Raw genomic sequence first — 90,797 nt, 5'->3', positions numbered from 1 at the left:
AATGATACCTCTGTGTGTTATGAAGTTGCCGCATTAACCTTACAGGTAAATCCATTACCCGAATTTAATTTAGAAGCCAATTATATTCTATGTTTAAATACTAATGGTACCGAAGTTTTAGACCCATTAGTGATTGATACCGGTTTATCAGCAACAGACTATAGTTTTGAGTGGAGTTATAACAGCACCATGATACCAGGAGCAACAGGGCCAAGTATTATGCCAACCCAAGGAGGAAGTTATAGTGTTTTAGTGACAGATATGAGCACATCCACAGAGACCAATTGTACTAATACCGATACAACTGACGTTATAGAAAGTGAACCACCAAGTTTAACGATAGAACTCTTAACTCAAGCTTTTGCTGACAACCATGTTTTAGAAGCCATAGCTACCGGAATTGGAGTTTATGAATACAGTTTAGATGGAGGACCATGGCAAGATGAAGGCATCTTTACAGGCTTATCATCAGGAGACCATGAGATCACAGCACGAGATAAAAATGGTTGTGGATTAATCGCTGTATCAAAGTTTATTATCGACTATCCGCTGTATTTTACGCCCAACGGAGATGGAAATAATGAAACTTGGAACATTGAAGGTGTTGGAAGTAATGCAAAAATTTATATATTTGACCGGTACGGAAAATTATTAAAACAATTAAGTCCCGATGGAAATGGTTGGGATGGAACGTTTAATAATGAAGCAATGCCAACGAGTGACTACTGGTTTACAGTAGAATACGACGAACCAAGCAACGGTGTACGTAAAGAATTTAAAGCCCATTTTACCTTGAAACGATAAGAAATTATGAGATTAAAAAAGTATTGTTTAGTAGCATTTATAGCTTTTGCAGCAAATTTTAGCTTTGCCCAAGAAGGTATTCCTATTTATTCTGATTATTTAACAGATAATTATTACCTAATTCACCCATCTATGGCAGGTGTTGCTAACTGTGCTAAAGTGAGATTAACAGCAAGACAACAATGGTTTGGTGTTGATGATGCTCCGAGCTTACAAACCTTAAGTATGAATGGAAGAATAGGAGATTCTCCAGTAGCTATTGGAGGTGTTCTTTTTAATGACTCTAATGGATATCATTCTACAGTTGGTGGTTATGCTACGTTCGCTTATCATTTAATGTTTTCGAGAAATGAAATTGATTTAAATATGTTGTCATTTGGTTTGAGTGCTGGATTTTTACAGTACAAACTAGATGAAACAAGTTGGTTAGCGCCAGGAGAATTTGATGCAGCAGTTGCAGGAATTGAACAAAGTGCTACAAACTTTAATATTGACTTTGGATTTTCTTACCATTTTGTAGATTTCTATGCGCATTTTACGGCTAAGAATATTCTAGATAATGATGGTGTAAACTATAATCAAAATGGAGAATTTGAATTTAAAAACTTAAGAACTTATTTATTGTCTTCTGGTTATACGTTCAGTCAATATGGAAGTGAATGGAGTTATGAGCCTTCTATAATGTATATGTATAGAGATGCAACAGCAGAGTCTTCAATAGATATTAATGCTAAAGTTTATAAAGAAATGGATTTTGGTAAAGTTTGGGGTGGCTTATCTTACAGACGTAGTTTAGATGGAGCTGAGTTCCAAGATGGATCTGGTGTTACCAGTCAAAAATTACAATACATCACGCCATTTTTAGGTATAGATTATAATAATTTTGTATTTGCATATACATATTCATACCAAGCAAATACGGTGAATTTTAATACTGGTGGTTTTCATCAATTAACGCTTGGTTTCAACTTTAACTGTAGACGAGAGAAATATGAGTGTAATTGTCCTGCAATTAACTAATATAAATAACACATAAAAAAAGGCTCAATGTAAATTGAGCCTTTTTTTGTTTTCATAATTACGTTTTATTCCCATTTATAGTTTTTCTGTTCAGCTTGTGACTTCAATGCTTTAATCATCGCACTTTCTAATCCATTACTAGAATCTTTAGTCTGCTTAGCAAGATAATCCCGTCGATTTAAATTTAATGTAGCTATTTCATCTTGAAGTTTTTTACGCAATTGCGCTTTTTCTTCAACATAAGTTTTAATTTCAGATTTAGATTTTCCCTTTAATTCTTTAGGCAATTCACTATCTTTAATTTTATCATAAGAGAACCCTTCTTCTTTTTCAGCATCTACCAAATCCCAAGAACTGTTTTTGTATAGACGTGAGCTTTTACTTACGGTTCTACTTACTGCATTGGCTTTATTATAACTTCTAGCATTAGAGTCTTGTTCTGCCTGCATTTCCATTTTAGCTCTACCTGTACTTCCATAAGCAACATAGGTTGTATTCAATTTTTCATTCAACTCTAAAATTTTGTCATCATAAGGAGATGCCACATGCACAGTTGCTTCATTATGATTGATAGCCATATAATTTCCGTGTGTTAAATCGGCTCCATCTTTCCATTTGGTTGAAATACCTTGATTGTAATCACCACAAAAAATGGTGTTCACAGTCACATCGTTTTGATGTGCTAATTTAGAGGCGTCTTTGTAACTGACGTTTCCTTGTGTGTAAGGTTCGTTCCCTGCGATGAAAATAAGTTTTAAATCCTCTTTGTTATCTCCCCATTCTAATTGGCTTAAAGCCGTGTTAATTACTTTTCCACAGTATTCATTGCCTCCATTAGTAGTTAGTGAAAATAGGGATTTTGAAATTTCATCCAAATCATCACTAAACGCAATGACTTGTCTTAAATAGCCTTCGTCTGCGTTAAGATTATCATTTCCGTATTCGTAAAGTGCAATTTTTAAATTAGGACTTTGTTCTTCACATTTGGCATAAGAGAGTTCATTTACAATTTTCCAAAGTTGCGCTTTGGCTTGGTCTATTAAACCATCCATACTATTACTGGTGTCGAGTAGCAACGCGACTTTAATTTCTGGATTTTTATCTTTTGAAGTTGTTTTAATCACTATTTCGGAGATGGCTAAATCTTGAGTTCTGTTTTTTGAATTTGCATTGCAAGCTGTAAGTGATGCTAAGCTCACTGCAAGGATTAAGGTTTTAAATTGAGTTTTCATATGTTTTATTTTTTCTAGTTTTTTGTGTATTTATTTTTCACGATTAAGTATCTAATTCCCCTTAAAAATATACTCTTACCGTAAAATCATTTAAAGAACCATAGTTACCTGTATGATATTCGCTTAACAAATGAAGTCTTGATTCTAGGTTCTAACAGCGCAGCGGTCTAGATTCTTTTCTATTTTTTAGTATTCAATTCTTTAACATCGATGGTGCCGTTTGGAGAAATCACATAGTATTTATGATCTATTTTTGTTTCTACAATTGGTGCAGGTATTTTTTCTTCTGGCTTGGGTGTAAAAGCTAGTTTTATATTCATACCTATTTGAACAACAGGTTCTAAAATGGAAGGGTTAATCACCACATCATAATTTTCATACGTTAAAGGTTGGTAATAATAGGACGTCTGCTTTTTTACCGTTGTAACACCTTTACTTTTATCTAAAGCTTCAACTGAAGTACTATTATAAGCTTGATAGCTTTGGTAGAAGTCCTTTGGGAAATAACAGTATTTATCATCTGCAATAGCTACATTATAAGTAGACATGTCAAATCCTAATGCCTGGTAATATGCTTTTTTATCTTCAATAAGTTTTAATAATTCATCTTGAAGGTTTTTATAGACCTCTTGAATATTATCTATATAATAATCAACCTTAACCAAGTTATAAACTTCACTTTGTGCACAAGCTTCTAAAATGGCTTCAAATTGATTGGTTTTTGTAAATTGAACATGAATGTTTTGTTGTAATTCAAACCCTTTAGGAACTTCCGTATACGTTTTACTGAATAATTTCTTAGTGACTTCAACTTCATAAATAGGAATAAAAGAAATCACATCAATGGCGATATCCTTTTGAGTAATACCTTTCGTATTTAAACGATTTTTAATTTGGTCTATACGTTCTTTCATCAGTTGATTTGTCATTTCAGCGGATGGTCCCATTTGAGAGACATTAAATATGGCGGTGTACGTCGTGGCACTTACATTTTGAAGCGCTTTTACATCAACGGTTAGTACATTGCTTGGGTGAAGTGTTTGGTTAATTTGTTGCTGAACCGTTGGATTGTAGATTTGTGCATTTCCAGAGCTTAAAATATTTTGTCTAGAAATATCTTGTGTGATTTCATTGTAATTTCCTCGGTGTTGAGCCGACATGTGAGTACAACTTATTAAGAAGAGCAATAGTGTTAAATTGATTGATTTCATTTTTATATTGTTTTTTGATTTATGGCGTAAAGCTCTGCTGAAAATACAGGGATTAAAAACCACAATGAGTAAAGTGCTATTTCGGGTGAGTGAAGTCTTCTATAGTTTTAGTAGAAGCAGCTTTTTAGGTCTAAAACGGTATCGAATTTTGAATACCGCATTTTTTGAAACCAAATAAAGTATGTAGTTTAGTCCAACTAATAAAAAGCGAAGTGAGAATTTCTAAAACATACTATATACTACTATTGTTTTGCCTTATAGGTTTTATATCCTTTGGGCAAAATAGGGAGATAAAGAGTGCTGATGAAAGTGCTGCATTTACCATTAGAGGTTCCGTATCTGAAAAGGGAACCCATAAACCATATAAGAATGTAGAAATTTTAGTAAATGGAGGGAGATATGTAACCACTAGTTTTGACGGCTCTTTTGATATAAAAGCTAAAATTGGTGACGAACTTATTATTAAACATCCCGATTTTGAAACTATTTATTACACTATAAAATCTAATGAACGTATTAGTATTGAAGTTGTAGATGCAAAGCAATCTAGTTTTCGCGGTAGAAGTAAAGGCGACTTTAAACGGTTTAATCAGATGATTGATTCTGCTGATGTCTACTTAAAAAAAGATGCAGAGAAAAGTATAAAGTTTATTGGAGATGCTTTGGATGTAAATGTCAGTGCCGCACAAAGTGCTGAAGCGCAAGAATTATTAGGTGACATTTATGTGCATTGGAAACAGTATGATTTGGCGATTTCGGCCTATAGAATTAGCCTTCAGAATATAGAAACAGCTTCTGCAGAATTGAAGTTAGCAAATGCCTACCTCAATAATGGTGATTTTGAAAATAGTCTTATGAGCTACAAACAGATAGATGAAAATACCTTGTCTAACTACGAAAAAACGATATGGTTAGAAGGTATTGGTGATGCTTATGTTAAAGCGAAAGATTTTACTAAGGCTATTAAATCTTATGAAGATGGTTTAAAAGTGGCCCAAAAGCATCTCATAGCACCAAAAATTACAGATTTAAATTCTAAAATAGCGCAAGTTTACAGTGAGCAAGGGCAGACTACCAAAGCTAAAGGATACTTTACAAATTCGTTAAATTTAGCTAAGAAAGAAAATAAAAAACGTGCTGTTGAAGAGCAGGTTAAAGTAGCGGAGTTTAATAGTGAAAATGCAGAATACGAAAGTGAGATTGTATTGAGAAAATTGGCTATTGAAGGTATTAAAGATATTGAGAACGATTCTATTATTAGCAACGAAAGTCCAATTACATCGCAAAAGCAAAATTATAAAATTGGTAATGCTTATTTACTAAGTAACGATTTAACGAATGCCATTCCGTATTTAGAGAAAAGTAGGGAAGAAGCAGGTGAAAGGGGAGATTTAGATGTTAAGTTAGATGCGACACGAAAACTTTCTGAAGTCAATGCCAGATTAGGTAATACAGAAAAAACGATAGCTTATAATGACGAGTATAAAGATGTTGTGGATGAATTATATGCTAAAAAAATTCAAGAAATTTCTCAAGCAGCTCGTTTTAGTCGGAATATTGCAGAGCAACAAAATAGAATAACATCTTTAGAAAGTGATCGCGCTTTATCTAAAAGTACTTACGAATTAACACAAGAACGCAATAAAAGCCAGCAGCTTATTATTTACTCGCTAATTGGTGGTTTAATACTGTTGTTAATTACCGGCTATTTAATGTTTAAATATATTAAACAACAACGTTTGGCAAATAATTTATTGGCCTTAAAATCGTTACGAAGCCAAATGAATCCACACTTTATTTTTAATGCTTTAAACTCAGTAAATACATTTATTGCGACAAACGATGAGCGTACAGCAAACAAATATTTATCTGATTTCTCACAATTGATGCGTGCGGTTTTAGAGAATAGTGAAGAAGATTTTATTCCTTTGAAAAAAGAAATCGAATTATTGAATTTATATACGAAGCTAGAACATTTTAGATTTCAAGATAAGTTTGATTATGCTATTGAGGTCGATGACACTATCGATGTTGAAGAATTCCAGATTCCACCAATGTTATTGCAGCCGTATATTGAAAATGCGGTGTGGCATGGACTGCGTTATAAAACAGAGAAAGGACATTTGAATATTAATATTCAGCCAAAATCTAAAGATGAAATAACGATTACTATTTCAGATGATGGTATCGGAAGGGCGCGTTCTAAAGCTTTGAAAACTGATCATCAGAAAAAGCAGAACTCAAAAGGAATGAACAACATTAAAAAACGTGTTGCCATTTTGAATGAGATGTATAAAGATAAAGTTGATGTTACGATTAACGATTTTCAAGAATTGGAAGATGCAGGGACAAAAGTAGTCGTGACACTTAAAAAAGACTAAATAAAGTTTGAAGCCTAAAGTTGGAAGTTGGAAGTAACTTCGAGCTTCGAGCTTCTCACTTCAAACTATAGACTATGAAACTAAACGCCATAATAGTAGAAGATGAAGAAAATAGCAGACTGATTTTAAGAAATTATCTGACTAAGTATTGTCCTAATATTTCAATTTTAGGAGAAGCTGCTAATGTTGAAGACGCCTTAGTTTTAATTAGAAACAGTGATTTAGATGTCGTGTTTTTAGATGTAGAAATGCCCTATGGTAATGCCTTCGATTTATTAGACAAAGTTGGAGATGTTAATTTTGAAACCATATTTGTGACGGCATACAATCACTATGCGATTGACGCACTAAATGCACATGCCTCTTATTATTTAATGAAACCCATTTCTATTGATGAATTGATTAAGGCCGTGGATTATGTTACTGAAATTAGAACGAAAGAAGATGCGCTTCAAGATCAGATTTTAGTACCAAAGACCAATACTGTAAGTGGAAAGATTACCATTCCTCAACAAGATGGTTTTGAAGTTATAGAAACTGCAGACATTATGTATTGTAAGGCTGATGACAACTACACCGAAATATATCTGAACAACAATAAAAAGAAACTCGTTAGTAAAACTTTAAAATATATTGAAGAAAGTCTAAAAGACGCCAATTTTGCTAGAGTCCACAAAAGCTATTTAGTTAATGTCAATGAAATCGTAAAATATGTAAAAGGCAAAGGAGGAAGTGTAGTGCTAAGTAACGGAAAAGAAATTATGGTTTCGGCTTCTAAAAAATCTGATTTATTGTCTTATTTTAAATAATCCTATCATTTTAATTCTCTTCGGTTGAATTTAGGTTGAAATTTCCGAGGCCCTTCAGTGATAAGTTTTTTTCTAAATAGCAAATAAAATATAGAACCTATAGCTGGAAAGAATAAAATAGTTAAAAACCATACTGTACTCATATAAGGATTTTTAAACCGAGAGCGCGTAATATCAAAAATTGCCCACAGCCATAATACAATAGCTACAATAATAAAACCGATAATTAAAAAAGATTCCATAATGCTGGTTTTAAGACATTTAAATACTCAATTCGACAACTGACCCTTCATTAGATCTCACATTAAAAACGGTATCATCTTCAAAAATTAAATACTGACCTTTAATACCAATTAGTTTTCCTGAATAATGAGGGGTTTTACTCAAATTCAGACTTTTTAGCTTTTCAGGATAGTGTTCTACAGGGAATTTAATGTGTGTTTCTGTGTTGTCTTCAATAAAATAAGGTAAGGCTTCCTCAGGAATGTAAGCTTTTAATTTTTGTTTCCATTCTAATAAATCTTCATCTTTTATATCGTTCTTTAACATCGTTCGCCAATTGGTTTTATCGGCGACATAATCTTTTAAAGCAACTTCAGTAATGCCTGCTAAATAACGGTTTGGGACTTCAACAATTTCAACCGCTTCATGAGCACCTTGATCAATCCAACGTGTTGGCACTTGACTCTTCCTCGTAACTCCAACTTTTACGTTGCTCGAATTGGCTAAATACACAATATGTGGTTGTAGTTGCACTTTTGTTTCATAATCTAAATCTCTATCTTCTTTACCTAAATGTGCTGTGCTTAACTCAGGTCTCATAATCCAATCGCCAGCAAAGGGTTTGTCAAAAAAGCAGGTTTTACAAAAACCTTGTCTGTAAATAGATTTGTTTAATCCGCAGCTCAAACATTGGTGTCCAATCAGTTTTATGTCAATGGTTTTGTTTAATAATTGATTCACATGAATAAAGTCATTCTCAAAGACCAAATAGTACTGAATAGGTTCTAAAAACTCGGTTTGCATTTTAGTGAGGACTCCTGTATAAAGCATAAAGAAATTTAGTATTTTTAGCATTAATTAATAGCGTAAAGATAGCCAATCCATGCCAATTCCTATTGTAAATTCCATTGCGTCTTGGTTTTTGAAAAAACGATTCCATCAAATTGAATTGTTTCTAAAATACCCTAACGAAGTACAGAACGAGTTACTTTTTAGTTTATTAAAACTCGCAAAGGACACTGAGGTCGGTAGACAATATGATTTCGATTCTATTAAATCCTATAGAGAGTTTAATGAACGTATTCCTATTGTAAATTATGAAGAATTTCAACCATTAATAGAACGTTCTCGTAATGGTGAACAGAATATCTTTTGGCCAAGACCTATAAAATGGTTTGCCAAATCTAGCGGAACAACGAATGCTAAAAGCAAATTTATTCCTGTAAGTTTTGAATCTCTTGAAGATTGCCATTATGCGGCAAGTAAAGATTTGTTGTGTATGTATTTGAATAATAATGAAGATGCGCAATTGTTTACAGGTAAAAGTTTACGCTTAGGAGGTAGTAAAGAACTATACAAAGAAAATGGAACTGTATTTGGTGATTTAAGTGCTATTCTAATTGATAATATGCCATTTTGGGCAGAGTTTAGTAGTACACCTAGTAATCGTGTCTCGCTAATGAGCGATTGGGAAACTAAGATGCAGGCTATAGTTGAAGAAACTATAGAGGAAAACGTAACTAGTTTAGCTGGTGTACCATCTTGGATGTTGGTTTTACTAAACAATGTTTTAGAAAAAACGGGTAAAGACAGTATTTTAGATATTTGGCCAAATCTAGAAGTTTATTTTCATGGTGGAGTAAATTTCAATCCATATGTAGAACAGTATAAGGCTATTTTACCATCGGATAAGTTTAGATATTACGAGATTTATAATGCATCTGAAGGCTTTTTTGCTATTCAAGATCAAAATAATTCTAGTGATTTATTGTTGATGTTAGATTACGGTATTTTCTATGAATTTATTCCTATGGATTCATACGGTACTGAAGAACAAATAGTGATTCCGTTAAGCGATGTTAAACTCAACACTAACTACGCGGTTATTATTACGACCAACGCTGGTTTATGGAGATACAAAATTGGGGATACAATTCGATTTGTAAGTTTAAGTCCACATAGAATTAAGGTTTCGGGCAGAACAAAACATCATATTAATGTTTTTGGTGAAGAATTAATTATAGAAAATGCAGAGGAAGCGCTAAGAAACGTTTGTGAACATACATCGGCTGAAATAGTGGATTATACAGCGGCTCCTATTTTTATGGAAGGTAAAGAAAAGGGGGCGCACGAGTGGATCATAGAATTTAAGCGACCTCCTGTTGATATGGTCTATTTTGAAGAATTGTTTGATAATTCTTTGAAATCCCTAAATTCAGATTACGAAGCCAAACGCCTAAATAATATGACACTTAACAAACCAAAAATTCATAGTGCAAGACCTAACTTGTTTTATGATTGGTTGAAAGAAAACAATAAACTCGGAGGGCAACATAAAGTACCACGTTTGTCTAATAGTAGAATGTATCTTGACGCGTTGTTGCAACTTAATTACCGATAAAAATAATCAATTGCATAAGGATTAGACTAAATAATGGCTTTATTAAATTTGTTTTTATTTACAATACACTTTATCGCTTATAAAAACACTTACAATCACTATAACGACAATCTTATAAGTTTTGTCTAATAAAAAAATCAAATCGAGCTTACTTTAATTTATGCCTATATATTAGCGGTAAATAAATGTGCTATCATTTTTTAAATTCCCTCAAGTATATATAAAGTATTGCGTGCAATATTTAATTAATCAATCCCTAACTAAAAGCCACAATTTCGAATTTTGAAATTGTGGCTTTTTAATGCTGTAAAAATTAAGGTTACGAAACAGCCTTCAACTTTTTAATTGTCGATTTATTCAAACGATCTTCAGCAAAAGCTTTAGTGACGTTTAACTTCGTTTCATCCGAACTAGGTAACTCAAACATAGCTTCTGTTAAAATCTCTTCACAAAGCGATCTTAAACCACGAGCTCCAAGTTTGTATTCAATAGCTTTTTCTACAATATAATCTAAAGCTCCATCTGTAATAGTAAAAGTGATATCATCCATCTCAAACAATTTTTTGTATTGTTTAATGATAGCATTTTTAGGTTCCGTTAATATGGCTCTTAATGTTTTAGCATCTAAAGGATCCATATATGTTAATACAGGTAAACGCCCTATGATTTCTGGAATTAATCCAAAATCTTTTAAATCTTTAGGGATAATATATTGTAATATGTTATCCTTATCTATAGTATCCGTTTTCATGGCGCTATATCCCATAGCTTGCATGTTTAAACGTTTGGAAATGGCGCGTTCAATACCATCAAAAGCTCCACCAGCGATGAATAAGATATTTTCGGTATCTACTTCAATAAATTTTTGATCAGGATGTTTACGACCTCCTTTTGGCGGTACATTAACAACTGTACCTTCTAAAAGTTTTAACAAGGCTTGTTGTACGCCTTCTCCCGAAACATCTCTCGTTATAGATGGATTATCGCTTTTACGTGCAATCTTATCAATTTCATCAATAAAAACGATACCACGTTGTGCTTTTTCAAGATTGTAGTCTGCAGCTTGCAGCAAGCGTGTTAAAATACTTTCTACGTCTTCACCAACATAACCTGCTTCTGTGAGTACAGTTGCATCAACAATTGCTAGAGGTACATTTAACATTTTTGAAATGGTTTTTGCCATTAATGTTTTCCCTGTACCTGTTTGCCCAACCATTATGATATTACTTTTTTGTATATCAATATCATCATCAGATGGTGGCTGTAACAAACGCTTATAGTGATTGTAAACCGCAACAGACATTACACGTTTAGTGTTTTCTTGTCCTATGATATACTCGTCTAAAAAGCCTTTAATTTCTTTAGGTTTTTTAAGCATCAACTCTGAGCTTAATTCTGAATTACCAGATTGTTTAGACTCTTCTATAACAATACCATGTGCTTGTTCAATACAACGATCACAGATATGTGCATCCAAACCTGCTATTAGCAAGCTGGTCTCTGGCTTTTTCCTACCACAAAATGAACATTCTAATTCTTCCTTTGCCATTATCAATTTTTTAATTCCTGCGAAAGCAGAAATCTAATTTTACATTTTTATTATAAGTCGAAAGTATATTCAATTACTTTCGTTCTAAAATCTCATCAATCATTCCGTAGTCTAAAGCTTCTTGAGAACGCATCCAATAATCTCTATCAGAATCTTTTTCAACTTGCTCAATAGATTTTCCAGAGTGTTGTGCAATTACTGCGTACAATTCTTCTTTTACTCTAATGGTTTCCTTTAAAGCAATTTGCATATCGCTTAATTGACCTTGAGTACCACTACTTACTTGGTGAATCATAACACGAGAATGCTTTAATGCAGAACGCTTTCCTTTTGTCCCAGCACATAATAATACAGCAGCCATTGAAGCAGCTATACCTGTACAAATAGTAGCTACATCTGGTTTAACAAATTGCATAGTATCATAAATTCCTAATCCAGCATATACAGAACCTCCAGGTGAATTAATATAAATCTGAATATCTTTATTAGCATCTGTACTTTGTAAAAACAATAATTGGGCTTGTATGATATTTGCAACTTGGTCATTAACTCCAGTTCCTAAAAATATAATACGATCCATCATTAGTCGAGAAAACACATCAAAAACGGCGATATTCATCTGACGTTCTTCAATAATATTCGGTGTCATATTAGATGGGTACATACTTTCAATGATCTTAGAATAGTAATTACTATTGATTCCTTGATCTTTTATTGCAAATTTTTCAAATTCTTTTCCGTAATCCATATAAGTTTAAATTCTTTTAATTAATGTTTGATTTGACTAAAGCACTTGTTTTGTGCTCAGTGTGACATTTACTTTTTTTGAAAAATGTATTCCAAAAAAAAGCGTAAAACTTTTACATTTTACGCCTTAAAGATACTAATAATTTTTAGGTTAGCGTTTTCGCGTTAACCACATTTTAAGGTTTTAAAGCTTTGCCTTAATATTTTTAAAATTAACTATAGAATTCTTTTACAAAATCATCGTAAGTGATGTCTTTAGTCTTAATGTTTGCTTCAGTTTTATATAATTTCAATAATTTCTGACTCATTAACTGTTCAGACATACGTTTTACTTCATCTTGGTTCCCTAAGATACGTGCAGCAATGTCTTCTAATTCTTTATCTGAAGGATTCATTTGACCAAACTGTGCCATCTGCCCTTTAATCATGTCCATTGAGTAAGATTTCAATTCTTCGAATTGAACTTGTAATTTATGCTCAGTGATTAATTTCCCCTCAATAAGTTGGTAACGCATGCTTTTTTCAGATTTTTCGTATTCTTCTTTAGCCTGCTCTTCAGTCATTTGCTCTTCACCTGCATTTTGCATCCATTTCTGTAAGAAACTTGCTGGTAAATCGAATTTAGTATTTTCAACTAAATTTTCAGTAACATCATTTAATAATTTCTGATCTCCTTGTTGTGCAAATTGTTTTTCTGAATCTTCCTTGATCTTATCTTTCAATTCTGTTACAGAGGTTACAATACCTTTTCCGAATAATTTATCAAATAAGTCTTGATCTAAATCTGCTAATTCACGGTCATTAATTTCGGTGATTGTAAAATTCACTTCAATATCTAAACCATGTGCATCATCGTGAGATACTTTTAAAAACGTCATTAAATCGTGATCGTCGTTAAATAAGCCTTTAGTTTTTAAAGTAATTACATCACCAACTTTAGCTCCGATAAATTTCTTAGGATTTGTTTTTCCTTTTAATTTATCTAAAGTTAGCATTGTAGAATTATCGATTTCTTTTTCCTCGTTAGTGAAAGTTCCTGTAATTTCAGAAGCTTCAGTTACTTCATTTTGAGAAACGATTTTACCATATTGTTTTTGAATGTGCTCAATCTGATCGTTGATCATTTTGTCATCAGCCACAATATTATAATGTGTTATTGCTTTTTTGCTTTTTAATTCTACATCGAATTCTGGTGCTAAACCTAATTCAAATTCAAATGTAAATGCTTCAGCATCCCAATCTAAATCGTCTTGTGCTTTTGGTAACGGATTACCTAAAACATCTAATTTTTCTTCAACTAAATACTTTCCAAGAGCATCTTGTAGTAATTTGTTTACCTCATCTACCAATACAGCTTTACCATATTGCTTTTTTACCATTCCCATTGGTACATGACCTTTTCTAAAACCAGGAATGTTAGCAGACTTACGGTAATCTACTAAGATTTTCTCTACTTTATCGCTATAATCTTCTTTAGCGATGTCCACTTTTACAACTGCATTTAATGCATCGATATTTTCTCTTGTAATATTCATTTTTTTGAAACTAAAATTGGGCTGCAAAAATACAATATTTTTTGCAACCCAACAATAGTTTTAAAGGTTTGAAGCTAAGCTACTTTTTATCTTCTTTTAAGAACGATTGTAATAGCGATTGTAAAATAGATAAAAGCACGCTAAAAAGTAATGCGGTCCAGAAACTCGAAACTCCAAATCCGTCTATCAGTTTGTCTGCTAATAATATAATTAGTGCATTAATGACCAAAAGGAAAAGTCCGAGGGTGAGAATTGTTGCCGGTAATGTTAATATGACAAGTATGGGTTTTACCAATAGGTTTAAAATAGATAGCACAATAGCAACGATAATAGCGCCCATATAACCATCTACAGTAACGCCATTTAGGATGTTGGCAATGACGAAAACAGCTAAGGCGTTTAATAAAAGTCTAATCAGTAAATTCATAATTTCAATATTTAATTAAGTTTACCTAAGATACAAAATTCATCACAGCTTTGTAAAACTCCATAGGGTTTTCTGCATGTAACCAATGTCCTGCATTAGAAATAGTAATAATTTCTGAATTTGGAAAATGTCTATGAATAATAGCTTCGTCTGCTTCTCCGATATATTCTGAACGGTCTCCACGTAAAAACAAAGTGTCTTTTTGAAAGGTGGCATGTATTGGAAGCGCTTCTCCTACTTCTGAAACATTTTCTTTCAAGACGTTCAGATTCATGCGTAAACCTAATTGCCCTTTTTCTACCCAGTATAAATTTTTGAGTAAAAATAGTCGAGTTCCAGTTTCATGAACATACTTGCTCAGAATGTCGTCAGCTTCTCCACGACTTTTTATTTTAGAAAAGTCTAAACTACTTAAGCCTTCTAAAATAGCATCATGATGCACTGGGTAGTAGCGTGGCGAAATATCTGCGACAATAAGCTTACTTACTAGTTCAGGATATTTTGTAGCAAAAAGCATTGCTGTTTTTCCGCCCATCGAATGCCCTAATACAACAATGTCTTTTAAGTTATTGTCATCACAATACTGTTTTAGGTCTTCAGCCATTGATTCGTAATCAAATTCTTCTGAATGAAAACTGCGACCATGATTTCGCTGATCTACAAGATGAACTTCAAAATTTGATTCGGAAAAATGTTTAGCTAAGGTTTTCCAATTGTCACCCATGCCTAAAAAACCATGAAGGATAATGAATGGTTTACCTTCTCCTATGATGTTTGAGTGTAGTTGCATATAATTTTTTTTTCGCAGAGGCGCAAAGGCGCAAAGCTGTGTGTGATTATGTAGATGTAAAATTTCTTTATGGATTATAAAGGTTATTGGATCCGATATTGTTAAATGAGTACGTTTTTCTTTACTCCTTTTCGTGAAATACCTTTTTAATTCTTATTTGAGTTTTTCTAAATACAGTCCAATAACATTCTCAACTCCCATATATAAGCTTTCAGCAATTAACGCATGCCCTATAGATACTTCTAATAAACCTGTAATATTTTCTTTAAAGAAAGCGATGTTGTCTAAAGATAAATCATGACCTGCATTAATGCCAAGTTGTAGTGTGTTAGCTAAGCCTGCACATTCCATATAAGGTTTAATAGCATTTTCATTTCCTAAACTATATTGATGCGCAAATGCTTCGGTGTATAATTCTATGCGGTCAGTCCCTGTAGCTTTGGCTCCTTCGATTTGACGTAAATCTGGATCTACAAATATGGATGTTCTGATGCCGTTTGCTTTAAATTCTTTAATTATTTCAACTAAAAAATCTTTGTGCTTTAAGGTGTCCCAACCTGCATTAGACGTAATAGCATCAACTGAATCGGGTACTAAAGTGACTTGTGTAGGTTTAATTTTTAAAACCATATCCACAAACTTCGGAATAGGGTTGCCTTCTATATTATATTCTGTGTAAACTTCCGGTTTTAAATCGTACGCATCTTGGTAGCGAATATGCCTTTCGTCTGGTCTTGGGTGAATTGTGACTCCTTCTGCACCAAACCGCTGTACATCTTTTGCAAACTGCACTACATTAGGTACATCGCCTCCGCGACTATTTCTTAACGTAGCAATCTTATTTATATTAACACTTAACTTTGTCATTGTAATAGGTTTTGAATCACAAAAATACAAAGTAGGAGGTGTAATTTATGGTTATTTTTGATTAATTTGCAACATATTTAATACAGTTTAATGGAGCTTCAAGACTATATAATAAACGATATAAAACCAATAAGTATAACAGATAAAGTAAGTGATTTAAAATTACTCTTTAATCAGTTAACCTATTCTCATATTCCTATTGAAAAGGATGGTGTTTATATGGGATGTATTTCTGAAACGGATGCACATTGTTTTGATGGAGCTATAACCATTAATGATTGTAATTATGCTATTGAAGGGTTTTTTGTGAGACCAACCACTATTTGGTTAGATGTTTTAGAAGCATTTGCTCAAAATGATTCTAATATAATGCCTATACTAGATAAGAACAATAAGTATCTTGGATATTATGAGTTAAATGATATTATACACCTATTTAACGAAACACCATTCTTTGCGGAACCAGGTGGAATTTTAATTGTTGAAAAGGGTATTAATGATTATTCATTCAGTGAGATCAGTCAGATTGTTGAGTCTAACGACACTAAACTTTTGGGTGCTTTTGTTTCTAAAATTGAAGGTGATTTAGCAAGAATCACTTTGAAAATAACTAATACCAGTCTTAATGAGATTATTCAATCATTTAGACGTTATAGTTATAATATTGTCTCTGGTCATGAAGATGATTCTTATCTCGAAACGTTAAAGGAACGTTCGCAATATCTCGATAAATACCTAAACATGTAATGATGAAACGGGCATGTTCAAAATTTCATCACTTAAACGAATATTTAATAGCGAACAGCATGTGACCATTGAAAAATAATAAAGAAAACACATGAAAGTAGCAATATACGGTCAGAACTACGTAAAAGAAACCACTCAAAAAGCAGTTGAAAAACTAATTGATGTTCTACTAAAAAAACAAGCTCAAGTTTTTATAGAGCATGAGTTTTTAGAAACTCAGAATATAGATATAAAACAGAATTCTAAAATAAGTGCGTTTAAAGCTTTAGATAAAAGTTTCGATTTATTAATTAGTGTTGGTGGTGACGGTACGATATTAAGAGCTATTACCTATGTTGGAGACTTAGGAATTCCAGTAGTTGGTATTAATACTGGTCGCTTAGGATTTTTGGCAACCATACAAATTGATGATATCCAATCTGCGTTAACAGAAATCTTTAAAGGAGATTATAAAATTTCTGAGCGATCATTACTAAGTGTTTCAACAGATCCAAAGCATCAGGATATTGTGAATACACATTTTGCACTTAATGAAATTGCCATAAGTAGAAAAAACACCACGTCCATGATTACGATTGAAACCCATCTTAATGATGAGTTTTTAACATCGTATTGGGCAGATGGGCTTATTTTATCAACTCCAACAGGGTCTACAGGATATTCTTTAAGTTGTGGTGGGCCAGTTATTGCTCCAGACGCTAAGAATTTTGCGTTAACCCCAATCGCACCGCATAATTTAAGTGCGCGTCCGTTGATTCTTCCAGATAGTACAACGGTAACGCTTAGAGTAAACGGTAGAGAAGATCAGTTTTTAATGTCATTAGACTCTAGGATTGTAACACTTTCTAATACAACTACAGTCACCGTTAAAAAAGCCAATTTTGTAATAAAAATGGTAGAATTACTAGATGAAACTTTCTTAGCGACGCTTCGGAAAAAATTACTTTGGGGAGAAGATCGTCGTAACTAATGCATGATGATACAATAATTACTTTCAAAAACTGTTTTCTGTAAGACTATTTGTGTCAAATTATTGCGCACAAATCAGAATTGTTATATTTGCAAACTTTGAAAACTATATGAGATATTTTTTTCTACTTTTTATCTGTATTTTTATCTCCAATAATGTTAATGCTCAAATTTATGAGGTTGGCGTATTTGCAGGTGGAAGTAATTTTATTGGAGATGTTGGTGCTACCGATTATATCTCTCCAAATCAATTAGCATTGGGTATTCTTGCAAAATGGAATAGAAGTGAGCGACACTCTTTTAGAGCTTCAGTCATTTTTTCAAATTTAGAGGGGATTGATGCGAAATCGGATGATCCAAGAAGAAAAGAACGTGGCTACGAATTTGATGCTAGTATCGTTGAGATTTCATTAGGTATGGAATTTACATTTTTAGAATTCGACCTTCATACCATTGGAAGAAAAGGAACTCCTTATTTATATTCGGGTATTACACTTACTAATCACGATAATTATTATTTTTCAACAAATGGTGAGTATACATCAGAAAACACAAATAGTTGGGCGTTTGGTATTCCTATGGTTTTAGGTTATAAAACAAACATAACAAATCAGTTAATCTTGGCTGCTGAAGTTGGAGCGCGTTATACGTTTTCGGATGAATTAGATGGAAGTATGCCAGACTCTGAAGATAGAGAAGCGTTAAGTTTTGGAAACACTAATAATAATGATTGGTATATGTTTACCGGAATTACATTAACTTACACCTTTGGTAGAAGACCTTGCTATTGCAATTTTTAAATGAATTTAAAAGAACAAATAAATAAAAAGAACCTTCCTGCCCATCTAGCAATTATAATGGATGGTAACGGTCGTTGGGCAAAACAACAAGGTTTGATGCGGGTTGTTGGTCATGAAAACGGAACCAAATCTGTTAGACAAACCGTTGAGGCTTGTGCAGAACTAGGTATTCAAAACTTAACCCTTTACGCATTTTCTACAGAAAACTGGAACAGACCAAAATTAGAGGTTCAAACTTTAATGAAGCTTTTGGTTAAATCTTTAAAGAAGGAGATGAAAACCTTTCAAGATAATAATATCAAATTATGTGCTATCGGAAATTTAAACGATTTACCGAAAAAAGCACATAGGGAACTATTAGATGTTATAGAAAAAACTAAGAATAATACAAATATGACATTAACATTAGCATTGAGCTATGGTTCTCGTGAAGAAATTGTTAATGTTATTAAAGAATTGTCAGTTAAAGTTAAAAATAATATAATTTCTGCTGAAAGTATTGACGAATCAATTATTAATAAGCATCTTTACACGCAAAATTTACCAGACGTAGACTTACTTATACGCACAAGCGGAGAGCAACGTATCAGTAACTTTTTACTATGGCAAATAGCCTACGCAGAATTATATTTTACAGATGTTTTATGGCCAGATTTTACGAAAGAAAATCTATATGAGGCAATCATAAATTATCAAAACAGAGAACGAAGATTTGGAAAAACAAGCGAACAACTTACCTAATGCCACAAGATTGAAGTCATATATTAAACTTTTTTGTATTGCATGCCTTTTTACAATTTCATTTAACAGTTTTGCTCAAGTAGAGAGCGGAGAAACCTATTTGATAAAGGAAATTACGGTTACCGGAAACACTAATTTTAGTGCACAAACTATAATAGCCTATTCTAAACTTAGAAAGGATGAAGAGATCCAAGTTGGTGGTGAAAAAATAGCTAATGCTGTAAAAACATTATGGAAATCTAATTTATTTAGTAGTATAGATATCTATGTTGTTGACATTGATGGTAATACTGCGAATTTAGAGATTAATCTTAGTGACTTGCCAGAACTTAAGGACCTTACTATAGAGGGCGTTAAAAAAGGGAAGAAAGACGAGATTATTGACGAGAACAAGTTAAAACCTGGTCAGAAGGTCACAGAAAACCTTATTGCGACAACTAAAAACTACCTTACTAATAAGTATAGAAAAAAGGGGTTTTTAAATACTGATGTAAGAATCAGTACTTCAGAAGTTATTGACTCAGTGGAGAAGGAGCGTGTAGATATGCGTATTCTTATAGACAAAGGAGAAAAAGTAAAAATCAAAACCATTAGTTTTGATGGTAACGAAAAAATATCTGATAAAAAGCTTCGTAAGGCCATGAAGAGTACGAAGCAAAAGAAATTTATCAGAATCCTAAAACGATCTAAATATATTGAAGATGATTTTAGAGATGATTTAGTTAGTGTTGTAGATTATTATAAAGAGAATGGATATAGAGATGCAAGAATTATTTCAGACTCTATTTCTTATTTAAATGATAAAACGATTAGCCTAAATATAAAGGTTGAAGAAGGTGAGAAATACACTTTTGGAAAGATTTCTTTTGTCGGGAATACAATTTATTCAGACCAACAATTATCTAATTTACTTGGTTTAAAAGAAGGTGACACTTATAATGGTGTAGAATTACGAGAACGTATTGCAGATGATACTAATCCTGATGCTAATGATATAACTAATGCGTATCAAAACTTTGGATATATGTTCTCTACAATCAACCCTGTAGAAGTAAGTGCAGAGGGTAACGTTATAGATATGGAAATTCGTATCTCAGAAGGTAAGCCTGCTTATTTTAATAATGTAACGGTGGTTGGTAATGATGTTACTAATGATCATGTTATTTATAGAGAAATTAGAACACGTCCAGGAGAATTATATAGAAAATCGGATATTATTAGAACGATTAGAGAGCTTGGTCAATTAGGTTATTTTGATGCACAGCAAATTGTACCAGATATCAAAAATCCAAATCCTGTTGATGGAACATTAGATGTAGAATACTCTTTAGTAGAACAAGGGTCTAGTCAAATACAACTACAAGGTGGTTATGGTGGAGGTGGCTTCATTGGTACTCTAGGGTTATCATTTAACAACTTTTCTATAAAAGATATTTTTAAGAAAGATGCCTACAAGCCAGTACCACGTGGTGATGGTCAAAGTTTGGCATTGAGACTTCAAGCAAGTCAGTTTTTTCAAACGTATAGTTTTTCTTTTAGTGAACCTTGGTTTGGTGGTAAAAAACCATTTCAATTATCATCTTCTATTTCGCATTCGAGACAATTCTTATACGATTCTAGTACTGGAAAAGCAGATAAAAGCAAAAGCTTTAATATTACAGGGTTAACATTTGGAGTGTCAACAAGATTAGCAGAACCAGATGATTACTTTTTATTGTCGCAAGCGATAAGTTATCAGCATTATGATCTTCAAAATTATAATACCGGTTTATTTACTTTTGGTGATGGTACTTCAAATAACTTATCTTATACAATTGGATTAAGTAGAAGTGACCTTTATAATGACCCAATTTTTCCAACAGGAGGATCTAGTTTTTCAGTTTCAGCGAAGTTTTCATTCCCATATTCATTAGTGAATGGTGTTGATTATTCAGAGTTAAAGAACGACAGGGAAGAACAAAACGAGATTATTGGGGATTACCAGTCTAATCCGAATCCAAGTTTACAAGAAACAGCAATCTATAATGATGCTACAACAAGAATAGCCGAGATTGATCAAGAACGTTTTAAATGGCTCGAATTTTATAAAATTAAATTTAAAGCAGATTGGTACCAGTCACTGACTAAAAAATTAGTGTTACGTCCTAGTATGGAATTTGGTTTTCTTGGGGCTTATAATAATGATAGAGGAGTTATTCCTTTCGAAAGATTTTTTGTTGGTGGTGATGGTTTAGGTAACTTTTCATTAGATGGAAGAGAAGTTGTTCAATTACGTGGATACCCAAATCAATCGTTGTCATCTCAAGATGGTGGTTCTATTTATAGTAAATTCTCATTAGAGCTACGTTATCCTATTACATTAGGAGCGCAAGCAAAAATTTATGCACTTTCATTTTTAGAAGCAGGAACATCTGTTAATGACTTTAAAGATTTTGATCCATTTAAACTTAAAAGATCAGGTGGTTTTGGACTTAGAATTTTTATGCCAGCCTTTGGTTTACTTGGTATAGACTTTGGTCATGCGTTTGATACATTACCTGATGGATCTTCACCTAAAAAATGGGAAACACACTTTATAATTGGACAACAATTTTAAGTTTGGCACGATATTTTCTAATAGCTAAATAAGGATTTCATCATGTTGTTAAAATTTTTAAGAATATATTTCGTTAAATTTGAAGATTAGTAACACTAAAATGATAACACATTGAGTTTTACACATAAAATGTCTCAAAACATGAAAACAAAAATGATGAAATTTAAAGTTCTTTTTTTACTAACAATTATAGGTCTTGTAACCTGTAGTGTAAATGCACAACGTGGTGTAAGAATTGGTTACATTGACACTGAGTATATATTACAGAATGTACCAGAGTATAAAGAAGCATCTTCTCAGTTAGATAAGAAAGTGCAACAATGGAAAACTGAAATAGAAACGAAGTTAAATGCCATTGAACAAAAAAAGAAAGAGCTAGATAATGAAAGCGTTCTTTTAACAAAGGAATTATACGATGAGCGTTACGAGGATATCACTTTTGAAGAGGCTGAGGTTTTAGATTATCAACAAAAGCGTTTTGGACCTGAAGGTGATTTAATGATTCAAAAGCGTCAGTTAATAGAACCCATTCAAGATCAAATTTTTGCAGCAGTACAAGAAATTGCTGAGACTAAAAGTTATGATTTTGTTTTTGATAAATCAGCAGACGTTGTAATGTTGTATTCTGCAGAACGCTATGATATGAGCGAGCAGGTTTTAAGAACGATTACAAGAACATCGAAACGATCGCAAGCAAAAAGCAAGAAAGAGCGTCAGGAATTAGAAGACGAAGAAGTTGTACCAGTTGTAAGTGCCGATAAGGATGAACGTCAACAAGCTTTAGAAGATCGTAAGGCAAGCCGCGAGGAACAATTAGCAGCTAAACGTGAAGAACGTGAAAAAGCAGCTGAAGAAAGAAAACAAGCTCAGCAAGATTTAAGAGATGCTAAGAAAAAAGAAGCTGAAGAACGTCGTCAAAAAGTGATTGATGAGAGAAATGCAAGATCTGGATCTACTTCTAATGAGGCTAAAACTGTTGAAAGTGATAGCACAGCAAAAGCTAAGTCAATAGTAAAAGCAGATAGTGTAAAGGTTCAAGGCACAGTTAAAAAGGATTCAGTTAATTCTAAAATGCCGAAAACAGCTGCCGAAATAGCAGCCGAAGAACGTGCTCAAAAATTAAAAGATAGAGAAGCACGTCAGAAAGAATTAGAAGCTAGAAAACAGAAAATAATAGATCAACGTAAAAAAGCTCGCGAAGAGCGCGAAAGACAAGTTAAGAAGAACGATTCTATTGCGAAAGCAAAGAAAAACGAAGACAATAATTAATAATTTATAACACGTAATACAATTAAAAACAAATGAAACATTTTAAAACTTTATTATTTGCAGCAGTACTTTTTATCGGAGCTACAAGTTTTACATCTGCCCAAAGCAACGTTGCTCATATTAATAAGCAAGAATTAATTAAAGCGATGCCTGCATATACGCAAGCTCAAACTGAAATTGAGAAGCTGAGACAAACGTATCAAGCAACTTTTCAATCGTCTCTAAAAGAATTAGATGTTAAATTAAAGCAGTACGATTCTGAAGCTGAAACACAGACTGAGCAGACTAATATGGACCGTATGACTGAAGTTGAGGGTATCAAACAAAGTTTAGGTGAGTATCAGCAACAAGCTCAAAAAGATTTACAAGAGAAAGAATTTAATCTTTTAAAGCCTATTGTTGAAAAAGCAGATAATGCTATTAAAGCAGTAGCGAAAGCTCAAGGAATTCAGTATGTTGTAGATTCTGCAATGCTAATTGTAGCAGATGGCAAAGATCTTATGGCAGAAGTTAAGAAGCAATTGGGAATGTAATAGTCCTAATTAAATATGTATTTAAAAGTCGCTTATTTTTAAGCGACTTTTCTATTTTTGTAGTAATGCGTAACAAACCTATTGGCATATTTGATTCAGGAATTGGAGGTACTTCTATCTTTAAGGAGATTCATGCGCTATTGCCAAATGAAAGTTGTATTTATCTAGCAGACAGTAAAAATGCACCTTATGGTAATAGATCAGAAGATGAAATAATTCAATTGAGTATCAAGAATACTGAATTTCTTATTAATAAAGGTTGTAAAATAATTGTTGTTGCTTGTAATACGGCAACAACGAATGCCATAGAGTACTTAAGAAAAAACTATGATATTCCATTCATAGGCATAGAGCCTGCAATAAAACCTGCAGCCTTAAACACGCAAACTAAAGTCATTGGTATTTTAGCAACTAAAGGCACCCTTAGTAGTCATCTTTTTCATAAAACTACAGATTTATATTCTAAGGAAATTAAAATTATTGAGCAGGTTGGTGAAGGTATTGTGCCGTTAATTGAAACTGGTCAGTTAGATTCTGAAGCCATGCGCTCGCATTTAGAAACCTATTTAGAGCCCATGCTAAGGCAGAATATAGATTACTTGGTTCTGGGTTGCACGCATTACCCGTACCTCATTCCTATGCTTACTAAAATGCTTCCAGATAATGTAAAAATTATAGATTCTGGTAGAGCAGTAGCGAAACAGACCCAATCTGTATTAACGACATTAAACTTTCTTAATGATTCCATTGAAAAGCCAAGTATTCAATTGTTTTCAAATGGGGATATTACAGTTCTAAATTCAATTTTAGACTATAATTTTAATGTGTCTTATTTAGACTTTTAGTAAGGTTTTATTTCTAAATCGTACTAATGTACGCATGAAACTACTCTTTATTTATAATGCCAATTCAGGAAAATTAAACGCTTTATTTGATGCCGGACATAAACTTTTTAGTCCTGCAACCTATAAGTGTGCGTTATGTGCCTTAACCTATGAAACATTTTCTAAAAATAATCTTTGGAAGAATTTTAGAATTGAAAGTAATGTCGACATGGAATTTTATCACAAAGATGAGTTTGAAGCGAAATTCCCTAATATAAACATGATTTATCCAGCTATTTTAAAGCTCGAAGTATAGCAACTTTCAACAGTTTTAAACGCTGATGTTTTAAATGAAATTTCAAATATCGAAGACCTAATTGAGCGATTGAAGTTTCAACTTAAAAGTGATCTTATCTAGTCGTTATTCTTTAAACCAGCTGGAATATTCAACGTAATTGTTTGCAATCCTATCAATTTCTCCGGAGATTAACTCTTTACTAATCTCTTTAACTTTTTTGGCTGGTACTCCAGCATAGATACTGCCAGATTCTACTATAGTATTTTTGGTTACGACGGATCCAGCGGCAATAATACTATTACTTTCTATTATACAATCGTCCATAATAATACTTCCCATACCAACGAGTACATTATCTTTTATGGTGCAACCATGTACAATTGCATTATGTCCAATAGAGACATTATTACCAATGGTTGTGGGTGATTTTAGATAGGTAGCATGTATGACAGCTCCGTCTTGGATATTGACCTTGTTTCCCATTTTTATATAATGTACATCTCCTCTAATTACGGCATTAAACCATACACTACATTGTTTTCCTATAGTGACATCTCCTACGATAGTTGCATTTTCTGCGATGTAGCAATCCTCAGGAATTTGAGGCTGCTTTCCTCTAACCGATTTAATTATTGGCATAAATTATATTTTAGTGAGTTTTAGACCATTTTCGATCCTAAAGATAAAATGAAAATCCGTAGTAATCAGAATTTATGGAATAAAAAAAGAGCAGCACAAGTGCTACTCTTTAGTATTTTGTTATATAAGAAAATTATCTATATATCTTCAGCGTCTCTTAAACCTTGAATGTATTCAGCTTTCTGAATTTCTCTTCTTCTTTTAACAGAAGGTTTTGCGAAATAACGCTTCTCTCTTAAGTTTTGCATAATTTGCACATTTCTGTGTTTACGCTTGTAACGCTTAAGTGCACGTTCTATATTTTCTCCTTCTTTGATTTCGATTTTAATCATTATATCGATATATTTTTGTTAACTATTTCTTGCAAATGGTCGGCAAATATATGCTAACTATTTGAAAATAAAAAATTAATTCAATGTTTTAGAAATTTATTTTTAACCTAAGTATGTTTTTAAGATTTTACTCTTACTAGCATGTCTTAATCTTCTAATTCCTTTTTCTCTAATTTGTCTTACACGCTCACGAGTTAAATCGTAAATACTACCTATTTCTTCTAGGGTCATTGGTGGTTGATCTCCAATTCCGAAGTTTAAACGAATCACATCACTTTCCTTTTGAGTTAGTGTTTCTAGAGCACGTTCAACTTCTGTGTTTAAAGACTCTTTCATTAAAGCCATGTCAGGTCTTGGTGATTCACCAGAACTTACAACATCGTATAAACTGAATGTTTCTCCATCCTTTAATGGTGCATCCATTGATAAATGACGACCAGAATTTTTCATAGATTGTTTTACCTCACGAACACTAATGTCTAGCTCGCGTGCAATTTCATCTGCATTTGGTGGTCTTTGATTAATTTGCTCTAAATGAGAAAAAGCTTTATTAATCTTATTTATGGTACCAATTTTATTTAATGGTAGCCTAACAATACGAGATTGTTCTGCTAATGCTTGTAAAATAGCTTGTCTAATCCACCATACAGCATAAGAAATAAACTTAAAACCTCTAGTTTCATCAAAACGCTTAGCTGCTTTTACCAAACCAGCATTACCTTCATTTATTAAATCGGGTAACTTTAAACCTTGATTTTGGTATTGCTTTGCAACTGAAACAACGAACCTAAGGTTAGACGTTGTCAATTTATCTAATGCAGCCTGATCACCTTTTCGAATAAGCTGTGCTAGCTCGACTTCTTCATCTGCAGTAATCAACGGAATCTTACTTATATCCTGTAAATACTTATCTAACGATTTATCTTCTCTGTTAGTAACCTGCTTGGTGATTTTTAATTGCCTCATGTATCCTTTTGAAATTTAGTGAACCTTCAATGTAATCTAATTATTAAGAAAAGCAAATAAATGTGTAATTATTAACACAAATTGGCAAAAAATGCTTACTTTTTCAGTTCGTACATTAATTTTTAGTCGAATCCGTCTCTTTTTTAGTTTCAGTTTTTTTCTTTCCACCTAATAGTCCTCCTAGTATATTACCGACGCCTTCTTTAACTTTGTCTTCCGTTGTTTGTTTGGTTGTTTCTTCTTTTGTTGTGGTAGAATCTGTTTTAGTAGCGTTTGTGTTTCCTCCTAAAAGTCCACTTAGTAAATCATTAACTTTATCTTTTCCTTGACCAATTAATTTCTGTTTTTCAATTTCAACCAATTGTTTAGTTAAATTAGTAACTCCAGAGGTTAAATCTGTTTTAATATTAGGACTCGTAAATGTACCACCAATGTTTGCGGTTACAGGAACTGTTAGCTTATTGACTTCATTATCATTAATCTTACCGATTAAACGGTTGACTTCGCTACCTAAGTATTTTGCGGGTACTTGTAAAACCGCACTGTAGTTCATCGTATTTGAAAAACTATGAGAACCTGAAACTTCAATAGGAATGTCTTTATAATTAATTGTAAATGGTTTTACGGAAACACTACCATTCTCAAAAGTTAGATTCGTTTTAATGTCTTTTAAATCTAATTTACTAAAATCAATAAAATCTATTTTGCTATCTAAGCTAGTAAGCAAAGGACTATTACTTGTATCTACTTTATCTGTTAATATCTCAGCCAAAGCACTTCCAGACATCGTTGCTAGGTCTGGAGAAAAGCTTTCGTCTAAAAATCCGCTAATATCAATGGTAGAATTTAATTTTCCTTGTAACACTTTGGCAATTGGTGCTAAAGCTTTCAACATGTCTAAATCTTTAAAGGATTGTGATATGTCAAAGTTTTGCATTCCTAATTTCATATCGAAACTTGGTTTTGCAGATTTCGTAGATACATTACCAGATATTCCTAATTGACCATTAAAAATATCTGTGGTCATGTTTTTAAGACTAGCTGTTTGGTCTTTTATCACCAACTGCCCTTTTACATTTTTTAAATTCAGATTATCATAAATCACCGTTTTAGCGTTAGCCGTAATGGTGCAATCTAAAAATTCAGGAATCTTAAGGGATTCAGCTGCAGCTGTATTTTCACTTGTTTTAGTTGAAGTTTCTGTTGTTGTGTCTTCAGACATAAAATCTGAAAGGGCAAACGTATTAGAATTCAAATTGAAATTTCCTTCTAAGTTTTTATCGCTTAACATAAAACCTAATAAATTATTAATGGTTCCTGTAGCCGTGAAATCACTTTTACCTGTTTGGGCATCAAAACTATTTAAACTTACTGTACCTGGTTTAAAGGTTAAGTCTGCTTTATTAATTTGAATAGGATTTAAAATGTCATCAGAAGAAAATACAAAATTAGATAAAGATACACTTCCAACATTTTTAATACGTTGGTAGGCGTTGGTTTCAATAGCATCCATATCAAAAGAAGTGCTAACGTTTGCCTTTAAAATTCCACTTAGTTCATTTTCTAATTCAATAGGATAAGCTTTAGTGATGTTCGCTAAATTTAGAACACCATCTAATTTGGCCGCAATCAACATGTTTTTAGTGAGGTTTTTTATAGACGCTTCAGATTTAAAAATATCTTCATCTATTTGAAAATTCAGTTTGTTAATATTTACAAACGTATCATCTACATTGCCAGTCGTGTTTTTTATAGAAGCATCAATCGCAATATTTCGGACGCTTTTTGGCAGGTCAGGGAATTTGAATGATGCATTACTAGAATTTAGGTTAATATCTAAGGTCGGAATTGTTTCATCCGAAACCAATCCTTTTATAATACCATTAACCGTAAAGTTACCAGTAGTGCTTACATTTTCAATATCCTTAGCATAAGCCTTTGGGATTATTGCCAAGAAGTCTTTAAATGAAGCTTCAGGGTTTTTAAAAGTAATATCTATTTGTTGTCCGGCTTCAATCAACTGAATAAAACCATCAAATTCTAATGGTAGAGCATTGATGTATCCTTTATTTTCTTTAAACGTATATTTTTGTTGGTCTAAATCTAGATCTATAAGCGCGTCTAATTTAATACTGTTATTGCTTAAGTATTCTGTGCTATCCATAGCAAAGGTGACATTAGCTTCCGTGTTTGTGTCTAATTCAGATTTACCGCCAGAAAAGATACCTGTTCCTTTATGATTAATTTCAGTAAGATAAAAAGCCATGTTAGACGTGTCATCAATATAGGTGAACGCGCTATTATTAAGCTCGTAGTTGTCGATATCAAAACTAAAACCACTTGAGGTTTCTTTTTCTGCAGGTGCAGATTCCGTTTCGCTTTCTTTTACAATATCATAATTTACAGCACCTGTTTTATTGGTTTTTATAACCAAAAGTAGCTCGTTAGCTATTATTTCATTGATCTCAAGAGGTTCTTCTGTACCTTTTAATAATTGCATAATACCCATTTCAAAAGACAATGACTTTGCTGTAGCTAAGGTTTCGCCTGCAAAAGGAGCACGGTTAGTAATCTTTAAATTGTTAACATTTACTTCTGCCTTTGGAAAACTACTAATAAGACTCAGGCTTATATCGTCAAAAGTTAATTCGGCGTTTAGGTTTTCATCTGCATAGTTCTGAACAATAGTATCTATTTTAGATTCTAAAAAAAATGGTATCGCAATTAGTATCGCAATAAAAAAGAGTAAAATGATTCCAACAATTTTGAGGACTTTCTTCATAATTAGTATTTCTGGGTTTTAAATAGCTTCTTCGTTATATACGCAAAATTCCGTATAAAAGTTGCTAATGTCGGTAAGTTTAAGAAGATTTTAATGTTTTGTTTAGTCGTTATAATAAATTTATTTCCTCATTCAGTTTTAGCTTGAAACGCTTTCTAAATAAATACACTCCAAGATATAAGAATGGTGTGTCTAACAACGCGACTAAAACTTTGAAAATAAAGCCGCTTATGAGTAGTCCTGCGAAGTTATCCCAATCTATAATTCCGAATGTACACAGCAAAGATACAATGGTAAAGGTGTCTATAAATTGAGAAAACCATGTCGAGAAATTATTACGTAACCATAGGTGTTTCCCTTTAGTTAATCGTTTCCAAAAATGATAGATTTGAATATCTACAAACTGAGCAAATAAGTATGTAATCATACTCGCAAAAACAGCAAGCGACGTGTTTCCAAAGACTTTGTTAAACATGGTGTCATCAACATACGACCATTCTGTAGCAGGTACACTTGACGCTGTATAGATAATTAATAATGAAAATAGTGAAGCGAAAATACCAACAACCACAATGTCGTTAGCACGTTTTTTGCCATAAATCTCACTTATTAAATCTGTAATTAGAAATGTAATGGGATAAGGTAAGATGCCAACAGAAATCTCAAATAGTTTTGATCCAAAAATTTCAGCTTCAAAAGGATGCCAATAAAAGAACTTTTGAAATATTAAATTTGAAACGACTAGTGACGTGATAAAAAGTCCACCAAGTAAGAAGTAAATACGCTGGGCTAAAAGCTTGTCTTTTAATGACATTAAAAATGGTTAATAAATAGTTTCGGTAAAGCTAAAGTAATAAAATTTGTTTTAGTTAATTTGTTGCTTCGATGAAATTAACCAAAACCATTCATATAGCATTAGGGAGTAACAAAGGCAATAAATTGCAGTATTTGCAATCTGCTGTTGATGCTATTTTTGAACGTGTTGGTGCTGTTAAAAAGATTTCTAAAGTTTATAAAACACCAGCTTTTGGTTTTGAAGGTGACGATTTTTTTAATGCGTGCATAACGGTTGAAACAGAGCTGAAGCCTAAGAGAGTTCTTAAAGAACTTCAGACTATTGAAGTAGAGTTAGGTCGAAAATCTAAAGCAACCAAAGGTTATGAGTCTAGAGAGATAGATCTCGATATTTTATTTTTTGAAGATGAAATTCTTGAAGAAAAAACCTTAGTCATTCCGCATCCACAAATACAAAACCGTAAGTTTGTTTTACAGCCACTTATGGATATTGCAAAAGATATTAAGCATCCAAAGCTCGATAAATCTATTGAAAGGTTGTTGTCTGAATGTCATGATGATTCTGAAATAGAACACGTCAATATTTGGCTAAAAAACCCAAGAAAAGCATACACTTTTAACGATTACAATTACATCGCTATTGAAGGAAACATTGGAGCAGGAAAAACAAGTTTAGCAAATAAGATTTCTAACGATTTTAATGCTAAGTTGATTTTAGAGCGTTTTGCCGATAATCCGTTTTTACCAAAATTCTACAAAGAGCCAGAGCGTTATGCCTTTACATTAGAAATGTCATTTTTAGCAGATCGTTATCAGCAAATTAGTGACGATTTATCGCAACTCGATTTGTTTAAAGATTTTATGGTGAGTGATTACGACGTTTATAAATCTCTAATTTTCTCGAAAATCACCTTACCTGAAGACGAGTTTAGATTGTACCGAAAACTGTTCTATCAAGTTTATAAGGATATTGCGAAACCAGACTTGTATATTTATCTCTATCAAAATACAGAGCGTTTACAGGCCAACATAAAGAAAAGAGGACGTAATTACGAAAAAGACATCAAAGACGATTATCTCGAAAAAATTAATGCTGGTTATCTTGAATTTTTAAAAAGTCAGCAAGAGATGAATGTTAAGGTTATTGATATTTCGAATAAAGATTTTGTGAAGTCTCGTGCCGATTATCTATGGTTGTTAGGTGAGATTAATGAGTAAGCAGTAAACAGTGTTCAGTCTCAGAGCTTTAATCTCAGTCTCAGTTTTCAGTAGATTGAAGTTTTATTTGATAGCATTAAATATTCGTTTCGAAATAAATTGAAATAGTTACGATAAATCCTCTGTGAATCCCTGCGTCTTCTTTGTAGAGCTTCGTGGAATAATTTTAAAAAGTAGCGTAACAATTTTTCCTTTAGTGTCATCTAAAAAGATTTCGGATAATTTTCGTTCTTCAACAATTTTTAAATTGAAAGGAGCTTCCAATACATCAACACCACTATTTTTTTTGATTCTAATACCTTGTCCAGAAATAATGTCTTTATTAGGTACAAACTCTCCAAGAGGTAAATGTTCGGTGAGAATTACATATTTATAATTGGATAATTTTTCAACCACGTTTTGGATTTCAGCATTAGATAAATGTTGTAAAACTTGTCTCAAAATAACAACATCTGCTTTGGGAAGTTCGTCTTTCACAATATCTAGACACTGAAACTCTAAATGATCTTCTTTAAATAAGGCTTTATTTCGTTCAATGAGATTGTCGACAATATCTACAGCGATATAGTTTTTAGTGTGTTTGGTGAGTTGTTTTCCGATATTGAAATCACCACAACCTAAATCACAAACCGTTAGTGGATTGTTCTGCGATTTTAAAAACGTAGTGATACTATCAATATAAGGTTCAACGATTTTTAAATTATGAGAACCGTCACCTGAGTAAAAATCAAAATCGTTTCCACCCCAAAGATGCATGTCATAGACTTGTTGCATAGCGTCTTTTGTGGGCCAAGGTGTTTTTGATGTTTTAATCATATAATCAATAAAAATAGACTAATTAAGCTATAAACTATGCCCACAATGAATACTGGATAAAGTGACCATTTTATCTTTAAATTCTTGGTTAATTTTGAATTCCAAAGTAGTAAAAGACCAAGAATGTAAAATGGCACGCCATACCAAAACGAATAAGGGTTTGCTACAAATATTGCTGAAAAACAAGTGATTTGTTTTCCCCAACCAGACATTATTTCTTCAATATTTTTCTTCAATAGGGTTCGTTTAATTTAGAAAACAAATCCCAAACCACAACACCACAACTCACAGAAATATTTAAAGAGTGCTTAGTACCATATTGCGGAATTTCAATCACAACATCACTTGCGTCAACTACGTTTTGGTCAACACCTTTAACTTCGTTACCAAATACAAAGGCATATTTAGTATTTGGTTCAGGTATAAAATCATTGAGCATGGTTGCGTTTTCAGCTTGCTCGATAGAACAGATGTTTACGTTTTCAGATTTTAATTTTTTAATAATATCGATTGTGTTTTCTACATATTCCCAATCTACAGTTTCTGTACTTCCTAAAGCGGTTTTTCTAATGTCGTTATGAGGTGGTTGAGCAGTAATGCCGCAGAGATAAATTTTTTCAATTAAAAACGCATCACTCGTTCTAAACACAGATCCAATATTGTTGAGACTTCTAATATTATCTAGGATAATAATGATAGGCGTCTTTTTCGCTTCTTTAAATTCTGAAACTTCTAATCTGTCTAATTCTTCGTTTTTTAGTTTTCTCATCTTGGTTTCTTAAGAGACCTGTCAGGTTTTAAAACCTGACGGGTCTAGAATATAATTATCAACATCTGTAAATAACTTCTAGTTCTTCGGTTTCAATAAACCTCAAAATATAAGTAATTTAGCAAACTTGCAATTCTGAACATATTCAAGGCAAAAATAGAACTTAAAACTAGATTCCCATTGGCAAAATCCGCAAAAAAAGTAACACCGTTAATGAAGCAGTATAATGCCATCAAGCTTAAATATCCTGATGCACTATTATTATTTCGAGTTGGTGATTTTTACGAAACCTTTGGTAGCGATGCTATAAAAGCGTCTAAAATTTTAGATATCATTTTAACCAAACGTGGTGCTGGTAGCGAAAGTGAAATTGAATTAGCAGGTTTTCCGCATCATTCTTTAAATACGTATTTACCAAAATTAGTAAAGGCAGGTGAGCGTGTTGCCATTTGTGATCAGTTAGAAGATCCGAAGCAGACCAAGACCATTGTAAAACGTGGAGTTACAGAGTTGGTAACGCCAGGAGTTGCTTTTAATGATGATATTCTACATTCAAAATCTAATAACTTTTTAGCAGCGGTATATTTTGAAAAGCAACGCATTGGTGTGGCATTTTTAGATATTTCAACAGGCGAGTTTTTAACGTCTCAAGGCAATGCAGAATATATTGACAAGCTACTTCAGAATTTTAATCCAAGTGAAGTCTTAATTTCAAAACAAAGTCGAAAAGTATTTTCGGAAACCTTCGGAAATGATTTTCATACCTTTTATTTGGAAGATTGGGTGTTTCAAGCCGATTATGCACATGAAACATTAACCAAGCATTTCAATACGAAGACCTTAAAAGGGTTTGGAATTGAAGATTTGTATGAAGGGATTATCGCTTCGGGAGTCGTGCTTCACTATTTAGGAGAAACACGTCATAATAAGTTGGAGCATATTGCTACGATTTCGAGAATTGCAACGGATGATTATGTGTGGATGGATAAATTCACCATTCGTAATTTAGAATTGTATAATTCTACCAATGCCAATGCAGTGACGTTAATAAACGTGATTGATAAGACCATTTCAGCAATGGGAGGTCGCATGTTAAAACGTTGGTTAGCCTTGCCTCTAAAGCATGCTGAAAAAATAAAACAGCGTCATGAAGTGGTGAAGTATTTGTTAGAAAATGAATCTGTCCTTCAAAAGATTCAAGGTCAAATAAAACATATAGGAGACATTGAGCGGCTCATTTCAAAAATAGCTACGACAAAAGTGAGTCCGCGCGAAGTGATTCAACTTAAAAATTCATTAGAAGCTATTGTGCCTATAAAATCAATTGCTGAAACTTGTGAGAATGATGCTTTAAAAGTTTTAGGAGATAATTTACATCGCTGTGATTTATTGCGTGAAAAAATAAAGGAAACCTTAAACGAAGAAGCCCCTGTAAATATATTAAAAGGTAAATCTATTGCCGATGGATTTTCAGAAGAATTAGATGAATTAAGAGGTTTATCACAATCTGGAAAAACCTATTTAGATAATATGCTAAAGCGCGAAAGTGAGCGTACAGGTATTACCTCATTAAAGATAGCGTCAAATAACGTTTTTGGCTATTATATTGAAGTGCGAAATTCTCATAAAGATAAAGTTCCGGAAGAATGGATTCGTAAGCAAACTTTAGTGAATGCGGAACGCTATATTACAGAAGAGCTTAAAGAATATGAAGCAAAGATTTTAGGCGCAGAAGATCGGATTTCTACAATAGAGCAACAATTATTTGCTGAATTAGTCCAATGGATGCATCAGTTTATAATTTCGGTACAACAGAACGCGCAGTTAATAGGGCAATTAGATTGTTTGTGTGGTTTTGCAAGTTTAGCGAAAGCGAATAAATACACGTATCCACAAATTGACGATAGCTACGATTTAGAAATAAAAGATGGTCGCCATCCTGTAATAGAAAAACAATTACCAATCGGTGATCCTTATATTGCTAATGATTTGTTTCTAGATAGAGAGTCTCAGCAAATCATTATGATTACGGGACCAAACATGTCTGGTAAGTCGGCTATTTTAAGGCAAACAGCATTAATCGTGTTGTTAGCTCAAATTGGAAGTTTTGTGCCAGCCGGAGAAGCACGAATAGGTTTAGTAGATAAGATTTTTACGAGAGTAGGAGCGAGTGATAATATTTCGATGGGAGAATCTACCTTTATGGTAGAAATGAATGAGACGGCTTCTATTCTTAATAATATTTCTGACCGTAGTTTGGTACTTTTAGATGAAATAGGAAGAGGAACGAGTACTTATGATGGTATTTCTATTGCTTGGGCCATTAGCGAATACTTACACGAGCATCCTTCTAAGCCTAAAACACTTTTTGCGACACATTACCACGAGTTAAATGAAATGACAGAGACGTTTGGTCGTATTAAGAATTTCAATGTTGCTGTAAAGGAATTAAAAGATAATGTGCTTTTTGTTAGAAAGCTTGTTGAAGGAGGAAGTGAACATAGTTTTGGAATTCATGTGGCAAAAATGGCAGGAATGCCACAGCAAGTAATTAGACGTGCAAACAAGATTTTATCCAAATTAGAGAAGTCACATTCGAGTGAAGAGCTAACAGATAAGGTAAAAAATATAAAAGATGATTTACAATTAAGTTTCTTTAATTTGGATGATCCTTTATTGCTAGAAATTAAAGATGAAATTTTACACACTGATATTGATACGCTTACGCCGGTTGAAGCCTTGATGAAACTCAATGAAATTAAGCGAATGTTGATCAAGAAAAAGCAGGCTTAAAAAAAAATAAATTTATTTTCAAAAAAGGCTTTGCTTTTAAGATTTAAATTTTAAATTTGCATCCGCTTTCAGAGCGAATAGTTCTTTAAAAACTGCGAAAGTAGCTCAGGGGTAGAGCATCACCTTGCCAAGGTGGAGGTCGCGGGTTCAAATCCCGTCTTTCGCTCTATTCTTTAAAAATATACCAATTTGATTACAGTCTGTAATCAAGATGCTGAAGTGGTGGAATTGGTAGACACGTTGGACTTAAAATCCAATGTCCATTAGGACGTACGGGTTCAAGTCCCGTCTTCAGTACAGATGAAAAGTCGAAACGAAAGTTTCGACTTTTTTGTTTTAAAAATATACGGAAAGCTCGCTGACTCTTATATTATAAAAACAAAAATGCAGTCTCTTTTTTTTCTTAGTATGTTCTAGCTAAAAATTTACGAATCAAATCCGTTTCCTTTGTAAGCTTTTATATAGGTAGACTATTTGTTGTAACTATTCAATATGGTATTTAATCAATCTCTACGCTAAATATGAAATACATTCATATCGGATATCTAAAAGATGTGTCTCAAGAGTGGTCTAATGAGCCTAGTGCTTAACTTTTTTTTTGATTCGAGCAGAGGTCTAATATAAGTATTAAATTGCTTGTGAAACCTAAGTAATACAGACTTGTAGGGTGGTGTAAGACGACTATACAAGCTTGATAATTACCACTACATATATTGCTTCATCCGTTTATTTGGTTATATTAGAGCCTTAACACGCATGAACTTTGTTTTTAGTCTAAAAACAGATTCATCTTCTGTAGATTGTAACATAAATGAATTTAATTAAAAGTGTTTTTTACGTTTTATTAGTTGTTTTTACTTTACCATCTTATGCTCAGGAGATTCCTCCTATTCAAATATTTACACCACAAGATTATGGTGCTGAAGATCAAAATTGGGCAATAGACCAATCTGAGGACGACTATATATATGTTGCTAATAATAAGGGTTTATTAGAATACAATGGAGCGTCGTGGACACTTTATAATTCGCCTAATGCCGTAATTTTAAGATCAGTAAGAGTTGTACAAGAAAAGATTTATACAGGAGGTTACATGGATTTTGGTTTTTGGACTAAAAATGAACAAGGCAGATTGATATATGCCTCTTTAGTTAATGATCATAAGCTCTCAATAAAAGAAGATGAAGATTTTTGGGGAATTATTGCAATTGAGGGGTATGTGTTATTTCAGTCATTCGAAAGAATTTACATATATAATATAGTAGAAGATAGTTTTGATATTATAAGCTCTGATGCTAGAATTAATAAAATGTTTAACGTTAATGAAACTATTTATTTTCAAAAAACGGATTTAGGCATTTTTAAGATTGAAAATGGGGGGCAAACATTGGTTACTTCGGCAGAAATTATTAAAAATAAAGAATTGGTCAATATTTTTAAATCAGATTTAGGATTATTGTTATTGACCAAGGAAGATGGTTTTTATAGCTTAATCGATAACGAAGTAAAGCTTTGGAATGAAGATTTAAATACTCTATTGTTGGGTTTGAGTATATACAGTAGTGCTAAGTTAAATGATGATAGTTTTGTTTTAGGAACAATTGCTAATGGAATGTTACATGTAGATAAACACGGCAAATCGTTACTCAAAGTCAATCAGTCTTATGGATTAAGTAATAATACGGTGCTGTCTATAATGGATGATAGTTTTGGTAATATTTGGTTAGGTTTAGATAATGGCATAAACGTTATTAACCTTAATTCACCTTATAAAGTTTATACCGATAAACAAGGGATTTTAGGAACCGTATATGCTTCAGCAAAAACAGAAAACTATTTGTATTTAGGAACTAACCAAGGTTTGTTCTATAAACTACTAGAAACTAACGATAAATTTAAGTTTATTCAAGGTACAAAAGGACAGGTATGGAGTTTGGCGGTGGTGCAAGGGGATGTATTTTGTGGACATGATAAAGGTACGTATGTAATTAAAGGCACGAATGCGGAAGAAGTGTCGAGCGAAATAGGAACTTGGGTCGTTAAAGAAATTGATGGCAATCCTAATCTTTTGATTCAAGGTAATTACAAAGGTTTAAATGTTTTAGAACGTGTTGGGAGTGCATGGAGATTTAGGAATAAAATTGAGGGTTTCAATATTTCTTCTAGATATTTTGAATTTATTGATGCTCATGAATTGTTGGTGAATCATGAACATAAAGGGGTGTATAAAATAAAGATTGATGCTGATTTTCGTAAGATTATAGATTATAAGAAATTACCAATTAGCAGAGGGAAAAAATCGAGTATAACGACTTATAATAATAAAATTCTATATAGTTATAAAGAGGGAGTTTTTGGTTATGATGATGTTAATCATACATTTAAAAAAGATACAGTTTTAAGTGAACTGCTTAGTAATGATAAATACGTTTCTGGTAGACTTATTAGTGATGGTAATGGTAATAAACTTTGGGGGTTTTCTGATGAGGCTATTATTTATATAGAACCTGGTAAACTCTCTAGTGTGCCAAAGGTTAATACTATAGCGATTTCAAGTGAGGTTCGTAAAAGCAAATCTGCGTTTGAAAACATAAACGACTTATCTAATAACAACTATTTAATCGGTACAACTGAAGGGTATCTTATTATTGATTTAAATAAAATAGAGCATAAAGCTTTAGATATTAATTTAAATAGCATTGACTATGGTAGACATCCTGATAAATTAATGCCTTCGAATTTGGTTCAATCCAATGTGTTTAAAAATAAGAGTAATAATATTAGGTTTAAGTATAGTGTAACTAATTTTAGTAAGCTATCAGCTTCAAAATACCAATATAAGTTGATTGGTATTTATGATAATTGGAGTAGTTGGTCAATGAGTCCGGAAGTTTTTTTTAAAAACCTACCACATGGTGATTATAAATTTGAGGCTAGAGCAATGACCGATGGTATTCTTTCTAATAATGTGTTGTCTTATAGCTTTTCGATAGAGAAGCCATGGTATCTCAAACCATTGGCTATAGTCTCTTATTTTGTTTTTGCTCTATTCTTTATATATGTACTGTACTATTTTAACAAAAAGCACTACAAAAAACAACAACAAAAGCTTATTGATAATAAAGAAAGGGAATTAAGGTTAGAGCAATTAGAAAACCAGCGTCAATTAATACAGGTTAAAAACAAAAACTTACAACAGAATATTGAAAACAAAAATAGAGAGCTTGGTATGGCAACCATGAATTTGGTTAAGCGAAATGAATTGTTAAACAATATAAAGGGTGAATTATCAAAGAGTAAAACACTAAGTGAAGTTGGTAAAGTAGTTAAGCTTATAAATTCAAGTATAAATGATACTAATGATTGGGAGTTGTTTGAAGAAGCGTTCAATAATGTCGATAAAGATTTTATGAAGAAAATAAAATCAATTCATCCATCTATAACTCCAAATGACTTAAGGTTGTGTGCTTACTTAAGGTTAAACCTATCTTCCAAGGAAATTGCTCCACTTCTTAATATATCTCATAAAAGTGTTGAAGTAAGGCGCTATCGTTTGCGTAAAAAAATGGGATTAGAACATGAGCAGAGTCTATCCAACTATATAATTGAGTTATAGCACCTATACATCTCATTTTTCCTCCCATACATTACCTATACAAAGCGAATTTTTATGACTTTCTTAACGAGTCTTGAGTGATATGTTAAGTTAAAGTTAATTTCGAGAATTACATAATATAAAGGGGTGTTCTATGCTTTTTTGGCAAAATTTGATATTTCTTTTTGCATTGTATGTTTTTTGTATAGCCTGTTTTTAAGGAATCGTAATTTTTATTTTCTAATATTACATATCTAATAAATAAATTATGAAAATAAAACTTTTGACGCTCATTTCCTTCATCTTTACAATGGCAGTGTTTGGGCAAAATGTAGATGTTACTGGAACGGTTACTGAAGCTTCTTCAGGGCAACCTTTGCCAGGTGTTAATGTAATCCTTAAAAATACAGCAACAGGGACAGCAACAGATTTTGATGGTAATTTTACTCTAAAGGGAGTGCCATTAAATTCAGTAGTGGTTATATCCTATATAGGTTTTGTAAGTCAAGAGATTACTATTGTAAACAGTGAACCCTTAAATATTTTGTTAGCGGAAGATGCAGAATCTTTAAGTGAAGTTGTAGTTATTGGTTATGGAACGCAAAAGGTTACTAATGTTTCTGGTGCTATTTCTACCGTGAAATCGGAATCTATTGAAAACTTAAAACCGTTAAGAGTAGAAGAAGCGCTTCAAGGTAACGCCTCTGGTGTCTCGGTTATTCAAAGTGGTTCTCCAGGAAGTAAGCCTACTGTATTAGTTCGTGGTATTCCGTCGTTTACAGGAACAGATCCTGTTGTTATTATAGATGGTGTGCCTCAGAGTTTGGATGATTTAAATTCAATCAATTCAGCAGATATACAATCTTTAAGTATTTTAAAAGATGCTGCTTCTACGGCTATTTACGGTGTAAAGGGTGGTAACGGTGTTATTGTAGTAACGACTAAAGGAGGTAGAAATAATGAAAAAGCAGAGTTCTCATTTAATACTTACACAGGTTTTCAGTCGGTTGATAGAAAAATAGGTTTATTAAACGCTTCGGAATATGCTGCAATGATTAATGAAGGTAGCGTAACATCTGGTGGCGATTTAATATTTCCGAACCTTTCGACTTTAGGAACTGGGACAGATTGGCAAGATGAAATCTTTAAAGATGCTAAGGTAACATCATACACACTTTCTGCTAGAGGTGGAACAGAGAAATTAGGTTACTTTTTATCTACAGGTTATTTAAGCCAAGGTGGTATTGTAGGTGGTGATGATAAATCTAATTTTAATAGATTAAATTTTACGGCGAATATAGATTTTCAATTAACTTCTAAATTGAAATTTATCCTTAATACTAGTTATGCTAATATTAAAGGTAAATCTATCGCAGAGAATTCATTTAACTCAATTCTTGGTAATGCTATAAATTTTGATCCAACAGTATCTCCTTATAATACAGATTCAAATGATTTTGCGACTTATGGATATAGTAATTTATTATTGTCTGAAATATTTAATCCTGTTCAGAGATTAGAGAATACTTATAATGAAAACAACGGAAATAAGTTATATGGTAAATTTGAGTTACAATATGATGTTTTAGATAATCTTAAAGTAACGTCTCGTTTTGGTTACACCAAATGGGATCAAGTAAGTAAAAGCTTTTCTCCATTAGCTTATTACGGACCAAATAATGTTTCTAGTGATTATAATGCTGATGGCACAGTTAAAACACAAGAAGTAGATAATGGTGACGGTACAACAAGTATCATTCCTTCATTTCATAATAGTGTTTCAGAAAGTACAGTATCTAATTTTAATTACACTTTTGAAACATTTGCGAGCTACGGGTTTAACTTAAACGAGAAACATAATTTCGATGTTGTTTTAGGTATCTCTACAAGTAAATCTACTGGTTATGGCTTTGGTGCTTCCAGACAAGATGTTAGAGATAATTCTTGGGCTTGGGCAGATATTAGTAGTGCTACAGGTATAAATACGGAACTAAACCTAAATGCATATACTGGTTATAGCTATCAAAACTTAGAACGTAGAAATGTGTCTTACTTTAGTAGAGTTAATTACGATTATGAAGGGACATATTTAGCATCGTTCTCTGCAAGACGTGATGGCTCAATAGCTTTTGGTGACGATAATAAGTTTGCAAACTTTTTTGCAGGTTCTCTAGGTTGGGTAGTGAGTAATGAAGATTTTTTCGATGTTGAAGCTATAAATTTCTTAAAAATTAGAGGAAGTTATGGTACGGTTGGTAATGAAAATGTAAGTCCTCAATACGTAAGTATCACTGTTGGTGGTCCAAGTTATAATTCTACAGCTAATAGTAATGGATATACATTTGGAAATGAGTTTGTTTCAGGAGCCACTGTAAATTCATTTAGTAATACAACTTTAAGTTGGGAAAAACAGACACAATATAACATTGGTTTTGATACTTCTATTTTTGATAGTAGTTTGACTCTAACGTTTGATTACTTTAATAAATCTGTTGAGGGATTATTATTTACAGATGCACCACCACTTTACGCTGGTACATCAGAACCTGTAACATCTAATATTGGTAGTACTGAAAGTAAAGGTATTGACTTAACGTTGGGTTATAGAAAAAATATTACTCAAGATCTTAATTTTAATACGTCGTTCACTTTTACAACGTCTAAAAACGAAGTTACGGCTACAAATAGCGATGGTACTGCATTTGTGGCAGGTGGTAGTTATTTTAACGGTCAGTCACAAAATGCAACACGTTTTGAAAAAGGTTTCACACCAGGTTATTTCTATGGCTTTGAAACTAATGGTTTATTTCAAAATCAAGATGAAATTGATGCACATGCTACTCAAGTTGGAGCGCTGCCAGGAGATATTCGTTTTGTAGATACTAATAATGATGGTGTTATTAATGATGACGATAAAACGGATATTGGAGATCCATTCCCAACATTTACTATCGGTTGGAATTTAGGTCTTGAATACAAAAATTTTGATCTAAGTATGTTTACATATGCATCTGTAGGTAATGATATATACAGAGCTTATGAGCGTAATGCACAGTTTACTAATAAAGATAGAAGTATTTTAAATAGATGGACTGGTGAGGGAACAACGAATGATGCAAACAGTCCACGTTATACATTTGCGGATACAAATAGTAATATTAGACCATCAGATAGATATGTGGAAGATGGAAGTTTTATAAAAATTAAAAGTTTGATTTTAGGTTACACATTACCAGAGAGTATGAGTACATTCTTTAGTAAAGTCCGTGTATATGCTCAAGCTAAAAACTTATTAACGCTTACAGAATATACAGGTTACGATCCAGAAATTGCTGGAGGAATTTTAGATACAGGTATAGATAGAGGGGCTTATCCACAAGCAAGAACATTCTTAGTTGGTTTAGACCTTAAATTTTAACATCCAAAATAAATTAGTATGAAAAATATAAAAAATAGTATTGGGTTAGTCATCATACTTTCAATCTTTATGGGTTGTTCAGATGTGGTAGATTTTGATCCGCATGACGAGTATCAGGTCACAGAAATTGATTACTTACAAACGGAATCAGATTATCGAACCATGGCAGTAAGTTGTTATACACCTACACAATGGTTAAACCAAGTCATCGTTCTTGGCGATGTTGCTTCAGATAATTCTGTGGCAGGTGGTGAGAATGCTTCCGATGTTGTTTCTTTTCAACAAATAGATGATTACAACATATTGACTAATAATAGTGTGCTTCAAGATTTATGGCTATCGGCTTACGAAGGCGTTAATAGAACAAACTACTTAATCGATTATAGAGACGTTAACCTTTTGGGTAGTACAATAAATTTTGCAGGTAAAGACGAACTTTATGGTGAGATACACTTTTTAAGAGCTTTTTATTACTTTAATTTAGTGAAAATGTTCGGTGATGTGGTATTGTTTACAGATCATAAATTAGGACTTTCAGATTTTGGAACCTTACAAAGATCTCCTAAAGAAGAAGTTTATGCTCAAATCGAAACAGACTTACTTCAGGCTATTAGTGATTTACCAACAGCACAATCTCAGCAAGGTAGAATTACAAAATATGCTGCTCAGGCATTATTAGGAAAAGTGTATTTATATCAAGAAAAATTTGATGAAGCAGTTCCGGTTCTACAAAGTGTAGTGGATGGACCTTTTAGTTTGGTAGAAAATTTTGATGATATCTTTTTATTGGAAGGTGAAAACGGTCCAGAGTCGGTTTACGAAGTTCAATATTCTAATGGTCAACCTTACTATAATTGGGGAGGTCAAACAAGAGGTCAAGGAAACTATGCTGTACAGCAATGTGGAGTTAGAGGATTTAATGGTACGGCAGATATGCCTTTTAATTCAGGTTGGAGTACCAATTTACCAACTCAAGATTTAGCGGCAGCATACGAAGATGGAGATCAAAGAAAAGACGCTACAACTTTCGATGTAGAAGCTTATGCTAATAATAATCCTGCCTTAAACGTAACATATCAAGCTGCGCCTTTTAAAAATACAGGTTTATATAATAAAAAGTATTTGCCAAGAAAAGGACAAACAAGTGGACAAGTTGAATTGAATTACGAAAACAATCAACGTACTATCCGTTATTCAGAAGTATTGTTAATGGCGGCAGAAGCCAATTTAAGAGCCTCATCAGTTAACCAAGCATTGGCACAAACCTATTTAGATAGAGTACGTGATAGAGCTTTTGGTGACCAAGATCATAGAGTGACAGCTACTGTGCAGGCCATATGGGATGAAAGACGTTTAGAGCTAGGTATGGAAGGCGATCGTTTTTTCGATTTAGTTAGAACAGGACAAGCGACTAGTGTTTTAAGCAGTAGAGGTTATAATTCGGCAACAAAAGGACTTTTTCCAATTCCTCAGAGAGAAAGAGATATTTCTGGTTTGTCTCAAAACGATGGATATTAAAAAAATAATTATATGAAAACAGTAAAATATATATTTAGTTTATGTCTTATAGTACTTCTAATTAATAGTTGTGTTAAAGATGATAGCAATACAGATTTTGTAGATTCAGCGGTCGCTCCGACTAATGTTTTAGCTTTATTTGAAGTTACACAAGATAATACAGGTTTAGTTACCATTACACCAACAGCAGAAGGAGCTGTAGGATTTAATATCTTTTTTGGTGATGGTACAACAGAGCCTGCTAACTTATCACAAGGTGAAAACACAAGTCATGTTTATACCGAAGGAACGTTTAGTGTAAGCGTTGTGGCAGTAGGGCCAACAGGCTTAGAAACTGAAATGACTCAAGATTTAATAGTGTCATTTAATCCACCTGTAAATATGGTAGCAACTGCAGAAAATGATGCAGCAATATCTAGACAAGTAAACGTTACTGCTTCTGCAGATAACGCTATCAGCTTTTCAGTAGATTACGGAGATGGTAGTGAGTTAGTTGTAGGAAATATTGGAGAATCTGTTTCGCATATTTATGCGAGTGCAGGATTGTACACAATTACAGTTGTGGCTATGGGTGCAGCTATAGAAACTGCAGAAGTTGTAATTGCAGATTTCGAAGTTACTGAAATAATACAACCATTAGCATCAGCACCAACGCAACCTTCAAGATCAGAAGGAGATGTGGTTTCAGTTTTCAGTGCAGCTTATACAGATATTACAGGAGTTGATTTCTTTCCAAATTGGGGACAAGCAACGACTTATAATCTATTTGATTTAAGCGGTGACGAGATGCTTCAATATACAAATTTAAATTATCAAGGAATTGATTTTTCAGGAACACCAATTGATGTTTCGCAAATGGAATTTTTACATGTTGATGTATGGACGGCAGATGAGAACGATGCAAAAATATCGCCTATAAGTTCTGGTCCAAACGAAGCAGCTTACGATTTAGATTTAACAGCACAACAATGGACATCTTTTGATATTCCTTTATCCTATTTTACAGATCAAAATCCATTAGTAGATTTAAGCAGTGTTATTCAGTTTAAATTTGATGGTGACCCTGCAGAAGGAACCATCTTTGTAGATAATTTATACTTCTGGAAAGCGCCATCTGGTGCACCAACAGGAATTGTTGGAACATGGAAACTATCTTCCGCCTCAGGATCCTTAGGTGTAGGACCGGCAATTGGTGACAACTCTTGGTGGAACTGCGATGCAAGTTGCGTAACTGATAGAGCTTGTTTTTACGATGACGAATATATCTTTAATGCAGATGGCTCTTTTAGCAACGTTTTAGGTGCTGAAACATGGGTTGAAGCATGGCAAGGTGGTGGAAGCGCATGTGGTACTCCTGTGGCACCACACGATGGTTCTAATCCTGCAACGTATGTATATGATGAAGGAGCCGGAACAGTGACTTTAAATGGTCTTGGTGCCTTTTTAGCAGTTCCAAAAGCGATTAATGGTAGTGAAATTGCAGATATTAATGATACACCAACATCAATTACATACAATGTAACATTATCTAATTTTGATACTGAAATGTTTGTTTATATCGAAGTAGGGGCAGGTATCTTCTGGCAATATTATTTCGTAAAAGAAGGAGCAGCCGCGGCTTCTCCACTTACAGGTACATGGCAATTATCAACAGATGCAGGTTCACTTGGTGTTGGGCCAGCACCAGGAGATAATTCTTGGTGGAATTGCGATGCTGCTTGTGTAGGTGATAGAGCCTGTTATTACGATGACCAATATGTTTTTGGAGCAGATGGTTCTTTTTCTAATGTATTAGGATCTGAAACTTGGGTAGAACCTTGGCAAGGTGGTGGTGATGCATGTGGTACTCCAGTAGCACCACACGACGGTTCAGGAACTGCAAGCTATGATCTCGATTTGGGCGCAGGTACGCTTACTTTAAATGGTGTTGGCGCATATATTGGCTTGGCAAAAGCAGTAAATAATACAGAGCTAACGGATCCACTCGATGCACCAGCTTCTATAGTTTATGATATCACTATTGTTGATAGTAATACAATTAGCGTAATGGTTGACGTAGGTGATAGTGTATTTTGGCAATATAAACTTGTGAAAATTTAATAAAAGAAAAACATGAAGAACATGAAAAATTTAAAATATGTAATGCTTTTTTTCCTATCACTTACGTTGATGGTAAGTTGTGAAGAAGAAAACTACGAATTTGGTGATATAACCGCTCCTACTAACTTACAAGTTTCTGCAGAAATAGTCGGTCTGGATGCTACCAACCCTTATGGAGATGGTACTGGTGTAGTTAATTTTACGGCAACGGCAGATAACGCAATTACTTATAAATATTCTAATGGTGGAAGTCAAGAACTTGCACCTTTAGGAACAACATCTCTTAGTTTTACGACACAGGGTGTCCATACGTATACTGTAACAGTTATAGCCATTGGTACTGCTGGTAATTCAACGTCTACAACTATTGATGTAGAAGTATTTGCAGATTATTCTCCACCTGCAGATTTAACAGAGATGTTATATGGAGATGGATCTAAAACATGGAGAGTTAAAGCTGAAACTACTGGTCACTTAGGAGTTGGCCCAGCGGATGCTGTAACACCAGATTGGTGGGCTGCTCCACCTTTTGACAAAGTTGGCTTGGGAGTCTATGATGATAGATTAGTATTTAACTCAGATGGAACCGTTAACTATATTACTAATGATACTGCCTTTGGACAAAGTGGTCCTATGGATCAAGATTTTGGAACACCATGGACAGCAAATCCAGGTGGCGAGTATGAAAGTTACCCATTACCTAATTTCGATGATACATGGACGTTAACAGCGCCAGGTGGACAAGAAACATTGTCTTTTGCAGATAAAGGGTATTTAGGGTTTTATGTTGGTGGTAATCATAGCTATCAAATTTTAGAAAGATCAGCTACAGAAATGATGTTGAAAATTATAGGAACTGATACTAACGCATGGTTTGTAATATTAACTTCAGAAGAAGAAGCCGGTACTGATTATACATTGGTTTGGGCTGATGAATTTGATACAAACGGAGCACCTGATCCAGCAAATTGGACTTACGATTTAGGTACTGGTGATGATGGTTGGGGAAATTGGGAACTTCAAAATTATACGGATAATGCTGAAAACGTAATTGTAGAAGATGGTTTCTTAAAAATCACTGCAAAAGCAACTGGAAATGGTGGCTATACATCAGCACGAATTAAATCTGAAGGACTTCAGGAATTTACGTATGGAAAAGTAGAGATTAGAGCTAAGCTACCTTCTGCTGAAGGGACTTGGCCAGCACTTTGGATGTTAGGTGCAAATAATGAGACTGTAGGTTGGCCAGAAAGTGGTGAAATGGATATTATGGAGCAAGTTGGCTGGGATAAAAGTAGAACAATAGGGACTTTCCATTGGTTTGATAATGGAACCAATGCAGGCGCTAGCTATGGTGAATCTTTAGATGTTGCCGATACAGCAACTGAATTCCATATTTACGGTATAGAATGGAGTGCAGCTTCTATAAAAATTACTGTTGACGATGTGCCTGTAGTAACCTTAACTAATAATCCTGATTTCCCTTTTAACGCAGACTTCTTTTTTATAATGAATGTCGCAATGGGTGGGACTTTAGGAGGAGATATTGATTCTGCATTTACAGAAGATTCAATGGAAGTTGATTATATAAGAGTATATCAATAATAAAGAATAAATATTTGTTTGAATTAGTTGTTTTTTAAGGTCGAGCTAATAGCTCGACCTTTTAAAAGTTTTATTAAGCATTCATTTATAGTAAACGCTAGTTATAGTATATCTTAAAAAATATACGATTAGAATATTAAATTACCGATGACAAAAAAACCCATATATATAGGAAAAAATAGAGCTTCAAATGATGAGTTTGAAGTCAAAGGAGAACTTGTATCACTTCATAATGAAGACTACTACAAAATCTCTAACAGTGATAAAATGAGACCCTTTTTTATGAGTCTCGTAAGTAATTCTAATCACTGGATGTTTATTTCCAGTAATGGAGCCTTAACAGCTGGTAGAAAAGATGCAAATAATGCATTGTTTCCATATTATACAGATGATAAAATAACGGAATCTTTAGAAACCACTGGTAGTAAAACAATAGTTCAGGTTCATAAAGATGATAAGACCTTTTTATGGGAGCCGTTTTCAAACCGCTACCAAGGTGTTTATGCAACTAAGAGAAATCTTTATAAAAATAGTTACGGTAATAAGTTGCTTTTTGAAGAAATAAACGAAGATTTAAAATTGACGTTTAGATACGAATGGAACACTAGTGACCAATTTGGATTTGTTAGAAAAGCCAATATTATAAATAATTCGAGTAAAAAAATTGAGTTGACTATTTTAGATGGGATTCAAAATGTTTTGCCGTATGGTTTAACATCCGTTTTTCAAAATGCGACGAGTAATTTAATTGATGCTTACAAAAAGTGTGAATTAGAAACGGATTCTGGCATTGGTATTTTTGCTTTGAGTGCAATAATTGTAGATAAAGCAGAACCAAGTGAAGCGTTGAAAGCGAATACCGTTTGGTTTTCAGGAATAGATAATCCTACACATTTAATATCCTCTTTACAGTTAAATAACTTCAGAGAAGGTAAAGCCATTTCTCAAGAAGAAGATATTAGAGCTGAAAAAGGAGCTTATTTTGTGTCTAAGGATTTAAGTTTAGAACCAAATGTAGAAAGCAGCTGGATGTTTGTGGCAAACGTCAACCAAACAATTAGTGCGATTAACACTATTTCTGAAAAAATAAAAAGCAATAGTAATCTTGAAGAACTTATTCAAGAGGACATAGATGCTGGTACAAAAAACCTTTTACAACTCGTTGGAGCTTCTGATGGTATTCAATTAGGAGATGACCAATTAAGAAATACAAGACATTTCGCCAATACGCTTTTCAACATTATGAGAGGTGGAATTTTTGATGATGATTATCAAATCGAAAAAGAAGACTTTCTTAAATATATGGCTAAGGCCAATGTAAAGGTTTCAAAAAGTAAAGAAGATATTTTAAATAATTTACCAGACCTTTTTAAGGTAGATTATATAAAAGACATTGCTGATGAAGATGATGATAGCAATTTCAAAAGATTATGTTACGAATATTTACCCTTAAAATTTAGTAGAAGACATGGAGATCCAAGTCGACCTTGGAACAAGTTTTCTATCAACACACGTAGTGAAATAGATGGGTCTAAAATCTTAGATTACGAAGGTAACTGGAGAGATATTTTCCAAAATTGGGAAACACTGGCGCATTCTTATCCTGCTTTTATGGAAGGGATGATTCATAAGTTTTTTAACGCGACGACTTTTGAAGGGTATAATCCTTACCGTGTTACAAAAGATGGATTTGATTGGGAAGCGATTGAAGAAGATGACCCATGGTCTTACATTGGGTATTGGGGAGATCATCAAATCATTTACTTATTGAAGTTTTTAGAGTTTATTGAGAAACATTATCCTCATAAATTATCGGACAGTTTTACGCAAGATGTATTTGTGTATGCGAACGTACCTTATAAGATTAAGAGTTATCAAGACACCTTAAATAATCCTAAGGATACTATTGATTTTGATCACGAGTTACATAATAAAATCAACCTAGTAAAAGAAAGATTAGGTGCCGATGGTGCTTTATTGAGAGATGAGAATTACTTCATCCATAAAGTCAATTTAATCGAAAAACTATTAGCTACAGTTTTAGCTAAAGTGTCTAATTTTATTCCAGAAGGAGGCATTTGGTTAAATACACAACGACCAGAATGGAACGATGCCAACAACGCATTAGTGGGTAACGGAGTGTCGATGGTAACCTTATATTATTTAAGACGATTTATCAATTTCTTTGAAGGTATTGTAGAAAATGCATCAGAGACAGAATATAACCTTTCAATTGAGCTAAAAACGTTCTTTGAGAGTGTCGTTTCAACATTGAATGCTAATGCCGCAGTGTTATCAGGAAACGTATCGGATACAGAACGGAAAACTATTTTAGATGGTTTAGGTACTGCCGGAAGTGATTATAGATTAAAAATCTATGAAGCAGGATTTACAAGTGATAAAGCAGCAATTTCAAAAGCTGATTTATTGGAATTTTTCAACGTATTAAAACAGTATTTAGACCATACGATTAAAGCTAATAAGCGCGCAGATAATTTATATCACGCTTACAACTTAATGACGGTTAAAAATGACACTGAAGTTTCAATTTCTTACTTACCAGAAATGTTAGAAGGGCAAGTGGCTGTTTTAAGTTCAGGTTATTTAGAGCCAAAAGAGACTTTAACTTTATTGGATGCGTTAAAAGCAAGTGCGCTATTTAGAGCAGATCAATACAGTTATATTTTATATCCAAATAAACAATTATCACGGTTTGTAGATAAAAATAATATTCCTGCGCAGTCCGTTGAGAAGTCTCAATTATTAAAGCAATTGATTGCTGATGGAAATACGCAGATTATAGAAAAAGATAGTATTGGTCAATACCACTTTAACGGTACTTTTAATAATGCAGACAGTTTAAAAGCAGCATTACAAAACTTACCAGATGGGCAATATGATGCCTTAATTGAAGCTGAAAAACCATTGTTATTAGACATTTTTGAAGAGATGTTCGATCACAAATCATTTACGGGTCGTTCAGGTACTTTCTATGGCTACGAAGGATTAGGGTCTATTTATTGGCACATGGTTTCCAAATTGTTATTAGCAGTACAAGAAAACTGTTTAGTAGCTGTAAATAACAATGAGAGTGAAGAAACTATCGGTAGATTATTAGAGCATTATTACGAAATTAATGAAGGGATTGGAGCGCATAAATCACCAGAATTATATGGTGCGTTTCCAACAGATCCCTATTCACACACACCAGGTGGAAAAGGAGCACAACAACCAGGAATGACAGGTCAGGTTAAAGAAGATGTGTTATGTCGTTTTGGGGAATTAGGCGTTTTTGTAGACCATGGAAAACTCTTTTTTAATCCAAGATTATTAAGAACTGAAGAGTTTTTAAAAGATTCTAAAGACTTTCATTATACAAACATCAATAAAGCGTTAAAAACGATTGAACTCGAAAAAGGATCTCTTTGTTTTACGTACTGTCAAGTGCCAATTATTTATAAACTGAAAGACGAAAATAAAATTGAAGTGATATACAATGATGGTTCTTCTGTGAAATTTGAGGATTTAAAACTTGATGCAAAAACAAGCGATAAAATTTTCAATCGTACAGGTGAGGTTAATAAAATTGTAGTATCTGTAAAGAAATAATATAAAAACTCAACATGAAAGATATTTTAAAATTTGGAGTATATGTTTTTGCAATGCTACTTGTCATTTCATGTAAGGATGCTAACAAGGAAGCAAGTAACGCAAAACCCGTAAAAGAAAAACCAATTTTGAGTGCAAAAGATATATTAGGTAATCCGGAATATTTGGCAATTTCTTACGGAGGTTACAGAGAAAAACAAAGGGAAGCGCAACCCACAATCCCAGAGCTTAAAGACGATATGAAAATCCTAAGCGCAATGGGCATAAAAGTCATAAGAACTTATAATGTTCATTTTGCACAAGCCGAAAACGTTCTTAAAGCAATAACAGAACTAAAAAAAGATGATACTACTTTCGAAATGTATGTTATGCTCGGAATTTGGATCGATTGCCAAAATGCTTTCACATGGGAGCATGGAGAACCAAATCATAACGCAGAGAGCGAACGAAATCCTGTTGAAGTAAATACAGCGGTTGAGTTGGCTAAGCAATATCCAGATATTGTAAAAGTTTTAGCTGTCGGAAACGAAGCTATGGTAAAATGGGCTACAAGTTATTATGTAGAACCTTGGATTATTTTAAAATGGGTAAATCATCTTCAAGATTTAAAGAAGGCTGGTGAACTATCACAAGATTTATGGATTACAAGCTCAGATGATTTCTCTTCTTGGGGAGGAGGCGATCCAAGTTACCATACAGAGGATTTAGAAAAAATAGCCCATGCCGTCGATTATATTTCGATGCATACCTATCCATATCACCAATCGCATTATAACTCTGACTTTTGGAAAGTTCCAGAAAACGAAGAAAACTTATCGGATAAAGAAAAGGTTGATGCAGCTATGTTGCGTGCTTTAGATTTTGCAAAAAGACAGTATGATAGTGTGTCAAACTATATGACGAGTATTGGAGTCAATAAACCAATCCATATTGGTGAAACAGGTTGGGCATCAGTATCTAATGGTCAGTATGGAAAAAAGGGTTCTAGAGCGACAGATGAATATAAGCAAGGATTGTATTACAAGCACCTACGCGAATGGACTAATAAGGAAAAAATTTCATGTTTCTATTTTGAAGCTTTTGATGAACAATGGAAGGATGGACAAAATCCTTTGGGTTCAGAAAATCACTTCGGACTAATAAATTTAAAAGGAGAAGCAAAATATCCCTTATGGAATATGGTCGATGAAGGTGTTTTTGAAGGTTTAACTAGAGATGGTAATTCAATAACCAAAACCTATAATGGCAATCTCGACGACTTAATGAAGGACGTATTAGTTCCAAACACAGAGTACCAAAAAGATTAAATAATGAAAAACCTTTTATTCTTAACCGTTGTTTTAGCTGCTTTTGTATCGTGTAAAAATGAAACAAAAAAAGAAGACGTACCTGTTTCTGAAGTTGTAGAAATTAGTGACATCGTTTCAGTTTCTGGAAGACAATTAATGGTTAATGATGAGTCTTATCTTATAAAAGGTATCTGCTATCATCCCGTACCAAAAGGAAAATCTACTAAAAGAGATTTCGGAACCTTAACTCAGGATTTAGAATTAATGGTGGAAGCAGGCATTAATACCATTAGAGTTTATTCGCCAATTGAAGACCAAAGTGTACTTGATGAAATCAATGAAGCAGGACTAAAAGTAATTATTGGATTTGGTTATAAGCAAGGAGGTAAAAATGATATTTTCTCAGGGTCGTTTATAGATTACGTTAATAAATTTAAAAATCACAATGCCATTTTAATGTGGGAATTAGGTAATGAATATAATTACCATCCAGAATGGTTTGATGGAGATGTTAAGAATTGGTACAAAGCCATGAACGACGCAGCAGCAGTTATTCATGTTAACGATCCTTCACATCCCGTAGCCACAGCACATGGAGATTTGCCAAAAGAACTAGCATTATCTATGAGTCCAAATATAGATGTTTGGGGCATGAATGTGTACCGTTCTGTAAGACCAGAAACCATTTTTAAGGAGTGGAAAGACGTCAGTACAAAACCGATGTATTTGGCAGAAACAGGCGCAGATAGTTATATGCAAATTGCCAAAGATGGCTATGAGGAAGGCATTAACGAGTTGGCACAAGCTGATGCTACAGATATTATTTTAAAAGCGACCTTTAATGGCCAAGATATTTGTTCTGGGGTTACCTTATTTCAGTTTACAGATGGTTGGTGGAAAGCAGGAAATAACGAAGTGCAAGATACAGGAGGAACAGCGCCAAATAGTACAGGAGTGCCTTTTGATGGTAGTCCGAATGAAGAATTTTGGGGCATCGTTGATATCGATAGAAACAAGAAAAAAGTATTTGATGTTGTAAAAGACATTTATACGAATGTAAATAAGGAATAATTTTTTTGAATGTTAATGACACCACTTAATAAAATAGTAAAACCTCATTATTAAACATTAGAATTGTCCCCTTGAGGGGACTTTAGGAGTGTTTTTAAGATCACTCAAAAATTTATAAAAAACAATTAACTAAAGCAAAATCAAGATATGAAAACATCAAGATATAGCATATTTCCACTCTTAATCCTTACAGTAATGAGTTGTACTTCTGAAAAAAAAGAAAGTAAAAGCTTAGAAGTTGAAATTTATGAAACTTCAGAAAGTGGACATAAACTGACTAGAATCACCGAATTTTCAAAAGTTGATTCGTCAGCGGTTATAAAATTATTACCAGAACAAAAGTTTCAAACCATCACAGGTTTTGGTGGTTCGTTTACAGAATCTTCGGCTTACTTATTAAATAAGTTAAGTAAGAAAAACCGCGATACTATTCTTCAAGCTTATTTTGCTGAAGAGGGTGCACGTTATTCATTAACAAGAACACATATTGCGTCTTGTGATTTTTCATTAAATAACTATACTTATGCACCTGTAGCAGATGATATGGAAATGAAAAGTTTCAACATTGAAGAAGATCGTGATGATTTAATTCCAATGATTAAAGACGCTCAGGCTATTTCAAAAGATGGCTTTAGCATTATTGCATCACCTTGGACATCACCACCATGGATGAAGGATAACAAGGAGTATGTTGGTGGAAAATTATTGCCAAAATATTACGATGCATTCGCCCTTTATTTTTCTAAATACTTAGAGGCGTATAAAGCTGAAGGCATTGATATTTGGGGTTTAACACCCGTTAATGAACCACACGGAAATGGGAATAATTGGGAAAGTATGCACTTTTCACCAGAAGAAGAAACAGACTTTGTTCAAAACCATTTAGGTCCAAAATTAGAAGTTGATGGATTCGGTAAAGTCAATATTCTAGGATACGACCAAAACAGAAAAGGTATAAAAGAATGGGTAGATGCCATGTATAAAGATGAAGCCTCTTCAAAATATTTTGCAGGATTAGCTGTGCATTGGTATGAGAGTACGTATGATTATTTACCAGAAGAATTGCAATACGCACATAACAAAGCACCCGATAAATATCTTATTGAAACTGAAGGTTGCGTAGATTCTGAAATTCCGATGTGGCAAGATGATGCTTGGTATTGGAAAAAAGAAGCTACAGATTGGGGTTGGGATTGGGCGTCGCCAGAAGACAAACATTTACACCCAAAATACGCGCCAGTAAACCGTTACGCAAGAGATATTATTGGTTGTCTAAACAATTGGGTAGATGGTTGGGTAGATTGGAACATGGTTTTAGATCGTCAAGGTGGTCCAAACTGGTTTGAGAATTGGTGTGTGGCACCAGTAATTGTAGATCCGGATGCTGACGAAGTTTACTTTACGCCATTGTATTACACCATGGCGCATTTTAGTAAATACATTAGACCAGGAGCTGAGGTTATTGGCGTTGAAAATGCAGAAAAAGACTTAATGGTTGCTGCAGCTAAAAACCCTGACGGAACTATTGCTGTTGTGATATTCAATGAGGGTAAAGAATCAAAAGATTTTATGTTAACTCTAGGTGAAGAAACAGTAAGCGTAATAATTAATCAACAAGCTATTCAAACAATAATAATTCCAACTAAAAACTAAATAATTATGTCTACCACAGCCAATAAAGTTCCATTAGGCCAGAAAATTGCTTTTGGATTAGGTATGCTTGCGAATCAGATGTTTCCGGCTGTTATTGGTATATTCATTGTGGTTTTAGTAAAAGATTTAGGTTTTCCAGGTTGGATGTGGGGAGTAGTATCATTAGCTCCAAGAATATTTGATGCCATTACGGACCCTATTATGGGGTATATTTCAGATAATACCAAATCACGCTGGGGAAGACGAAGACAATATGTTTTTATAGGAGCTGTAATTATGGGGATTGCCTTTATCATTATGTGGCAATTATTTAGAGAGAATTCACTCGATTATAACTTTTGGTATTTTTTACTAACGTCGTTTGTATTTTATTTGGGTTTAACCATTTTCAGTGTGCCTTACGTAGCTATGGGTTATGAAATGAGTGATGATTTTCATGAACGTACGAGTATCATGGCTGTTTCACAATGGATAGGGCAATGGGCTTGGGTGATAGCACCATGGTTTTGGGTGATTATGTATGATCCGGAATGGTATCCATCAGCAGATGTTGCTGTAAGAGAATTAGCTATTTGGGTCGGAATTATATTTGCAATTTGTGCGATGGTTCCAGCCGTTTTTATTAAAAGTAGATCAACAGTTAATGAAGATTATTCTCCGCTGACACTTAAAAATATTGGTGGTAGCTTAAAGGAAATAGGAGGTAATTTTGTTGAAGCTTTCAAATCAGTACCTTTTAAAAAACTTTGTTTTGCTACATTTTTTGTATTCAACGCTTTTAATACCGTAGCGAGTTTTACATTTTTTATTATTGTGTATTACCTTTTTAATGGGGATGCTGCTGCTGCAGGTATTTGGCCTACATTATTCGGAAGTATTGGTGCTTTGGTAACCACGTTTTTAGTGATTCCAATAGTCGCTAAAATGTCAAAAGTTTTAGGAAAGAAAAAAGCATTTATGGTCTCACAAGGTATTTCCGTATTAGGATATATTATGCTTTGGTTTCTGTTTATTCCAGGTAAACCTTATATGTTTTTATTTGCATTGCCATTTTTCTCTTTCGGAATAGGTGGTTTATTTACCCTTATGATGTCTATGACAGCAGATGTTATTGATTTAGATGAACTAAAAACCGGGAAACGTAGGGAAGGTGTTTTCGGGGCAATATACTGGTGGATGGTAAAATTTGGTTTCGGAATTGCAGGTGGATTAAGTGGTACAATTTTAACTGTCATTGGATTCGATTCTGTACTCGAAGTACAGCCAGAAGGTGCAATTACAGGGTTACGATTATTCTTTTCAGGTTTACCAATAGTCGGTACACTTTTAGCGATGTACATTATGCGTGATTATGATCTTACAGAAGAACGATCTAATGAAATTAGAGCAGAATTAGATCAACGTAAAACTAAAATATAATAAAGTAATTAATATTAGAGTATGTCTTTAAGAGGAGAGAAATTTTTAGCATTGGCATCTATTGACTATGCAGATAAAGATATTGAAGGACTAAGAATTTTATATAGAGATATTTTATCTAAAGGTACACATGGTCTTTGTTTTAGTCCTTATATGGATGGGCAAGAACCAGGTGATCAATTATCTGAATCTCAAATTAGAAGACGTATTGAAATTATAAAGCCTTATACCAAGTGGATTCGTTCATTTTCGTGTACTGAAGGTAATGAGTTAATACCTAAAATCGCTAAAGAATACGGGCTTAAAACACTTGTAGGGGCATGGTTAGGTGCGGATAAAGATATTAATGAAAAGGAAATTTCCGGACTTATAGAATTGGCAAATCAAGGTTATGTTGATATTGCAGCTGTTGGTAATGAGGTGATGTATCGTGGAGATTTAACCGAAGATGATTTATTAGAACATATTTATAACGTAAAGAAATCTGTTAAAAGCGTACCCGTTGGTTATGTAGACGCTTACTACGAGTTTGTAGATCGTCCTAACATTACAGAAGCTTGCGATGTTATTTTGTCGAATTGTTATCCGTTTTGGGAAGGTTGCGACCAAGACTATTCCTTATTATACATGAAAGACATGTACAATAGAGCGTTAAAGGCCGCAAATGGAAAAAAAGTGATAATTACAGAAACAGGTTGGCCAAACGAAGGAACCAATTTAGAGGGAGCTTTTCCATCTGAAGAAAATGCAATTAAGTATTTTATCAATTCACAACAATGGTCTAAAGAAGAAGATATTGAGATGTTCTACTTTTCTTCTTTTGATGAATCATGGAAAGTCGGTGCAGAAGGAGACGTAGGATCGTTCTGGGGGATTTGGGATAAAAATGAACAGCTAAAATATTAGCCGAAAAAATGATGCTTCGAGATTTGAGGTATAAATAATAATTAATAGCTGATAAAGCCATATTGTAGTTCTCAATATGGCTTTATTAATTATAAACCCATAGCATAAAAATGAGACTTATGTTAGGACTATTTCTAGGTGGTTTTGATTTAATGCGGGTAAAAAGGACAGGAATGATTTTTAATAATTCAAATCGCCTTTTACTAAAATACAAATGGATTCTCGATAATGATGAACCTGAGGGTATTGAGGTTTTTAAATCAGAATTTAATCCATTTTTGTGACCCTACTCTATATAGATTTAGAGCAATATGCTTAATACTGATTAAGATAGACACAACAAGCGTTTTTAACGCCACTACATTACCCATACAAACCTTGGTTTTCGAATAAAAGAGCGATTGTTAAAGGCTTTAGAAAAAGCCTTTAAAACCTTAAGATAATTGCCGTACTCACAATAGAAATGGATTTTTATTGCGATGTATGCTTTTTGTACTGTGGATTATTTAGGAATCCCTAATAAATCACTTTAGATTTGAAACTATCAATATTTGAGTGTTTTAATTTCTTCTTAGAAAAAGGATATAAGGACTATTAAATATTGTCTAAACTAATTAATTAACTAATATAATCTATTATGAAAAAAATTACTTTTTTGTTTATTTTATTGACCGTTTCCTTAGGATACGCTCAAGAATTACCGTTTACCTTCACCGATGGTGGTGTTCCAACTCTACATGGAATTATAGGTGATGTCCCAGAGGTTATTGTTACAAACGCTCTTGACCCTGACGATGGAACTAATGATGTGCTTTCAGTAACGGGAAGTGGTAACGATTGGGATAATATTCAAGTTCTTTTTACTAATAACCTAGATTTATCTGATGACAGTAACAACACGATTACATTCAGAATTAAGAATATAGCTAATGATGGGGTGCATACACATGCATTGAAGTTTGAAAATGGAACTGGTCCTAATACTGAATTAGTATTTACAACAGAAGATGATCAGTGGAAAAATATTTCATTAGATTTTCCTGCTGGCCTTGGAAGTTTTGGTAAGATGGTAATTTTTACTGATTTTGGTTCTGGTAATACAGCAGTAGGAACGTATTTAATTGATGACATCGCAGGTGCATCTCATACAACTATACTTCCAGAATTTAATTTACCAGTAAATTTTAGTGATGATTTTAATGATTTGATGATTGGTGGTGATACTACAGTAAGTATAGTTGTAGATCCGGATGATGCTACGAATAATGTATTACAGGTTATTGGTTCTGGTGGAGATTGGGATAATGCTCAAGCAACTTTCGCTACTCCTATTGATCTTTCTGATGATGCTAATAATACAATGAGATTTAGAGTAAGATCAACTACAGCAGCTCCTGGAGAAGTAAATGATCACCTTTTTAAACTTGAGGAACCAACTTCTGGTGGTGATGTACAATTAGAGTTTTCTACAACAGGAACGGATTGGCATGATATTGAATTAAATTTCGGTTCAGGATTATCTTCATATGGTAAGTTAGTACTTTTCGTAGATTCAGGTTTAGGAAATTCTGCTGCTGTTGTAGGAACTTATTTATTCGATGATATTTTAGCACCTGGTGCAGATGCAGATGAGCCAGACCCAGAACCAATTGTTAACACAGATTGTGCAGGTCAGACAGATGAGGCATTACAAGGTGAATTTACGGAAGGTTATAACTATTCTTTTGTTACTACAGGTACTGATGTCGAATTTACATTCCAGATGCTTGATAATAAAGCAGGTGTAGTTGCTTACTTATGGAGACAAGCTCCTTTTGCTGAATTTCCTATGACTAGTCTTGGAGATAAAACGTTTTCAACAACGTTAAGTGATTTTACTGTTGGTGAAGAAGTAACTTACGCATGTAAATTTGCATATGCTGGTGGTCAGTCAGTAACTAAGTATTTCACTTACGAAGTAGGTGATGATTGTACATTGGGTACAGCTGATTTTGAAGCAACTACTTTTAAGGTTTTCCCTAACCCAACTCGTAACAACTGGAATATAGAAGGTAATACTACTATAAGTTCAATTACTGTATATGATATTTTAGGCAAACAAGTTAGCGTGTTAAAACCTAATGCAACTGCAGCAACAATTGATTCATCTTCATTAAAATCTGGTGTTTACTTTGCAAGAGTTGAAGGTCTTAATGGTTCTAAAAGTGTGAAGCTTATTAAAGAATAAGATTAATAGCAATAAATCAATCTTAATGAATAAGCGTGTTTATAATATTTAAACACGCTTTTTTTATGAATTAACTTCATGATGTTTTAATTTAGTGTTGCAATCATTATTAAATCACTGAGGTTAGAAAATGTGCTATAGTTAGCTTATATTAACTGTTCATAAATAGTAATACAACGCTTGTAATTAATAACAACAATAATTGGCATGTGAAAGCGCTATCGTATCTTGCACTTTAGAATAAATAAATTAAAATGACGACACTCAAAGAATTAGCTGCACTTTTAAATATTTCAGTTTCAACAGTTTCAAAAGCTTTAAATGATAGTCATGAAATTAGTGAAAACACAAGGATAAGGGTTAAGGAGTTGGCTACTAAACTAAATTATAAACCCAATAGAATAGCACAGCAACTAAAAACTAATAAAACTAAAATTATTGGTGTGATTTTACCAACAGTGACCAATCCATTTTTTGCAGAAGTTTTGCACGGTATTGAAAAAACAGCTACTAACAATGATTACGATATTATTGTCTGTTTATCTAATGAAACGTTGCATAAAGAAAAGCGGAGCTTAGATCTATTGGCTAATGGAAGTGTTGATGGATTTATAATTGCCGTAGCGAGAGAGAGTCAAGTAAAAGAGCAAACGGACCATATAAAATCTGCTATTAAAAGTAAACTACCCGTTTTAATGTTTGATAGAGTGGTCGATGATATTGAATGTAATAAAGTTATTGTAGACGACTTTCAATGTGTTTATGAAGCAACTGAGCATTTAATAGTAAAAGAGAAACGTAAAAACATTTTATTAGTAAGTAATATTGAAGAACTAAGTGTTGGTCAACTTAGAATAAGTGGCTATACGAAAGCATTAGAAGATCATAAATTAAAACCCAATATTTTAAAATTAGATAATGCCGTTGATCTCGATGTAGAAAAGAAAATATATACTTACTTAAAGGGTAATAATTCTATTGACGCTATTTTATCTATAGACCATGTTACAGGAATTGTAGCGATTAATATGGCTAAAAAGTTGGGTAAAGAAATCCCTAAAGATTTATCAGTTGTTGGTTTTGGTTACGAGCATACACAATTATTATCGAGTCCAAAAATCTCAATTATTCATCAAAAAGCGCATAAAATAGGAGAGATGTCTACCAAGTTATTGATCGATAATATTAAGGACGAAACGTTAAAAATGCAAACTATTGTAGTGCCTAGCGAGTTGAAGATAAGTGAGTCTTCTCAAACTTCATTTTAAAAATTGGGCATAAAAAAAGCTTGATATAAATCAAGCTCATTTTATTTCTAAGAAGTAGGGTATTACATACCTTTAACTTTGTCTGCAGCTTTATTTACAGCATCGTTACCAGCTTTTTTAGCTGAATCTACTGCGTCACTACCTGCTTTTTTTGCTCCATCAACGGCATCGTTAGCAGCATCTTTTACATCATTTGCCATGTTGTTAGCTCCTTCTTTAGCGTTATCAACAGCATCACCTGCAGCATCTTTAGCATCATCCATTGCATCACCTGCATCATCAATAGTATCTTCTATTGCGTCACCAGCGTCATCCACAGTATCTTCTATTGCATCACCAGCATCTTCTAATGCTTCTCCTGTAGCATCAGCAGCGTTTTCTACTGCATCTCCAGCTTTGTCTGCTGTTTCTCTACAAGATGTAAATGATAATCCTAATACAGCAACTAGTGCTAAACTTAATACAACTTTTTTCATTTTATTGGTTTTAGTGTTAATTTATGTTAATATACGAAAATAGTAATTTAACTGAATTATCAATATCTTTTATTGATTTATTATCCGTACATCATTGCTATATACGTTTGTAGTAGTGCAAATGGATTTTTTTTTATAGTTTTTTTAATTTTAATTACTTTTATAAGTCTCTAATTTACATATTGAAATTGTTTCGTTGAATAGTGTTCATTTTAAAACAATATCGTTTTAATGGTTGATCATATCAATTTGTTTTTTAATAAGTATATATTGGCTTTACAATATTTTATAAAAATCTTGCTTTTTAACAAAGACTTGATATTTTTGAGGAAATACATAATTCTAACTTAAAGTAGTTTACACAATAACCTTGAAGTCAAAATCAAATACAGACCTTGTTTTATGGGGAAAGCTCAAAGATGGCAATATTGAGGCTTTAGGGCGACTGTATGATGTATATATTGATGAAATGTTTAGTTATGGTATGCAGTTTTGTGCCGATAAAACTAAAGTGATGGATCATATTCATGATGTGTTTTTGAATCTATACAAATACAGAAAGAGTTTAGCAAATACAAATCAAGTTAAGTATTATTTGTTTCGGTCTCTAAAAAATCAAATTTTAAATACAACGAAAAAAACACGCTCTACTCAAACTTATGTTTTAAGCGAAGATGTTCATGCTAATGCGTTTTCAAACTCTATTGAAGACGAAATCATTTCAACTGAGTTCCATACAGAACGCACTTATGTGTTAACTAAAGCTATAAATTCATTAAGCAAAAAACAACGACGCGGTTTATTTTTAAGATTTACAGAAGAACGAGAGTACGAGGAGATTGCTGAAATTATGAATGTCTCAATTCAGACCTCTAGAACTATTATTTATAGAGCGATTAAAGCTCTAAGAAAAAGCATGGTAGCTGTGCTTTTTGTGTTGTTGTCCATTTTTTATTAAAAAAACTTTATTTTTTTGTCTATAAAACGTCTGTTCCTTTCTTATTAAGGTAAGGATGTCTGTGTTATTAAACTAAAAAGACGTCTGCCTCAAATAAAGTTATACAAACTAATGAAAGAAAATAAGTCGAATAATATTAATTTTAATGAACTTTCAACTGAAGAAAGATCAAAGTTAAAACGCAGAATAGAAAATTCTGTATATGCCTATGCTCAAAAAAAACGTATTAAGAAATATGCGTTTGGATTTGCTGCAGCATCAATAGTACTATTGATTTCTGTCGGATTTTTTAACTATAAAAATCAAAATGATTCTCCCATAGAATCTTTTGTAAATGCTTCAAAAGATGATTTTCAAACCAATGAAGTGCAGCTCATATTAAGCGATACCAAAAACATTGAAATCACTGATGAAAATTCAGAAATCACTTATTCTAATGATGGTGAAAATGTCGCTATCGGAAATTCTAAATCTGTAACTCAAAAACTTGAAGAATTAGAAGAGATGGTCTTCAATACATTAATTGTTCCATACGGAAAACGCTCAGAAATTGTATTGTCTGATGGCACCAAAGTTTGGATAAATTCGGGTTCGAAATTAATATTTCCTGCCACATTTGTAAAAGGTAATAGAGAAGTGTATCTCGAAGGTGAAGCGATTTTCGATGTAACCCACAATAAAAATCAACCGTTTATTGTAAAATCAAAAGATCAAGATATTGAAGTTTTAGGAACGGTGTTTAACGTGAGCAATTACGCCGATGACGATGCCGTTTTTACAGTGCTTAAAAGTGGAAGTATAAATCTTCATTATAAGAATAATAATTTACTGTCTTCTCAAGCCGAATTAAAAATTGTACCAAATACATTGGCGACATACCAGAAAGCACAAAAAGAAATCAATACCAAAACAGTAGACGTAGAATCTTATTTTTCTTGGAGAGATGGTGTTTTTATATTTAAAAATGATGCTTTGAAAACGATAATGAAAAAATTATCGCGCTATTACAATGTTGAAATTTCTATAACTGATAAAGATTTAGCAGATCATTCTTTTTCGGGCTACTTAGATGTGAGTCAAGATTTAGAACATGTAATGCAAATTATAAAAGAAGCAGAATCTTCTCAATTCGACTATAAATTAACCACCAATAAAAAACTAATTATTAACTAACTAAAACCAATCATTTGAAATAAAAACCAAACCAAAAAAAACTAGAAGATGCGCCAACATCCTCTAGCTAAAAAATCAATACAACTGCATAAAACAGCAATATTAACCACTAAAACAAAATTATGAATAAAAATGAGAACCTTTACGCTTCGCGAAGTGTAAAATCTTTAAGATACTATTTGGTAAATATTATGAGAGTCTTTCTACTATTAATAACCATTGGTCTGAGTTCTGCTTTTGCGAATACCACAGCTGCACAGACAAAAATAGATGTAAACGTCAACAACGTTACACTTGAGGAACTATTTAAGGACATACAGAGTAAAAGTGAATTTATATTTTTTTACAAAGACAATGTTCTAAAATATAATGTCACTTTAAATGTAAAAAATGCATCTGTCACTGTCATTTTAGATTCCGCATTAAAAGGTACCAATCTTACTTATAAAGTAAACGATAGGCAAGTAATTATTAAAGAAAGTCCTAGCAGCCAAAGTGAAGCGAGTAAAAAAACAAACCAACAAGAAAAAACCATAACAGGTAAAGTTCTAGATGATACAGGTGGTCCATTAGTAGGAGCAACGGTTCAAGCGAAAGGAACTAATTTTGGTGTGGCTACAGATTTTGATGGTAATTTTAGTTTAACAGTGCCAGATGACACGACATTTATTGTGATTTCATATATCGGATTTGCAACGCAAGAAATTGATATCACAAATAATTTCTATGTCGAAGTTAAGATGTTAACTGATAGTTCTGCCTTAGATGAAATTGTAATTATCGGTTACGGAACAGAGCAAAAATCATTATTAAGTGATGCTGTAACGTCTATTAAATCGAGTCAGGTTAGTGATTTACCGGTGCCTTCTGTAGATGGTCTTCTTCAAGGTCAGGCCGCTGGTGTACAAGTGCAACAAAATTCGGGAACACCTGGTGGCGAAATGTCAGTGAGAATTCGTGGATTGAGTTCAATTAGCGGTTCTAATCAACCACTTTATATTATTGATGGCATTCCGGTAACTTCGGGTGATTTTGGTCAATTAAGCTTTTCTGGTCAAGGTGCAAGTGCGCTTTCAGATTTAAATCCAAGTGATATTGAGTCTATTAGTGTGTTAAAAGATGCTTCTGCAACAGCTATTTATGGAGCAAGAGGGTCTAACGGAATTGTGTTAATTTCAACAAAACGTGGTAAGGAACAAAAATCGGTAGTTAGTGTTAATGTCTATTCTGGTGTGCAACAAGCTTGGAATAAGTTAGACATGTTAAACGCTAAAGAATGGATGGAATACAGAAACGATTTGGCGGGCACAACTGTTTTTACTCCAGAGGATATAGCAAATAATACGGTTGATACAGATTGGCAAGACGTTATTTTTAGAACGGCTTCTATAAACAGTTATGAAGCTTCTGCAAGAGGAGGTTCAGAAAAAACACAGTTCTTTATTAGTGGAACATTTTTAGAGCAAGAAGGAATTTTAATAGGAACAGATTATCAAAGAATGAATGCGCGTGTTAACGTTGATCATCAATTATCTGATAAAGTTAAAATAGGAACAAGTATCGGTTTAACACATGCTAAAACAAATCGTGTTGAAAGTGATCAGACCTTACATGGTCCATTACCTAATGGAATTTCTACACCTGCTATTTTTTCGGTTTATAATGAAGATGGTTCTTACAATCAGAGTGGGCCTTATTCTAATGCGCTATCAATTGCTAACGAAGCTATCAGTGAAAATTTTTCATACCGAACCAATTCTAATGCCTATTTAGATTGGCAAATTATTGAAGATTTAAGCTTTAGTACAAAATGGGGAGTTGATTTCTTAAATTTTAGAGAACATTCTTATGAATCCACACAAACCGTTCAAGGAGCAAGATATAATGGTTTAGGTTTTGAAGCCTATTCTAATGTATCAAACATTGTATCGAATAATCTTTTAAAGTATAAAAAGAAATTCAATAAACATAAAGTTGAAGCCCTAGTAGGCTACACATTTGAGAAGTATCAATACAGATCATCGTTCATTAGAGGACAAGATTTTGCAGATGATAATTTAGAATATATCAGCTCGGCAGCAACTATTGTTTCTGCTTCGGCTAATGCTTCAGACGAAGGTATAAGATCGTATTTAGGGCGACTTAATTATAACTTCGATGATAAATATATAGCCTCTGTTACAGGTCGTTTTGATACCTCTACAAAGTTTGGTGAGAATAATAGAACAGGGTTTTTCCCAGCAGCTTCTGTAGCATGGAGAGCTATTCAAGAAGATTTTTTACAAGATCAAGACATTGTTTCAGATTTGAAGTTTAGAGTGAGTTATGGTCTTACAGGAAACGATGATATTAGTCCATTTCTGTTTTCAGAACTTTACGGAAATACATCTTACGATGGTCAGCCAGCAATTTACCCAAGCAATATTCCTAATCCAGATTTAAAATGGGAAAGTACAGCACAGTTAAATATTGGTATTAATGTAGGTTTGTTTGAAGACAGAATTACATTAACAGCAGATTACTACAACAAACAGACCAACGATTTATTATTAAGTAGACCATTGCCTTCAAGCTCAGGATTTTCTTCAATAACAGAAAATGTTGGTAAAGTTGAAAATAAAGGTATCGAACTGTCTATTGAAACTCGAAACTTTATTAAAGAGAACTTTACATGGAGTACACAATTCAATATTTCGGGTAATAGAAATAAAGTGTTAGAACTTTACAATGGTCAGCCAATCGATGATATTGGTCGTGGTGGTAATAGAATTATGGAAGGACAACCCATCGGAATTTTCTATAGTTACAAATCATTAGGAGTAGATCCTTCTACAGGTGATATCGTTTATGCAGATACTAATTTTGATGGTGAGATTACGTCAGCAGACAGAACCATTGTTGGTAATCCACATCCAGATTTCATTTATGGTATAACTAATAACTTCACCTATAAAGGTTTTGATGCGACCATATTTTTACAAGGATCGTACGGAAACGATGTATTTAATGGTTCTAGGTTATTCTTAGAATCATTGCAAGGTGGAGATAATCAAGTAGCAGATATTACAAGACGTTGGCAACAACCCGGAGATATTACTGATATTCCCAGAGCTACAACAGATCCTGTTGCTTCAGCACAAAATAAACGTGTGTCATCTCGGTTTATAGAAGATGGTTCTTATTTAAGAGTTAAAAACGTAACGATAGGTTATACACTAGATAAAAGTGTAATGGAAAAAACGATGTTTTCAAGTTTCCGTGTGTATTTAAGCGCACAGAACTTATTCACGTTTACTAATTATTCTGGTTTGGATCCAGAGGTGAATTATAGAGGTGATGATAACTCTGTTATTGGTACAGATTTCTTTACTTATCCACAAGCGCAAGTATTCACATTAGGTGTTAATTTAAAATTTTAAAAGATGAAGAAGATAATTTATATAACCTTAATTTTAGTTACAGCGCTATCGTGTGAAGTATTAGAGGTAAAACCTCAAAATTCTGTTCCAGCAGAAGATGCTTTTAAAACTAAGGACGATATTGATAAAGGTATTTTAGGTGCTTATGCGTCGTTTCAAAGTTTGAGTTATTATGGAAGAACTTTCGGAATATTTTCAGACTTAGCTTCAGATAATTTATCACATCCAGTTGATGCAACAGCAACAGAATATGCGGAAGTTGATAATAATAGCATTTTACCAGAAAATGGCTCTGTAGATGGTATTTGGAGTCTCGCTTACGATGGTATTAACGTTGCAAATAATGTCATTGTTAAAGTACCATCAATTGCAGACATGTCAGACCAAGAAAAGAATGCGGCTTTAGCTGAGTTGTATTTTATTAGAGCTTTAAATCATTTTAATTTGTTGAATTATTTTGGAGGAGTACCTATTAAAGTCACACCAACAGTTGGAACAGGTAACTTAGATGTGCCTAGAAATACCGAAGAAGAAGTCTACAGCCAGATTATCAATGATCTTATGTTTGCATCAGATTATTTGCCAGCTTCTAGTAATAAAGTGAGAACCTCTAAATATGCTGCAAAAGCCTTATTGGCAAAAGTGTATTTGTATAAAAAGGATTATCCTCATGCTAAAACATTAGCTTCAGAAGTTATTGCAGAAGGTGGTTATACGCTTTTACCTAATTATAACGACATCTTCGCTGATGATGAATCTGCGGAATCTATTTTCGAAATTTCATTCTCTCAGCTAGAAAGAAACCGTATTTCAGAGTATAACTTTCCAACATCACTTAACGGAAGACGTGAAGTAGAACCATCTCAAAACTTATTAGATGCTTATGAAGCAAATGATGAACGATTTGAAGCTAGTATTGCTTTTGAAGGTGATAAAGCGTATGCTATAAAATACGATGATTTAAGTTTAGGAGCCGATAACTTCATTGTTTTAAGACTAGCAGATATGTATTTGGTGAGAGCAGAAGCAGAAGCCAATTTGCCAAGTCCAGATGTCTCAGCGGTACAATCTGATATCAATGACATCCGATTACGAGCAAATTTACAGCCAACATCAGAATCTGGAATCACACAACTACAAAGACTAATTGAAAAAGAGAGACGTATAGAATTTGCTTTTGAAGGGCAACGTTGGTTCGATTTGGTAAGAACAGATCGTGCTATTGCTGTTTTGCCAAATGTAAATGGTACAAATCAAACACTTTTTCCAATTCCTTCAGACGAAATACAAACCAATAATGATCCAGGAATGGTTCAAAATCCAGGATACTAAAAACTAACGATCATGATTAAAACAAATTATATGAAAACTAATTTCTTAAGCTACATTTTTATAGCCTTTTTATCGTTCACATTTTTTACATGCGAAGAAGATGATCCATTACCTCCACAGTCACAAGCTGAATTTACTGCTAGTGCAATGGAAGTTGCTGTTGGAGAAGAAATACAATTTGTAAACAACTCAGAAAATGCCACAGCCTATGCTTGGAGTTTTGGAGATGGTACAACATCAAACCAAGTATCGCCTAGAAAATCTTACGAAACTAGTAATATCTTTTTAGTGAGTTTGGTTTCTACAGGTTCTGGTGGTTCTACAATTTCTAATATGGAAATTACAGTAACACCTGCTGCGTCGTTTACAGTAGAAGATGAAGAAAATCTTATTGCAACGATTCCTGTGCAATTCACAAATACGTCTGTAAGTGCAGATAGTTATTCTTGGTCATTTGGAGATGCTGACAACTCAACATCAACTGAAGAAAGTCCATTGTTTGCGTTTCCTTCTTCAGGTACATTTACAGTGAGTTTAACAGCAAGTACAGCTTTTGGTTCTCAAACGGTGACTAAAGACGTTGTGATTGGTGAAGCACCAGAAGATCCAGCCGAATTATATTATATGGCAATTGGTGACGAGTACATTAGAAAACTAATCTTAGATGGATCAGGTACGGTTAGCGATGTGTACAATGCTGTCGGAAAAGGTGGTGTTGGTATGGCTTACGATGCGGTAAATGAAAAATTATATTTTAGCGATTTTGATACAACTCCTTTTGGAAATATTTGGAGAATGAATCTTGATGGATCAGGTATCGAAGCTATCGCATCTAATATTGATGATCCTTATGCTATTGCTTTAGATGTTCCTGGAAATAAAATTTATTGGGTAGATGACGCTGGTAATGTATCCAAAGCAAACTTAGATGGTTCTAGTGCAGAAATTGGATTTTTCTCAATGACGGGAGTTTCTTGGAGAGCACTTTCTTTAGATGTAGAGAATAGCAAAATGTATGTTTATGACGCTAATATCGAAGAGATTTATGAAGTGAATTTAGATGGCACAGATCCAAATGTTATTATCACCGGAAATTATGGCTACGCTATTTTAGTAGATACGGTAAACGACAAGATTTATTTCGACGATCAAAATGAAGAACTATTGAAAGTTGCCAACTTAGATGGCACAAATATTCAAACTATTGATGATGGTGGTTCTAGAATCTACGGAATGCAAATTGATAATGAAGCTGGAAAATTATATTGGTCTGGTCGTGATTCGGGAGAATTATACTCTGCCAATTTAGACGGTACAGATAAGGTCGTTTTAAGAACAGGAATTTCAAGTCCTAGAGGAATCGCATTAATAAAATAAAACTTTAAAATGATGAAGAACTTAATTTATATAGTCGCTCTACTGCTTACAGTTGGGATGTTTCAGTCGTGTTCCGACGACGATTATCCTGTGCCACCAGCAAGTACAGTACCAGATTATAGTTATACCATAGATAATGACGAGTTTGCACCTGCAACGGTAACCTTTACTAATAATTCTATCGTACCAGAAACCGTAGGTTCGGTAATTTATTATTGGAATTTTGGGGATGGACAATCCACTTCAGATGAAAATCCAACACATTTATATACGGAAGCCGGAGCTTATAGCGTGAATTTAGTCGTAACAACGTCTGGTTCGTTAGAAATCAACGAAACCACTAAAACGATTGTGATTAGAGATCCAAGTGCAACGGGAGTTCCTATGTTTTTTACAGATGGAGCCCAAGTTTATGAGGGTTTAATTAATTCGGAAGCACCAATTTTTACACCTTTAGGTGGCGTTGCTGTGCAATCGTCTTACGGAATGGTTATGGATAAGGTTAATAATAAGCTTTATATCAGTGATTTGGGGACGAACAAAATTTACAGATCTAATTTAGATGGTAGTGATTTTGAGGATTTTAGAGTTGGACTTGATTCCCCTAATGGAATGTCTATAGATTACCAAGACAACCAATTGTATTGGGATACTAGTTCTGGAATTCAAAGAGGGAGTATTGATGATTCTGATGTTAATCAAGTTGAAGATTTTGCAACAGGACAATCTAATGATCCAGACGGACTTTCAGTAGACGTTGTAAATAGAAAACTCTATTGGATTAATTATAATGGTGGTGTTTGGGTGAAGAACCTTGATGGTACAGGTGAAGCAGAATTAATTCCAGCTATTGAAGGTGGAAGTATTTTAGTCGTAGGTGATAAAATCTATTATGATGAGTATGTTGCTTCAGGTGATATTAGATTAAAATCAGCAAATTTAGATGGTACTGGGATTTCAACTTTAGCAGTTAATATTGGTCGCGTTGTTTACGGAATAGGTTACGATGCTAATGACAATAAAATTTATTGGGGAGATCGTAGTACAGATGTCATGATGCGTGCTAATTTAGATGGTTCTAGTCCAGAAGCATGGTTTACACATTCTGCTGATACTAGAGGAATTGTTATTGGAGAATTAGAATAAAATGAATTTAAAAAGATTATTAATAGCAAGTTTATGTCTTGGGTATGCGCTTCAGAGTAGCGCCCAAGAAATAGACATCAACGGAAAACTTTTTATCATAGGTGGTGGTTCAAGACCAGCATCTATGGTAGATCGTATGGTTAAAGAATCCGGTATTGATAAAGGAGGCTATGGTATTGTATTGCCCATGTCCAGTTCAGAACCCGACTCTTCAGCTTATTATGCAACCAATCAATTTTATAAGTTAGGAGTTAATAATGTTTATGGTTTAAATTTTATTAAAGACGAAGTGTTAACCGTTTCAAAATTAGATTCCATCCGAAACGCAAAATTGATTTATATATCAGGAGGCGATCAAAATAAATTTATGGATATCGTTCAAGGTACAGAAATTGAAGTCTTAATTCACGAAGCCTATGAAAACGGATCTCTAATTGCAGGTACAAGTGCAGGAGCAGCCGTAATGAGTGAAATGATGATTACAGGTACTGAGTTGAAACATCCTAAATATAACGCAACATATCGCCATTTAGAATCTGAAAATATAGAAACTAAAACAGGCTTAGGACTCATAACAACTATTATTGTTGATCAGCATTTTGTTTATCGAAGCCGATATAACCGTTTATTAACGGCAATTATTGAATATCCTGAACTCACAGGAGTCGGTATTGATGAATCCACAGCCATTTTAGTATCAGGTAAGACAGTAGAAGTCGTTGGCGAATCTCAGGTTGTCGTTTTTAAAAACCCAGATACATCTAAAACCACATTTAACGACAAAATTGGTGCTCACGGCATTATTTTGAACATATATTTACCAGGAGAAACTTTCAAAATAGATTAAACATGATTTTAAAATCCAATTATAAAAATTCACTTTTCATTGCCGTCTTATGCGTTTCGCTTTTAGGTTTTTCTCAAAATAACAGAAAAGAAAAAAGCATAATAAAAGCGGTAGATAAGCATTCGGAAAACGCTATTGACTTGATTAAAGAATCAGTCAATATTAATAGTGGTACTATGAATTTCGAAGGTGTAAAAACCGTAGGACGTTTATTTCAAAAGGAATTAGATAAATTAGGCTTTAAAACCGAATTAACAAATGGTGATGCTTATGGTAGAGCCGGACATTTAATAGCTACAAGAAAGGGGAAGAAAGGACCAAAATTTTTAATGATTGGTCATTTGGATACCGTTTTCGAATTGGATAGTCCTTTTCAAGACTACACCATGCTTAACGATTCAATAATGAAAGGGCCAGGAGTTGCCGATATGAAAGGTGGTGATGTTATCATCATTTTAGCCATGCAAGCACTACATGATGCCGGACTATTAGATGATATGTCTATAGAAATCGTAATGACGGGTGACGAAGAAAAAAGTGGAGATCCTTTAGAGTTGTCTAAAAAAGCTTTAATCGATGCCGCAAAACGAGCAGATATTGCTTTAGGCTTCGAAAATGGAGATAATAATCCAAAAACGATTGTAGTGTCTAGAAGAGGTTCTGCAGATTGGCAACTCAAAGTAAATGGAAATCCAGCACATTCTTCACAAATTTTTACGGAAGCTATTGGAGCAGGAGCCATATATGAAACGTCTAGAATTTTAAATGAATTCTACGTTCAGTTAGCTAAAGAAAAAGATTTAACTTTTAATCCAGGTTTCATTATTGGTGGTACAACGTTACAACCCGATGAAGACGGAACGGGAGGACATGCCTTTGGAAAATCGAATGTGGTATCTCAAGACGTTATTGTTAGAGGAGATTTAAGAGCGGTGTCTTTAGATCAATTAGTTAAAGCTAAAGCAACTATGGAAAAGATTGTTTCTGAAAATTATCCAAAAACGAAAGCAGAACTTACCTTTTCAGCAGGAGCGTATCCTCCATTAACAAAAACCGATGGAAATGTAAAGTTATTGGGATATTATAACACTGTAAGTCAAGATTTAGGTTTCGGAGCTGTAGAAGCTGTAAATCCAAGAAATGCAGGTGCTGCGGATATTTCATTCACGTCAGAATATGTAGATATGGCAATCGATGGTTTAGGACTTACAGGAGGTGGAGACGACCATACAATTAATGAATCCGGTGATTTAAATACAGTGGCAATACAAGCAAAAATAACCGCAGTTTTGATGTACAGGTTAGTGAATTCAAAAATGAAATAGGCATTAGGTATTAGGGATTAGGTTGAAAGCATTCATTTTAAGAAGAATATTAAATAAGAACACATGAAAAAAATTACCCTATTATGTTTACTGAGCTTACAAATAAGCTTTGCTCAAAACTACACAGAATATCATACAGGAAGTAATGCAGATGCTATTACTTATCATGAAGCAGGAGTTTGTTTAATGGGAGGAGCAACAGAGCAAGAAGATGCCATGATTTGGTTTTTAAATAAAGCAGATGGTGGAGATGTTGTAGTTCTTAGAGCATCTGGAAGCGACGGTTATAACGATTATTTTTATACGGATTTAGCATCAGATTTAAATTCACCAATTAATTCAGTAACCACATTTGTTATCAATAACGTTGCTGGCGCTACAGATCCTTATGTGTTGCAAAAAGTAGCTGATGCAGAAGCCATTTGGTTCGCAGGAGGCGATCAATACGATTATGTCAGTTATTTTAAAGATAATGCGATGGAAAACGCGCTAAATACCTTTGTGAATACCAAACAAGGAGTCATTGGTGGTACTAGTGCTGGTTTGGCTATTTTAGGAGGTAACTATTTTTCTGCACAATACGGAACCTTGTCTAGTGAAGTCGCTTTAAGTAACCCATACCATCCAAGAGTCGCTATTGGTGAAAATGATTTTTTAGATATTCCAAATTTGAATAACCTGGTTACAGATTCACATTACGACAATCCAGACCGAAGAGCGAGACATAGCGTATTATTAGCTAGACTAGCAACAGATAACGGTACGCGTTCTTTTGGGATAGGGTGTAATGAATACACAGCTGTTTGTATTGGCGCAGATGGTAAAGCTTATGTGTATGGAGAATATCCTGCTTATGATGAGTTTGTGTACTTCTTGCAAGCCAATTGTGTAACTGATTTTGAACCTGAAAATTGTACGGCAGGCGTTCCTTTAACATGGAATAGAAATGGTGAAGCCATTAAAGTCTATAAAGTACCAGGAACAGAAACTGGTGTTAATTATTTCGATTTATCCGATTGGGAAACAGGTAGTGGAGGAGAATGGAGAGATTGGTCTGTCGATAATGGTGTATTTACATCAGTAGCTGGTACTAATCCACAATGTACGTTATCCGTTTCAGAATTTGAAATAGCTAACATCAAAGTATATCCAAATCCGTTTGTAGATAGTATTCAAATAGAATCTGATGTGGTCTTAAAATCAATTCAACTCATAGATATTTTAGGAAATACGATTCCTGTAAAATTACAATCCAATAATACTATTAATACAGCATCTTTAAGTTCTGGAATTTATTTTATACAATTGAAAAGTGATTCTGCTACTCAAGTTTTAAGACTTGTGAAGAAATAGAACGGTTGTATTGATTTTGAAACAATGGACTTATTTAATTCTGAAATAGATGCTAATCTTTTACCATTTGATGGAGAAGTCAATTATTATGGCTCCATAATGACTATTGAAAAAGCACAAGAATATTACAAAAAATTACTTCAACATATTGATTGGGAGAATGATAAAGCGATCATTTTTGGAAAACTAATTATCACGAAACGAAAAGTGGCATGGTATGGAGATCAACCATTTGATTATACCTATTCCAAAACCACAAAATCGGCATTGCCTTGGAATAAAGAGCTCTTAGAGCTCAAGCAAATGGTAGAAGCCAAAACAGGTGAAACTTTTAACTCATGCTTACTAAATTTATACCACAGTGGAGAAGAAGGTATGGCTTGGCATAGTGATGGCGAAAAGGATTTAAAAAAGAATGGAGCCATTGCGTCTTTAAGTTTTGGTGCAGAACGTAGATTCTTATTTAAACATAAAAAGACTAAGCAAAACGTTTCTGTTCAATTAGAAAAAGGCAGTTTGTTGGTAATGAAAGGATCTACCCAAACCCATTGGTTGCATCGCTTACCTCCAACTAAAAAAGTAAAAATACCAAGGATAAATTTAACGTTTCGGACTATAGAATCTTAATTAGGATTCTAAATAACCCATAATTTTTACAACAGCACCAATATTAGAATCAATATAAGATTTAGTAATCTTACCTTGCTCTTTTCTCAGTACATCATCAGTAATTAAAACGTTTAAAGAAGCATTGAAGGCTGAAGAACTAGCCAAACTAGTAACTCCTCCTAAATCAATAAGCGTTTTAGCTTCTGGAAATTTCTCATAATTTTTTCCTATAAGAATTGGGATTCCAAATATTGCAGGTTCTAGTATGTTATGCAAACCAGTTGTTCCTGCGCCTCCACCAACGTAAGCAATGTCTGCATAGCTATAAGCTTTACTTAAATAGCCAATAGTGTCTAAAATAAAGACCTTGTAATCGGCTAAATTTTGATTTTCAGTTAATTCTGAATAACAAATCGTTTTTACGTTTAATTGCGATTTTAAAGAAGCCACGTAACTGGCCTTTATATTATGTGGAGCGATTACAAACTTTACTTCTGAATTCGAATTTATGAAATCCATATATAATTTGTCATCATCTGGCCAAGAACTTCCAAAGACCACACATAATTTGTCATCTTTAAATTTTTCAATAAAAGAAACCGTATTGTCAACTTTTAATTGATTTGAAACCCGATCAAATCGTGTATCACCAGAAACAGAAACAGCATTGTAATCAATACTATTAAGTAATGTTTTAGAATTTTCGTTTTGTGTAAAAATATGATTGAAGGCAAACAAAGCAGACTTTGCATAGCTTCCATACCATTTAAAAAAGGCTTGATCTTTCCGAAACGCAGCAGAAATTAAAATTGCTTTTAAGTCACGCTTTTTGATTTCATGTAGAAAATTAGGCCAGATTTCATATTTCACAAATAGGATATAATCTGGATTCACCAAATCTAAAAACCGTTTAGCATTTGCTGTAGTATCTAGAGGAAGGTAAACAACAACATCAGCGATTTTTGTGTTTTTTCTAACTTCATAACCAGAAGGTGAAAAAAAGGATAACACCACTTTGTAATTAGGATGTTTAGCTTTTAAAGCTTCAAAAACGGGCAAACCTTGTTCATATTCTCCTAATGATGCACAGTGAAACCAAAAGGTTTTATCTTGTGGTGTAATGGTCTTTTCTAGCTTAGAAAAGGTGTTTTTCCTGCCAATGACACCTTGTTTCAATTTAGAATTGAATAAAGCTGCAATTTTAACAACAAAACTAGCTAAGTAAATTCCTATAGAATAGAGTCCTTTCAAAAACAAAGATTTGTGCTAAAATACATTTCTTTCAATTAATTGCGTTGTCATAGCGCTTACAATTTTGTATTTTCGCTAATAGCTTTACGCTTTTTTATATTTACACTAAAATGTAGTCTTCACAATGAAAAAAATACAGATGGTTGACCTTCAGAGTCAATATGCCAAAATTAAAGATATAGTAGATCCTTCGATTCAAGAAGTAATGGATAATGCCACTTTTATCAATGGACCTAAAGTACATGAGTTTCAAAAAAATCTTGAAAATTATTTAGGAGTTAAACACGTTATACCTTGTGCTAACGGAACGGATGCATTACAAATTGCCATGATGGGTTTAGGTTTGCAGCCAGGAGATGAGGTTATTACCGCAGATTTCACATTTGCTGCCACTGTTGAGGTTATTGCGTTATTGCAATTAACTCCGGTTTTAGTAGATGTCGATCCTGTAACATTCAATATCGATGTCGCTGCGATTGAAAAAGCAATTACGCCAAAAACTAAGGCTATTGTTCCTGTTCATTTATTTGGACTTCCGGCAGAAATGGATGCTATTATGGCTTTAGCAGAAGCACATAACTTGTACGTAATTGAAGACAATGCACAAGCCATTGGAGCAAATTACACACATAAAGATGGTAGTAAAACCAAAGCAGGAGCTATAGGTGATGTAGCTTCTACGTCGTTTTTTCCATCAAAAAACTTAGGTTGTTACGGAGATGGTGGAGCTATTTTTACCAATGATGATGAGTTAGCACATGCAATTAGAGGTATCGTAAATCATGGAATGTACGAGCGTTATCATCATGATGTTGTTGGTGTAAATTCACGTTTAGATTCTATTCAAGCGGCTGTTTTAGATGCTAAATTACCACATTTAGATGCATACAATAATGCAAGACGAGATACGGCAAGAAAATATAATGAGGCTTTTAATAATCATCCAAATATTACCATTCCTTCTGGTTTAACTGAGTGCGAAGGGATTTGTGATACTTGTGACTGCCATGTGTTTCATCAATATACACTTAATTTAAAAGGAGTGGATAGAGATGCTTTAGTGGCACACTTACAATCAGAAAATATCCCTTGTGGAGTGTATTATCCAATTCCATTGCACAGACAAAAAGCGTATATGGATGATCGCTACAATGAATCAGATTTTCCGGTTACAAATGCGTTAATTAAATCTGTGATTTCGCTTCCAATGCATACAGAGTTAGATGATGAACAAATTGAATGCATTACAAGTACAGTTTTAAGTTTTATCGATTCAAATAAATAATATAAAACGAGCATGTTAAGAGCTTTGTCAACCAATGGGTTGATTAATAGTGAACAGCATGTGACATTTGAGAAAATTATATAAAAAACACATGAAAATTTTAGTAACAGGTGGTTTAGGGTTTATAGGATCGCATACCGTAGTAGAATTACAAAACGAGGGCTACGAAGTCGTAATTATAGATAATTTATCTAATTCTTCAATTGAAGTTTTAGATGGTATCACAACTATTACGGGCAAAAAACCAATTTTTGAGAAATTAGATTTAAAAGTAAAACCAGACGTTCAAGATTTTTTTAAACGTCATAACGATATTGTTGGTGTCATTCATTTTGCAGCTAATAAAGCGGTTGGAGAAAGTGTTGCCGAGCCTTTAATGTACTATGAAAATAATATAACTACATTGGTTTATTTACTTCAAGAATTAAAAGGTTTGAGTAATAAGAATTTCATCTTTAGTTCGTCTTGCACCGTTTATGGACAAGCAGATGAATTACCAATTACGGAAAATGCACCTGTGAAACCTGCTGAGTCTCCTTATGGAAATACAAAGCAGATTGGTGAAGAAATTATTAGAGATACCTGTCGCGTTAACGGAGATATAAAAGCAATTGCTTTACGTTATTTTAATCCAATTGGAGCGCATCCTTCAACAGAAATAGGTGAACTACCAATTGGAGTTCCGCAAAACTTAGTGCCTTTTATAACACAAACGGCTATCGGTATGCGAGAGCAATTATCTGTGTTTGGAGGGGATTATCCAACCTCTGACGGTACTTGTGTAAGAGATTATATTCATGTGGTAGATTTAGCAAAAGCACATGTCTTGGCTTTACAACGTCTGTTAAATGATAAAAATGATTCGAATTATGAGTTTTTTAATCTTGGAACCGGAACAGGAAGTACGGTTTTAGAAGCTGTTCAGTCATTTGAACGTGTTTCAGGGAAATCTTTAAATTATAAAATAGTAGATCGAAGAGAGGGTGATGTCATTGCAGCTTATGCAGAAACGTCTAAAGCAAACAGTGTTTTAGGTTGGAAAACAGAATTAAACTTAGATGATGCTATGGATTCCGCTTGGAAGTGGGAACAGAAAATTAGAACGAAATAAACTAAATCCTAACATATGAAAACTTTTCTTAGAATTTTAGTATTGCTCTGTGGAGTAACGCTTACAGCACAAAGTACATATTTACATAGTGGTAAATTAATTGATACAAAATCTGGAAAAGTACTTAAAGAGAAAACGATAGTTGTTATTGGAGATAGAATTATTTCAATTGAAAACGGTTATATCAATCCAACAAATTCTGAAGATGTAACAATTGATCTAAAATCTAAAACCGTTATGCCAGGTTTAATAGATATGCATGTGCATCTTGAAGGTGAAACGAGTTCAAAATCTTATCTCAATAAATACACTTTGAATGAAGCTGATGTGGCTTTCAATTCAGTGAAATTTGCGAAAGTTACTTTAATGAGTGGTTTTACAACGGTTAGAGATTTAGGCGGCTCTGGTGTTAATATCTCCTTGAGAAATGCTATAAACGCAGGGAAAATTGATGGACCAAGAATTTTTACGGCAGGTAAATCATTAGCAACGACAGGTGGTCATGCAGATCCAACAAACGGTTCGAGTAAAAATCTTATGGGTGATCCTGGACCAAAGGAAGGCGTAGTGAATGGAGTAGAGGATGCTAAAAAAGCCGTAAGACAACGTTACAAGAATGGTGCAGATTTAATTAAAATAACAGCAACAGGTGGAGTTTTAAGTGTGGCTAAAAGCGGCCAGAATCCACAATTTTCAATAGAAGAAATTAAAGCGATATGCGAGACCGCTAAGGATTACGGTTTTCATGTGGCAGCACATGCACATGGAGATGAAGGCATGCAACGTGCTATTTTAGGCGGAGTTAAAACTATTGAGCATGGTACTTTAATGAGTGCTGAGACTATGGAATTAATGAAAAAACACGATGTGTATTTGGTGCCAACGATATCAGCTGGGAAATTTGTTTCAGACAAAGCAAAGATATCTGGGTATTATCCAGAAATCATTGTACCTAAAGCTTTAGACATTGGTCCAAAGATTCAAGATATGTTTGGAAGAGCTTACAAAGCGGGAGTTAAAATTGCCTTCGGAACAGATGCAGCAGTGTTTTATCATGGTGACAATGGAAAGGAATTTGGTTTTATGGTTGAAGCTGGTATGCCTGCAATTGAAGCACTTCAATCTGCTACAATTACCAATGCCATGTTGCTGAAAATGGAAGACCAAATTGGGCAAATAAAACCTAATTATATAGCCGATATTATTGCTGTAAATGACGACCCAATAACAACCATTTCTACTATGGAAAATGTCGTTTTTGTTATGAAAAACGGTGTTATTTACAAAAAATAGCCAAATTTAGGTGCTTTTTCGTTTATTGAATGTGTAAATGAGATGGAGCAACGTTGCGAATATGTTAATTCATTTAGTGTCTGATTTTCAATATGATAATATCAAAAGCCATTAGCTAGGTTTTAACACTGATTCCTTGGAGTTGGTCATCAATCTTCGTTGCTTTGCAGGGAATGATAATTGAACAACATGAAATTGATTAGTATTAAAAGAGAGACCAAAACCGAAGGTCGCTTCACGAAAAAAATGGGTGTAATGTTAACCAACGTTACCTATATTAAAAAGCAATTCTTAAGTATTCCTTACAAAACACTTCATAAATACAGAGAAACGTATTATGGTGAAATTAAAGATTGTGAAGACTGTAAATTAGCGCGTTAGTTTTAAAACACTACACAGAAACGTTTTCTTTCTTCTTGCTGTTAAATATTCCACTGAAAAGTAGAATTACCATTCCTAGGGTAACAGACATATCAGCAACATTAAAGATTCCTGTTTTAAATACACCACCTAAATTAATATAGAAAAAGTCAGTGACTTGGCCAAATACAATACGGTCAAAGACATTGGCTATACCTCCTCCTACGATACAGCAGAATGCAATAAGACTCATACGGTCTAACTCTTTTGTTTTTAGGATATAATAGGTCACATAAGCTAAAACCAAAGTAGGCAATACTAACAAGAAGATTAATCTTAAGGTTGGATTCATGTCACTTCCCATGCCTAAAAAAGCACCTTTGTTTTCAACCCAAATGAGTTGGAAATAATCTTGTATAACATTAATTTGACCTTTTCCGCCTTTAATCATTGTAGTTCTTACAATTATCTTAGAAATTTGGTCAATGGCAATATTAAAAATTACAAGCAGTATAATAAATAAAGTTCTGTTCAAAGCAGTGAGATTTAGACGTTAGTTTCAAAAGTAGCTGAAGTTGTCTCCGCTTCACGATGTATTTTCTTTACTAAGCCTTGTAATACTTTTCCTGGGCCAACTTCGGTAAAATGTACTGCACCATCAGCAACCATCTGTTGTACAGATTGAGTCCAGCGTACAGGTGCTGTTAATTGTGAAATTAAATTGGCTTTAATTTCATTTTCATCGGTAATAGCAGACGCTGTTACGTTTTGGTATATTGGACAATAAGGTTTACTAAATGTTGTATTCTCTATGGCGGCAGCTAACTCTTCGCGAGCAGGTTCCATTAATGGTGAGTGAAAAGCTCCACCTACAGGTAAAACTAAAGCACGTCTTGCCCCAGCATCTTTCATAGCTTCACAAGCTTTATTGATGGCTTCAACTTCACCAGAAATCACCAATTGACCAGGACAATTATAATTTGCAGGAACTACAACTCCGTCTATCGTTTTACAGATGTCTTCAACAACTTTGTCTTCTAAACCTAAAACTGCAGCCATTGTACTTGGTTGCAATTCACAGGCTTTTTGCATGGCTTGAGCACGTTGAGAAACTAATTTAAGTCCGTCTTCAAATGTTAAGGCTCCAGCAGCAACCAACGCAGAGAACTCTCCAAGAGAATGTCCTGCAACCATATCTGGTTTAAAGCTATCTCCGAGTGTTTTTGCTAAAATTACAGAATGTAAAAAGATAGCAGGTTGAGTTACTTTAGTTTCCATTAAATCTTCCTTAGAGCCCTCAAACATAATATCTGTAATATGAAAACCTAAAATGTCATTAGCTTTTTCAAATAACTCTTGTGCTAAAGGTGAATTTTCATAAAGGTCTAATCCCATTCCTGAGAATTGTGCACCTTGACCTGGAAATATATATGCGTTCATTTGTGTTTCAATTTAAGACGCGAAAATAGTAATAATTTATTAAAGAGACCTTTGTATGGTATGTATTCCACTCTTTGGTTCGCTTTTTTAGATTAAGAATTTATAACTGTTTTGTTCCATAAAAAAAAGGATGCTTTTGAAAAGCATCCTTTTAAGCTGACTTCTTATTCCCTACAACAAGAAGTGCTCTGTTTTTTATTTCTTTATGTATGTCAGCGTTGTTTCCTTAATGAATACCTGCAGTTTGATTTTTAGGGTTTAATTTTTTTGGAAATTAGGTCTACGACTGTATCAATTCATCTGCGTTAGTTGAGGTCTAATAGTATTAAACTTTGTGCTATGACAAGTGCTATTGCAAATAGTATTAATACAAAAACCAAAAATGATTTTTTTTTCATAAATAAGTAGGTAGAGCGTTCTAAACAAAATTAGAGCAATAATGGAAATCGTGAAAAAAAATGTCGCGAAGTGATGGGTTTTGTACGTGGAAAGTTGAGATAGCAGTCACCTAAGCGCTACTTTATTTTAGAATAGCGTTGAATTGAATTTATCTATAAGAATGTGTTTACAAAAAAGAGCTGTAGGCTTTCTTAAAAGCCTCTTTGTAGGTGTTCGATATTGGGATTTCTTGGTTGTTGATATAAATAGTTGACCCTTTTACACTATCAATATTATCTATTTTAACTGCATAGGATCGATGTACACGCTTCATTCCTTTAAGCTCATTTTCTTGAATAAAATGATCTATAGTGTCTCTCTTTAAGTATTTTTTAGCTTTCGTATGTATCTCTATATATTTATCTGCAGACATTATAAAAAGTAATTCATCATCTTTAACTTTATGTATTTCATGACCTATTTTAATGTTAAAATGGCTATTAGTTTTACGATGTCTTTTGAGTACAATATTTAAAGTAGAAAATATAGTCGCTTCATTAAATGGTTTTAATAAGTAACCGTCCGGAGTTAATTTTGACGCCTCGTTAACGGTTGACTCATCAGCAAAAGAGGTTAAGAATATAAAAGGAATATTTAAATTTTCTCTGATGTATTTTGCGATTTCAAACCCTTGATTTCTGCCGTGCATATTGATATCTAATATAGCAATGTCGGGCGGATTTGTCTTTAAAGCCTGTAGCGCACTTTCAGCATTGAACGCTATTTCTGTAACCTGATAGCCCAAATCTTCTAAAATGCTATTGAGTTGTTCTGAGATGAATACATCATCGTCAACAATTAGGACTTTTGATTTTGTTTTATCTGGCATTGAATGTAATGTTTATAGCTAATCCTTTGGTATTATTAACTTGGGTTTTACCAAGTAATTGTCTCGTAGAAAGCGAATAAATTAGCTTCATGCCAAAAGATTTAGTAGTTGTAATATCAAAGTTTTCAGGTAAGCCTTTGCCGTTATCGGAGTAACTAAATTGAATATTGTTTTCGGTTTTTATAATACTGATGTCTACATTTCTAATAGCTGTTTTGTTCCAAGCATATTTTATGCTATTAGCAATCAATTCATGTAAAATAAAACCTAAGGCTTGTGCTTGTTCTACATCTAACCATAGTTCTTTACCATGAACAGTAAAACTGTCTTCTGGTAATTTAATAGGTTTTAATAGAAGGTCTACAATATCATTAAAGTATTCTAAAACATCAATTTGTTGATAGTTCCCTTTTTGATACATTTTTTGATGCACCAATTGCATAGCGTCTATTCTTTTTTTACTATCGATTAAAGCGTCTTTAGTAATTTGATCTTCTGTATTCTTGGATTTTAAATATAATAAAGAAGACACGACCTGCATGTTGTTTTTTACACGATGGTGTACTTCTTTTAGCAGGATTTCTTTATCACTTAAAGCAGCGTTGATGAGTTTGTTTTTTTTTGCGAGTACTAGCGCAATTTTCTTGTTTTGAAAATAATAATAAGTAACACATAACACAATTAAAATAAGAGTCATGATACTTAATACAGCAATGTAGTTTCTTAATTTGTTGCGTTCTTCTTTTTTATTATGTTCGTATTGTAGTAGTTTAATTTCATTTGCTTTATTAATACTATCCGTAAATGATTTTTGTTTGTAAACATCTTGCATTTCTAAACGGATAATATCTTTTATACCATCGTCATCTCTTATTTGATTACTATAAGTGTCAAATTCTTTATGGTATTTAATAGCGTTTAATAAATCTCCACTTTCTTCATAAGCTATGGCTAAGCCTTGGCTTGCTGACTTTAATGTGTTTATTTCGTTTGTGTTTTTAGCAATGTCGTACGCCTTTTTATAATAGGTGTTGCGTTCTTTTATTTGATTTATTTCAGAATATATCGTAGCGGCAATAATGTAAGCCCTATCTAAGTTGTCTTTGATTTTTAGATTTTCAAATTGATTGATAGCAAGGGTAATATTTTTTAACGCTTCCGATGTATCGTTTTGCAATAGATTTGCATTCGCTAAATTGGCTCTTACTTTGGCTTCTAGCACATAAGCTTTTCGCGTTATAGCAATGTGTAACGCTTCGTTGTAGTAATCTAAGGCGTTGTTTAGATGGTTTAGCTCTAAGTTTAATTCACCTAATTTATTTAAAGAATTAATTAATCTATTATTGTTATTAAGACGTTTAGCATATGCTAATGCTTTAGTATAATTTTTTTTAGCAGTTTCGTATTCTTTAATGGTAATATTTATATCTCCTAAGCTTTCGTAAATCGATGATTTAAATCCTACGAAATTATGTGCCTCACAAAAATTCAAAGCATCTACAAAAGTTTCTATGCTCAATTTATACTGGCCTTGAGATTCATATATTTCACCAATATTTATTTTAGATCTCGCATATTCTACAGTCAGATTGTGGTTGTTAGCGTATTCTAAACTTTTAAAATGATACTCCAACGCGAGTGTTGAATTTCCTAAGTTATTATTTAGATTTCCTAAGTCACCATAAATTTGAGCGATACCTTTATGATTATTATTTTTGATGGAGATGTCTAAACCTTCGTGTAAGGTCTTAGAGGCTTTATCAAATTGACCTAACATTATTTGAGAATGTCCTAGGAAATGATAAGCCTGAGTCATAGAGTAATAATCAGTACTGGTTTTAGCTAGTGCTAAATACTCCGAGCTATTTTTAAGACCTTGATTAAAATCTAAATAAATGGTTTTCCAACAACAATACCTATAGGCATCAAGTCTTATCGCTATTGGTTTTTTATGATTAGCAGCAATCTGATATGCCGAGTCTATAGCGCGTTGTTTCTTTATGCTAACTTGACCTATACCGTTAGTTGTAAAAAATAATGCTATTAAAAAATAGACAAATTTCATTTGTTGTTACTGATTTGAGCTAAAGGGGTTTCTAAAATTATTAAAGCTGAGCTGTAGCAGCTTCAGCACAACGCTCACCATCCATCGCAGCAGAAATAATACCTCCAGCATAACCACCACCTTCTCCACAAGGAAATAAATTAGTGATTTCAGGATGTTCTAGAGTCTCTGTTCTTGGGATATTTACGGGTGAAGACGTACGAGATTCAACACCGATAACATTAGCTTCTTCGGTATAGTAGCCTTTCATTTTTTCTCCAAATGCTTTAAAGCCTTTACGTAAAGATCCCCCAATTATTTTGGGTAATAAAGAATGCAATGGTGCCGATTTTAAACCAGGTTGATAAGACGTTTCATTTAAACTTGAAGATAATTTCCCTTCAACAAAATCCGTTAATCTTTGAGCAGGAGCAGATTGTCTACGTCCACCAGCTGTAAAGGCTAAACGTTCTAAATCTTTTTGATATTCTAAGGCTTTTAAAGGGCCGAAATGTTCGTATTTATAGAGGTCTTTATCAGCATTAATTTCTGTGACAATTCCAGAATTCGCAAATTTATTATTTCGTTTTGAAGGAGACATGCCGTTCACTACAACTTCACCATTAGCTGTGGCGGCAGGAACTATAAACCCACCAGGACACATACAAAATGAATACACACCTCGGTCATTCACTTGCTGTACCAAACTGTATGACGCTGCTGGAAGTAGCTCGTCGCGTTGCTCACCTTTACAATGGTATTGGATGCCATCAATTATTTCTTGTGGATGCTCAACTCTAACTCCCATGGCGAAGGATTTTGCTTCAAGCTTAATCTTCTTATCATTCAATAAGTAAAAAATATCCCTTGCAGAATGGCCTGTGGCTAGAATGACTTTTTCAACATCGAGTTCATTGTCATTGTTAAGCTGAATAGCCACAATTTTATTGTTCTTAATCGTGAAATCAGTCACACGAGTTTCAAAATGCACTTCACCACCAAACTTGATGATATTCTCTCTTATATTTTGAACAACTCTTGGTAATTTATTCGTTCCGATATGTGGATGGGCATCAACTAAAATTTGATCTGTTGCTCCGTGATACACTAGGTTTTCAAAGATTCTTCTAACATCTCCTCGTTTTAAACTTCGGGTGTACAATTTACCATCAGAATACGTGCCAGCACCACCTTCACCAAAACAGTAATTAGAATCTTCGTTTACAAAATGATCTTGGTTAATGGCCTTTAAATCACGTCGACGGTCTTTTACATTTTTACCGCGTTCTAAAACAATAGGCTTAAATCCTAACTCTATACAGCGTAATGCGGCATACATACCTGCTGGTCCAAAACCTATAATATGAATGGGTTTTGCATTAGAGACATCTTTGTAATCAAAATGATAATCTGAAGTTTCAGGCACAGGTTCATTGATGTACACTTCAACTTTATAGTTGAACATAATATTGCGCTTACGTGCATCAATCGATTTTCTTAGAACTTTTATTCCTGAAATATCGGAAGATTTCATTCCCAAATCATAGGCTGCTTTATTAAGCAAACCATCGGGTTGTCTTTCTTGCTGTAAATTAATGCGTAGTTGTAAGGCTTTTATCATATTGCAAAATTAAAGAAAAGAAATGTTATCAAAACTTTTTAGATAGCAATAAGTTATAATGCTAACGTTTCCATATAAGCATAAAAAAAACCACGTTAATTAACGTGGTTTTTTTTATTTCAACTGTATTAAGATTTTGTTTTTGGTTGATCTCTATTCATTTCCGTAATATCAATGTCTGTAGCTTCTGTATTAAGAAAGTGTTTGCTAAAATGATCGGCTCTTAGCCAAAATGAATATTCCGTCATGTTTCCAAAACTATGACGTTGACCTGGCATAAGCATAAAATCGAAACGTTTATTTGCTATTATTAATGCATTTGCCATTCTAATGGTGCCTCCAGGATGTACATTATTATCGACGTCTCCAGTAATAAGCATTAGATTTCCTTTTAGATTTTGTGCTAAAGATTGGTTATTGTCAATAAGGTATTTGTATTTTACATTACCATCGTCATCCATTTCTTCTTGCACACCATGGTGTGTTTCACTCCACCAACTGTTATAAATACTATTATCATGGTTTCCTGCAGAAGAGACTGCAGCTTTAAAGAAATCTGGATACACTAACATGGCTGCTGTAGACATAAAGCCACCACCAGAATGGCCGTAAATTCCAACTTTATTAATATCAATATAATCATGTTGATCTGCAAGTTGTTCTGCGACGTGTCTTTTGTCTGCTAAACCGTAATCTCTAAGGTTTCCATAACCGTAGTTGTGATACCATTTTGAACGGTCTGGATGTCCACCACGATTACCCATAGTCACTACAATAAATCCGACTTGTGCCATTCGATCTAAACGATCCATTCTAACAGAAAACGATTTGTTTACAGCTTCGGTTTGAGGACCTGGATAGACGTATTCTAATAAAGGATATTTTTTAGTGTCATCAAAATCATAAGGCTTATACATTACACCATAAATATCTGTAATACCATCATCTGCTTTCATTTTAAAAGTATCAGGAAATTGATAACCTGTTGCCATTAATTGGGATAAATCGGCTTCTTCTAATTCCATGATAAGCTTACCGGTATTGGATCTTAATTCTGAATTTGGAACCGTATTCACTCTCGAATAGTTACTCACAAAGTAGGCATTAGAATCTGCCATATCTGTACTAGAGTTATAGTCTCCAGGGTTTAACGCTTGTAAACCAGAACCATTTAGATTAATCTTATAAAGATGCTCAAAATAAGGGTCTTGATTTTTTGCAATACCATGTGCTGTAAAGTAAAGTGTTCTGCTTTTTTCATCCACACCAATAGCACGTTCAACATGATAAGAACCTGAGGTCACTTCGTTTTTTAAGTTTCCTTCGGTGTCATACAAATAATAGTGTGCCCAACCCGAACGTTCTGCCCAATGAAGCATTTCAGTTTCGTTATTAAACAAGACTAATGAACGTGATTCAATATACGTATTAAAGCGTTCTTCAATTAATACTTTCGTTTCTCCTGTATTAATATCAGCCACACAGATATCTAGTTTTTTACGATCTCTACTAATAGTACTGTAATAGATTTTACCTTTTTTAGATAATAGTAATGAAGGGTTGAAGTCATCGTTATAGGTCGATTTTAATCTAGGCTCACGATACACTTGAATGCTTTGCTGCTTTACTGTATCTAATTGGACTTTAATATTACTTTTTGAAGGTATATCGAAGATATGGAGTTCTGTTTTATAATACTCATCTTCACCTGGCATATGATATTTGTAAGACTCTAAAGTTGGGCGTTTTCCTGAAGTGGTATTAATTACCCATAAGTCGTTAATGTGTCTAGAATCTGTTCTTTGAAATACAAACTTTTTTGAGTCGTGAGACCAAATACCACGTACAGATTTACGGTCGTCCTTTTTCTTTAATTTGGTTTCATTGTTTTCTCCACGACTGCTACCGCCAAAATCATAATTTTCTTCTCCATCGGTGGTCCATTGATTTTCAACTATAGTAGAATCTTTTTCGTTTTTTACAGCTTTTAAGAAATTTTCCTTATCCATCCAATACAAGTTGTAGTGTTTAGAAAATAAAACTACAGAACTGTCTGGCGCTATATTAGCCCACGTTTTCCAATCTTCTTTTTCTTTCTTTTTATTACTAATAATGGTTAAGCCATTACCGCCAAGACGATACTCAAAATGATACACTTTATTTACTTTTTTCGCCTTTTTAGCTTTGCCTTTTTTCTTTTTATCTGTTTTTGTAGAATCTGTTTCTTTTGTGTTTTCTTTTTCTTCGTCTACGTCATCGTCTTTTTTTTCTTCATCAACTTTCTCGGTTGATGTTACATAGAAACGGATTGCAGTTTCATTTTTTACAAACTCAAAATCAAATCTTGGTAAGTGCTGAGCATCATATGGATCTTTAGTGATTTCAGTAAGCCATTTTGCCATTTTTTCGTTATCAAAAAGTGCTTTTTTGCTACGACTGTCGGCATCAACAATATAATAGTTAGAGCCTTCGGTTGTTTTGTACTGGTACCAAAAACGATTTCCAGTTTTTAGCCAATTTGGTCTTACCGAAGTTGAATGAACTAATTTTCCCAAATTCGTTGGAGAATATTTTGAGGCAGCTCTATAATTAGGAGTTGGTGTTAGATTTTCTTTTTCTGTGGTTTGTGCACTTATGAGATTAAATGATAAGCTTAATAATAGTAGAAATATTAATTTTTGCATGCTTGATGGTTGGTTAAAAATGAGTTTGTGAATTGATTGGACTAATGTACTCGGAATATTATAAAATTGATAAATATTTAACATTTGACTAACGTATCAATTAAGCCAAGTTTTAGTCTCAAAAATGATTTTAGTAACCTTATTAAATGACGCTTTTAGTGTTGATCATTATTGCTTGTTAACCTATAAGATTTAAGAATAGCAGTTCCCTCAAAAAAAAAGGCTATCAAATATGATAGCCTTTTGTGAAAATAATGAGGAGTTACTTTTTATTTTATGCTTATTTTAGTTGTTGTTTTGCCTTTGTCATTAGCAAGTTCTAAAACATAAATCCCACTCTTTAATTTTGAAACGTCAAGAGTATTCGTTTGATTTATAAATGTTGTAGTAGTAACCAATCTTCCAGATAAATCGTAAAGGTTTACTTTAGTTTTTATAACGTCATTTAAAGCAACATTCAATACGTTTTTAACAGGATTTGGAAATACTTTAATGTCTGAAATTCCAAATTCATTAACGCTTAATGGATTCATAGGCAATTCAACTAAAGCACCACCAGTTGGTAAGGCTACCCACAGTCCAAAAGCAGGGCCATTACTATTTGCAGCAGGATCTAAAAATCCACTAGCAATTACAGTAATAGCAGCATCATTTAATCCTAGTGTATTTAAAGGAGCAGCATATTCAGCAACAACAGTTGAACCGTCAGCTGTAGACACATTAATCGTATAATCAGCAGTAGGAAGTTCTAAATACCCTGTACTAAATTGGGGATAAGAAATATCGTCAACTAAAATGGCAGGACCAGTTACTTCATTAACATCAACAGTTGGAGCGTCAGACGCACCGTGATGTACCAAAATATC

70 protein-coding genes and 2 tRNA genes are annotated in these 90,797 nt (G+C 33.5%); 46 read left to right on the top strand and 26 right to left on the bottom strand.

Annotation, left to right across the window (positions count from 1 at the left end; all coding sequences use genetic code 11):
* On the top strand, positions 1 to 804 hold an 804-nt coding region (locus BLT80_RS19290), incomplete at its 5' end, for a T9SS type B sorting domain-containing protein (RefSeq protein WP_245710256.1).
* Positions 805 to 810: 6 nt separating this feature from the next.
* Positions 811 to 1,824 (top strand): PorP/SprF family type IX secretion system membrane protein, encoded by a 1,014-nt coding sequence (locus BLT80_RS19285; RefSeq protein ID WP_092471079.1) that lies wholly within the window; start codon positions 811 to 813, stop codon positions 1,822 to 1,824.
* Positions 1,825 to 1,889: 65 nt separating this feature from the next.
* Here the strand turns inward: BLT80_RS19285 and BLT80_RS19280 are convergent, their stop codons facing one another.
* Both BLT80_RS19280 and BLT80_RS19275 read right to left on the bottom strand, forming a co-directional pair.
* Positions 1,890 to 3,056 carry a VWA domain-containing protein gene (locus tag BLT80_RS19280; protein ID WP_092471077.1) on the bottom strand — a complete coding sequence of 389 codons (1,167 nt, stop codon included), beginning with the start codon at positions 3,054 to 3,056 and terminating at the stop codon, positions 1,890 to 1,892.
* Positions 3,057 to 3,235: 179 nt separating this feature from the next.
* The gene (locus BLT80_RS19275) at positions 3,236 to 4,267 is read right to left on the bottom strand and encodes an SIMPL domain-containing protein (protein WP_092471075.1); all 1,032 of its coding nucleotides are present in this window, start codon (positions 4,265 to 4,267) and stop codon (positions 3,236 to 3,238) included.
* A 212-nt stretch (positions 4,268 to 4,479) separates the two neighbouring features.
* Here BLT80_RS19275 and BLT80_RS19270 point away from each other — a divergent pair, with 212 nt between their 5' ends.
* Together BLT80_RS19270 and BLT80_RS19265 are read left to right on the top strand one after the other, a co-directional pair.
* A complete protein-coding gene (locus tag BLT80_RS19270; RefSeq protein ID WP_092471087.1) occupies positions 4,480 to 6,648 on the top strand; it encodes a tetratricopeptide repeat-containing sensor histidine kinase in 2,169 nt (722 codons plus the stop codon).
* Between the two features lie 74 nt (positions 6,649 to 6,722).
* Positions 6,723 to 7,457 (top strand): LytR/AlgR family response regulator transcription factor, encoded by a 735-nt coding sequence (locus BLT80_RS19265; protein ID WP_092471073.1) that lies wholly within the window; start codon positions 6,723 to 6,725, stop codon positions 7,455 to 7,457.
* A gap of 5 nt (positions 7,458 to 7,462) precedes the next feature.
* Here BLT80_RS19265 and BLT80_RS19260 read toward each other — a convergent pair whose 3' ends face one another.
* Positions 7,463 to 7,699, bottom strand: a complete 237-nt coding sequence (locus BLT80_RS19260; protein WP_092471071.1) for a PLDc N-terminal domain-containing protein — start codon at positions 7,697 to 7,699, stop codon at positions 7,463 to 7,465.
* 19 nt (positions 7,700 to 7,718) lie between these two features.
* Complete coding sequence (locus BLT80_RS19255; protein WP_092471069.1) at positions 7,719 to 8,510, bottom strand: DUF2797 domain-containing protein; 792 nt, start codon at positions 8,508 to 8,510, stop codon at positions 7,719 to 7,721.
* 52 nt (positions 8,511 to 8,562) lie between these two features.
* Here BLT80_RS19255 and BLT80_RS19250 point away from each other — a divergent pair, with 52 nt between their 5' ends.
* The gene (locus tag BLT80_RS19250) at positions 8,563 to 10,080 is read left to right on the top strand and encodes a GH3 auxin-responsive promoter family protein (RefSeq protein WP_092471067.1); all 1,518 of its coding nucleotides are present in this window, start codon (positions 8,563 to 8,565) and stop codon (positions 10,078 to 10,080) included.
* A gap of 319 nt (positions 10,081 to 10,399) precedes the next feature.
* Here the strand turns inward: BLT80_RS19250 and clpX are convergent, their stop codons facing one another.
* From clpX to BLT80_RS19220, 6 genes are all read right to left on the bottom strand, one after another.
* Positions 10,400 to 11,629, bottom strand: coding sequence for an ATP-dependent Clp protease ATP-binding subunit ClpX (clpX, locus tag BLT80_RS19245; RefSeq protein WP_092471065.1), 1,230 nt, complete (start codon positions 11,627 to 11,629; stop codon positions 10,400 to 10,402).
* A gap of 73 nt (positions 11,630 to 11,702) precedes the next feature.
* On the bottom strand, positions 11,703 to 12,377 hold the full coding sequence (locus tag BLT80_RS19240; protein ID WP_092471064.1) for a ClpP family protease: 675 nt from the start codon (positions 12,375 to 12,377) through the stop codon (positions 11,703 to 11,705).
* A gap of 211 nt (positions 12,378 to 12,588) precedes the next feature.
* Positions 12,589 to 13,911 carry a trigger factor gene (gene tig / locus BLT80_RS19235; RefSeq protein WP_092471062.1) on the bottom strand — a complete coding sequence of 441 codons (1,323 nt, stop codon included), beginning with the start codon at positions 13,909 to 13,911 and terminating at the stop codon, positions 12,589 to 12,591.
* Positions 13,912 to 13,990: 79 nt separating this feature from the next.
* Positions 13,991 to 14,338: a phage holin family protein gene (locus tag BLT80_RS19230; protein ID WP_092471060.1), complete on the bottom strand. Its 348-nt coding sequence runs from the start codon at positions 14,336 to 14,338 to the stop codon at positions 13,991 to 13,993.
* A gap of 25 nt (positions 14,339 to 14,363) precedes the next feature.
* Complete coding sequence (locus BLT80_RS19225; protein ID WP_092471058.1) at positions 14,364 to 15,128, bottom strand: alpha/beta fold hydrolase; 765 nt, start codon at positions 15,126 to 15,128, stop codon at positions 14,364 to 14,366.
* Positions 15,129 to 15,281: 153 nt separating this feature from the next.
* Positions 15,282 to 15,995: a pyridoxine 5'-phosphate synthase gene (locus BLT80_RS19220; RefSeq protein WP_092471056.1), complete on the bottom strand. Its 714-nt coding sequence runs from the start codon at positions 15,993 to 15,995 to the stop codon at positions 15,282 to 15,284.
* A gap of 90 nt (positions 15,996 to 16,085) precedes the next feature.
* Here BLT80_RS19220 and BLT80_RS19215 point away from each other — a divergent pair, with 90 nt between their 5' ends.
* From BLT80_RS19215 to BLT80_RS19175, 9 genes are all read left to right on the top strand, one after another.
* Complete coding sequence (locus BLT80_RS19215; RefSeq protein ID WP_092471054.1) at positions 16,086 to 16,742, top strand: CBS domain-containing protein; 657 nt, start codon at positions 16,086 to 16,088, stop codon at positions 16,740 to 16,742.
* Between the two features lie 91 nt (positions 16,743 to 16,833).
* On the top strand, positions 16,834 to 17,712 hold the full coding sequence (locus BLT80_RS19210; RefSeq protein WP_092471052.1) for an NAD kinase: 879 nt from the start codon (positions 16,834 to 16,836) through the stop codon (positions 17,710 to 17,712).
* Between the two features lie 109 nt (positions 17,713 to 17,821).
* Positions 17,822 to 18,511 (top strand): type IX secretion system protein PorG, encoded by a 690-nt coding sequence (gene porG, locus BLT80_RS19205; protein WP_092471050.1) that lies wholly within the window; start codon positions 17,822 to 17,824, stop codon positions 18,509 to 18,511.
* Positions 18,512 to 19,252, top strand: a complete 741-nt coding sequence (locus BLT80_RS19200) for an isoprenyl transferase (RefSeq protein WP_092471048.1) — start codon at positions 18,512 to 18,514, stop codon at positions 19,250 to 19,252. It begins immediately after the preceding gene.
* Positions 19,224 to 21,848 carry an outer membrane protein assembly factor BamA gene (gene bamA / locus BLT80_RS19195; protein ID WP_092471046.1) on the top strand — a complete coding sequence of 875 codons (2,625 nt, stop codon included), beginning with the start codon at positions 19,224 to 19,226 and terminating at the stop codon, positions 21,846 to 21,848. The genes BLT80_RS19200 and bamA overlap by 29 nt, the downstream gene beginning before the upstream one ends.
* Before the next feature lie 141 nt (positions 21,849 to 21,989).
* Positions 21,990 to 23,117 carry an OmpH/Skp family outer membrane protein gene (locus BLT80_RS19190; protein WP_245710305.1) on the top strand — a complete coding sequence of 376 codons (1,128 nt, stop codon included), beginning with the start codon at positions 21,990 to 21,992 and terminating at the stop codon, positions 23,115 to 23,117.
* A gap of 32 nt (positions 23,118 to 23,149) precedes the next feature.
* The gene (locus BLT80_RS19185; protein WP_092471044.1) at positions 23,150 to 23,650 is read left to right on the top strand and encodes an OmpH/Skp family outer membrane protein; all 501 of its coding nucleotides are present in this window, start codon (positions 23,150 to 23,152) and stop codon (positions 23,648 to 23,650) included.
* A gap of 65 nt (positions 23,651 to 23,715) precedes the next feature.
* Positions 23,716 to 24,495 (top strand): glutamate racemase, encoded by a 780-nt coding sequence (gene murI, locus BLT80_RS19180; RefSeq protein WP_092471042.1) that lies wholly within the window; start codon positions 23,716 to 23,718, stop codon positions 24,493 to 24,495.
* Positions 24,496 to 24,529: 34 nt separating this feature from the next.
* A complete protein-coding gene (locus tag BLT80_RS19175) occupies positions 24,530 to 24,790 on the top strand; it encodes a GTPase (protein WP_217630769.1) in 261 nt (86 codons plus the stop codon).
* Between the two features lie 105 nt (positions 24,791 to 24,895).
* Here the strand turns inward: BLT80_RS19175 and BLT80_RS19170 are convergent, their stop codons facing one another.
* From BLT80_RS19170 to BLT80_RS19150, 5 genes are all read right to left on the bottom strand, one after another.
* Positions 24,896 to 25,411, bottom strand: coding sequence for a gamma carbonic anhydrase family protein (locus BLT80_RS19170; RefSeq protein ID WP_092471040.1), 516 nt, complete (start codon positions 25,409 to 25,411; stop codon positions 24,896 to 24,898).
* Between the two features lie 137 nt (positions 25,412 to 25,548).
* Positions 25,549 to 25,743 carry a 30S ribosomal protein S21 gene (gene rpsU / locus BLT80_RS19165; RefSeq protein ID WP_092471038.1) on the bottom strand — a complete coding sequence of 65 codons (195 nt, stop codon included), beginning with the start codon at positions 25,741 to 25,743 and terminating at the stop codon, positions 25,549 to 25,551.
* Between the two features lie 102 nt (positions 25,744 to 25,845).
* A complete protein-coding gene (locus BLT80_RS19160; protein ID WP_020895558.1) occupies positions 25,846 to 26,709 on the bottom strand; it encodes a sigma-70 family RNA polymerase sigma factor in 864 nt (287 codons plus the stop codon).
* A gap of 115 nt (positions 26,710 to 26,824) precedes the next feature.
* The gene (locus BLT80_RS19155) at positions 26,825 to 29,491 is read right to left on the bottom strand and encodes an AsmA-like C-terminal region-containing protein (protein ID WP_092471036.1); all 2,667 of its coding nucleotides are present in this window, start codon (positions 29,489 to 29,491) and stop codon (positions 26,825 to 26,827) included.
* Positions 29,492 to 29,600: 109 nt separating this feature from the next.
* Positions 29,601 to 30,305, bottom strand: a complete 705-nt coding sequence (locus BLT80_RS19150; protein WP_092471034.1) for a queuosine precursor transporter — start codon at positions 30,303 to 30,305, stop codon at positions 29,601 to 29,603.
* Positions 30,306 to 30,376: 71 nt separating this feature from the next.
* Here BLT80_RS19150 and folK point away from each other — a divergent pair, with 71 nt between their 5' ends.
* Complete coding sequence (gene folK / locus BLT80_RS19145) at positions 30,377 to 31,504, top strand: 2-amino-4-hydroxy-6-hydroxymethyldihydropteridine diphosphokinase (protein ID WP_092471032.1); 1,128 nt, start codon at positions 30,377 to 30,379, stop codon at positions 31,502 to 31,504.
* Positions 31,505 to 31,612: 108 nt separating this feature from the next.
* On the opposite strand, the gene BLT80_RS19140 is transcribed toward folK, so the two are convergent.
* Positions 31,613 to 32,320 (bottom strand): class I SAM-dependent methyltransferase, encoded by a 708-nt coding sequence (locus tag BLT80_RS19140; protein WP_092471030.1) that lies wholly within the window; start codon positions 32,318 to 32,320, stop codon positions 31,613 to 31,615.
* A gap of 232 nt (positions 32,321 to 32,552) precedes the next feature.
* Positions 32,553 to 33,089 (bottom strand): RNA methyltransferase, encoded by a 537-nt coding sequence (locus BLT80_RS19130; protein WP_092471026.1) that lies wholly within the window; start codon positions 33,087 to 33,089, stop codon positions 32,553 to 32,555.
* Between the two features lie 180 nt (positions 33,090 to 33,269).
* On the opposite strand from BLT80_RS19130, the gene mutS reads away from it, so the two are divergent.
* The 17 genes from mutS to BLT80_RS19050 all read left to right on the top strand — a co-directional run bounded on the left by mutS (position 33,270) and on the right by BLT80_RS19050 (position 61,560).
* Complete coding sequence (gene mutS / locus BLT80_RS19125) at positions 33,270 to 35,882, top strand: DNA mismatch repair protein MutS (RefSeq protein ID WP_092471024.1); 2,613 nt, start codon at positions 33,270 to 33,272, stop codon at positions 35,880 to 35,882.
* Positions 35,883 to 35,976: 94 nt separating this feature from the next.
* Positions 35,977 to 36,048 (top strand) — tRNA-Gly (locus BLT80_RS19120).
* 47 nt (positions 36,049 to 36,095) lie between these two features.
* Positions 36,096 to 36,179, top strand: a tRNA-Leu gene (locus BLT80_RS19115).
* 514 nt (positions 36,180 to 36,693) lie between these two features.
* Entirely contained in the window at positions 36,694 to 39,498 is a 2,805-nt protein-coding gene (locus tag BLT80_RS19110) for a helix-turn-helix and ligand-binding sensor domain-containing protein (protein WP_092471022.1), read from the top strand.
* Between the two features lie 247 nt (positions 39,499 to 39,745).
* Positions 39,746 to 42,895, top strand: a complete 3,150-nt coding sequence (locus BLT80_RS19105; protein WP_092471021.1) for a SusC/RagA family TonB-linked outer membrane protein — start codon at positions 39,746 to 39,748, stop codon at positions 42,893 to 42,895.
* Between the two features lie 18 nt (positions 42,896 to 42,913).
* Positions 42,914 to 44,413, top strand: coding sequence for a RagB/SusD family nutrient uptake outer membrane protein (locus BLT80_RS19100; protein ID WP_092471020.1), 1,500 nt, complete (start codon positions 42,914 to 42,916; stop codon positions 44,411 to 44,413).
* 12 nt (positions 44,414 to 44,425) lie between these two features.
* On the top strand, positions 44,426 to 46,513 hold the full coding sequence (locus tag BLT80_RS19095) for a PKD domain-containing protein (RefSeq protein ID WP_092471018.1): 2,088 nt from the start codon (positions 44,426 to 44,428) through the stop codon (positions 46,511 to 46,513).
* A 21-nt stretch (positions 46,514 to 46,534) separates the two neighbouring features.
* On the top strand, positions 46,535 to 48,118 hold the full coding sequence (locus BLT80_RS19090) for a glycoside hydrolase family 16 protein (RefSeq protein WP_245710304.1): 1,584 nt from the start codon (positions 46,535 to 46,537) through the stop codon (positions 48,116 to 48,118).
* A gap of 147 nt (positions 48,119 to 48,265) precedes the next feature.
* Positions 48,266 to 51,727, top strand: a complete 3,462-nt coding sequence (locus tag BLT80_RS19085; protein ID WP_092471014.1) for a hypothetical protein — start codon at positions 48,266 to 48,268, stop codon at positions 51,725 to 51,727.
* A 14-nt stretch (positions 51,728 to 51,741) separates the two neighbouring features.
* A complete protein-coding gene (locus BLT80_RS19080; protein ID WP_092471012.1) occupies positions 51,742 to 53,034 on the top strand; it encodes a glycosyl hydrolase family 17 protein in 1,293 nt (430 codons plus the stop codon).
* A gap of 3 nt (positions 53,035 to 53,037) precedes the next feature.
* On the top strand, positions 53,038 to 54,087 hold the full coding sequence (locus BLT80_RS19075) for a glycoside hydrolase family 2 TIM barrel-domain containing protein (RefSeq protein WP_092471010.1): 1,050 nt from the start codon (positions 53,038 to 53,040) through the stop codon (positions 54,085 to 54,087).
* A 147-nt stretch (positions 54,088 to 54,234) separates the two neighbouring features.
* Positions 54,235 to 55,740, top strand: a complete 1,506-nt coding sequence (locus BLT80_RS19070; protein WP_092471008.1) for a glycoside hydrolase family 30 protein — start codon at positions 54,235 to 54,237, stop codon at positions 55,738 to 55,740.
* 6 nt (positions 55,741 to 55,746) lie between these two features.
* A complete protein-coding gene (locus BLT80_RS20355) occupies positions 55,747 to 57,159 on the top strand; it encodes an MFS transporter (RefSeq protein WP_092471006.1) in 1,413 nt (470 codons plus the stop codon).
* Positions 57,160 to 57,180: 21 nt separating this feature from the next.
* Positions 57,181 to 58,065, top strand: coding sequence for a glycoside hydrolase family 17 protein (locus BLT80_RS20350; RefSeq protein ID WP_092471004.1), 885 nt, complete (start codon positions 57,181 to 57,183; stop codon positions 58,063 to 58,065).
* A gap of 119 nt (positions 58,066 to 58,184) precedes the next feature.
* Positions 58,185 to 58,349 (top strand): hypothetical protein, encoded by a 165-nt coding sequence (locus BLT80_RS20175; protein ID WP_175455653.1) that lies wholly within the window; start codon positions 58,185 to 58,187, stop codon positions 58,347 to 58,349.
* A 353-nt stretch (positions 58,350 to 58,702) separates the two neighbouring features.
* The gene (locus BLT80_RS19055) at positions 58,703 to 60,292 is read left to right on the top strand and encodes a T9SS type A sorting domain-containing protein (protein WP_092471002.1); all 1,590 of its coding nucleotides are present in this window, start codon (positions 58,703 to 58,705) and stop codon (positions 60,290 to 60,292) included.
* A 254-nt stretch (positions 60,293 to 60,546) separates the two neighbouring features.
* The gene (locus BLT80_RS19050) at positions 60,547 to 61,560 is read left to right on the top strand and encodes a LacI family DNA-binding transcriptional regulator (protein WP_092471000.1); all 1,014 of its coding nucleotides are present in this window, start codon (positions 60,547 to 60,549) and stop codon (positions 61,558 to 61,560) included.
* Between the two features lie 62 nt (positions 61,561 to 61,622).
* On the opposite strand, the gene BLT80_RS19045 is transcribed toward BLT80_RS19050, so the two are convergent.
* Positions 61,623 to 62,036 carry a hypothetical protein gene (locus tag BLT80_RS19045; protein ID WP_092470998.1) on the bottom strand — a complete coding sequence of 138 codons (414 nt, stop codon included), beginning with the start codon at positions 62,034 to 62,036 and terminating at the stop codon, positions 61,623 to 61,625.
* Positions 62,037 to 62,406: 370 nt separating this feature from the next.
* Between BLT80_RS19045 and BLT80_RS19040 the strand changes: the two genes are divergently transcribed.
* The 10 genes from BLT80_RS19040 to BLT80_RS18995 all read left to right on the top strand — a co-directional run bounded on the left by BLT80_RS19040 (position 62,407) and on the right by BLT80_RS18995 (position 75,593).
* Positions 62,407 to 62,994, top strand: a complete 588-nt coding sequence (locus BLT80_RS19040) for an RNA polymerase sigma factor (protein WP_092470996.1) — start codon at positions 62,407 to 62,409, stop codon at positions 62,992 to 62,994.
* Between the two features lie 111 nt (positions 62,995 to 63,105).
* Positions 63,106 to 64,167 (top strand): FecR family protein, encoded by a 1,062-nt coding sequence (locus BLT80_RS19035; RefSeq protein ID WP_092470994.1) that lies wholly within the window; start codon positions 63,106 to 63,108, stop codon positions 64,165 to 64,167.
* A 122-nt stretch (positions 64,168 to 64,289) separates the two neighbouring features.
* Entirely contained in the window at positions 64,290 to 67,586 is a 3,297-nt protein-coding gene (locus BLT80_RS19030; RefSeq protein WP_245710303.1) for a TonB-dependent receptor, read from the top strand.
* Between the two features lie 3 nt (positions 67,587 to 67,589).
* Positions 67,590 to 68,918 (top strand): RagB/SusD family nutrient uptake outer membrane protein, encoded by a 1,329-nt coding sequence (locus BLT80_RS19025; protein ID WP_092470990.1) that lies wholly within the window; start codon positions 67,590 to 67,592, stop codon positions 68,916 to 68,918.
* Positions 68,919 to 68,948: 30 nt separating this feature from the next.
* Positions 68,949 to 70,295 (top strand): PKD domain-containing protein, encoded by a 1,347-nt coding sequence (locus tag BLT80_RS19020; protein WP_175455652.1) that lies wholly within the window; start codon positions 68,949 to 68,951, stop codon positions 70,293 to 70,295.
* Between the two features lie 9 nt (positions 70,296 to 70,304).
* Positions 70,305 to 71,441 (top strand): PKD domain-containing protein, encoded by a 1,137-nt coding sequence (locus tag BLT80_RS19015; RefSeq protein ID WP_245710302.1) that lies wholly within the window; start codon positions 70,305 to 70,307, stop codon positions 71,439 to 71,441.
* Between the two features lies 1 nt (position 71,442).
* Entirely contained in the window at positions 71,443 to 72,288 is an 846-nt protein-coding gene (locus BLT80_RS19010) for a cyanophycinase (protein ID WP_092470984.1), read from the top strand.
* A gap of 2 nt (positions 72,289 to 72,290) precedes the next feature.
* Positions 72,291 to 73,613 carry a M20/M25/M40 family metallo-hydrolase gene (locus BLT80_RS19005; protein WP_092470982.1) on the top strand — a complete coding sequence of 441 codons (1,323 nt, stop codon included), beginning with the start codon at positions 72,291 to 72,293 and terminating at the stop codon, positions 73,611 to 73,613.
* Positions 73,614 to 73,676: 63 nt separating this feature from the next.
* The gene (locus BLT80_RS19000) at positions 73,677 to 74,966 is read left to right on the top strand and encodes a T9SS type A sorting domain-containing protein (protein ID WP_092470980.1); all 1,290 of its coding nucleotides are present in this window, start codon (positions 73,677 to 73,679) and stop codon (positions 74,964 to 74,966) included.
* Between the two features lie 24 nt (positions 74,967 to 74,990).
* Positions 74,991 to 75,593, top strand: a complete 603-nt coding sequence (locus BLT80_RS18995; protein WP_092470978.1) for an alpha-ketoglutarate-dependent dioxygenase AlkB family protein — start codon at positions 74,991 to 74,993, stop codon at positions 75,591 to 75,593.
* Here BLT80_RS18995 and BLT80_RS18990 read toward each other — a convergent pair whose 3' ends face one another.
* Positions 75,594 to 76,826 (bottom strand): 3-deoxy-D-manno-octulosonic acid transferase, encoded by a 1,233-nt coding sequence (locus tag BLT80_RS18990; protein WP_175455651.1) that lies wholly within the window; start codon positions 76,824 to 76,826, stop codon positions 75,594 to 75,596.
* A gap of 124 nt (positions 76,827 to 76,950) precedes the next feature.
* Between BLT80_RS18990 and BLT80_RS18985 the strand changes: the two genes are divergently transcribed.
* From BLT80_RS18985 to BLT80_RS18970, 4 genes are all read left to right on the top strand, one after another.
* Complete coding sequence (locus BLT80_RS18985; protein WP_092470976.1) at positions 76,951 to 78,111, top strand: DegT/DnrJ/EryC1/StrS family aminotransferase; 1,161 nt, start codon at positions 76,951 to 76,953, stop codon at positions 78,109 to 78,111.
* Positions 78,112 to 78,202: 91 nt separating this feature from the next.
* Positions 78,203 to 79,222, top strand: a complete 1,020-nt coding sequence (gene galE, locus BLT80_RS18980) for a UDP-glucose 4-epimerase GalE (protein WP_092470974.1) — start codon at positions 78,203 to 78,205, stop codon at positions 79,220 to 79,222.
* Positions 79,223 to 79,237: 15 nt separating this feature from the next.
* Positions 79,238 to 80,515, top strand: coding sequence for a metal-dependent hydrolase family protein (locus tag BLT80_RS18975; protein WP_092470972.1), 1,278 nt, complete (start codon positions 79,238 to 79,240; stop codon positions 80,513 to 80,515).
* 189 nt (positions 80,516 to 80,704) lie between these two features.
* Positions 80,705 to 80,896: a hypothetical protein gene (locus BLT80_RS18970; RefSeq protein ID WP_092470970.1), complete on the top strand. Its 192-nt coding sequence runs from the start codon at positions 80,705 to 80,707 to the stop codon at positions 80,894 to 80,896.
* 10 nt (positions 80,897 to 80,906) lie between these two features.
* On the opposite strand, the gene lspA is transcribed toward BLT80_RS18970, so the two are convergent.
* The 7 genes from lspA to BLT80_RS18935 all read right to left on the bottom strand — a co-directional run.
* The gene (gene lspA / locus BLT80_RS18965; protein ID WP_092470968.1) at positions 80,907 to 81,410 is read right to left on the bottom strand and encodes a signal peptidase II; all 504 of its coding nucleotides are present in this window, start codon (positions 81,408 to 81,410) and stop codon (positions 80,907 to 80,909) included.
* An 11-nt stretch (positions 81,411 to 81,421) separates the two neighbouring features.
* Complete coding sequence (fabD, locus tag BLT80_RS18960; protein WP_092470966.1) at positions 81,422 to 82,315, bottom strand: ACP S-malonyltransferase; 894 nt, start codon at positions 82,313 to 82,315, stop codon at positions 81,422 to 81,424.
* A 565-nt stretch (positions 82,316 to 82,880) separates the two neighbouring features.
* The gene (locus BLT80_RS18955) at positions 82,881 to 83,582 is read right to left on the bottom strand and encodes a LytR/AlgR family response regulator transcription factor (protein WP_092470964.1); all 702 of its coding nucleotides are present in this window, start codon (positions 83,580 to 83,582) and stop codon (positions 82,881 to 82,883) included.
* Positions 83,572 to 85,647, bottom strand: a complete 2,076-nt coding sequence (locus BLT80_RS18950; protein WP_092470962.1) for a tetratricopeptide repeat-containing sensor histidine kinase — start codon at positions 85,645 to 85,647, stop codon at positions 83,572 to 83,574. Before BLT80_RS18950 ends, BLT80_RS18955 begins: the two co-directional genes overlap by 11 nt.
* 40 nt (positions 85,648 to 85,687) lie before the next feature.
* Entirely contained in the window at positions 85,688 to 87,247 is a 1,560-nt protein-coding gene (locus BLT80_RS18945) for an NAD(P)/FAD-dependent oxidoreductase (protein ID WP_092470960.1), read from the bottom strand.
* A gap of 128 nt (positions 87,248 to 87,375) precedes the next feature.
* Positions 87,376 to 89,931: a S9 family peptidase gene (locus BLT80_RS18940; protein WP_092471081.1), complete on the bottom strand. Its 2,556-nt coding sequence runs from the start codon at positions 89,929 to 89,931 to the stop codon at positions 87,376 to 87,378.
* Between the two features lie 269 nt (positions 89,932 to 90,200).
* Positions 90,201 to 90,797: T9SS type A sorting domain-containing protein (locus BLT80_RS18935; RefSeq protein ID WP_139181110.1), on the bottom strand; the 597-nt coding region annotated here is incomplete at its 5' end.

Origin of the sequence: Winogradskyella thalassocola, assembly GCF_900099995.1 — a bacterium.
Taxonomy (GTDB): Bacteria; Bacteroidota; Bacteroidia; order Flavobacteriales; family Flavobacteriaceae; genus Winogradskyella; species Winogradskyella thalassocola.
Note: the sequence above shows the minus strand (reverse complement) of the source record. Positions and strands in the feature narration are given on the sequence as shown.

Bases quoted from the DNA above. Each gene is read 5' to 3' on its own strand.
- BLT80_RS19285 (WP_092471079.1), top strand. From the start codon at position 811: ATGAGATTAAAAAAGTATTGTTTAGTAGCATTTATAGCTTTTGCAGCA.
- BLT80_RS19280 (WP_092471077.1), bottom strand. From the start codon at position 3,056: ATGAAAACTCAATTTAAAACCTTAATCCTTGCAGTGAGCTTAGCATCA.
- BLT80_RS19275 (WP_092471075.1), bottom strand. From the start codon at position 4,267: ATGAAATCAATCAATTTAACACTATTGCTCTTCTTAATAAGTTGTACT.
- BLT80_RS19265 (WP_092471073.1), top strand. From the start codon at position 6,723: ATGAAACTAAACGCCATAATAGTAGAAGATGAAGAAAATAGCAGACTG.
- BLT80_RS19260 (WP_092471071.1), bottom strand. From the start codon at position 7,699: ATGGAATCTTTTTTAATTATCGGTTTTATTATTGTAGCTATTGTATTA.
- BLT80_RS19255 (WP_092471069.1), bottom strand. From the start codon at position 8,510: ATGCTTTATACAGGAGTCCTCACTAAAATGCAAACCGAGTTTTTAGAA.
- BLT80_RS19250 (WP_092471067.1), top strand. From the start codon at position 8,563: ATGCCAATTCCTATTGTAAATTCCATTGCGTCTTGGTTTTTGAAAAAA.
- clpX (WP_092471065.1), bottom strand. From the start codon at position 11,629: ATGGCAAAGGAAGAATTAGAATGTTCATTTTGTGGTAGGAAAAAGCCA.
- BLT80_RS19240 (WP_092471064.1), bottom strand. From the start codon at position 12,377: ATGGATTACGGAAAAGAATTTGAAAAATTTGCAATAAAAGATCAAGGA.
- tig (WP_092471062.1), bottom strand. From the start codon at position 13,911: ATGAATATTACAAGAGAAAATATCGATGCATTAAATGCAGTTGTAAAA.
- BLT80_RS19230 (WP_092471060.1), bottom strand. From the start codon at position 14,338: ATGAATTTACTGATTAGACTTTTATTAAACGCCTTAGCTGTTTTCGTC.
- BLT80_RS19225 (WP_092471058.1), bottom strand. From the start codon at position 15,128: ATGCAACTACACTCAAACATCATAGGAGAAGGTAAACCATTCATTATC.
- BLT80_RS19220 (WP_092471056.1), bottom strand. From the start codon at position 15,995: ATGACAAAGTTAAGTGTTAATATAAATAAGATTGCTACGTTAAGAAAT.
- BLT80_RS19215 (WP_092471054.1), top strand. From the start codon at position 16,086: ATGGAGCTTCAAGACTATATAATAAACGATATAAAACCAATAAGTATA.
- BLT80_RS19210 (WP_092471052.1), top strand. From the start codon at position 16,834: ATGAAAGTAGCAATATACGGTCAGAACTACGTAAAAGAAACCACTCAA.
- porG (WP_092471050.1), top strand. From the start codon at position 17,822: ATGAGATATTTTTTTCTACTTTTTATCTGTATTTTTATCTCCAATAAT.
- BLT80_RS19200 (WP_092471048.1), top strand. From the start codon at position 18,512: ATGAATTTAAAAGAACAAATAAATAAAAAGAACCTTCCTGCCCATCTA.
- BLT80_RS19190 (WP_245710305.1), top strand. From the start codon at position 21,990: ATGAAAACAAAAATGATGAAATTTAAAGTTCTTTTTTTACTAACAATT.
- BLT80_RS19185 (WP_092471044.1), top strand. From the start codon at position 23,150: ATGAAACATTTTAAAACTTTATTATTTGCAGCAGTACTTTTTATCGGA.
- murI (WP_092471042.1), top strand. From the start codon at position 23,716: ATGCGTAACAAACCTATTGGCATATTTGATTCAGGAATTGGAGGTACT.
- BLT80_RS19175 (WP_217630769.1), top strand. From the start codon at position 24,530: ATGAAACTACTCTTTATTTATAATGCCAATTCAGGAAAATTAAACGCT.
- BLT80_RS19170 (WP_092471040.1), bottom strand. From the start codon at position 25,411: ATGCCAATAATTAAATCGGTTAGAGGAAAGCAGCCTCAAATTCCTGAG.
- rpsU (WP_092471038.1), bottom strand. From the start codon at position 25,743: ATGATTAAAATCGAAATCAAAGAAGGAGAAAATATAGAACGTGCACTT.
- BLT80_RS19160 (WP_020895558.1), bottom strand. From the start codon at position 26,709: ATGAGGCAATTAAAAATCACCAAGCAGGTTACTAACAGAGAAGATAAA.
- BLT80_RS19155 (WP_092471036.1), bottom strand. From the start codon at position 29,491: ATGAAGAAAGTCCTCAAAATTGTTGGAATCATTTTACTCTTTTTTATT.
- BLT80_RS19150 (WP_092471034.1), bottom strand. From the start codon at position 30,305: ATGTCATTAAAAGACAAGCTTTTAGCCCAGCGTATTTACTTCTTACTT.
- folK (WP_092471032.1), top strand. From the start codon at position 30,377: ATGAAATTAACCAAAACCATTCATATAGCATTAGGGAGTAACAAAGGC.
- BLT80_RS19140 (WP_092471030.1), bottom strand. From the start codon at position 32,320: ATGATTAAAACATCAAAAACACCTTGGCCCACAAAAGACGCTATGCAA.
- BLT80_RS19130 (WP_092471026.1), bottom strand. From the start codon at position 33,089: ATGAGAAAACTAAAAAACGAAGAATTAGACAGATTAGAAGTTTCAGAA.
- BLT80_RS19110 (WP_092471022.1), top strand. From the start codon at position 36,694: ATGAATTTAATTAAAAGTGTTTTTTACGTTTTATTAGTTGTTTTTACT.
- BLT80_RS19105 (WP_092471021.1), top strand. From the start codon at position 39,746: ATGAAAATAAAACTTTTGACGCTCATTTCCTTCATCTTTACAATGGCA.
- BLT80_RS19100 (WP_092471020.1), top strand. From the start codon at position 42,914: ATGAAAAATATAAAAAATAGTATTGGGTTAGTCATCATACTTTCAATC.
- BLT80_RS19095 (WP_092471018.1), top strand. From the start codon at position 44,426: ATGAAAACAGTAAAATATATATTTAGTTTATGTCTTATAGTACTTCTA.
- BLT80_RS19090 (WP_245710304.1), top strand. From the start codon at position 46,535: ATGAAAAATTTAAAATATGTAATGCTTTTTTTCCTATCACTTACGTTG.
- BLT80_RS19085 (WP_092471014.1), top strand. From the start codon at position 48,266: ATGACAAAAAAACCCATATATATAGGAAAAAATAGAGCTTCAAATGAT.
- BLT80_RS19080 (WP_092471012.1), top strand. From the start codon at position 51,742: ATGAAAGATATTTTAAAATTTGGAGTATATGTTTTTGCAATGCTACTT.
- BLT80_RS19075 (WP_092471010.1), top strand. From the start codon at position 53,038: ATGAAAAACCTTTTATTCTTAACCGTTGTTTTAGCTGCTTTTGTATCG.
- BLT80_RS19070 (WP_092471008.1), top strand. From the start codon at position 54,235: ATGAAAACATCAAGATATAGCATATTTCCACTCTTAATCCTTACAGTA.
- BLT80_RS20355 (WP_092471006.1), top strand. From the start codon at position 55,747: ATGTCTACCACAGCCAATAAAGTTCCATTAGGCCAGAAAATTGCTTTT.
- BLT80_RS20350 (WP_092471004.1), top strand. From the start codon at position 57,181: ATGTCTTTAAGAGGAGAGAAATTTTTAGCATTGGCATCTATTGACTAT.
- BLT80_RS20175 (WP_175455653.1), top strand. From the start codon at position 58,185: ATGTTAGGACTATTTCTAGGTGGTTTTGATTTAATGCGGGTAAAAAGG.
- BLT80_RS19055 (WP_092471002.1), top strand. From the start codon at position 58,703: ATGAAAAAAATTACTTTTTTGTTTATTTTATTGACCGTTTCCTTAGGA.
- BLT80_RS19050 (WP_092471000.1), top strand. From the start codon at position 60,547: ATGACGACACTCAAAGAATTAGCTGCACTTTTAAATATTTCAGTTTCA.
- BLT80_RS19045 (WP_092470998.1), bottom strand. From the start codon at position 62,036: ATGAAAAAAGTTGTATTAAGTTTAGCACTAGTTGCTGTATTAGGATTA.
- BLT80_RS19035 (WP_092470994.1), top strand. From the start codon at position 63,106: ATGAAAGAAAATAAGTCGAATAATATTAATTTTAATGAACTTTCAACT.
- BLT80_RS19030 (WP_245710303.1), top strand. From the start codon at position 64,290: ATGAATAAAAATGAGAACCTTTACGCTTCGCGAAGTGTAAAATCTTTA.
- BLT80_RS19025 (WP_092470990.1), top strand. From the start codon at position 67,590: ATGAAGAAGATAATTTATATAACCTTAATTTTAGTTACAGCGCTATCG.
- BLT80_RS19020 (WP_175455652.1), top strand. From the start codon at position 68,949: ATGAAAACTAATTTCTTAAGCTACATTTTTATAGCCTTTTTATCGTTC.
- BLT80_RS19015 (WP_245710302.1), top strand. From the start codon at position 70,305: ATGATGAAGAACTTAATTTATATAGTCGCTCTACTGCTTACAGTTGGG.
- BLT80_RS19010 (WP_092470984.1), top strand. From the start codon at position 71,443: ATGAATTTAAAAAGATTATTAATAGCAAGTTTATGTCTTGGGTATGCG.
- BLT80_RS19005 (WP_092470982.1), top strand. From the start codon at position 72,291: ATGATTTTAAAATCCAATTATAAAAATTCACTTTTCATTGCCGTCTTA.
- BLT80_RS19000 (WP_092470980.1), top strand. From the start codon at position 73,677: ATGAAAAAAATTACCCTATTATGTTTACTGAGCTTACAAATAAGCTTT.
- BLT80_RS18995 (WP_092470978.1), top strand. From the start codon at position 74,991: ATGGACTTATTTAATTCTGAAATAGATGCTAATCTTTTACCATTTGAT.
- BLT80_RS18985 (WP_092470976.1), top strand. From the start codon at position 76,951: ATGAAAAAAATACAGATGGTTGACCTTCAGAGTCAATATGCCAAAATT.
- galE (WP_092470974.1), top strand. From the start codon at position 78,203: ATGAAAATTTTAGTAACAGGTGGTTTAGGGTTTATAGGATCGCATACC.
- BLT80_RS18975 (WP_092470972.1), top strand. From the start codon at position 79,238: ATGAAAACTTTTCTTAGAATTTTAGTATTGCTCTGTGGAGTAACGCTT.
- BLT80_RS18970 (WP_092470970.1), top strand. From the start codon at position 80,705: ATGAAATTGATTAGTATTAAAAGAGAGACCAAAACCGAAGGTCGCTTC.
- fabD (WP_092470966.1), bottom strand. From the start codon at position 82,315: ATGAACGCATATATATTTCCAGGTCAAGGTGCACAATTCTCAGGAATG.
- BLT80_RS18955 (WP_092470964.1), bottom strand. From the start codon at position 83,582: ATGCCAGATAAAACAAAATCAAAAGTCCTAATTGTTGACGATGATGTA.
- BLT80_RS18950 (WP_092470962.1), bottom strand. From the start codon at position 85,647: ATGAAATTTGTCTATTTTTTAATAGCATTATTTTTTACAACTAACGGT.
- BLT80_RS18945 (WP_092470960.1), bottom strand. From the start codon at position 87,247: ATGATAAAAGCCTTACAACTACGCATTAATTTACAGCAAGAAAGACAA.
- BLT80_RS18940 (WP_092471081.1), bottom strand. From the start codon at position 89,931: ATGCAAAAATTAATATTTCTACTATTATTAAGCTTATCATTTAATCTC.